We start from the raw sequence: 115343 nt of genomic DNA, 5'->3' as shown, positions 1-115343 counted from the left end.
TCCTTTATCCAGATAATAGTCAACCATATCACATAACATTTTCTTATCTACACGAGAAAATTCATCATTTATCAGCGGTAAACGCATAAGTCCAAATCCCAGTTTTTTCATCTATCCGTTCCTCCATCCGGCACACTTAACTGCCATTAATCTTATTGATACATATGCTGGTGTATTTTTCCCAAAGGTCTGTTATCACTTCCTGCTCCCGCTCTGATAAAGAAGCAAATGCCTGTAGTTCCGCCTGCTCAATGTGGGAAATCACTTTCTTTTGAAATTCTTTCCCCTTTTCTGTAAGTACGATCAAACGAGAACGTCTGTCCTTCGGATTTTCAGCCATGGCAGCATATCCCCTCTTTACAAAAGAGAGTATCACCTTATTGACAGTCTGCTTCGGGAAATATAAGATATCGCACAGTTCTTTCTGCGTCGTCCCCTCACCGTCCAGCAGCTGCAAAATAAACATAGAAATATAGGTCAGATCATGTATCTTTGCATAGTCCTCATATACATGATTCAATTTCTGCCATTGCAGATAAAAACGTTTTAAATTATATGGCCTGTCTATCTCGTTCATGTTTAGTCTCCTTTTAGACTATTTTATCATATGCTTTTTTACTTCACAAGGAAAACACTACTATCTTTCATCATTTTGAAAAAACAAAAAAAGCCCTCATAAGAGTCTGCTGCAAAACAGCATTTACACTCTTAATCCGGACTTTTCTTTATATTCCGGCTATATAGAAAGACCATTATGTTTCCAAATTTATCGGTATAGAAGCCCCAGCAAATACAAGGACATAACAACTTATGAGAAGTTATGGGGAACAGCGGTTACAAACCCGGTAACTGCATTTTCTCATGATTCCCTTTTATTCCCGTTTTTCTCTCATTTACCAATATTTTTCTACATAACCCATGGCTTCTTTTTCCGTAATCTGATAGGTATCCTGAAGTTTTTGCAAAATCTGTTCCTTCGGAATATCGAATTCCCTCAAAGAATGAATCAATCCGCAGATCCCCCGCTCCAGTTCTTCCTTTTTCCCAGCCTCTTTTCCATCCTGATATCCGTCCTCATAGCCCTCTTTCTTCATGGCTTTCTCATATGCTTCCTGATCGAAACCTTCCAGTACCATCTGTACCACCTCTGCTTTCTGCGCTCTCAGGATATCCGCCAGAACCCCGCCGGCAATACAGCTTTCCACCGCCGTTTCCACTGCTTCCTGCAGATCTTTCCCTTTCGTTTGATTCTTCCGGATGGTATCCACAAAGATAGCGTATTCCTCCAGACGCCTACACTTCTTCATCAATTCCCGGTTATGCCCGTAATTAATGTTCAACATCAAGGTCTTACATTCCAGGCAGGGTTCTTTCTCCCCGTTTGGCCGCCGGAAAAGATCTGACAACTTCAAAACCTTTCGATCCTGTTCCTCCCTGGTCCCGTTGTAGAACACGATGTGTTGGGGGAAAGGAAATTCCTTGGGCGAACTGCTGTAAATATTAATCTCGCGGCTGGAAATATGCCTGGTATAAACGCCTGCGAAATACAGAAGCCCCCTCATAGGCATGTTGGGATTATAAGTGCTCTGATGTTCATACAGATTCAGCTCTGCATCGATCAGGAAGGACAAATCATTCTTCATGGAAAGGTACAGCACATTTTCCAAGGTGTCGACTTCCAACTCTTCCGGTTTGTCATAGTTCGTCCCATTAATCGCATTATATAGATCCAGGAGGTCCTTCTTGTTATTGAACACAAAGCGAAACAGGCGATCCTTGTAGTTACGGTTCGCAGTGGGATATTCCTGAGTATGAAATTGTTGCATCATTGATTTTCTCCTTTCATTATAGAAAACAAAATAAACCGTTGCAACCTTTAAGTGAGCTCAAAAAAGGTCTGGAAATAAAATGGCAGAAATCGCCGGATAAAAAATTGACAGCCGGAAAGTCCAGCCTTTTTGGGAGAAAGGACTCTCCCATTGATTATCTGTTAATTATAGTGGAAAAGTTCTTAGAAAACAAGATAGCAGAATAGACAAATCTATCCTCTGTCATCTTGTTTCTGCAGCCACCAGACAGGCTAGGCCGTGTCAATACGCAGAACGAATTATAAATACGTCACAAAAGTATTTTATTCTTTTGAGCTTTCGCAACTATTTCAGAATAAATGGAGACAGATTTCCAAGTCTGTCTCCATAAGAATTAATTGTTTTTATGCCTGGTATCTGGAAATCAGTTCCTCCAGTGACACCGGCTCTGTCTCCCCATTCGGCAGGACGCCTTCATGTGCATTTAATCCCAGCACCAGTTCCTGAACCGCAGTTCCAAATTCCGGTTCCAGATCATTTGCCCTGATATCCACTGCACTTCCGATATACACTGGCACCGAAAACAAGCGTCCAAGCAGAATCTCTACACTTTCCGGCTGATAAAATCCGTCAAATCCCATATCTTCCATATCTCCCAGCGTCATGATTGCTGACAGCTGGAACATTTCATCATCCAGGAACAAATCCCGTTTATTGAAAAATAGCGCAGAAAGAGGAATCTGCTTCCCGCTCATGATCCGGATCGAATCCGTAAGTTCGTCTGATGTGCCTGTTGTAGCGTCACAAACTCCTATATAGCCGTCCAGATAAGCTCCTGGCTCTTCCAGATAACGAAACAGCTCCAACGGATTCTCAAAGATGATCAGGGAAATATCATCAGAAAGCTTTCCACTCTCTAAAAGACGCTCCACCAGCGTATGTCTGCCGCTTTCCGCCTCACCCACGACAGCAACCTTATATTTTTTCTCCTCTTGCCCTGGCTCGGCAGGCCCCTTTTTCTCCATTTCCTTTGGCGGCTCCACTGGCTTTGCTGGCTCTGCCTGTTTCGGCGGCTCCACTGGCTTCGATGGCTCTGCCTGTTTCGGCGGTTCCACTGGCTTTGGCGGCTCTGCCTGTTTCGATGGCTTGGACGGCTTCGGTTCAGCTGCCGGCTTGGATGCCTCTACTGCCTTTGCCGGTTTTTCCGGCCCACTTACGTTCTGGTTCCTGCCTTTCAGGATCGTATTCAGAATTTCTGGAAATTCCTTGTGAATACTGAAGAAAAAACTCCGCTTAGTCCCGTCCTCGTATGTCACGATGCAGTCCGACTCCTCTACCTCAACAGATACCATGTGATCCAACGGAAGCGGATTACTTTTTTTATTAAACATCGTGCTGGAGTAAATCCCCTTCTCGGTAACGAGATACCCCTTTTTCCCGTTCGAAAGCATAGTTTCATCAAGGACCGCAATAACCTCTGCTGCTGTTACTCCTTTCGCATACGAACGGATCGCATTGTCAATCTGCTTTGGTTTAAGTTCCTCCTGAAACTCAAAATGAAAGCTCTTCTTGCTCTCATGTGCCTGGATGGCACTTCTGATGATCTTCTCTTCCATAACCTTTCTCCTGTCTTGATTATTTCACGGTTTCCGCCGCCTTACAGATCTTTCAGAATTTCTCCATAATCCTTTCTAATCTTCTCCTCCATTACGGCAAAAGCCGGGATATACCTTTCCAAAATCAAAGACACCATTTGTTTTGCAGCTTCTCCATTATAGATATGTGTCATGTCATTCCTGGCTCTAAACATTTCCAGCCAAATTTCTTCATCCAGATAATCATATATCGCATATGACGCCTTTATGATTTCTCTTGGGGATCCGGGGTTTGCGATACTTTTCCCCTCATAACGCAGCAGTTCCTTCAGAACTTTCCAACTAAGTTCAAATTGTATAAAAAATTTATCAATAATACCACTGATGATAAATTCGTTATCCAGGTCTTCATATTTTGCTTTTTTCAAAACTTCCAGGTTAGAGCTGAAAATTTCAAATTTTTCCATACTTCATCACCTATCAAAAGAATATCATTGCAGAGGGCTCCTTGCAAGTCACAGCTTAAGTTCCATCCATGCACCGGCATCCCGGAATCCATATTTCTGATACACCGGCCTGCCCCATTTTGACGCATACAAGATCAATTTATGAATGTGCCGCTCTCTGGCCTCTTTTGCAAGCCGTTCCAGGATCTCCGAGGCAATCCCTCTTCCCCGAAAATCAGGATCCGTATACATGTTGGCAATATACCCCTGTTTTCCCGTTTTGTTTGTAAACGAAGGTGGAAAGTCCATAAAAATGATGGCTCCTGTGGCAATGATCCTCCCGTCCTCTTCTGCCACCCATTCCACCAGAGATCTGTCAGACATTTTTTTCTGAAAATAGTCTGCCAGTTCATAGTCCACATCCAGATCCGGTTTCTGTCCTTCATCTATAAGCTGTTTTTTTCGCAAATCTGCCAGGACTGGAATATCCCTGACCTCAGCTCTTCTGTAATTCATCCTTTTATCCTTTCAGCCCACGGGCCTGGCGGTCCATATCTTCTATAAGATTATTATAGGGTATTTCTCATGATTTTCAAATCTTTCCTTCCGAAAAATTAAAAGACTGTGAACTCTGTGAACTTTTCGGGAGTTTCGTTGAAATCTCCCGGGAAATGTGCTAAGTATTGGAATGAGAAAGGAGACGTCTATGTTCGGATATATCGTATGCATCAAGGACAAATTAGACAAAGCAGAGCTGGAACGCTACCAGCATATATACTGCGGACTGTGCCGGAATCTGAAAAAACGGTACGGCCAGCTCCATCGTCTGAATCTTTCCTACGATATGACCTTTATCATCCTGCTGCTGTCATCACTCTATGAGCCAGAGGAGACGGAAACCTCTTTTCGGTGCAGCCTTCATCCTACCAGCCAGAAGACGGCGGCAGAAAATAAATTTACAGATTATGCGGCGGACATGACCATCCTTCTGTCCTATTTCAAATGTGTGGACGACTGGAAGGATGAAGGGAAACACCTTCGTCACTGGTACGCATCCCTGCTGGAAAAGGAATACCAGCGGCTGAAGGCCATCTATCCCAGGCAGTGCCGCTCTGTGAGCAACAGTATTCAGGCCCTGGAAAACATAGAGACTAAGGATCCATCTCAGTTCGATCAGGCCATCAACCTCTCCGGAGAAATGCTGTCGGAGATTTTCGTTTATCATGAGGATTTCTGGAGCACCAGCCTCAAAAGTCTAGGGTTTGAGATCGGCCGGTTCATCTATCTGATGGACGCATCCATGGATTATGAAAGAGACAAAAAAAAGCAGAATTATAATCCTCTGTTCCATATGAAAAAACGCCCGGAGGAAATGCAGGAAATTCTGGAGATCCCGATCGGAAATGCCGTAAGGATCTTTGAGAATCTGCCGCTTCTGCAGGACGTCCATCTCATGCGGAACATCTTGTATGGCGGCGTCTGGCAGCAATACTTTACCAAATATCAAAGGAAGGGGAAATACAATGGTTGATGATCCATATAAGGTACTGGGGGTATCAAGAGACGCCTCAAAGGATGAGATAAAGCGGGCCTACCGCGCCAAAGCCAAGGAGTACCATCCGGATTTTCACCCGGACGATCCTCTGGCAGCTGATAAAATGAACGAGATCAACGAGGCCTATGATATGCTGAACAATCCGGAAAAATACCAGTCACGAACGCAGGGCCAGCAAAGGAATGGCGGATACCGGTAGGGATCCGCCAGCCAGGGTCCTGACCCCTGGCTGGATTTTGACGGCTGGCAGGATTTCGGCGGTTTTGGAAGCTTCGAAGAATTCTTTGGTTTCGGCAGCGCCGGCCGGAATCCTGAGCCGCCCATGTCGCAGCCCGGAGACAGTAACGATATCCGACAGGCCATCGATTTTATCAACATGCGGCAGTACCAGTACGCTGACAATACCTTGAACAGCATTTTAAGCAGTCAGCGGGACGCAAGGTGATTCTACTTAAGTGCACTGGCAAATCATGGGCTCGGCAGGCAGGTGCTGGCCGTAGAGCAGATCCAGAAGGCGCTCCAGATGGACCCTTCCTCTGATGTCTACCGCAGTACCTTGAACATCCTGCGCCAGGCAGGCACAGAATACCGGCAGAACGGGGAAGAATTTCAAAATTATGCCGAGAGCATGGGACGCGTCTGCCAGGGTCTGTGCCTGGCGCAGCTTTTCTGTATGTTCTGCCGCTGCTAGACAATAAAATCTGACAATACATAGAAATAGCGATAATGGAAAGGAGCTTATCAATCAATGGGAAAGGTAATCGGAATTGATCTGGGAACAACAAACAGCTGTGTGTCTGTTGTGGAAAATGAGGCGCCGGTCATCATCCCCGGAACCTCCGGGAGCATGACTACACCCAGCATCGTAGCTTTTACAAAAAAAGGAGAACGACTGGTGGGAGAAAGTGCAAGACGGCAGGCTGTCACGAATCCGGAGCGCACGATCAGTTCGGTAAAACGCCATATGGGCACTGAAGGGAGCGTACGCATTGACGGTACAGAATACAAAGCACAGACCATCAGCGCCATGGTACTGATGCAGCTGAAAAAAGACGCCGAAGATTTCCTGGGCGAGCCCGTAACGGAAGCCGTCATCACGGTTCCTGCCTATTTTAACAACATCCAGCGTCAGGCGACCAAGGATGCCGGAAGGATTGCCGGGCTGAATGTCAAACGGATCATCAATGAGCCTACCAGCGCCGCCCTCTCCTACGGGCTCAACCACGGAGAGCCACAGAAGGTTATGGTCTACGACTTAGGCGGCGGTACCTTCGATGTTTCTGTGATCGAGATTGGCGAAGGCGTCATCGAGGTACTGGCTACTGCCGGAGACAACCACCTGGGCGGTGATGATTTTGACGAACGCATCACCCAGTGGCTCCTCCGTCGTTTTAAAGACGAGCACAAGGTAGATCTTTCCAGAGATTTCGCCGCTATGCAGCGCATCAGAGATGCTGCGGAGCAGGCCAAAAAAGAGCTGTCCATTTCCGACAGTTCTCATATCATGCTCCCTTACCTTGCGGAACACCGGGGCGAACAGCTCCATATGGACCTGACGCTTACCAGAGCCCAGTTCGAAGATCTGATCCGGGATCTCATTGACCGCACAGCAGAGCCAGTCAGAAGCGCCCTGAATGATGCCGGGATCGCTCCTTCTGAATTAGGACGCGTGCTTCTGGTAGGCGGATCTACCAGGATTCCCGCCGTTCAGGAAAAAGTCCGGATGCTCACCGGGAAAGAACCTTCCAAAAACATCAATCCCGACGAGTGCGTTGCAAAAGGAGCCGCAATCCTCGGCCATACCCTGGAGGGCAACAGCCTGATCGCTTCCGGCACAGATAAAGGGATCCTGCTTTTGGACGTCACGCCCTTAAGTCTGTCCATTGAGACTGTCGGCGGCGTTGCCACCCGGCTGATCGAGCGGAACACCACCCTGCCCACCCGGTATTCCCGGATTTTCTCCACCGCAGCGCCCTACCAGCGCTCTGTGGATATCCATGTGCTCCAGGGCGAGCGCCCCATGGCAAGAGACAATAAGACCATTGGAAAATTCCGGTTAAAAGGCATCAAGGCTGCTCCGGCCGGCGTCCCGCAGATAGAAGTAACCTTTGACATTGACGCCAACGGTATCTTAAAAGTATCCGCAAAAGATCTGGACACCGGAAAGCAGCAGTCTATTACCATCACCGCAAATGACAGCATGTCTGAGCAGGAAATCCAGCAGGCTATCCGGGACGCTCACGAATATGCGGGCCAGGACCAGACCCGCAAGGACGCCATGGAAGTCTTAAGCGATGTCCAGCGTCTGATGTCTGAGACAGAGCAAAAGCTGAAAGCCCAGAAAAAAACTTTGGATCACGGCACCAAAAAACAGATCAAGAACGATCTGAACCGTCTGAACAAGCTGGCCATGAAATGCCGGCTCGACAAAGTCTCCGACGCCCAGCTTGCGGAACTTAAGGAAGCTAAGCAAAAATTAGAAGACAGCGCGGCTGCGCTGTCTTAGAAATACAGTTATCCTTTTACAGATCCCTTTGTCATCCCGGAGATCAGATATTTCCGGAAGATCAGCGCCGTCAGTGCCGGAGGGATCAGGGCCAGCATCCCTGCTGCCGCGATCAGCCCGTACTGAATGGTATCCTTTGTCATAAACTCGGACACCACGATCGCCATCGGTTTTGTCTCCATCGAGGAGGCAAGGATCAGCGGGATCTGGAACTGACTCCACGTATTTAGAAACATGATCAAAATCACAGACAAAATAATCGGATAAGAAAGCGGCAGGATGATGCGGAAAAAACTTACAAATTTTCCGCATCCATCTATCAGTGCCGCTTCTTCCAGTTCTTCCGGTATCGTAGCAAAATAATTTGAGATCAGCCAGACTGCCATAGGCAGGTAGGAGCTGACATACACCATGCTCAGCCAGAAAATATCGTCCAGCATTTTTCCCGCCGCAAACATTTGATACAGCGGGATAATCGTAGCCATAACAGGGATAACCATCGTAATCAGCAGCAGGTTTTTTATGACCTTTCTCCCTTTAAATTCCATCCGGCTTAAAGCATAAGCGCTCATTACCGCTACAGGTACTCCGATACATAAAGTGATGGCCGCCGCTCTCAAAGAATTATACATACTCTCAAAAAAGCGGCTTCCCCTCTGTCCTCCCGAAAACAGTTCTTTGTAATTCTCAAATGTCACCTCTCCCGGCAAAAGCTCCGGTGTCGGAGCAAACATGGCATGGTCCGGCGTAATGGATATGATAAAAGTCCACACGAACGGCCCGGCGGCAAATATTAAAAACAGTATAAGCGCTGCAATATATCCGGCTTTTTTTGCATACTTCATTAATATTCCACCTCCTTATTTAAACTCCGAAGATAGAATATTCCAAGGAGCAATGCAAAGAATAATACTATATAAGTCATGGCGCTTCCCTTTCCAAAATCCAGGAAATTAAACGTGGTCAGGTAGCTTTCCATCAGAATATTCTTTGCAAGATCACTGTAGCCGGAAAGAGCAACAATCTCATCAAATACATTGATCGCCGTTACCGAAGTCGATGTCAGCCCCACACCTACAAATGGCAGCATCAGCGGAACGGTAACGTGAAGGAAGATTTTCCCCTTTGTTCCCCCGTCAATCTCAGCCGCTTCATAGACATCCTCCGGCAGTGACTGGCGTCCTGCCAGGCACACCAATGCCATAAAAGGAACACTTCTCCAAACTACTACGATAGAAATCACAAATAAAAGCAGCCATCTGGATGCAAGAAATTCTACAGGTTTCTCCACAGCGCCTATGCCAATCAGCAGCTTATTCAGGAATCCGTATCCGGAGAAAAATACAAATTTCCACAGGATTCCATTTACGAACGGCGGCAGAGCCCAGGGCAGGATCGCCAATGCTAAGAGGATCCCCGAGCATTTCTTACTGATTTTCAAAAATGCCGCCACCAGGCACCCCAGAATCGTCGTAAGTACGATCACCAATACCAGGATATACACGGTATTCTGCATACTGTACCAAAACGAATCTGACTGAAGGATATTACGGTAATTTTTCAGCCCTATAAACCGGATGTCTCCTGGGGAAGTCAGTTTCCATTTCTTTAAGCTATATGTAAATGTCGTTATAATCGGATAAAATACTAATACACCCATGATTAAAATCATGGGTGTTAGTAAAAGATATGGTGCAATCTTTTTTTTCATAGTCTATGCTTTCCTGAATTATTCTTCACTGAGTAATGTGTCTAATGCGGAAGACATTTCCTCATAAGCCTCTTCTGCTGTCAGTTCGCCAAGCGCCATTTTGTTGATAGCGTTATACATTGCACTGCTCATTTCTGCGTAGTATGATGGTATTCCGTTCGGGAATGGAGAAGAAACAAGCTGTGCTTCTTCCAGCATCGCGCCAGGATTCTCAATCGCACCTTCATTGATCAGCTCTTCCAATACAGAGTTGCGGGTCGGAATCGCACTATTTGTCTCATTCAGCTGCTTCTGCATATCTGCAGATGTATACCACTCTACAAATTTCTTTGCTGCCTCTTTATTTTCAGAAAGGCTGCTGACACCGATCGCCTCCGGCAAAGGCATGGTCTGCGCTGCTTTTCCGTCTTTGCCAGGAACCAGGATCGGCGTGATCTGTCCAACTACACTGCAAAGCTCTTCATTCTGGCTTCTGGATACAAAAGATGTGGGGCCTGTCAGGAAACTAGCGGTTCCGCCACAGATTCTCATATAAGCATCCATACCAGATGAGGTTTTATCCTCCGGAGCCACTAACTCTTCATTGATCAGAGTCTCCATATATTTCAGTGCTTCCATCACAGATTCTTCGTTAAAGGTTCCGTCATCATTCCATACAACACCGTTCATGGTGTATGCAAGCCACATCAGACATGTGGCGGTCTTCTCCTCTGCGTTCAGAGCAATGGCAAATGGATATTCTACAGTTCCGGTTGACTTCAGAGTCCGGCATGCTTCCAGAACATCATCCCAGGTCTGTGGCTCTTCTGTAATTCCAGCCTGAGCAAACTGCTCTGTATTATAGTACGCCAGACGGTAGTCATTCGCATAAGGCATAGCCAATACCTTGTCATCTACGGTAAAGGTCTCAATGGTAGGCATGTCCTCCTTATCTTCATCGGAAACCTCCAATGGCTCCAGCCAGTCTGCCGCATAGAACTCTCCTACCCATGACCAGTCAACTTCCACTACATCAGCGGCACATTCATTTGCAGATGCCGCGGTAGCAATCTTTTCTCGGATGTCGTCCCAGCCTACTTCTGCGATTTCAACCTCTATCCCGGTCTCCTCTGTAAAAGCAGCCAGCTGCTCATCTGTCGGTACGCCCCAGTCAGGCACCATAAAAGTAATTTTATCTCCCTCTCCGCCTTCGCTTGTATCCTCTGCCGTATCTTCACTGCTTCCGCATCCTGCAAGCATGGAAAGCGTCATGGCAGAGACCAGCAACAGGCTGATCCATCTCTTTTTCATATACTTCCTCCTTCTTTGTGTATAACACTTGATGCATCAATTATAGCAATGCGTTCCGCTCTTCTCAAATTGATTATACTTATATATGCACTGTATTTATCGAAATCATCTATCACACAAAGTATGAAGTATGCTGCCCGATGCCTTTTACTTTTCCTCTTCTTCCAGCAGTTCTTCCATCCTGCGTATTCCTGCGGTATCTGTCACCGGCACGGAAAAGACCAGTGCGCCCGCAGGCGTATCCACGCCAGCCTGCTCCATGATGGCCCGCATGATATCATTTTTCTGAGCTGTTTTCACTACAATGAATACCATCTCCTTTTCTTCTGCAAGGCAGATACCCAGAAATTTTTTCGCATGCTCTACACCGGATCCCTTAGCATGAATAAATGTACCGCCCGGTGCGTGTGCACTTCTTGCCGCATCCATGATAGTTTCTGTATATCCGGAATTTGCAATTGTAACCAACAGTTCATATTCCGTATTTTTCAAAACGCTTTCCTCCTCGATTTCTATCTTCTGCCCGACAGTCAGGTACTGAAGTATCTTTTTTCCTCCGATGCTGCTAAGAGGCACTAAAAAGGCAATGCCCCGTCCTGGGACGTCGATCCGCATCCGGGTATATAATCCGCGTTTCAGATTTTTCCAGGTGTCAAATGTAACAACAGCAAAATAGACCGCCTTTTCTGTTGCTTCCATTCCCAGATAATCCAAAAGAGAGCTGCTTGCCGTCCCCCGTCCCAGCGTCGTAAAGGTAACCTCAATATGGTATTCTTTAAAAAACTGGAGAAACTTTTCCCTCATCCCCCGGTTGGTGATGATCCCCAGCATATAAATATTATTCATTCGGCTCCTCCTATAATTCTATGATGTCGTCATCCGCCCAGGTATCCAGATAGGACGCCTCCACCAGTCCGCTGTCTTCTGTATGTTCAGACCGGTATTTATAGATTGCACCCATTACCTGGATCGTGATCAGCGGCGTCATGGCTACCATAGCCACCACTCCAAAGGCATCCTGTACGATATTTCCTCCCACTGCCTGACACGCCCCCATAGCAAAGGGCAGAAGGAAAGTGGCCGTCATTGGTCCGGAAGCGACACCGCCAGAGTCAAACGCAATAGCTGTAAAAATTTTCGGTACGAAAAAAGACAGACAAAGAGCTATAAAATATCCCGGAAGGATAAACCAGAAAATCGAGATTCCTGTCAGCACCCGGATCATGGCAAGGCCAATAGAGGCTGCCACCCCCAGAGAAAGGCTTAGTCCCATAGCTTCTCCTGAAATCGCCCCTGACGTGATTTCCTCCACCTGCTCCTTCAGCACGTAAACTGCCGGCTCGGCCTTAACGATAAAATATCCGATCACCATACCAATTGGGATCAGCACCCAGCGGTAGGAAAGCCCTGCAATCGTCTCCCCCAGATAGTTTCCTGCAGGCATAAACCCGACGTTAACGCCGGTCAGGAATAATACCAGCCCTACATAGGTATATAGGATTCCGATTACAACCTTCAGAAGGGCACGTCCCTTCATTTTCAGGGAAATGATCTGAAAAACCGCAAAGAAAGCCACGATCGGCAGCAGCGAAATTGCAATCTCCTCGATATACTGTGGCAGACCGGTAGCAAAATATTTCCAGAGTTCTACCGAATCCCGGATCACCGGAATCTCTGACGGTGTGTAGGCCGTGTTTTCCGGGTGATATAAAAGCCCCAGCAAAAGGACAGCCAGAATCGGGCCAATGGAGCACAGCGCCACCAGACCAAAACTATCGTCCTCCGCGTGTTTATCGCTTCGCACTGCGGCAAATCCCACACCCAGCGCCATGATAAATGGTACTGTCATGGGGCCGGTCGTGACTCCGCCCGAATCAAATGCAACGGATATAAAATCATCCGGCACAAAAAAAGCTAATGCAAATATCAGGAGATAAAATATAATCAGAAGCATCCGTAATGTTTTCGAAAACAGCATACGGAGCATTGCAATCATCAGAAAGACTCCCACACCTGCTGCCACTGCAACGATCAGTACAGCATTGGGAACGGACGGAACCTGTTCCGCAAGCACCTGCAGATCCGGCTCCGATATCGTAATGACAAACCCTAAAACGAAACAAAGAAGCAAAACAATTCCAAGCTTCCGGGACTGTGCGATCCTGGTGCCGATCCTTTCTCCTACCGGCGTCATCGCCAGCTCAGCTCCCAGTGTAAAAAACATCATCCCAACGATCAGCATCACTGCCCCAAACAAAAACAAAAGAAGTATACTGGGCGGGATTGGTGCGATCGTAAAACTTAACAGCAATACAATTCCTATTGTGGGAGACACTGCTGTCAGGGCCTCCCTCAGTTTCTCTGCAAATCTATTCTGGTATAAATTCATCTATTCACGCACCCCTCCAATCAGATCATGAATATCTTCAATTCCGTATTGTTCCATATAGTGCTCGATGCCTTCCACGACCTTTTCTGCAGTCTGCGGATCTGCAAAATTAGCTGTTCCCACCGCGACGGCCGTGGCTCCCGCAAGGATCATCTCTATCGCGTCCTCAGCCGTAGCGATGCCTCCCATGCCGATCACCGGGATCTTGACTGCCTGCGCCGTCTGATAGACCATGCGCACGGCAACCGGATGGATAGCCGGACCCGACACCCCGCCAGTCTTATTGGCCAGTGCAAATGTCCGCCTGTGGATATCTATTTTCATGCCTGTCAGCGTATTGATCAGCGATACCGCATCGGCTCCTCCGGCCTCTGCTGCTCTGGCAATCTCAGTAATATCCGTTACATTGGGGGTCAGCTTCATAATCACCGGCTGCTTTGCCAGCTTTTTGATCTGTGCCGTCAGCGTCTCTACATTCCTGGCATCCTGTCCAAAAGCCAGAAAACCGGCATTGACATTTGGACAGGAAATGTTGATCTCCATCATATCAATTGGCTCATCTGCCAGACGCTCCACCACCGCCAGGTATTCTTCCGGCGCATGTCCGCACACATTTACAATGATCTTTGTGTCATATTTCCGAAGAAACGGAATATCTCTCTCGCAGAACACATCCACTCCCGGATTCTGGAGGCCGATGGCATTCATCATGCCGCCGTAGACCTCTGCCACGCGGGGCGTCGGGTTTCCGGCCCACGGCACATTTGCCACGCCCTTGGTCGTCACCGCGCCCAGCCGGTTCAGATCCACATACTCTGAAAATTCCTCCCCGGATCCGAAGGTCCCGGAGGCTACTGTCACAGGATTTTTCCATTCCACACCTGCAATATTGATTTTCGTATTCATCAGATTTCCACCTCCGAAGCCAGGAAAACTGGTCCGTCTTTGCAGACCCGTTTGTTATGCACATTGCTGTGCGCATCCTTTTCTTTGCTTTTGCACACGCAGCCCAGGCAAGCACCGATCCCGCAGGCCATGCGCTCCTCCAGGGAAATATAACATTCAATTCCATGCCCGGCCGCATAATCCTTGATCGCACGCAGCATCGGCGTCGGTCCGCAGGCATAGATGATATCAGCATCCAGATGGTTTTCCCTGACGGCATCCATCACATTTCCTTTTGTCCCTACGCTTCCGTCTTCCGTCGAAATATACAGCTCTCCATTCCGGGAAAATTCATCCCGCAGAAAAGTCTGTTCATCCCGGTATCCTACAACAATCTGCTTTTTTTCACATTTCATCTGCTTGGCAAGCTCCAGGATCGGCGGCACTCCAATGCCTCCGCCCATCAGGAAAGCACGCTTTTCTTCTGCCTTTTCCACCGGGAAGCCGTTGCCAAGAGGACCCACAAGCCAGATCCCGTCTCCGGCTCCAAGCCTGGAAAACTGCTCTGTTCCCGTATCCGGTCCCGTCACACGGTACACCACGCGCAGCGCCTGACCTTCCCTGTCTATCTCACAGATGCTGATCGGACGCGGCAGGAGCTTCGTCCCGTCCTCCGTGTACATCGAGATAAACTGGCCTGGCCGCGCCTCCGCCGCCGCATCCGTACGGATCCACATACTAAAAATCCCTGCAGCCAGCGATTCCTGCGAAATCACCGCCGCACGTTCCTTCTTCTTCATCTGAAATCTCCTTTCGGGGACACCCTGTTTGTCGGTTGGGGACACCCTGTTTGTCAATTGGGGACGTACACCTTTTGCGTTTGTCTACGTCCCCTGTTAACCATTTAACGCTCCGCTGATGTCAGCGATCATGTCCTCCACCGCAGCCCTGGACGCGTCTCCGAAGGCCTCGGCTCCGAAGGATGCGTACTTTTCCTGCTTATATGCCGCAATGATGCCGCGTGAGGAATTGATGATGGCTCCCAGGCCGTCCTCATTGAAGAAATGCACCAGGTCTTTGCCCTGTCCTCCCTGAGCGCCATAGCCCGGCACCAGGATGTAGGCTTTCGGCATGATCTTACGCAGTACCTTTCCCATTTCCGGATAGGTTGCGCCTACAACGGCTCCGATATAGCTGTAGGAACATCCCATGCACTCCTGGCCCCATTCATTCACCTTCTCACCTACCAGCTCATAGAGCGGACGTCCGTCGATCAGCTGATCCTGAAATTCTCCGCTGGACGGATTGGATGTTTTTACCAGGATGAAAAGGCCTTTCTGTTCTTTCTTGCATACCTCCACAAAGGGCTTTACACCGTCAGATCCCAGATAAGGGTTGACCGTCACAAAATCCTCATCGAACGGTGCGTAAGTATTGCTTCCCACCTGTACTTTTCCGATATGTCCTGTTGCGTAAGCCGCAGAAGTAGATCCGATGTCTCCGCGCTTGATATCGCCAATGACTACCAGCCCCTTCTCCTTACAGTAATCCACAGTCTTTTTAAACGCCACAAGCCCCGGGATCCCAAACTGCTCGTACATCGCAATCTGAGGCTTCACTGCCGGGATCAGATCATAGGTCTTGTCCACGATTTCTTTATTGAACTGCCAGATGGCCTCCGCTGCTCCTTCCAGCGTCTCGCCGTACTCTGCATACGCTTTTTTCTGTACATGCTCCGGCACATAGCTGAGCATCGGGTCTAATCCTACTACGATAGGCGCCCCTGTTTTCTTAATATTGGCTACTAACTGATCAATCACCTTATTTTCCTCCTGTCAATGCCTGATTTTCGTATACAACTTCTCCGTCCACCAGAGTGTATTTCACATCTCCGGTCACTTCCCGTCCGTCAAAAGGTGTATTTTTTCCTTTCGACAAAAATGTAGTCTTGTCGATCCGGTAGATCCGTTTCGGATCAAACACCACAAGGTCTGCGTCCATTTCTTCTGATACAGAGCCTTTCTCTGCAAGGCCCAGGATCTTTGCCGGATTATAGCTCATCTTCTCTGCCATATCCATGATACTCAAAATCCCTGTCTTTACAAGCTCTGTATAAGTCAGCGCCGCCGACGTCTCCAATCCTACGATTCCAAACGGCGCATCCATCATGGACTGACTCTTTTCTTCCTCTCCGTGAGGGGCATGATCTGTCGCGATCACATCCATAACGCCGTCTTTCAATCCTTTCCGGAGTGCTTCTACGTCTTCCCGGCTCCGAAGCGGCGGATTCATCTTAAAATTAGCGTCGTCCTCCCTGATGTCATCTGCACTCAGGGTAAAATGGTGCGGACACACCTCGCCGGTCACCGGCAGGCCTTCTTCCTTTGCCAGACGGATCATCTCTACGCTGTCCGCCGTTGAGCAGTGGCACAGATGAAGCCTCACACCTGTCTCCTTTGCCAAAAGAATGTCTCTTGCCGCGATCACGTCCTCTACCGAATTCGTGATACCGGGAAGCCCCAGCCGCTTTGCGTTTTCATCCGCGTTCATGACGCCGCCCTCCACCATCGTGATATCCTCACAGTGGGCAAAGACAGACACTCCGTTTTTCTTTGCTTCCTTCATTCCTTTCCGATACAAAGAGGCATTCATAACAGATTTGCCGTCTTCGCTGATGGCATGGCATCCGGCCTTCGCCATCCCGGCAATATCTGCCAGTTCCTTGCCTGACTGTCCCATAGTCACGGCTCCGATCTGGATTACATGTGCGGGGGAAACCTCCCTGGCCCTTTTATGAACATCTTCCACTTTTTCTCCGGAGTCGATCACCGGTCTGGTATTCGGCATCGCACATACGGTGGTGACTCCCCCTCTGACCGCTGCTTTTCCGCCCGTCTCCAGAGTCTCCTTATAGGTCAGCCCCGGATCCCGGAAATGTACATGCAGGTCGATAAATCCCGGCATCACATAGCAGCCGGACGCATCTAAGATCCTGTCCGCTTCATCCTGGAGGGATACGCCAACCTTTCTGATCTTTCCATCCGCGACCAGCACATCACATACCTCGTCCCGTTTTGTCAGCGGATCCACCACGTGTCCGTTTTGGATTAAAATTGTCATATCTGCTTTCCTTTCCCTTGAAAATCTTTCGGATATTTCTATCAAAATTCCACATTTAGTTTATTTTAACATAGGGGGCGCAGAAAAGAAAAGGCTAATTCCATTTCTTATTGTTCTTCTTTCATCACTTCCAGCGCTTTTTCCAGCTGATTATCGGCTTCGGGATTATTCTCGTCCGCTTCATATTCCACTTCCACATCGGGAGTAATGCCTTCGCCGTCAATGCTTCGCCCGTTGGGCGTAAAATACTCTGCAATGGTCAGTTTCACACTGGTGCCGTCTCCCAGATCAAAAATCTGCTGAACCACACCTTTTCCGTAGGTCTGTGTACCTACAATCTTGCCGATCCCATAATCCTGAATGGCGCCTGCATAGATTTCAGAAGCGCTGGCACTGTTTCCATTAACCAACACCACCATCGGCACATTGATCTGATGTTCATCATCGGATGTGGCAGTTTCCCGCTTTCCGTCTTTATCCTCGGTGTACACAATCGTTCCCTTCGGCAAAACCATATCCAGCATTTCACACACGGTATTCAGATTGCCGCCCGGGTTGTTCCTAAGATCCACGATCAGCCCTGTCATTCCCTGATCCGTCAGTTTGTTCAGCGCCTCTTCGTACTGTGCATAGGTCACAGAATCAAATTCCGATACAGAAAGATATCCGGTCTGCCCCTCCAGCATCTCGTATTTTACCGTCTGAGCCTCCACAGTATCCCTGGTAGCAGTCACTGTAATCTCTTCCGCATCCTCTCCGCGAAGTACGGTCAGATCCACATCTGTCCCCTTCTCTCCCTTAATATAGGTCACCACTTCGGAGAGATCCATACCTGTCACCTCTATGTCACCGACCTTCGTCAGGATATCATTGTCCTTTAACCCCGCCTTCGCAGCCGGAGAACCCTCATAAATCTGAACCAGAGTGATCACACCGCTCTCCAGATCCTGGCTTAGAACCGCACCGATCCCACTGTATTCCCCTTCCGTCGTCTCATAGAGATCCTTTGTCTCCTCTTCGTTGTAATATACGGAATAAGGATCTTCAAGTCCCTGGATATAGCCCTTGTAAATGCCCTCCTCCAACGCTTCCTCATCCACGTCTCCAATATAGTTTTCATCGATCAGCCCTTTCAGTACCGATAGCTTTTCCTCCGAAGAGGCGTCCTCTGAAAGTCTGATCCCGCAGGAAACAACTCCTGTCCCACATAACATAATGAGGGCGCCAAAAAGCGCCCCCTGTAAAAAATTCTTTTTTGCTTTCATTGAATTCTTCCCATCCAAAACTAATGATCCTGATTTTAGAAATAATTCTGCGGATTCACCGGCACGCCGCCCTGCTCTACCTGGAAATGAAGGTGCGGACCGGATGAATTTCCCGTACTTCCAACGGTTGCAATATTCTGTCCTTTGCTGACCGACTGTCCGGATGATACAAAAATCTGATTACAATGCATATAGGTTGTAGTCAGGCCATTCCCATGATTGATCGTGATCATATTACCTGCATTTCCACTATATGCCGCAAACACCACCGTTCCACTCGCTGCCGCATAGATCGGCGTTCCCGTACCTGCCGCAAAGTCCATTCCCTTGTGGTTCGTGCTGGCACCCGGAATCGGCTGCTCCCGGTATCCGAAATAGCTGGAAATGTACGTATATCCCGGGCACGGATGTGTAAAGGTGCCGTTTCCTGTGATCACGGATCCACCGCCGCCATTCGGCACATATCCGCTGCTGGACTCACTCTGCTTACGCTGAGCCGCCGCAGCCGCTTCCTCAAGCTCTGCCAGCTTTGCATTGGTATCGCCAAGCTGACTGTCCAGCTCGCTGATCTGGGCTTCTTTCTCGGACACCAGCGTAGATACCTCTTCCTGCTTGCTGATCAGCTCATCCTGCATATCGCCCATCTCATCGTATTCTTTCTGGATCTCGGCTTCCTGCTGCTCCACATCCTCTACAACAGCCTGAAACTCATCCAGCATATCTCTGTCATATTCAGAAATTGTACTGATATACTCTGCCTTGTTCAGGAAATCCGCAATCGTCTGAGACTCCAGAAGGATCTCTATGAACTGAACATTTCCGTTCTCATACATATATTTGATCCGCTTCTTCATATCCTCATACTGATTGTTTTCCTCGACCTTTGCCTGAACCAGCTCTTCTTCTTTTGCAGTAAGCTCTTCTTCCTTCGCCTCGATATTTTTCTGGATCTCCTCCATATCTGCGGCGATCGACTCCAGCTGCGCCGCCAGCGAGGCTTTCTCGTCCTCTGCCGCCTTCTTTTGATTCTGCAGCTGCGATGCTTTCTCTCTTGTCTCATTCAGCTCGGAAGCATCCGCCTGGATCCCGAGCCCCAGGCACATCGTACATGTCAGTGCCAGACTCATGATTCGCTTTGTACGTATCATATGTATCCCCCTTTAAAATTATACTCTCAGGTGCTTACGAATGGTAAAGAAACTTCCTACAAAACCGATTCCGACTCCTAACGCAATGCCAATCGGGAGAAGGGTCCGGTAAATACTCATAACAGGCAGGAAATCAATAATATTATTTAACAGGCTAAATCTTGTCATCACATAAGCCACAGCCTTGTCATACATAAAGTACAGCAGCACCAGAGGGATCACTGCACCAACAACACCGATTAAAAGACCTTCGATCACGAACGGCGCCCGGACAAAACTGTCTTTCGCCCCGATATATTTCATGATCGCAATCTCCTCCCGCCGGACTGTAATACCCATAGTAACAGTGTTGCTGATCAGGAAGATTGATACCGCCAGCAAGATGGCGATGATCGCAATGGATACATATCCTACCAGACGGTTTACGCTTGTCAGGGTCCTTGCCACCACATCCGAGCGGTTTACGCTCCTGACTCCGTCCAGACTCTCTGCAAATTTTACTACGTCAGACTGCTTGGACACATCTGACATATATACTTCATAGTTATCGGAATTCGCAAGCGGATTATCTGTCTGGAACCCTTCCGCAAGCTCTGCATTGTCGCCAAAATATTCTTCCTGGAACTGGCTCCATGCATCATCAGCGCTGACATAGTTGACTTCCAGCACTCCGTCTGCCGCCTCCAGCTGTGCGCCGATCTCTTCTTTCTGTTCATCTGTGGCATCCTCTTCAAAAAAAACGGTGATCGCCACGCCTTCCTCGGCTTTCTCCACAATATAATTAAAATTTACCACAATGGAATAGAACAGACCAAAGAGGAAAATACACGCCGCCATCGTAGCGATGGAAGCAATGGAGAACAACTTATTTCTTCCGATGTTCTTTACCCCTTGTTTCATCGAATACCCTATTGTACTAATTCTCATTATTATACCCACCTTTTTTCTCGTCGTTTACAATGACTCCCTTTTTCATGGTAACGACGCGCTTTTTCATCTCGTTTACGATTTCCTGGTTATGTGTAACGACCAGCACGGTTGTTCCCCGGTTGTTCGCTTCCTCCAGAAGCTTCATGATCTCCCATGAATTTGTCGGATCCAGGTTACCGGTCGGCTCGTCGGCCAGCAGGATTGCCGGTTCGTTTACAATAGCTCTTGCGATGGCAACACGCTGCTGTTCTCCCCCTGAGAGCTCCTTTGGAAATGATTTATATTTCTGTGCAAGGCCAACCAAGGAAAGTGCTGCCGGCACCTTTTTCTTGATTACCCTGGTGGATTTCTCTGTAACTCTCTGTGCGAAAGCAATATTCTCATAAATATTACGGTCCTTCAGAAGGCGGAAATCCTGGAATACAACACCGATGCCTCTTCTGTACATCGGAATCTTCCGGTGTTTCAGCCTGCTTAAATCCTGGCCGTTGACAATAATCTTCCCTGACGTAGGCTCCAGCTCCTTTAAGATCAGACGAATCAGCGTAGACTTTCCCGATCCGCTGTCACCCACGATAAAGACGAACTCTCCCTGATCGACTTTCAGATTGATGCCGTTCAGGGCTGCAACCCCTTTTGAGTACTCTTTCGTAACTTCTTTTAATTCAATCATACTTTCCTCCTGATTATCAATACTCCAGAGACTCCATATACTTCATATATTTTACTACCATCAGGGCAATCTTAAATGTGATTGCATCTTCGAACACGCGAAGATCAAGCCCCGTGCTTTTCTGGAGCTTGTCAAGCCGGTACACAAGTGTGTTCCTGTGAATATAAAGTTGTCTGGATGTCTCCGATACGTTCAGATTATTCTCGAAGAACTTATTGATCGTTGTCAACGTCTCTTCATCGAAATCATCTGGCGATTTTCCCTCAAAAATCTCACGTATAAACATCTTGCAGAGCGGAATCGGAAGCTGATAGATCAGCCGGCCAATTCCCAAAGCACTAAAGGCAATCACTTTTTTCTCCCCGCAGAAGATCTTGCCCACATCCAGTGCCAGTTTCGCCTCTTTATAAGACTTCGACACCTCTTTGATATCACCAACGATGGTGCCATAGGCGATCAGAACATCTTCTCCCTCTTCTTCCTTCAGCATAGAATACAGGTTCTGCGCTGTCTTTTCCAGTTCCGGATACCCGTCCCCGTCCTCTAACTCCTTCACAACGATAATGTTCTTTTCATCTACCGCCGTCACGAAATCCCTGGTTCGGTTCCCCAGCATCCCTCTGACACTGTCCAGTGTATTACTGTCCTTTTCATGCTTTGTCTCAATTATAAAGATAACACGTCTGACCTCTGTGTCAATATGTAATTTTTTGGCGCGGTTATAAATGTCCACTAAAAGCAGGTTATCCAACAACAAATTTTTGATAAAATTATCCTTGTCAAACCGCTCTTTATATGCCACCAATAGATTCTGAATCTGAAATGCCGCAATTTTTCCAACCATGTAGACATCATCGCTCTCGCCGCCAGCCATCAGAATATATTCCAACTGATGCTCATCAAAGATTTTAAAGAACTGGCATCCCTGTACTACCTGGCTGTCTGCGGGAGATTCTACAAAAGAAACCACTTCTTCTTCATAATTTGCCTGCTCTGATAATGTACTTGCCAGAGCCTTCCCGTCTGTGTCCATCACGCAGAAATCAATTCGTGTAATCCCTTTCAATCCTTCAATCGTATTTTGAAGTATTTGATTAGATATCATATGTCATCTCCTCCACCAGTTTCAATATACATTTTTCACAACAAAGTTGAAAAAGATGTGGTAAAAATGTATACTACACGATTTATCTTAATATATTTTACCAAAAAAATAAAGGGGAAATCGCAAATTTTTGTCAATTTCCTCTTTATTTTTGTTTTCTCTTCTCGATCTCTCTTTTAAAAATGTATTTTACCAGAAACTGGCCAAGCTTTCCTGACACAAAACTGTTCCTGCACACCGGAAGCGTACTCTTCCCGATTCCGAGGAAGGCCCGCACATCCAGAAGATTGCGGTTCCGGATAATAAAATCCTCTTGCAGCGGCGCAGATAAAGCTGCGATGACACAATCGACTTCTCCGCCGTTGATCGCATTGACCAGCATATCGTCTGCCCGGTTCTGCGCAGATACCTTTGCAAGGCCGGCCACCTGGATTCCTTCGTAATATTTCTGCAGATAATCAAAAAACGCCTGCCCTTCTTCCTCTGATTCCACCAGAAGATAGACTCTTTTATGATTTTTATGAAGATATCGCAAAAAGAGTTTCAGAAAAAGCTGTCCCTCTGTCTCCTGAAGATATTTTTTCTCCGTGACCTCCGCTGCTTCCAGGATAGTTCTGTCACCTGCCATCACCAGGTCAAACTTCCGGATCTCTCCTTTTAGTTCCGGCATCTCATCCATCTGCATCAATCCGTCCACCGTTACCATCTCCACAATGTTTACCGGCATGGACTCCATAAATCCAATGGTCTTTTTCAGGGCTTCTTTTGCGGTGCAGGTATCAATATCTACGTCTAAAACGCTAATTTTATGCTCCATGCTGTCACCCACTTACATATTTACCTTACCAGTTTTTCGATTATAGCAAATGGATATTTCCTTTTCAACTGTTATCACGAAATGTTCATACTTCTTAATATTTTTAATATTTTTGTTACTTTTTGTCCCTTTTTTTCTGCTCCTCTCTGCGGCGCCTGGTCATCAGGCCGCCAATCCGGCCTGTTTCTTTTGAGGAAAGGGATTTCCACCCTTCCGTCATCACCTGATCTAAAAGCCCAAGTTCCTCTGCAATCTCATATTTTAATTTTTCATCCTCCGTCAGATCCTTTATATTGACCGGACGATTACTCTTTTCTGCCATCAGCACCTGCCCCTTTCATTTTTTATCAGTATTGACAGGTGCCGCGTCATTTATACTTTTTAGTTCGGACCCTTTATCCGCGGTAATCTACGCGGGCTGATCCGGCATGATCACCGCTGCTATAAAATATGCCACGATCCCGCTGCCCGTGCATGCAAACAGGATCAGCAAAAGCCGGATAATGGTCGGGTCTACTCCAAAATATTCTCCCACTCCTCCGCACACCCCACATATAATGCGGTTCGTTCTTGAACGATATAATCTCTTAGTATCCATTATGATGTTCCTCCTTCCTTTCCATATGTCCGGTTCCATCAAAATCTATTACCGCGGATCCCGCGCCGCAGTCTATCTTGATCAGCCTTCCCGCATGATTATCAATTTCCTTTCTGGCTCCGAGTCCTGAAAAATCTTCCTGTCCGCACCTGACTTCACCAACTCCTACGCTGATATCATAATCATAATTTTCTTCCGGTCCTGTCAATGTAAATTCCAGGCTTCCGACTCCTACATCAGCGTCCAGTTCCTCTGCAGCACATCCACTGCCCGCAATATTGCCCACGCCACACTGAAGCCCCATCTTCTGTGCCTGAACATTCTGAAGCACCGCTTCACCTGTTCCCGCATCGACAGACATCTCGTTTGCATGAATCTCTTCTATGTAGAGGTTTCCAGCTCCAAGCTTCATGGAGATATCGTCCAGGGTCAGATCATTGGGTATATAAATGTAGATCGTACCGATCCCTACATTATTAATTCTCCACAAATGCTCCCTGGTAGTGATCTTTAATTCTGTGCCGTCCATACCGGACTCAAACCCAAGCTCCTCACTGATCCCGTCTGTCTCCACCGTCACTGCCGGCACGTCCGCAGGCAGGATCTTCACCGTCCCGGCATACACATAGGCATCGATCTTCTCCACGCCATTATAGGTTTCCCGTATATCTTCCGCATAGGTGACATCACTTTCATCCCGGACGATACCGATCCCGTCACCAATCCGGATTCTGATCCTGTCAGTGGTGACCCCAAGTGCCAGAGCAATCACACAGAATACAACGCCCACTCCTGCCAGGATCCCGCACACGATCCAGAAAATCTTCCATCCCTTTTTCATCCTTTACACCGCCCTTCTTTCAAAAGGTCTACGACAAATCCACACAATTCCCCGGCAAATGCCAGGAATCGCTACTGCACAAAGTTTTACCGCTGCCACTGACGCAGCTACTCCCACTACGGTCAGGATCAGCCCGATCCCCATCAACGCAAATCCTACCGCCAGATCCGGCACCAGGCAAAGGAGTCCTGAGATAAATAGCGCAACTCCTGTGATCACCACGACAACAGCGGCAATCACCAGGCCCAGAAAGACAGCGAACAGGCTGATCATAATCCCCAGCGCCAGACACAGAAGCCCGGCTCCCAGCGGAAGAAGAATCGGAAGCGCCAGAAGAATGAGCGCAATGATCAGAATAATCTTCAGCGTCCGGTCTGACTTCGGCTGTGACTGCTGCCCCGGAGGAGGCGTCTGCTGGTAATTCTGCTGTCCGGTCTGGCTTTGCCTTTGTTCTCCCTGCTGCCGGGTCTGCTCCTTGGTGGCCGGCATGTTGGGCTTTGTCTCTTCCTCCCTGAATCCCGCCATATCGGCTTTGATCTTTTCCGCCACCTTCGCAGGACTTTCCAGCTCCTCGATCACCTGCTGCTCCTGTTCCTCTCCGGCATCATCGAAATAATCATTATAATACTGCATCGCATCTTTTCTTTCCTCCACCGGAATATCCTGTAAAAGTGATGCCAGTTCTGTCATAAATTCAATCCGGTTCATACGGATGCACCTCCCTCAAAAATTTCACTGATCTTTCTGGAATAATTCTTCCATTCTTCATGATAGAGATTCAGCTGCGCCATTCCTCTTTCCGTCACCTTGTAGTAACGGCGGTTTCTCCCGTCAAACTGCCGGTCATAGACCTCCAGGCACTCATCTTTCTGGAGCCTGCGCAGTACGGGATACAGCGTGGACTCTGACACATCGATGGCTTTCCTGACGTCCTGCGTGATCTTATACCCGTAGGTTCCTTCCTTCTCCCGGGACACGACCGCCAGAACGATCGCATCCAGAAGCGCCGCTCCGGTGTTAAATACCATAGTCTCACTCCCTTACTGGTTTTATAATATCATTCATTTGTATAATATTATTTTCTTGCCTATATTATATGTCGTATAATATACTTTGTCAACGAATATTATAAAATATTTAAAAGGAGCATATAACTTGAAACACACGCAAAAGACCCCTGCCGCACAAGACACGGCAAGGGCCTTTCCTTTAGGATTATTTTTGCATCCTTTATATTTGTATTTCTTTCTTCATAGTAAACGAATAAATGATCTTTTCTTTTACCTTTTTTCCTGTCATCTGTTCCAGCGCTTTTGCATAATAGTCCAGCTGAGTGTGATATTTTTCCGCCAGTTCCCGGGGCGAAAATATCTGATCCGTCTTATAGTCCAGCACCACCAGTTCACCCTCTTCCTCGAAATATGCATCGATGATACCCTGGACCAGAAGAAGCTCTCCTTCCGATTCTTCCGGATAAATCTCCCGTGCATCAACGCCAAGGACAAAGGGCTGTTCCCGATATAGAAGCCCTGCATTTGCCGCCTGCTTCATCCGCTCTCCACAGGAGCTTGAAAGAAAGGTCAGAAGCTCTTCTGCCCGGACACAGTCTGTCATTTCCTTCGTCATCCGGCCATCCATCCGATATCTTTCAAGAGCCTCTTCTATCGCGGATATTTCTGCCGGAGCCGTAAAATCCAATAATTCCATCGCCCGGTGGTAGGCCGTACCCCTGGACGCTCCGACCAGTGTCTCTTCCGCTTTTAAGAACTTGGGCAGAAGAGGCACCACATCCGGCTCCTCATATAGCTCTTCGCCCGTCTCCCAGGCTTCATCCTCAGCACTTTCCGCAAGATAGGCCCGCTTCTTCAGTTCTGATACGGTAAACTTCATCTTCTGATGACGGCTGGCCCCATAAGGATACTGATAGGCGAACTGCTCTTCCATCACCTTTTCTGCTTCCGAATCATAAGTAGTCCCCACGTCCCATTCTTCCAACATTCTGCGGGTAATCCGGCCGGCGATCTCTTCCTCCACAGCTTCTGCCGTAATCTCTTCCGGTCCGATGGCAAAGACGCACAGAGGCACATGTTCTTCACAGCCTAAAGCGGCAGGAAGAACCCAGTCCCAGAACGTAACTGCCCGGCTTCTCTTTGCAAAGGGAATCACTTCCTCCCCCTCACGGTTATTTTCATAGCCTGCTATCTTTTTTTTCACATCTGGAACCGTTCCGGTAATGATCAGTTTTTCCTTCGCCCTTGTCAGCGCCACATAGAGTACCCGAAGTTCCTCTCCTAAACTGTCCAGCGCTTCCTCCTTCTGAATCACCTTTTTTACCAGGCTGGGCGTCTTGGTCCGCTCCCCCAGGCGTACCGCATCCAGTCCGATTCCCATATGAAGATGCAGGGCCACGCTGCTCCTGGCATCCTGCATATTGAACCGTTTTCCCATTCCCGCCACAAAGACGACAGGGAATTCCAGTCCCTTACTCTTGTGGATGGTCATGATCCGCACGGTATCCGACTGCTCGTCCTCAATGCTGGCCTCCCCGTAGTCCACATTGTATTTCTTAAGCTGCTCCATGTATCTTACAAAATGAAACAGCCCCTTATAGCTTGCCGATTCAAAGGCCCTGGCCTTTTCGATCAGCATTTCTAAGTTGGCGCTTCTTTGCTCGCCTCCCGGCATGGCTGCCATATAGTCTACGAAGCCAGTCTCCTTCAAAATCTTCCAGATCAGCTCATGCATGGGCGTATAAGGGACCTGCTCTCTGAATCCGTCCATCTGCTCCAGTATACGCCTGAGCTTTCCGCCCAGTTCCTCATCTGCCTCCGGAAGAGACGGATAACTCTCCACCGCTTCATAAAACGGCTGCTCTTGGCAGGCTCCCCGGATCTTTGCCAGCTCTTCATCCGAGCACCCTCCGATGGGCGAAGCCAGCACTGCCGCAAGCGGAATATCCTGCTGCCGGTTGTCCAGCACCCGCAGGTAATCCAGCAAACTTGCGATCTCCCTCGCCGCAAAATATCCTTCCTTTGTGCCCGTGTGGGCCGGGATCCCCTCCCGGTTTAATTCCTCAGCCAGAACATCCGCATATCCCTGGATACTCCGGATCAGGATCACAATATCCGAATATCTTACAGGGCGAAGCATGCCGCTTCCCTTATCCGTCACCTGACCTTCTCTCATCAGGCGACGGATCCTTCCTGCGATCATACGGGCCTCAAGCGCCCGCTCTTCGCCTTTTGCTTCCTCTGCTCCTGTGTCTATCGCCCAGACCTCCGTATCCACTTCCGGTCCTTCCGGATAACTGGCCCCGGGATACAATGCCGCCTGATCGTCGTAGGTGATCCCGCCAAGATCCGACGCCATGATCTGTCGGAAGATCTGATTCACGCCATCCAGCACCTCTCCACGGCTTCTGAAGTTTTTATGCAGGTCGATCCTCTGGGTCTGGCTGTCTGAAATCGTGTAGGTGTGAAATTTTTCCATGAAAAGCTCAGGTCTCGATAACCGGAACCGGTAAATGCTCTGTTTCACGTCTCCCACCATGAACACATTGTACCGCCCTTCAGGCACAGTCGAAACACTGGTAAGAATCGTCTCCTGGATCAGATTACTGTCCTGATACTCATCAATCATGATCTCCCTAAACTGCTGTTGATACTCCTTTGCAATGGCCGAAGGCACAAATCTTCCGTCTTCTTTTTCCGTCAGGATCTGAAGCGCATACTGCTCCATGTCTGAGAAATCAATGAGATTCTGGCTCTCCTTCGCCTCCCGGAAACGTGCGGCAAACAGCTCTACAAGCTCTGCAAGCACCCGGACCGCCGGATGGCAGACCGCAAGATCCTCAAGCACCCCTTCTATATTCTGATAGTAATACTGGTCTTTCAGATCCTGGATCAGCTTTTTTACTTCTTCCCGCACCGCCTTTACATAGGCCGCCTTTTCTTCTGCCCCATCCTTTCTCCGGTTTGGCGCGAGTCTTTTAAACGAAAGGCTTTCCATCTTTTTCTGCAGGCCTTCATAGGTTTCCGTCTGCAAAAGCCCTTCCACCAGCATCAGGTCCTGCCGGATGTTCTCTTCATATGCCTGCGGCCCGTCTGCTTCCAGACACACCGAAAGAGCTCTCTGAAGCTCCCGTTTCCCATCTTCCAGATACTGCCTGGTGCGGGTCTTGATACGCTCTGCCAGCGGGCTTCTTTCGAAAACGTCTGCATTTTCCATCTCGTAGGCCCGGACGCAGTCTGAAAGCCATCCGGAGGAATCCGGATAACTCCTGGAAAATTCATAGATCTTCAGGATCCACTCCTCCAGCTTCCGGTCATTTTTTGTCCCTCCGTAGGCAGAGACGAAGTCAAGAAAATCCTCTTCTCCCTCCTGATATTTTTCTTCCAGGATCTCTTTCAGCACATCCTGCTGCAAAAGCTTTAATTCTCCCTCTTCTCCCACGCGGAATCCGGGATCCAGAGTGGTTGCATGAAAATGATCCCGGATCACCGACAGACAGAAGCTGTGGATCGTGGTGATCTGGGCATTGTGGATCAGAGTAGCCTGCTGGCTCAAGTGCTCGTTTTCCGGCTGTTCTTTTAATTTTTTTTCGATGGCGTCCCGGATCCGTTCCTTCATCTCCGCCGCTGCCGCCTCCGTAAATGTAACGATCAAAAGCTCATCTACGGAAACCAAAGGCTCATCTTTCGTCAGCATGGTGATGATACGTTCTACCAGCACCGCGGTCTTTCCGGATCCTGCCGCCGCAGAAACCAGGATATTGCGGTTCCGGAGATCTATCACTTTCTGCTGTTCTTCCGTCCAGGCTACTCCCATGTTTTTCCTACTCCTTTCATTGCTGCAATGGCTTCCTCCAGGCTCATTTTCCGGATCTTGCGATACTCATACCCGTTTAGCCGGGTGTCAAATCCGCAGATATTCCGGTATCCGCAGTAATCACAGCCCGTCTCCTGCCCGTTCCGATAGGGTCTTGGCTCTACCTCTCCTTTCAGGATCAGTTCATGGACACTTTTCACCTTCCCTACCGCATGCTGCATCATGACAGCAAATTCTTCCTCAGACACGGCCTTCGATGTTTTAGAAAGGCTTCCGTTTTTGTTATATTTCACCGGAACCACCAGAGATTCCCCTTCCATCCGGCGGTCCAGATGGGCCAGCACCTCGTCTTTACAGTTGATCACCCCGTCCGGCTTCAGCTCTTTTAGGATATCCTCCTGGATTTCTTCCCCGGAGTCTTCTGTTTTCTGCCGCTTATCCACCAGCGGATCCTCGATCCGGTAGTAAAAAACGCCTGCAGGGATCACTTCCTGGCCGGGGTGGCGTTTTGCCTCCAGCCCTACCGCCGCATCCAGATATACCATCAGCTGCAGCTGCAGGCCGTGGTAGAGCGCTGTCACATCAAAGGCTTTTTTTCCGGTCTTGTAATCCACAACCTTGACATAAACTTTGTCTCCATCTACACAGGTATCGATCCGGTCGATCTTTCCTCCCCGAAAGCGCATCTCATAGGCCGACGGGCGGAAGTCCCCGGCTTTAAGCTGTCTGGTCAGCGCCCAGACCGTACGCTCCAGCATCCTTTTGATCCTCACGATCATGTATTCATTGCGGGCGCTGCTGTAGAGCACGCTGTTTCCATAATCGGTCACGGCTTCTTCCACACTTTCATCAATATATGCTTTTCGGTCATTTTCTGAAAGGGTGGTCCAGTCCTTTTCCTCTTTCTCCAGCTTTCCTGAAAAGCGTTCCAGCGCGCCATGGCAGATATTCCCCAGATCCACTGCCTGGAAATCATATTCCTGACGTTCCTTAAGCCTGAGGCCATAGGTAAGGAAATGGGCAAACGCACAGGAGGAAAACCGCTCGATCCTGGTAATGCTGTCCTCAAACTTTTCTCCGTACAGCCGCCGGGCCGTCTCTTCCGTCAGAGGGTCTGACGGTCTCCGGTAAAACCCGGCGTCCAGAAGCCTGTCCGTTTTCTCCTTCCAGGCAGGATCGACACGGCTCTTCCGGTGAAGTTCCATCCATGCGCTGTCTACACCTCTCCCCAGACTGCCAAGCCCGTGGATCCATGCTTCCAGTCCCAGCCCTTCTGTCCACTCACGCTCTCCAAATCCTTTGGCTTCCTCATCCTGGAGCGCAAGGTCCGGATAGAGTCTGCGGATCTCCTGAATGAGATAAGAAGGCCTCAGGCTTTTTCCGTCCGATGATACCCTGCTGTAGAAAATCTCCAGCCTCTTAGACGGCTTGGTCAGGTTCATATAGAGATAAAATTTCTGTTCATAGGCCTTCTCTTTACCGCCCGGGGACAGGGACAGCTTTTCCCTTGAGAAACGGTCTCTGTCACGCTCGGACAGCAGCCCGGTACGCAGAAGGTTCCCGGGCAGATATACATCATTGGCGCCCACGAAAAAGAGCGCCTTGATATCTTTGAGCCTGGTCCTCTCCATATCTCCGGCCACCACCTGATCCGGGCTCGGCGGGATCACGCCCACTTTTGCCTCTTCAAGGCCGGCATCCAGAAGCTTTTCATACTCCTTAAGGCTCACCGGCTCCTCTCCCAAAAGCTCCACAAATTTGTCAAAGAGCTCGATCACGATCCGGTAAATCTGTGCATATTCTCTTGCCAACGCCTGCTCTCCTCTTTCCTGGAAGACTTCTTCCTGGACCTTCAATTTTTTCTGAAGTTCTTCCTGCACCAGGAATTCATAAAGGGCCATGGTAATATCCCGTACCGTTTTCTTTCGCTGCTTTAATACATATAACAGGCCGTCCACCTTTTCAACCAGCCTTACACGGCAGTGATTGAATACTTCCAGATCTTCTTCCGCAGTGTCCTTAAGCCTTCGGATCCACCGCTCCTGCCAGCGTTTGTACCCTTTGATCCCCAGCCCGATCACATAATTTTCCAGCGCATCTGTCTCCTCCATGGTAAAGCCGGACAGATTGGTACGAAGGAACCGGAAGACGCTTTCCGCTGTAAAGTTCTGCTCTGCCATGTTTAAAAGGCTGCGGATGTATTCCACAAACGGATTCAGAAGAATACTCTTTTTCTGGTCCATAAACACCGGAATCTCATAAACCTCAAAGGCCTGTTTCAGATAGTCGCCGTAAGCGCTCATATCGCTTACGATCACACCGATCTCCCGGTATCGGTAGCCTTCCTTCCGTACCAGCGACCGGATCTGCCCCGCCACTGCCATGGCTTCCGCCCTTGGGTTTCTTGCCACATGGATACCCACCGCCTGATCTTCTCCGGGGCAGGTGCTTTCTCCCTCTCCGGCATTTTTCCGATAACGGAACAGATTCCTCTCTAGGAAAGCCAGCGACGGATTATCAAGAAAGCGACGTACCGGCTGGCCATACAGATACACCGGCGTCAGGATTTCTGCCTTTGCCTGCCTGGCCAGTTCTGTAAGCCCGGTAGCCATGTGTTTGCTAAGCGCAAAAAGCTGATAGGGGTGACGGTAGGTGAAGGGATCCTCCCGCTCATCCATAGTCACCGTAACACAAAGCTTCCGGCAATGCTTCAAAAGCTCCAGCAAAAGCCGGTTCTGCACCGGGGTGAAACCGGTAAAGCCGTCCAGCACCACAGTGCTGTTTTTCAGCATTTCCGACCTCTCCACCTCCCGGCTTAGGACGTCCAGAAGCTCTTCCTTGGTGATATAGCGGCTTTCCAGATATTCCCGGAACCCGCGGTACAGAATCTTAAGATCCTGAAGCTTAAAGTAGAGCCTGGAATTTTCCCCCGCAGCCTCCATCACCTGGTCAATCTCTTCCTCTCCGATATCATACTGGGTAAATTCAGAAATGACCGACTTTACTTCACTGATATAGCCCAGCTTCTTCATATTTCCACGCAACACGCTGAGCTGATCTTCGTAGTCTCCGGCAATCTTTCTAAGCACCAGATTTTTCCCTTCATCATCCAGCACCGGAAGATTTCCGCCGCCGGTCTCCTCGAACACCCGATAGGCAAGTCTTCCGAAGCTCAATACATCGATATTCATGATCCCATGGCGCGGATGCATCGCCACCAGATCCTTCTGAGTCTGCATGGTAAACTGCTCCGGCACCAGCACCAGGAATTTCTGCTTGGGATGCTCCATGGATTCCTTGATCACACTTTGATATAATTCATAGGATTTACCTGAACCCGAAGGTCCGAAAATAAATTGTAATGACATAATTCCTCCCAGCTGTCAGCTAAACTCTTGTTTCATTCTATCACGATATGATTTTTCTCTCAACGCACTTTCCGGAAAAGGAACCCACACTTTCGGCAAAAGGACTTCACAAAGGAACCGGCTGCTGCCGGAAAAGAAAAATGCTGCCGGATCTGTCTTTTCACAGTCCGCAGCATTTTCCTTCCTCTTGCCGTATTATTCTTTCTTTTTATGCGTTCCTCAATTTCTCGGTAAATTCATTGCTCAGCGTCAGCTTGGCTACATAGAACACATCTCCGGTCATGTAGACATTCCAGTCATCCTCGATCTCCACCTGCAGGTCTCCTCCCGGCATGTGTACGATCACTTTGCTGTTGGTCATCCCAAGCTTGTAGGCTACTCCCGCTGCCGCACAGGCGCCGGTACCGGAAGCCAGGGTGTATCCGGCTCCACGCTCGTAGATCTCGATGGCCACATGCTCCTTGTCGATCACCTTCATGATCTGGGTATTGATCCGGTTCGGGAAATACCGGGCAATCTCCGCATAGTCACCGATCTTACATACCAGCGGTTTGGAAATCTCACGCATAGGGATCACGCAGTGTGGGTTACCGATGGAAACACAGGTCACCGGATAAAGCGTCCGCCCAAACACCATATCTTCATTAATCACTTCCCTGCGCTCTCCTGTCACCGGGATATCATCGCTCCAGAAGGAAAGTTTCCCCATAGACACCTTCAGACGGCTGCCGTCCTCATTTAAGAAAGCCACCTCTACCGGGCCGTTTCCTGTATACAGCGTAAAATGCTTTTTCTGCACATAGCTTGCATCCTTCAGATACTTGGCAAAAATCCTCACACCATTTCCGCTGGTCTCCGACTCGCTGCCGTCCGGGTTCCAGACCTTGACAAACATGCCGTCCTCCCGAATGACCGGGCCTTCCAGCACACCGTCCGATCCAAGGCCCTCATTGCGGTCACAGATCAGCCGCACATTCTCCGGCGTCAACTCCAGTTCATTCTTGTTCGGGTCAAACACCACATAATCATTCCCAAGCCCATGATACCTTTGTAAAACAACCTTCATAAACATAACCTCCGAAAAATCCGATTTCAAACCTTCTTTTCTTATCATAACAGGCATTATTTCCCAATACAAGACAAATCATGCTGTATATATTGCAAATCCTGCCTTTCCGTGGTAAATTGGGGACGTAGACCATTGCGATTGGGGACGTACCCCAATCGCAATGGTCTACGTCCCCAATTACATTACCCCCTGTCCCCAATGGAGATTTTTATGGAAATATATACAAAAAAAGGCTACCTCAACAGTGAGTTCCGGCTGTTTCATCTGACAGACCGGGAAACTCAGGAGGTCGCCTACCACTATCATGATTTTGATAAGATTACGATTTTTATCAAGGGCTCGGTCAGCTATATGATCGAGGGCAAGTCTTATGATCTGAAGCCCTATGACATCGTGCTGGTCCGGCATGGCGATATCCACCGGCTCTCGGTGGATAATTCGAAGGTGTACGAACGGATCATCGTCTATATCTCACCGAATTTTATGGACGCCTACCACACGGATTCCTATGACTTAAGCTACTGCTTTCACAAGGCCGAGCTTGAGCATTCCAATGTCCTTCGTATTCCTTCGCTGGAGAAAAGCTCTCTGTTTCGCGCCATCACACGGCTGGAGCAGTCATTCTCTGACAACGGCTATGCCGCGGAGCTTTACCGCCAGGTGCTGTTTCTGGAATTTATGATCCATCTGAACCGGGCGGCAAGAAAAAACCGGCTGGAATTTATCGATACCCGGGATTATAATTCCAAGATCCAGGATATCCTTGCCTTTATCAACGAAAACCTTTCGGAAGATCTTTCTATTGACAGGCTTTCGGGAAAATTCTATATCAGCAAATATTATATGATGAGACTATTCAAGCAGGAAACCGGCTATACTCTGGGGCAGTACATCACCCAGAAACGACTCCTGCTTGCAAAAGAACTGATTTTATCAGGTGTTCCGGGAACCCAGGCATGCTTTGACTGCGGTTTTCGGGACTACTCTACTTTCTCCCGGGCATACAAAAAGCAATTTCAGGAATCTCCCCGGGAGACCTTGACATTTTCATAAATCTCCACTGGAACATAGGCCTGCACATAGATCCCGTCCTCCCGGTATTCTTCGGACTTCAGTTCTCCAAACTTCCGGATCAGCTGGATCTTTGCAGCCTCCCGATAGGAATATAGATTTTCTACAAAAATTTTCTGCTGACGCAGCACCGCTTCGATGGTCTCTAGCAGTTCCTGGATACCCTCGCCTGTCTTTGCCGAGATCCTCACTACAGCATCTGCCCGAAAATCCCGGGCCATCCCGTCAAACCCCGGCCGGTCCTGTTTATTGAATACCGTGATCACCGGCTTATCTGTCACACCCAGATTATTAAGCGTCTCATAGACCGTATACATCTGCTGGTCCATCTGCTCATTTGCCGCATCCACCACATGCAGGATCAGATCCGCAAACTTTGCCTCCTCCAGCGTACTGCGAAAGGCATCAATCAGATGATGCGGCAGTTTATTGATAAATCCCACCGTATCTGTCAGCAAAATCTCCTGACCGCTTGGCAGCTTTCGCTCTCTCGTCGTGGGATCCAGCGTGGCAAACAACTGATCCTCCGCCAAAATATCCGCCCCTGTCAGCGTATTCAAAAGCGTGGATTTCCCCGCATTGGTATAGCCAACAATGGCCGCCACCGGAATATGGTTCCGGCTTCTCTGCTCCCTGGTCACCTCCCGGTGCCTTTTCACATCCTTCAACTCCCGGTTCAGCTGAGCGATCCTGCTCTTGATCAGCCGCCGGTCCATCTCCAACTTCTTCTCTCCAGGCCCTCTGGTGCCGATCCCGCCTCCCAGACGGGACATGGCGGTTCCAAATCCGGTCAGACGGGACTGCCTGTATTTTAACTGAGCCAGCTCCACCTGAATCTTTCCTTCGCTGGTAGAGGCCCTGCCGGCAAAAATGTCCAGAATTACCAGGGTCCTGTCCATCACTTTCGTATCCAGCTCATCCTGCAGATTTTTCATCTGCACCGGCGAAAGTTCGTCATCACAAATAATACCTGTTGCGTTCAGCTCCCACAACAGGTCTTTGATCTCATCTATCTTTCCTTTTCCCACGTAAGTCCCCGGGTGTACCTGATCCCGGCTCTGGATCACAGTCCCCACCGTCTCGGCGCCGGCGGTAGACGCCAGCTCCTTAAGCTCATCCAGGGATTTTCTGGTGTCTTCCTGTTCCGTCAGGCTGACACCCACCAGGATCACCCGTTCTGTCTCTTTTCCCAACTCTATCATAATCTTGTCTCCAGGAATGTCATCTCTTTCTGCGCCTTTTCATCGTCCGGATATTCCTGCAGATATTCCTGAAGCTTAGACATGGCGCTCTCCCAGTCTTCCATCTGCTCATAGGCAGACACCACGTTAAACTTCATCTCCTGCAAAAGCTCCTCGCTGTTATCCTCCTGACTGATACCCAGATTAAAATAATTCAGGGCCGAGGATGCGTCTCCTACCCGAAGCGCACAGCATCCGATGAAATTGTAAAGAGTGCCCGTCTTTTCAGCACCATTTTCCAGTGCGCTCTTAAATGCCTCCAGCGCACCTTCATAGTCCTCCTGCTCCCATTTTGCAATCCCTATTCCCCGGTAGGCATCTCCCGGATTGTCGTCCTTGTCTACCGCCTTCTGAAATTCCTCGATTGCCTTATCATATTCTTCTTCCTGCAGATACTCCAGTCCCTTTTCCGAGGGAGCGGAGCATCCGGTCAGAGAAAGGGCTGCCAGCACAACAGCCGCAATTACAGCTTTAATCTTCATTTTTACAACATCCTCTAAATCTCAAATCTATCTGATTCCTGTCCTGCTTTTACACCTGGTATCTCACTACCCACACGGCATTCAGTATCACTACAAACATAACTCCCACTTCTGCCGCAATCGCTTCCCACATGCCAAAATATCCAACCGCCGCAAGAATCAGGATCAATACCTTCACCACCATGGCAAATGTAATATTCTGGCTGACCACACGGAGCGTTTCCCGGGCAATCTTAATGGCATCTACAATCCTCGGCAGCTCATCATCCATCAGAACGATATCCGCCGCCTCGATAGCCGCCGCAGAACCAAGAGCTCCCATTGCGATCCCCACATCGGCTCTTGCCAGCACCGGTGCATCATTGATTCCATCTCCCACGCATACCAGGCGCTCTCCGCCATCCTGCAGCCCCATAAAATCCTCCAGCTGCTCCAGCTTATCCTCCGGCATCAGATTGGTATAAGCATAATCCATCTGCAGCTCTTTTGCAACCTCTCTGCCGGCACTCTCCGTATCTCCGGTCAGCATGACCAGCACAGCCCGGCATCTGTCACGCAGATACTGAAGCGTGCTCTTTGCCTCCTCCTTTACGGTATCCGCAATCAGAATATACCCGGCATAACGGTCCCCGACAGCAACATACACCGGTGTGCCATTTTGCCTGACCTCATCACACTCTACCTTCTGACGTTCCATCAGACGCTTATTGCCTATGTAAATTCTTTGTCCTTCAAAAGTAGCGTTCACGCCAAATCCCGGGATCTCCCGCATCCGATAAACTTTTGTCTCCTTTATTTCTCCCTGATAGGCTTCCTTTAATGACTGTGCGATCGGATGATTGGAATGACATTCCACATGGGCGGCAATCCGCAAAAGCTCCTGCTCGCTCATCCCTACCGCCTTTACTTCTGTTACACGGAACACGCCTTCCGTCAGTGTTCCCGTCTTATCAAAAATAAACGTGTCTGCCTTTGCCAGATCCTCCAGATAATTACCACCTTTTACCACAATACCGTGCCGTGCCGCCGACGCGATTCCTCCCAGAAACGCAATTGGCACCGACATCACAAGTCCTGTCGGACATGCAATGATCAGGAAGATCAGCCCCCGGTAGATCCAGGTGTCCCAGTTTCCATATGAAAAGGTCAGCGGCGGATAGACCATCACTGCCAGCGAACAGATCAGCATGATCGGCACATAAGCCCTGGAAAACCGGGTGACAAATGTTTCACTCTCTGCCTTCTGGTTCTGGGCATCCTCCACCATCTCCATGATCCTGGACACCGTAGAGTCCACGTACAATGCCGTTACCTTTGCCTCGATCGCGGCGCTCAGGTTGATGCATCCGCTGTAGATTTTCTCCCCCGGCCACACATTCTCGGGAATAGACTCCCCGGTCAGTGCCTTTGTATCAATGCTGGTAGTGCCGGAAGTCACCACCGCGTCAACTGGAATCCTTTCACCCGGGCGGATCACGATGGTATGCCCGATCTTCAATGCAGACGGATCCACCTTAAACTCTTTTCCCCGGACTTTTCTTGTCGCATATTCCGGCCTGATGTTGATCATGCTTTCAATGGACCGCTTCGCATTGTCTGTAGAATATGCCTCAAAAATCATTCCCAGTTCAAATAAAATCATGACCAGAACACCCTCGGTATATCTGCTGACGCCGAAAGCCCCCACCGTCGCAAGGATAATCAGGGTATATTCTGTCAGGAACTTCTTCTGCATCAGATTCTCTCCCAGTTTACGAAAAACATCCAATCCGATCAGCAGGTAAGCCGCAAGAAACCAGACAAATCTGGCCATATCCGGCAAAGTAAAGCGCATGGTCACCAAAATCGCACACAGGTAGACCAGCACCCCCGTCCCATATATCATGATTCTAATTTTCAATTCCCTCGTCATACTTTGATCCCTTTTTCATAACTATTCACAGTTTATTCGGAAATGTGTTCCATTCCCTGACTGATGATCGTCTGGATATGGTCATCCGCCAGGGAATAAAAAACCGTTTTCCCTTCTCTTCGGTTTTTGACCAGCTTCATCTGCTTCAGCATACGAAGCTGATGGGAAATGGCAGACTGTGTCATCTTAAGGACCTCCGCCAGGTCACAGACACACATTTCCGTTTCTAACAGTACACATAAAAGCTTGACCCTTGTCGGGTCTGCAAAAACCTTATAAAAATCAGCCAGGTCCTTCAATGTCTGCTCGCACGGCATTTTCTCCCTGGCAGTCTGAACAGCAGCTTCATGGATATACGTCACATCACAGCACTCTATTTCCTGCTTCCTCATCGGTCTCACCCTTTCACATGAGCAGTTGCTCATTTAATAATTATGCCAAACAGCGCATATGATTGCAACCGTTTGGCACAAAATGAAACGAAAATTAACACTTTCGTAATTTCTTTTATACAATCTGCCAGTCGATCGGCTCCACTCCATGGGCTTCCAGGAAAGCATTGGTCTGGCTGAAAGGCCTGCTTCCGAAAAATCCCCGGTAAGCCGAGAGCGGGCTTGGATGCGGCGCTTTTAGAATCAAGTGGTTCGGGTTATTCAGCATCCGGGCCTTCCTCTGCGCCGGACTTCCCCACAGGATGAACACGATAGGCCGGTCCTGGGTATTCAGCGCCCGGATCGCCGCATCGGTAAACTCTTCCCACCCGATATCCCGGTGAGAATTTGCCTGGTGTGCACGCACGGTAAGAACTGTATTGAGCATCAGCACCCCCTGCTCGGCCCATTTTGTCAGGCATCCATGTTCCGGGATCTGACATCCCAGGTCATCATGCAGCTCCTGATAAATATTCACAAGCGATGGCGGGATCTCCACTCCTTTCTGTACCGAAAAGCACAAACCGTGAGCCTGTCCTACATTGTGATACGGATCCTGTCCCAGGATTACAGCTTTTACCTTATGAAGCGGCGTCAGATGAAAGGCGTTGAAGATATCATCTGCCGGCGGAAAGATCTGCCTCGTCCGGTACTCCTGATTTACTGTCTCAAATAATTTTCTATAATATGGCTTTTTAAACTCTTCTTTTAATGCATCCAGCCAGTCATTATTTATCGCACTCATATTTCCCCCTTACAGACGTACCGGAACGCCTTTATCCCGCAGGTATTCCTTCACTTCCCGGATTTCCAGCTCCTTATAATGGAACAGTGAAGCTGCCAGCGCCGCATCCGCTTTTCCTTCCGTCAGCGCATCGTAGAAATGCGAAAGACTTCCCGCGCCGCCGGAAGCAATCACCGGTATGTTTACGGTCTCGGCAACAGCTTTGGTAAGCTCCAGATCATATCCTGCCTTCGTTCCATCACAGTCCATACTGGTCAGAAGAATCTCTCCCGCTCCCAGCTTTTCTACTTTAGCCGCCCATTCCAGCGCATCAATACCCACATCGATGCGGCCGCCATTTTTATAGATGTTCCATCCGGTTCCATCCTCCCGCCTCTTGGCATCGATCGCCACTACCACACACTGGCTGCCGAACTTATCCGCCGCGTCCGAAATCAGTCCCGGCGTATTGATAGCAGAAGAATTAATAGATATTTTATCCGCTCCCTCCCTGAGAAGCACTTTAAAGTCATCTACCGTGCGGATACCTCCTCCCACAGTAAACGGAATAAACACCGTCTCGGCCACCCGGCGCACCATGTCCACCACCGTATTTCTGTCATCTGAAGAGGCTGTTATATCCAGGAAGACCAGTTCGTCCGCGCCAGCTTTATCGTAGGCAGCTCCGATCTCTACCGGATCTCCCGCATCCTTCAAATCCACAAAATTAACACCCTTTACCACACGCCCGTCTTTTACGTCCAGGCAGGGAATGATCCTTTTTGTATGCATCCTTTGTCCCCTCCGTTTTACAATTCCACAAAATTCTTCAATATTTTCAGTCCCACATTACCGCTCTTCTCCGGATGGAACTGGCAGGCAAATATATTGCCCTGCTCTACCGAGGCATGAATATGCGTGGTATATTCCGTACTGGCCTTCACGATCCGTTCATCCTCTGCTTTCAGATAATAAGAGTGGACAAAATAGACATAGGGTTCCCGGGGAAGCCCCTGGAATAAACGCCCGTCACCGGAAAGCTCCAGAGAATTCCAGCCCATGTGCGGGATCTTGTACCCTTCTTTTTCCGGAAGCTTCAGGATCTCTCCTTTCAGTATCCCCAGTCCTTCTGTCCCCGGCGCTTCATCGCTTCTTTCAAATAACAGCTGAAGGCCCAGACAGATTCCAAGGAAAGGAATCCCCTTATCCGCCACCTCATGGATCACGCCGCACAGGCCATAGCCTTTCAGCTTTTCCATGGCATCTCCAAAAGCCCCTACACCGGGAAGGATTACTTTGTCCGCTGCCAGGATTTTCTCTGCATCTCTGGTGGTCACCACATCCTGCCCCAGAAATTTCAAGGCCTTCTCCACACTTCCTACATTTCCCGCATCATAATCTATAATCGCTATCAAGATATCGGCTCCTTTACTCTCTATATTCTGGTATTTTTTTATTCTACATCAAGTTCAAACCAGAATTCAACACCATTGTCATAATTCTTCACACCATACTCCTGGTGGAACGACTCCATGATCGCCTTTACAATGGAAAGACCGATACCGTTCCCGCCATATTCTCTGGTATGGGCTTTATCTACTTTATAAAATTTCTCCCAGATATGCTTTAAATCCTCCTCCGGAATCGGCGTGCCGGTATTGAACACACTGGTCCTTGCCTTTTTGCCCTCCCTCTGGATCTTAACCTCGATCACCTTATCGCCAGATGCATGGTGGAAGGCATTGCTTACATAGTTCCGCACCACCTGTTCCGTCTTAAATTCATCTGCCCATACATATACCGGGCTTTCCTGACGGAAAATAATCTTCAGTTCATCCTGCTGCGCTAAAATCTCCATACTCTGGAGCACTCCCCGGATCAGTGCCGCCAGGTCAAATCTCTCAAAGCTGATATCCTCGTCACCGAATTCCAGCTGGTTCAACGTCAGAAGATTCTTTACCATCTGGTTCATCTTCATGGCCTCATCCATGATCACGTCACAGTAAAAATCCCTGCTCTCCGCATCATCATTGACGCCGTCCTTTAACCCTTCGGCATAACCCTGTATCAGAGCAATCGGAGTCTTCAGCTCATGAGAAACATTTCCCAGGAACTCATTCCTCATTTCTTCCATCTTTTCCTTTTGCTCGATATCCTTCAGCAGACTGTTATTTGCCTTTTTCAACTCCGAGATCGTACTTTCCAGCCTGCTGGACATCCTGTTAAAATTCGCGCCCAGCTCTCCGATCTCATTTTTGCCGCCGCTTGTGTACTTCGCCTCAAAGTCCAGATTTGCCATTTGATCTGACAGGTTCGCCAGCTCCCGGATCGGATCTGTCAGCTTTTTTGAAAAGTACCACACCAGGGCGCCCGCCGCCAGAATCAGAACACTTCCGATATATATCAGAAACCGGTTCGAGATAGCCGCACTTTCCCGCATACTCTCCAGCGGGCTGCGCATCAGGAACTGGCTGCCGTCTTCAAAATTCCCCCACATGACCAGATATTCCGTCTCATTCCAGGGATCTTTTGCCTGAAGCATCTGATAGGCGTCCGTGCTCTCCAGTATCTCTGCATTTTGCTGTGACTGGTTGATCACATATCCCAGAAGCTGATTAAACAGCATCTCCTGATTATAAACATTTGTATATTTGTTTCCAGTGGTCTCATCTATGATCAGAAACGACAGGTTGTTCCGTTCCGCCTGTTTTGCCACATCACTGGATACCTCTTCATCTGAATACGACTGATCCTGAGCCACCTGGTTCAGCGTCTCGTACATTTCCCGGAAGCTTTTCTCCTTGTTCTGAATATAGTAAGGTTCCAGGAATGTCATGTTGATCACCAGAAGGGCCACGACCATACAGGCCAGAAGCCCGATAAAGATGGCGATCATCTGCTTCTTTATTGAATATTTCATCTATGAATCTACCTCGAATTTATAACCCATACCCCAGATGGTTTTTATATAATTCCCCTTTTCTCCCATTTTGCTCCGGAGCTTTTTCACATGCGTATCAATCGTTCTGGCATCTCCAAAATAATCATAATTCCACACATTGTTCAGGATTTTTTCTCTGGAAAGAGCAATCCCCTGATTTTCCACGAAATAGGCCATCAGCTCAAACTCCTTAAAGCTGAGGTCAATCTCTTTCCCGTCGATCTTAACCTGATGCGCCGCCTTATCTACTGTAATGCCTCCTGCCTCCAGCACCTCTCCGACGCCTACGGCGTGGCTGCGCCGAAGGACAGCCTCCACTCTTGCCACCAGAATCTTGGGGCTGAAAGGTTTGGAAATATATTCGTCTACTCCAAGCTTAAAGCCCTGGAGCTCATCTCTTTCTTCGGACCGGGCGGTCAGCATGATCACCGGCACCTGGGAGGTCTGACGGATTTCTCTTAATGTCTGCCAGCCATCCATTTTAGGCATCATGACATCCAGGATGACAAGCGCCACTTCCTTTTCTTCATAAAAAAGATCCATAGCTTCTACGCCGTCTCCCGCCTCTAACACCTCAAACCCTTCTCTTTCCAGAAAATCCCGGACCAGTTTCCGCATCCTGCTTTCATCATCTACAACCAATATCTTTATTTTTTCCATAATTTGGCCCTCCGTTTTTCCTTATCATAACAGGCAAGTATGATTTTTTTGTGAAACATTAATAACGCCTGTAAAAAAATAAGAGATCCCCGACATCTGCTCTTCAGACATCTGAAATCTCTCAAATGGACCTGGCGGGAATCGAACCCGCGTCCGAAAGCCCATCCATCAGGGCATCTCCCATCACAGTCATTATTTTAACATTCCCTCGGTCAGTCACCTAATGACAGGTTACAGACTTTAGTAGCTTCATAAATTCTTCCATCTCCTCAAAGCTTTGGAGGTGAAGTGCTCCGCCTCGTTGAAGCCGGTAACTCAGGCAGCGGATGACCCGAGGCCGACTACTGCCAAATTAGGCAGCGTACGCTAACTGTCTATCGTCTGCGTTTATATTTAGATGGAACTTTTAACGTAGTGTCCCGCTACGGATGGCTTCCCCAACTTCCAGACCCCCGTCGAAACCAGTACAAGCCCTGAATGTCTCTCCTGGTGTGCAGACGTGATTTCTGTAGTCTGTTTTATTATATGCGAGGCTTTTTTGCCTGTCAACCCATAAAAAGCTGTTATGTCCGCTTATTTCCGGTTAAAAAGTCCCCAAATCCCCGTTCCTTTGTTGACACCTGCCTGCATCTCCGCTATTCTTAATATAGTATGTCTTAAAACAGACATCACAAATATTTTTTTAGTGAACGAGGGACCTTTTTAATGGAAAAACGGAAAAAATTTATCATAAACTTTTTGTATTTTGCAATCATCATCGCCGCAGTCTTTTTGGCGCTGCAGTTCGCACTGACTCTGCTGTTCCCCTTTGTCGCGGCGCTTTTTATCGCCTATATCCTGAAGCATCCGATCCGTTTTGTCTCTGAAAAGACACGGCTTCCCAGGCGCCTGGTGGCAGTTCTTATGGTCCTTATTTTTTACGGGACCATCGGTACCTTCCTGGTTCTCGCAAGTATCCGGGCTTTTTCCTTCATCAGCGATCTTGTGCAGCAGCTCCCTCAGATCTTCCGGATCTATGTTAACCCTGTTCTGGGAGACCTTTTTGTGGAACTGGAACGAGCTTTAGAGCAGGCCGATCCAACCATTCTGGATACAGTAGACTATTTGTGGGGACAGTTTATGCAGTCGCTGCGAAGCCTGGTCTCAAATCTGTCGCTTAGCAGCATGGAGGCAATCTCCGGCATTGCCTCCTCACTTCCTATGCTGTTCATCAAGCTGGTTTTAATGGTCGTCTCTACCTTCTTTATTGCTATGGACTATGACCGTCTGACAGCATTTTGCATGCGGCAGCTAAACGGATGGGCCCGTGATATTTTCCTGCAGGTCAAACAATATGTGGTCGGAACACTGTTTGTCTGTATCCGTTCCTACGCCCTGATCATGAGTATTACTTTTGCGGAACTCTTTTTAGGCTTTACCCTATTCCGGATTGATTTCGCATTACTGCTCGCACTCTGCATTGCGGTCTTCGATATTCTGCCGGTACTTGGCACCGGAGGCATTATGATTCCCTGGGCTGTGATCACGGCAATCCTTGGCGACTATCCTATGGCCTTAAAACTGATCGGTCTCTACATATTTATCACCATTGTGCGCAACATCATCGAGCCTAAGATCGTCGGAAGCCAGATCGGCCTTCACCCGGTGGTTACCCTGGTCAGCATGTTTGCCGGAGTCCAGCTCTTTGGCGCAGTCGGGCTGTTTGGCTTCCCCATCGGCCTGTCGCTTCTGATGCATCTGAACCGCACCGGGACTATCAAAATTTTCAGACTTTCCGACAATGAGGATTCTGATTCTTCTGACGGCTCTATAAAGCCTCCCGCAAATGAGGAGGAATAGCCTTGAAAGAAAATAAATATGATGGAAACTCATTTTTTCAGAAATACAGTGAAATGCCCCGTTCCATATACGGACTTGAAGGTGCGGGAGAATGGCCTGCGCTTCAGGCAATCCTTCCGGACTTTCATGGCTGTTCCATGCTAGATTTGGGCTGCGGGTATGGATGGCACTGCAAATATGCTGCCAATCACGGTGCTTTGCACGTGACCGGCATTGATCTGTCAGAAAAAATGCTGGAGATCGCCCGCAAAAAAAACGCAGATCCTAAAATCACATACCGCCGCACTGCTATGGAAGATCTGAGCTTTCCTGCTGAAACCTTTGACATCGTGTTCAGTTCTCTGGCTTTCCACTATGTCAGAGATTTTGACGCCCTCAGCCAGAATATCCGTGCATGGCTAAAGCCCGGCGGAACCCTTCTTTTTTCTGTAGAGCATCCGGTCTTTACCGCTTACGGATCCCAGGACTGGTATTATGATGAGAACGGTCAGATCCTGCATTTTCCGGTGGACAATTATTATTATGAAGGCCAGCGGGACGCTGTATTTCTTGGAGAACATGTGGTCAAATACCACCGGACACTGACCACTTATCTGGAGACCCTGCTCCGCCTGGGCTTTCGGCTGGAACATGTCATCGAACCAAAACCTCCAAAAGAGCTGATGCACCTTGACGGTATGGAGGATGAAATGCGCCGTCCCATGATGCTGCTGATACGGGCGAAAAGGAAAATATAGTTCGCACAAAGTGCCTTTGCTGTCTAATCAGCAGGCACTTTTTTATAAGAAAGCGGTTTTTGTTACTCCGCTTAGAAGCGGCAGGCTGAATGAATAAAAAAGAGGAAATATCTTTGATAAATACTTGACTGTAAACCTTGTTTACAGCCTATATTAAGATAAAACAGAGCTGCCTGAAAGGGGATGTATAACATGACTATAAAAGACGTAGAAGATCGAACCGGCTTATATAATCAAACCGTTTTCAAATTGGATTCCATCAGCTTTTTGCATATATGGGGAAGTATGCTTACCTGGACAACGATTACCGTACTATGCCTGATTATTGGGACTTTGTCTTTTTCTAAGCTGCCGACAGAAATCCCGGTACAATGGAGTAAAGGAGCCTCGACATCCCTGGTTAATAAAAACTGGATTTTTATTTGTCCGGTTATATGTATCTTGATCCGTTATTTATTGAAACCTCTTATCTATGTGAAATTGCAGATGAACAATTATTATGGAGAAATTATAACAGAGTATTTGACAAACTATACGTGTTTTATTGTATTGTCAGTAGAAATTTTCTCCATACTTTTTACGCCCCCGAAAACTCCCCGAAAAATTTTTTAAAAAATTAGCACTCACCTCTTGACAGCGCTAACAATGCGTGTTATAGTACAGACAGAACAAAAGAAAAGGAACAAAAAGACAGGTTTCCGAATCTTAAGTTTCCATTTGCTTACAACACTTGAGACAACTTCAAGAGTGCTGATGGCAGCCGTGAAAACGGCTCATAAAAATTTTAATTTGATGTTTCAGCATGAAAGGAGAAATGACTTATGATGATGCCTAGTATTTTTGGAGAGAACTTATTTGATGATGATTGGATGGATTTCCCGTTTGACAGATTTGACAGAGAATTCTGGGGAAGAAAGAATCCGTTATATGGAAAACACGCAAAGAACATGATGAAGACCGATATCCGGGAACACGATGAGGGCTACGAGTTAGATGTCGATCTGCCAGGCTTCAAGAAAGATGAGATCAGCGTACAGCTGGACAATGGTTATCTGACTATCTCCGCAGCTAAGGGACTCGATAAGGACGAGCAGGATAAGAAAGGCAAATACATCCGGAAGGAACGGTATGCGGGAACCATGCAGAGAAGTTTCTATGTAGGAGATGCCGTTACCCAGGAGGATGTAAAAGCCAAATTTGAAGATGGTATCCTGAAGCTGAGCCTTCCAAAGAAAAATGCAAAGGCTGTAGAAGCCAATAACAGCATTGCCATTGAAGGATAATTAAAATAACGGGGGCAAAACATCTGCCCCCGATCACATAAATCAAGGGTTTGATAGAAACTATAATATTGTAATAGATTTTAGGAGGTATGTATGATGTTACTTGCAAACAGAGGTTTTAACAGTTTATTTGATGACATGTTCAATGATCCGTTTTTTACTCGTTCTTACGACGGCACATCCAGCCAGGTCATGAGAACAGATATCCACGAAAAAGACGGTAATTACCTGGTAGAAATGGAACTGCCCGGATATGCCAAAGAGGATATCAAGGCTGACTTAAAGGACGGCTACCTGACAATTACCGCTCACAAAAACGAAACCAAGGAAGAGAAAGACGCCCGCGGAAAATGCATCCATAAAGAACGCTACACCGGCACCTGCAACAGACGTTTCTATGTAGGCGAGGATGTAACGCAGGAGGACATCAAAGCCGCATTTAAGGATGGCGTCCTCACGCTGCAGATCCCACAGGAAGTACAAAAACAGGAAGAACAGCCAAAGCTGATCACGATTGAGTAATCTTTACCGGTGGCTCTTACGGGTCGCCGGTAAATGTTAGTTTCAAAATAGTGCCTTAGTTTACCAGACGGAGGGCACTATTTTTCATTTCACCAGCCTGATCTGCCCGATCACCGGAAGCTCCACCTTTGTCCCCCGGCAGGCGCTCACGATCCCAATGATCATCATGATAAACAGGATCAGATTCAAAAGATCCAGCACCAGTCCGAAAATCCCAAAATCTATTAGATGAAACAGAGAAATCCCGAAAAATCCATGTTCATCTAAAATATTGACAATCGCCGAGATAATGAACAGCACCGCGCCCTGGTTCAGATGGAACCGCACATATTCTGACTGCTTATTCCCGGCAAGAAGCGGGATCAGCACCAGGATTCCGATATACGAAAGCACTCCCATAGCCTTATTCTGGCGCACATCTTCTGAGTGAAAATATTCCGGGCCTCCTGCGCTCTGATAAGTGTACTGTTCCTGCTGCCCGTCATAGCTTTGTTTCTTCTCCTCTGTCCCTTCCGGTATCTTTGCACCGCATCCCGGGCAGAACTGTGCATCATCATTTACCTTTTCTCCGCATTTAATACAGTATTTCATTCTTCTTCGTCCCCCAGTCCCAGAATTTCCGAAAGCACCTCAATAATAATCTCGTTCGTACAGGATTTTACATATCCCATCATATGTACCGATATCTCATCCTGCTTCTGTGCATCTGTAAGGCCCGGATTGCGCTGAGTCTGATTGATAAGCTGGAGCAGATGGGGCGTCAGCTCTTCGTATACTTCTTTTGTGGTCTCTGTGACCAGATTTCTTAAATCCTCTTTCTTTGTCGGTACCATCCTTTTGATTCCTCCCTTATCTAACCGAAATTACGGACCTTAAAGTCTCTTTGTGCTTCTCTTTGCTGGTCTTTCTTTGCGATATCCTGCCTCTTGTCATATAATTTCTTTCCTTTTGCAAGGCCGATCTCCACCTTCACCAGACTATCTTTAAAATAGACCTTCAGTGGCACCAGAGTCATCCCCTTCTCCTTGGTCTTCCCAAGAAGCTTGCGGATCTCTGATTTATGGAGCAAGAGTTTGCGGACACGCAGGGGATCCTTATTGAAAATATTTCCCTTTTCATAGGGACTGATATGCATGCCGTAAACGTATACCTCTTCATTCTCCACACGGATAAATGCCTCCTTGATGCTGCATTTTCCCATCCGGAGAGACTTTACCTCCGTCCCGTGCAGGGCGATTCCCGCCTCGTAGGTCTCCAGAATAAAATAGTCATGATACGCCTTTTTATTATTTGCGATCAGCTTCATACCACTCTTTTTCGCCATCGTCCTCATCTCCTTCCTCCGCAATCTCAAAATCAATCGTCCGCTGCAGGCGGTCTGCGCCGATCACCCTGATCCAAAGCGGCTGTCCCAGCTTATATGTCCGACCGGTATGAACTCCTGTCATTTCATACCTGCTTTCATCGTATTCATAATGGTCGTCCCGCATGTTTACTACATGCACCAGGCCCTCTACTGTATTCGGCAGCTCCACATACATCCCCCATTTGGTAATGCCGGAGATGACACCTTCATATACATTTCCGAGACGCTCCTGCATATATTCCACTTTTTTAAGCTTTATTGTCTCCCGCTCCGCTTCATCAGCCCGCCGCTCCATCTCACTGGAGTGCTTTGCTGCCTCAGGAAGAATCGACTGATAATGCCCGATCTTCTTTTCATTCATCCTTCCCCGCAGATTATCCTTGATGATCCGGTGGATCTGCAGATCCGGATACCTGCGGATTGGGGACGTAAAATGAGTATAATAATTAGCCGCCAGTCCGAAATGCCCGGTATTTTCCGCCGTATATCTGGCCTGCTTCATAGAACGGAGGGCCAGTCTTGAGATCAATGGTTCCTCCGGACGTCCCTCTACTTTTGCCAGCAGCTTCTGGATCTCCTTTGGCCGCACCTCGCCTGTGCCAAGATGCATCGAATGGCCAAAATTATTGATAAAGGTTGCCAAAGCCCGGATCTTCTCATCATCCGGAGCTTCATGGGTCCGGTATAAAAACGGCAGTTCCCGCCAATAATATTCCTCCGCCACTGTCTCGTTTGCCAGCAGCATGAAATCCTCGATCAGCCGGGTCGCCGTATTTCTTTCATAGGGCTTTAATTCTGTCGGCCTTCCTTTGGAGTCCAGAATGATCTTCGTCTCAGGAAAATCAAAGTCAATGGATCCCCGCTGATGCCTGCGCTGCCGGATGATACGGGACAGAGCTCTCATCCGCTGGAACATCGGCACAAATTCCCGGTATTTTGCTATTTCTTCCGGATCCTCATCCTCCAGGATCTTATTCACACTGGTATAACTCATCCGCTGGTCCACATGGATCACCGTCTCTGCGATCTCATGATCTGTTACATGTCCGGATGGATCCACCCGCATGATACAGCTAAGCGCCAGCCGGTCCTCTCCTGCGTTCAGAGAACAGATCCCATTAGACAATGTATGGGGCAGCATGGGGATCACCCGGTCTACCAGATACACACTGGTTCCCCGCTCATAGGCTTCCCGGTCCAGTGCACTGTTTTCCTGTACATAGTTGGTCACATCTGCGATATGAACGCCCAGGATATAGTCTTCGCCCTCCTGTACCACAGAAACTGCGTCGTCCAAGTCCTTGGCATCCTCGCCGTCGATGGTCACCATCTGCCAGTCCCTTAAATCTTTTCTCCCATTCATGTCCGCCTCGCTTACCGGCTTTGCCACCCGGGCGGCCTGATTTAAAACCTTCTCCGGGAACTCCATAGGCAGATCATACCCCTTGACGATAGACAGGATATCCGTCCCCGGGTCATTTACATGCCCGATGATCTCCACGATCTTTCCCTCCGGTTTGCGCCCCCTCTCCCTGTAGGAGGTAAGCTCTGCCACCACCTTATGACCGCTTACCGCTCCCATGGAACGCTCGATCGGGATAAAGACGTCCATCCCGATCTTCTGATTATCCGGGATCACAAATCCGTATTTCTTTCCGGCACCCGGCTGATAGAGGCCCACCACCTTTGTGATGCCCCTCTTCAGGATCTTTGTCACCTTTCCTTCCCCGTGCCCCGGTCCGTCCGTCTTCAAAAGCGCTATCTCTACCGTATCGCCGTCCATAGCTCCTCCGGTATACTCCGCACCAATATATATGTCGGACGCTTCGTCTTCTACCGTCACAAATCCAAAGCCTTTCAAATTTGCCCGGAAGCATCCTGTCTGATGCTTTTCTTTGCTGATACTGTATTTTCCCCTTTTACTTAACGAAATCTTACCTTCTGTCTCCAGTTCATTCAGCACTGCCCTTAATTCCTCTTTTTCTTCCCTGGAAATCCGAAGAACAGCGGCGATTTCTTTTAATTTCATTGGTACATACAGCTCGTCCTGCATAAACTGATAGATTACTTTTTTTCTTTTTTCAAAATTTCTGTCTGTTTCCTGCATTTATGATTCTCCCCAATATCGGAAAAGGACACTCCTATTGAAGGAGTGTCCTACTGATTCTTTCTCTTGTGCTTCTTAAGCAAATACTTTCAAATTCAACACTGCCGCCAGTACAATAAACAGGATCGCCAGAAACTTCGTAGACTTTACAAGCGTTCCTTCCATGGAACGGCCTTTATTCTGCCCCCAGTAACTGTCAGCCATTCCTCCGATCGTTCCAAGGCCCTGTGTCTTTCCTTCCTGCATTAAGACGATGGCCGTCAATGCGATACAGTCTATTGCAAATATAATCATTAATACCGTTTTTAAGATTTCCACTTTCAACACCTCCTGCGGATAAGCCATATATATTCTATCACAGGAAGTTCCTGATAGCAAGCGCAAATTTCCGGTTTCCCACAGTTCACATGACCGCCGGAACGAATCCCGTTCTAGCAAAAGGGATTCCTGTATTCGGCTATATCTCCCAGACGTTCTTCTATCCGAAGAAGCCTGTTGTACTTTTCCACCCGTTCCATGCGGCAGGGCGCTCCGGCTTTGATCTGCCCCGCTCCATACGCCACTGCAATATCTGCAATGATCGTGTCTGCCGTTTCACCCGAGCGGTGGGACAAAATCGTGCGATATCCGGCATGATGCGCGGTCTCTATGGCGTCAAAGGCCTCGGTCAGAGTTCCGATCTGATTTACCTTTACCAGGATTGCATTGGCAGCGCCCTTTTCAATCCCCTTTTTCAGCCGTCCGGTATTGGTCACAAACAAGTCGTCTCCTACCAGCTGCATATGCATCCCCAGCCTTGTGGTCAAAAGTTCCCAGCCTTCCCAGTCTTCCTCATCCAGCGGGTCTTCAATCGAAACAATGGGGAAGCTTTCCGCAAGTCCCTCGTAATAATCGATCATTTCTTCTGTAGAACGGATCTCTCCCTCACCTTCAAACACATATTTGTGAAACTGCCTGTCAAAAAGCTCTGAGGCCGCCGCATCCAGAGCAAACACGATGTCCACGCCAGGCCGGTATCCTGCCTTTTCCACAGCACGCATCATAAATTCCAACACTTCCTTCGCACCTTTTAAATTCGGAGCAAAGCCGCCTTCATCCCCTACTGCCGTCGCATGCCCGCTGTCCTTCAGAAGTGTTTTCAATGTATGATAAATCTCTCCGCACATCCGGAGCCCTTCCTGGAAACAGCAGGCTCCTGCAGGCATAATCATAAATTCCTGAAGATCTATGATATTATCCGCATGACGCCCTCCGTTCATAATATTCATCATTGGCACAGGCATCTTCTTCGCATTGGTGCCGCCAAGATAGGCATACAATGGCATCCTGAGAGCCTCCGCCGCCGCTCTTGCCGCCGCCATAGACACTCCCAGTGTGGCATTTGCTCCCAGGTTCGATTTGTCCTCCGTTCCATCCAGCTTTTTAAGTGTCAGATCCAGGAACGCCTGGTCAAACACATTCAGGTCAATAATCTCCGGGGCAATCCTGGCATTGACATGCTCCACTGCCTGCCGGACTCCCAGTCCCCCATATCTTTCCTCTTTATCCCGGAGCTCTACTGCCTCATATTTCCCGGTAGACGCCCCGGAGGGAACACCTGATCGCCCCCAGTACCGTTCGCCCGCCAGAAGTTCCACCTCTACCGTAGGGTTTCCCCTGGAATCCAGGATTTCTCTTGCGTACACATCCGTGATCGGCAGATACTTATACATCTTTTCCATCCTCCTTACGCACCTATTATGTGCGGATTTCAAAATCCTCATGCAAATTATTACAATCTTCATCTATTCGTTGACTTTTCTATCCTTCGGCGTTACAATTTTGAGTGGATTAAATCAGATAAAAATGGCGCCGACGTATTGGAGTATACCGGCGCTAAAAGTATGTTGGGGAATGTATATCATGAAATCAAAAGCAAAAAACTTCGGACTGCTTACCGTAAGCACACTTATTATGGCTGTTGGCACATACTTCTTTAAGTTTACCAACAACTTCACCTTCGGCGGCATCACCGGTCTGGCCGTTCTGGTTGCCAAAACCGGCGTAATCTCTGCCAGTGACTTTTCATTTATCGCGAACATGGCTCTGCTCCTGATCGGATTCGTGATCCTTGGCAAAAAGTTTGCGGCCAAAACCGCCTACAGCAGTATCCTTTTGTCTGTCACATTATCTCTCCTGGACCGGATCTGTCCTATGCAGCAGCCACTGACCGACCAGCCTCTTCTGGAGCTTGCGTTTGCCATCGCCCTTCCTGCCGTAGGATCAGCAATTCTGTTCAACATCGGCGCTTCCAGCGGCGGTACAGATATCATCGCCATGATCATGAAGAAATATACCAGTGCAGACATCGGGAAGGCTCTCCTGGCCACAGACTTTTTCATCACCCTGGCCGGTTGCTTTGTGTTCGGGATCACCACCGGACTCTATTCCTTCCTGGGACTGTTCCTTCGCTCTTTTATGATCGACGGATTTATCGAGAGCCTGAACCTGTCCAAGTATTTCAACGTAGTCTGTGCTGACCCGGAACCAATCTGCAAATTCATCAACGATGATCTGCACCGAAGCGCTACCGTTGTTCTGGCCCAGGGTGCGTTTTCCGGAGACGACAAGTACCTGATCCTGACAGTTTTAAGCCGGATCGAAGCGGTGCGGCTCCGTAATTTCATCAAAGAAAATTCACCGGACGCATTTTTATTAATTTCCAACACCAGCGAGATCATAGGAAAAGGGTTCCACTCCATCTAGGAGAGAACCCTTTTTTATTACTTTTCTTTTTTTGTTTCTTCTTTCTATGCTGTGACCAGCCCTTCTGACTTCATTACGTCAATGACCTGGTCTACATATTTTTCACACAGTTCATCCGTAGCTGCTTCCACCATGACACGGATCACAGGCTCAGTGCCGCTTTCTCTTACCAGGATCCGTCCATCGTCTCCCAGTGCCTCTGTCACCGCGTCTACTGCCTGCACAACCTTTGGATTTTCCCGTGCTGTCTTCTTGTCTGCCACCCGTACGTTCTTCAGAAGCTGCGGATAAATCTTCACCTCTTCGGTCAGTTTTGCAAGAGACTGTTTCTTCTCCATAACCACTTCCATCACCATCAGGGAGGTCAGGATACCGTCTCCTGTAGTAGCATGCTTGCTGAAAATAATGTGTCCGGACTGTTCTCCGCCCAGGCAGAAATTGTTCTTCATCATATTTTCATATACATATTTGTCGCCTACTGCCGTCTTCTCATATTTGATTCCAACTTTATCACAGGCCTTGTAAAGTCCCAGATTGGACATGATGGTGGTGACGATGGTGTCGCCCTCCAGTCTTCCCTGTTCCTTTAAGTATTTTCCGCAGACATAGAGGATCAGATCCCCGTCCACCACTTTGCCGTTTTCATCCACGGCGATGCAGCGATCCGCGTCTCCGTCAAAGGCGAACGCAATATCAAGCTGTTTCTCCTTGACATATTCCTGCAGTACTTCGATATGGGTGGAGCCACAGTTGGTATTGATATTGGTGCCGTCCGGTTCATTATTGATCACATAGGTCTTGGCTCCTAAGGCATCATATACGCTCTTTGCAATGGCAAATGCACTTCCATTTGCACAGTCCAGCCCGATCCGCATATCTTTAAAGGATCTGGTAGCCAGGGAGATCAGATGCCCGATGTAGCGGTTGCGTCCGGCCGCATAGTCGATTGTCCGGCCAATGGCTTCCTTCTTTGCCAGCGGCAGCTCTCCTGTCTCGCCGTCAATATACGCTTCAATCTTTTCTTCTACCTCTGCCTCCATCTTATGGCCCTTGCCGTTGATGATCTTTATTCCATTATCATAGAAAGGATTGTGGCTTGCAGAGATCATGATGCCACAGTCAAAATCCTCTGTCCTCGTCACATAAGACACGCTGGGTGTGGTGGTCACGTGGAGAAGGTATGCATCTGCTCCTGACGCGGTCAGTCCTGCTGCCAGTGCATACTCAAACATATAGCTGCTTCTTCTGGTGTCCTTTCCGATCACGACCCTTGCCTTATGCTCCTGTCCGTAATACCAGCCCAGATATCTTCCTACTTTAAATGCGTGTTCCACGGTCAGTACTTCATTAGCCTCTCCGCGGAATCCGTCTGTTCCAAAATATTTTGCCATAACTTACCGATTCCTCCATAGTTTTGACTTATTCGCCGGTTTTTTTGCACAATCTGCACCCGACTCTTCTATTATATTCGATTTCTTTCGAATATACAACCGTTTCTTTCTCTGGCAGCCTCCTATTTATTTTTCCAGGATACATCTTGCCACCCACAAGCCATTGGCCGAAGCCTGCTGAAGTCCTCTGGTAATAGACGCTCCGTCTCCCATGGTCCGAAGGCCGGGCAGGTTCGTTTCAAACTCCTGATTTACTACCACTTTATTTGAATAAAATTTTACCTCCACACCGTAGAGCAATGTCTCGTCTGACGCAATCCCGGGCGTCACTTTATCGAGTGCCTGGATCATCTCATCGATGGCTACCATGATCCGGTGGGGGAAGACTAAGGACAGATCTCCCGGCACCGCATCCTTCAGGGTCGGCACAATATTATTCCTCACCAGACGCTCATCCGTAGTCCGTCTGCCTCTGCGGAAGTCCCCGTATCTCTGGAGCAGGATCTTTCCGCCGCTTAACATATTTCCAAGCCGTGCGATATGCTTTCCATATTCAATAGGCGAACGGAAGGGTTCGGTAAAATTCTTGGATACCAGCAGAGCAAAATTGGTATTATTGGTCTTCATATCCCGAGACTTGTAGGCATGTCCATTAACTACCGCCAGCCCGTCATCGTAATACTCTGTCGCCACCTCGCCGGAGGGATTGGTGCAGAACACCCGGACCTTGTCGTCGAAAGTAGGTGTGTAATACACCAGCTTTGCTTCATACAGCTTTTCGTTCAGCTCCTTCATGATCTCATCCCGGACCTCTACACGGACGCCTACATCCACGGTTCCGTTTCTGGTCTCGATGCCGTGTTTCTTGCAGATGTCGGCAAACCAGCCGGATCCTTCCCTGCCTATGCCCACCACGATCTCCGGAGCGTAAAAGCTTTCACCGTCTTCTGTCACCACGCCTTTTGCTCTTCCATCCTCTACGATCAGATCCTGAACCATCGTCATGAAGCGGATCTCTACGCCCTGCTCCAGCAAATGCTCCTGGAGACGGGTATAAATCTTATAGCCCTCTTCCGTTCCCAGATGGCGGATGGGACATTCGATCAGCTTTAAATTCGCCTGGATGGCCTTGGTGCGGATCTGCTCGATAGCCTGGTAATCATCGATTCCGTAGACCTTCTTGTCTGCGCCGAATTTCAGATAAATCTCATCAGCCTCGTGGATCAGCTTCTCTGCCCGGTCATAGCCTAAGATCTCAGGCAATGTACCGCCCACATCCGGCGAAAGGGACAGTTTGCCGTCGGAAAAGGCACCTGCCCCTGCAAATCCGGTGGTGATGGAGCAAGGCTTACAGCCCACGCAGACCTTGGTCTTCCGTTTCGGGCACTGGCGTTTCTCAATGGAACGCCCCTTCTCGATCATCAGCACCTTTAAATCTGGTTGTTTCCTAATCAGCTCGTAGGCGCAGAAAATCCCTGACGGGCCTGCGCCTACGATGATCACATCATATGATTTCAAATGATCACTCCTCTGTGATTGTTTAATGATGGAACAGACGGATACCTGTAAATGCCATCACCATTCCATATTTATTGCATGTGTCGATCACATGATCGTCTCTCACAGAGCCGCCCGGCTGTGCGATATATTTCACGCCGCTTCGCTTGGCTCTGTCAATATTATCCCCAAATGGGAAGAAAGCATCCGAGCCAAGCGCAACATCTGTCAGCTTATCAAGCCATTCTCTCTTCTGCTCCCGGGTAAATACCTCCGGCTTTTCTTTGAAAATATTCGGCCATGCATCGTCCGCGAGCACATCCATGTAATCCTCGCCGATATAAAGATCAATAGCATTGTCCCGGTCCGCACGGCGGATCGAATCCACGAACGGAAGGTTCATAACCTGGGGAGACTGGCGCAGCCACCAGTTGTCTGCCTTGCTTCCTGCAAGTCTGGTACAGTGGATCCTGGACTGCTGCCCGGCTCCGATACCGATTGCCTGTCCGTCTTTTACAAAGCACACAGAATTGGACTGGGTATATTTCAGGGTGATCATGGAAATTGCCAGATCGATCTTTGCCTGCTCGGTCAGTTCTTTATTCTCTGTCACGATATTGGAGAAGAATTCATCGTCGATCTTCAGCTCATTTCTTCCCTGCTCAAAGGTAATGCCAAACACATCCTTGTGCTCCAGCTTTGCCGGCTCATAGGCAGGGTCGATCTGTATCACGTTATAATTTCCTTTTTTCTTCTGCTTCAGGATTTCCAGCGCCTCCGGCTCATATCCAGGAGCAATCACGCCGTCGGACACCTCGCGCTTAATAAGCCTTGCCGTATCCACATCACAGACGTCGGACAGAGAAATAAAGTCTCCAAAGGAAGACATCCGGTCTGCTCCTCTGGCTCTTGCATAGGCGCAGGCCAGCGGGGAAAGCTCCCCAAGGTCGTCTACCCAGTAGATTTTCGCCAGCGTCTCGGAAAACGGAAGCCCTACCGCAGCACCTGCCGGAGATACATGCTTGAAGGATGTAGCCGCCGGAAGTCCGGTGGCTTTCTTCAGCTCGCTGACCAGCTGCCAGCCATTGAAGGCATCCAGGAAATTAATGTATCCCGGCCGTCCGTTCAGCACCTGGATCGGCAGTTCGCTTCCGTCTGCCATATAGATCCTGGACGGCTTCTGATTCGGGTTGCATCCATATTTTAATTCTAGTTCTTTCATCTTCTCTTCTCCCTTCCGGATTATTGGTTTTTGTTTACGATCTTCGTCTCATACGTTCCTGTCTGAATATCAATGTAACGCACGAACAAAGATACCTTGTTGTCTTCATTTAAGCTGTTCCATAAAAGGGTGGTAAAAGCTTCCATATCGTCCGGAATCTGGATCCTTTTTGGCTCACCCTCAAAACTTGGCAGCGGATTGCCGTCACACTGATAGGTGTGGATAAAATGTCCCTCTCCCGCCTTTGGATTTTCATAAGCAAAGGTATAGCGATGACAGCTTTCCGGAGATCCGTCGCTGCTCTTTAAGATAGACATGGCATAGTTGTATTTCCCATTTTCGATATGCATGATACCGGAGATTCTTGGCGTATAGTTCGGTCCGTCCGGCTCAAACTCTCTTGAGCGCAGGGACTGTTCAAATGTAAGCTGCTTGTCCATTCCTTCATAGATGGTGTCTGTCTGATCGCCGTTGGTCACGATCGTCTTATTGCCCAGCACCCGTACCGGAGCATAGATGATCAGACTTGGGTCCACCAGCTTGGAAGGATCAAATGCCTGAGTGCGGATTCCTTCCCCATCTTCTACGAAGATACGGTTCCGGCTGTTCTCGCTTCTTCCCATAATAAAATATGCGGCCACTGCCTTTGTTCCGTCAGGGGTTTTCCCCAAGATAATCCCCCGGCCCGGATAGGAGTTCTCCTTAAGTTCCTGTTCAATGTTTAATATTTCCATGAAATCTTCTCCTTTCGTTCCTCTGGTATCATTATATATAATCTGTCCTTCTTTTTCCAGTCATATTTCAAGGATCGACAGTTTCCGCAATTGCCTCCGCTTTCGTCCGATGGTACAATATAGATAACAATTTTATCACTTTTTCGAGGGGGTGTTTTTATGCGGAAGCTTTCCGTCCTTTTGTTGTGTACTCTGTTGTGCCCTGTACTCTTATGGGGCTGCACCGGCCAGTCCGCGGATGAATATGCCGGCGAAACCATCACTGAGCTAAAAGAAGGTGATCCTTCGGCATTTTCCAGACTTCTGGATGCCGGGCTCGAAGAAAGCGGGGCTGATTTTGTGATCCAGTGCCCGGAAGAGGCAAAGGAGCCCTATCTTAAATTTCTCCAGGCTGCCTTTGCCTCCATTGAATTTGAGGTAGCCTCTGCCTCTGAGCGAAGTGACGATGTCTATTCTGTCCCTATCACGTACACGCCCATTGATCTGGCACAGACAGTGGGAGCTGCCAATGAGGAGACGGCTGCCGACCCGCCGTCTGCAGATTTTACAGAGACCATGCTGGCAGTCCTTGAGGCGGATACGAAACTCATTGCGGATGATCCTGTATATGGGACCGAAACGACCACAGATCTTACCGTATCCAGAACAGATGACAGCTTTTCCATAGCAGAGGAGGATCTGCAGAGCTTCCTTGCATCTGCCCTTTCCGGGTATATGACGCCTTACGACACCTTCGGCGCGCTCTATGACATGCAGGACTTCCTCACCTCCTACCTGGACGCTTCCTTTAAAGGAGAGGTCGCACAATTTGCCCTGCACACGGACCGCACCGAGGACGAGGCCTATGAGTGGTATCTGGCAGACACCTTCGATCCCCCGGCTGATCTGAGCCAAGCTTATGTAGCCCGCTACCAGGCCGCCATGCAGAATTTGTTAAAGCAGAGCAGCTACACCGTGGGAACGCCCCGGTTGGAGCCCGGGCTTTTCAGCTATCAGATCGACGTTACGATCACGCCCAACAATAGCCTTGCCGATGCCTACCACGAGTTCGAGCAGGGAACCTATTACTCTATCGATGAAGCCTCCGAAGCTCTGGTCGCAGCCCTGGAAAAATACGCGGCCGCTCCCACCTACGGAGCCGAGACCACACTCACCGTACCGGTAAATATGGAGACTTTAAGCACCGCCGATCAGGAAGGTTCGGATATGGCAACACTGGCCACCACCATCCTGCCCTCCCCGTAACCACCGGATGGGGACAGGGGAAAGTGTGAATGGGGACGTACACTTTTGCAAAAAGTGTACGTCCCCATTCACACTTTGTTCACATTTTATACATTTCTCCCTGCCAGAAATTATTTTTTTATATATTTTATGACTTGTCTTCTTATATCGGAAAGAGTATTATCTCCTTTGATGGGAGGAGTGATTATGTCGTCATCGACAACAAAACCGAGAGATTATCTTTTTGATAACTGCAAGGCCTTTTTGATCCTGATGGTAGTGCTGGGCCATTTTACGGAAGGCAGCTACCAGCACACTGACTTTTTATATACACTGAAATGGCTGATCGTGTCATTTCATATGCCGGCGTTTATCTTCATTTCCGGCTATTTTTCCAAACGGGAACTGTCCCTGTCCGCACTGATCTGGAAGCTTGGCGTTCCCTACCTGGTCTATGAGGTGGTGTACTATCTTTTGTATACCCTGGTGCTCCACCGGCCCACCAGCCTGGCGCTGATGTTCCCGAAGTTTTCGCTCTGGTACATCCTGGCCCTGTTTGTCTGGAGACTTGTGACTCCATATGTAAAAAAAATCCCGCACCACTTTTTGTTATCTATCGCGGCGGGGCTTTTGATCGGGTGTGTAGACGGCATGCCCAGCAATTTCCTAAGCATCCCCAGGATCCTGGTATTCTATCCATTTTTCCTGGCAGGTATGTACTGTGACCGTTCCTGGATCACGAGACTTCGTACGAGAGTATCCCGCCTGGTAAGCCTTGCGGGTATCGCGGCCTTTATCATCTTTCTGGTTCTGGAGCCCCGGCATAAAGAACTGTCTGTAAAAATCTTCTACGGACGCTACAGCTATGAATTTCTGGGGCAGGATCCGATAGCCGGCATCCTCTGCCGGATCATCTGCTATGCCGTCGGCGCATTTATGACCTTTGCAATACTGATGCTGATGACCGAAAGGCAGACTGCATTTTCCTATATCGGCACCCGGACCATGGCGATCTATATATTCCACGGGCTTACCTACTCTTGTTTAAGAAGAGGCACCCCGCTTCTGGATCACATCGACACTCTGGCCGGCTCTTTTATACTGATCGCATTTTGTATTCTGCTGACAGGAGTCTTTTCGCTTCCGCAGTTTACATCCATAACAAACAGGATTGCTTCCTTGCGTCTGCCACAGCATCCGCTGCCTCACAGGCCAGTTTTCCTGCCCTTCCACAGGCCGGAAAACCGGGTGTTTATCTGGAAATCCACCTATTACCCGAGATAACGGCGGCACTATTCCACCGTTTCTCCGGGATGCACGATTTTTTTCACCCATTCTTTGCGGATCTCCCAGAGATTTCCGCAGACATTGAATATCGTCCAGTTATCAATCTCAAAGGCCCGTTTCCAGCTTTCCCGGATGCGGGCCTCTTCTTCTGGAAACATTCCTTTATATTTTCCTGACAAAAATTCAAAACTGTTTTCCACACCGATTTCTTTTAAATGCTGACGGTATGCTTTCTTATCCTCTTCATCCTTGGGGAGATAGATCCGGTTCAGCACATAATCCCATTTCACGTCGTCAAAATAAATAACATGGTCTTCCGGCACTTCCAGCACATAGACCACCGTACCCGGGATCGGCTTTAAACAATTCTCTGCACTGATGGAGCACCAGATGGGCGCCTGGACATCATCCGGCTTTGGCAGACGTTTGGCCGCTTCCTTTGTAAACCAGTCGTAGCTTTCCATGAAAAGCGGCGCAATATCTCCAAAATGCAGTTCCACATAAACTCTTTGATTGATGATCCTTCCGTCTCTTTCAAGCTGGTACAGTGTCTTATCATTTTGCCTGGTATAAAGCTTTACTATCTTTTCTCCCATCCTCTTCCCTCCATTATAATTTCTTACTTCTTTTACGTTTCCCGCCTTTTCCACTCCTTGATTTCTTGCAGGCGATCTTTTACTTTTGCCTCGTCTCCCTGATCCGTCGGATGATAATAAACAGTGCCTGCGAGGCTTTCCGGAAGACATTCCATCCGCGTCAGTTTTTCCTCTGTATCATGGGCATACTCATAGTCTTTTCCGTATTCCAGATCCTTCATCAGCCGGGTGGGCGCATTGCGAAGCTGCAAAGGCACCGGCTCCGCCTGGCCGTTTTTCACATCTCTTTTACAGTTCTCCACTGCCGTATAAAGAGCATTGGATTTGGGCGCCATAGAAAGATAGACCACTGCATGGCTCAGATGGACGTCGCACTCCGGCATCCCCAGAAAATGGCAGGCCTGATAGGCTGCCACCGCCACGCTTAGAGCCTGGCTGTCCGCCATCCCCACGTCCTCGCTGGCAAAACGGATCAACCTCCTTGCAATGTACAGCGGATCTTCTCCGCCCTCCAGCATCCGGCACATCCAGTAAAGCGCCGCGTCCGGATCACTGTTTCGCATAGATTTATGGAGCGCAGAGATCAGATTATAATGCTCTTCTCCATTTTTATCGTAGAGCAAAGATTTCCGGCTGATACACTGGGACAGGACCTCATCTGTGACCAGCATCCCTTCCGCACTGATCTTTGCATTTGTCACTACCATCTCCAGGGTATTCAGGGCAGTCCTTGCGTCCCCGTTTGCAAATGCGGCAATCTGCTGGATCTGCCCGTCTGTGATCTGCACGTTCTGTCCGGCAAACCCGGCAGGATGCGTAAGCGCCTGGCGGATCAGTTTTGCCAGATCGTCCACTTCCAGGGCTTTCAGAACAAACACCCGGCACCTGGACAGAAGCGCTGCGTTGACCTCAAAGGACGGATTCTCTGTGGTTGCCCCGATGAGGATGATGCTGCCCTTCTCCACAAATGGCAGAAAGGCATCCTGCTGAGCCTTGTTGAACCTGTGGATCTCGTCCACAAAAAGAAGCGTCCTCTCCCCCATCCGGCGGCTCTCCTCAGCCCGGCTCATCACTTCTTTGATCTCCCGGATCCCGCTGGTCACAGCGCTGAAATTAATGAAGTTTGCTTTTGTCCTTCCGGCAATGATGCTGGCCAGAGTGGTCTTTCCCACACCAGGCGGCCCCCAGAAGATCATCGAGGAAATCTGATCCTTCTCGATCAGCTGCCGCAGCATTTTCCCTGGTCCCAGCAAATGCTGCTGACCTACAAACTCTTCCAGCGAAACAGGCCTGATCCGGCTGGCCAGAGGCACCGTGTGCTTGCGGTCATCAAATAAGGTAAGCTGCTCCATCCTTTCGTCTCCTCTCCGTGCGCTCTATTTTTGTTCTTTGCTTCGTCCTTTGGCCGCTTATCTGGAAAAACGACTCTGGATGTCAAATCCATGATCCATAGGTCCGCTTCCCTTTCCCAGATCCAGCATAGCGCCTAAAGCTCCGGAAATATATTCTTTTGCTCTCTCCACCGCCAGATCCAGCTCATACCCTTTGGCCAGATTAGAAGCGATGGCGCTGGAAAGCGTACACCCGGTCCCGTGGGTGTTTGGATTATCGATCCGTTTTCCGTAAAACCATTTCTTCGCTCCCTCCCGGTACAGAAGGTCGTTAGCGTCATTCAGCTGGTGCCCCCCCTTGCAGAGAACAGCGCAGTGATAGGTCTCACTGATCACCTTTGCCGCTTCCTCCATGCCTTCTTCCGAGGTAATCTTTCTGCCGGACAACACTTCTGCCTCCGGAATATTGGGAGTCAGAACCGTCGCCAATGGAAGCAGGCATTCTTTTAACGTATCAATGGCCTGGTCATCGATCAGCTTTGCGCCGCTGGTAGCCACCATGACCGGATCTACCACGATGTTTTTAGCTCCGTACTCTCTCAGCTTATCCGCGATCTTGCGGATCAGCGCTTCCGAGGAAACCATGCCGATCTTGACCGCATCCGGATAAATATCTGTAAAAATGTTGTCCAGCTGCTCGCCTAAAAATTCCGGCGTAGATTCCAGGATTCCCGTCACTCCTCTGGTATTCTGCGCGGTCAGCGCCGTAACCGCGCTCATGGCATAAACGCCGTTTGCCAGCATGGTTTTGATGTCCGCCTGGATCCCCGCGCCGCCGCTGGAATCACTTCCTGCTATAGTCAATGCTGTTTTTCTCATAGATTTCTCCCTTCTTACCATTCCCAAAACTTTGGAAACTCTGCTAATTCTTCTATATAATAATCTGCTGTTTCCCGGATCGCTTCTTTGTCGGGCGCATTATAGGGGTCTTCCACGCCAACCGTCACAAATCCGGCCTTCGCCGCTGTTCTGATTGCATACAGTGCATCCTCAAATACCAGAATCTCCTCCGGCCAGGCCTGAAGCGCTTCCGCTGCCAGCTGATAAATCTTCGGCCGGTCTTTTCCTGCCCCTGTTTCTGTACAGGTGTAGATATCCTGGAAAAATTCACGGATTCCCAGCCGTTCAAAAGCCGCCTCCACAAGCATACGCTCCCCGGTGGTAGCCACCGCCATGGAGATGCCCTGTGCCTTCAGCTTTCGCAGGAGTTCTTCTGCCCCCGGCTTCAGCGGCGCTTTTTGCTCATAAAATTCCCGCACGATCTCCAGCACGCCTTTCCCAATCTCTTCTATTGTCTGCTCCACGGGATAATGCTCCCGGATATAGGCAGATGCCTCTTCCACGGTCATGGGATAGAGGATCCTTCCAAGCCCTTCTTCCGGCGTTATGCCCCGGCGGCTCAGATACTCCTCATCGGCTTCCTCCCAGATCCCCAGAGAGTCAAGGAGTGTGCCGTCCACATCGAAAATAGCCGCTTTTATCTGCATGCTTCTTCCCCTTCTGCCACCATTTCCTCTACAGCTTTCTTAAGCTCCCGGGCGGCCTTTTTCACATCCGGCTTTGCGAAGATGGCACTGATGACGGCTACGCCGCAGATACCGCTGCCGGCAAGCTGCCCCATATTTTCTTCGCTGATCCCGCCGATAGCAATCACAGGGATATCCACTGCCTTACAGATCTCTTTTAAGGTTTCAAAATCCACCTCTGCCGCATCTGCCTTGGAACTCGTATGGAATACAGCGCCTACGCCCAGATAATCTGCTCCGTGCTGCTGGGCCAGAAGAGCCTGTGAGACTGTCCTGGCAGACACGCCGATGATCTTATCCGGTCCCAGTTTCTTCCGCACATCCCCGGCCTCCATGTCACTCTGTCCTACATGTACGCCGTCTGCATCCACCTCCAGAGCCAGATCTACGTCGTCGTTGATCACGAACGGCACCTGGTATCTGGCACAAAGCGCTTTCAGTTCCTCTGCTTCCTCCCGGAAATGTTCCCGGTCCAGTTCCTTTTCCCGGATCTGGACAAATGTAACGCCGCCCTTTAACGCTTCCTCCGTCTGCTCTGCCAGGGTCTTGTCCCCCAGCCAGGAACGATCCGTCACCGCATATAATAATAGATTCTTCTTATCGCACTTCATACTTTACTCCTTGCTCCAGTGTTTCTGCATCCATATTGTAAACCGCATCGATGATCCGGTTCCGGTACGTCGCATTTCCATCGCCTTCCTGCATCCGGCCCCAGCCGATCTCTCCGGCAAGTCCCATCATGGCAACCGCTGCTGCCGCCGCGCCTAATTTCTCCTGCGGATTTGCGGCCAGAAATGCACAGACCAGGCCGGACAACTGACAGCCGGTTCCCGTGATCCTTCCCATCTCCGGCCGGCCATTCCGGATCACATAACAGCTTTTCCCGTCGCTTACCAGGTCGATAGCCCCGGTTATCGCAGCAATACTGCCCGATTCCCTCGCAAATGCTTTTGCAAAAGAAATGCCTTCTTCCAGATTCTCCTCCGTCACCGCATCAGCCATGTCTGCGTCCACCCCCCGGGTAGTCCCGCTGCCAATAGCTAACGTCTTGATCTCCGAGATATTCCCCCGGATCACATCAAACCCGATCTCCTCCATCAGCCCTACTGCTGTCCGGGTACGAAGGCCGCTGGCCCCGGCGCCCACCGGATCCAGCACCGTAGCGTGTCCCAGCTCCTTCGCCTTTCTCCCCGCGGCAAACATGCCGTCTATGGTCCGTTTATTCAACGTCCCGATGTTGATATTCAAACCCTGGCACAAAGCCGTGATCTCCTCCACATCCGCAGGCTCATCCGACATGATCGGACTGGCGCCGCAGGCCAGGATCATATTCGCCACATCATTCACCGTGACATAATTCGTAATATTGTGTACCAGCGGCACATGCTCCCGCACCCTGGTCAAAAAGTCGCCAAACACCATATCATATACCTCCGGGAATATTATAACAGGGGACGTACACTTTTGCAAAAGGGGACAGGGGGAAATACAATTGGGGACACCGACAAACGCGATTGGGGACGTACACTTTTTGCAAAAGTGTACGTCCCCAATCGTTCGCTATCTGCGGCTTTTTTCTTCCGCCAGCTTCGCAGCCCCGATAGCTCCGGCATATCTGCCAAACTCTGTGGGCTCCACGGTTTTCCCAAGCTTTGCGGAAAGCTGAGTCGTAAAGTAACGGCTTTTACTTAAGCCGCCGGTTAATATGATTTTTTCCGGAAGATCCTTCCGCTGCGCCAGCTGTGCAACTTTCGCCGCCACAGAATCTACTACGCCGGCCGCAATATCCTCCCTGTTCTTTCCTTCGCCGATATAGTTAATGACCTCCGATTCTGCAAATACTGTACACAGTGAACTAATCGGAAGGATAGTTCCCTGATCGGCCATTTCAAATAGTTCCTGTAGTGTAACTCCCAGCCGGTTTGCCATGATTTCCAGAAATTTACCGGTTCCTGCAGAGCATTTATCATTCATCAGGAAATCCTTTACCATTCCGTCCTCCAGGATAATGACCTTGGTATCCTGTCCGCCCACATCGATCACGGCGCAGTCATTTCCCGCAAACTCCCGTCCTCCTCTGGCATGACAGGTAATCTCCGTGATTACATAGTCCGCATAGTCCACGGCAATCCTCCCATAGCCGGTAGCCACAACCTTGGTGTCCTGCGACTCCACGTCTATGCCCTCTTCCAGAAGCTTCCCCTTGATCGTATTAGCGGTCTCCTTGCTGCTCCACCCAGTGGGAAGCACATAATTTATCTCCTTGTCACCCCGCACGGAAACCTTGGATGCGGTGGAGCCAATGTCTATCCCGACAAAATTCATTTCTTTGTCCTATCCTTTCTGCACAGGCAGTCAATCAACTTTATACCTGGAATTTTTACCATAACTTTATAACATCTCTATAAACGCTGCGATTCTGGTATTCAGCTGTCCGATGTCTGCCTGTGAATAATCTGTTTCCACACCAATATATGGAATATTTTTCTTCTCATTTACAAATCTGCGAATACCTGTACTCTCTACATTGTATGTGTGACAGGCCTGCAGGATCATTTCTACAACTCCGTCTACCCGATATTCATCGATCAACCTTCCCAAAAGCTCCAGCCGGTTCGGATTCGGCGTCATGACAGAGCAACCGATATTCAGGTATCTTCTGGCAAGGGCGCAATATACATCCGGATTTTCCTCATCTACCAGCTTGTCAATGGATTTTGCTCCGGTACAGTTCTCGTATGTAACCACGATGCCGCCGTTATTCTCAATGGCCTGGATCACTTTCTCCGTCGCCCCGCCGATCGGACATCCTGTCACCAGGATACGCGGCTTCTTCTCTTGCATTTTACCTTCTGCATATTCCTTTTCAATCTTCTCAACCAGCGCATCCACTTCCTCCGGAATCTGAGACCGGTCAAATTTAAAGGTGCTTCCATATAATACCTTAAACAAATCATGGCCTGTAATCGGCGCCGGATCGTGTTTCATCACCTCGTAAAGGCGTCGCAGAGATCTGCGGCCCTGATTGTTGATCTTGATCGCATTGCGGATCTGCTCCTCCGTGATCTCCACATCAAATTTCTTTTCCAGATATTCTTTGAAACGGATCATCTCACTTTTCCAGAGCTTAAATGCCTGCTCTCCCTGGGTATTAGGCAGCTCCATCAAAAATACATCCTTAAATTCCGACATATACTCATACATTTTCTTCTTTCCGTCACAGGTTGTTTCTCCTACAACCACGTCTGAGAAATAGAAATATGGACATTTTTCTGTAATTGCAAAGCCGTAGCTTGATTTAATCAACGGACATAAGTTCTTCGGTAGGTCTTTCTCTGCCACTGCGATTGTCTCGTCTGAAGTAGAACATAAGCCCACTGTAGCCGCTCCTATCGCCATTGCAATCTCCTGCGGGAAATAAGTACAGTACGCCCCTACCACAGGCACCCCTTTATCCTTCAGCTCCTTAACAGCCAGGAACGAATTTTTACGCTGCTCGGCAAATTCTTCAAAAACCTCCGGTAAATCTTTAATAATCTCCATGAAAAATCTCCTCTCTGATCCAAATTTGATGTTTTTTGTCTAACTTTTATTGTATCAGCGTGGAAACATTCTCACCAATCAAAAAAAATGATAAAAGAAAAGATTTATTGATAAAAGTAATAAGTAGGGGGACGTACACTTTTGCAAAAAGGGACAGGGGGAAATACAATTAGGGACACCCACAAATGCGTTTGGGGACGTAGACCAACGCAAAAAGTGTACGTCCCCCATCAGTACTTCCGCAGGTGGTCGTTTGAATCGTCCGTGGTCTTGTCAATCTTCCGGATTTCTACGTAATACCCTGCATTTTCGCTGGTTTTTACGAAAATGCGGTCGCCTGTTTTTCTGCCTTTGATGGCCTTGCCCAGCGGGGATTCGATGCTGATCTTTCCTTCCATGGAGTTTGCCCGGACGCTGGTGACCAGGCGGTAAGTTTCCACCTCGTCATCATCCTCAAAATAGAGGTCTACCGTATTGTTGATCCCCACCTCGTCCTCTGCGGACTGATCGGATACGATCTTTGCATGCTTTAGCATCCGCTCCAGATACCGGATCCGGCTTTCGTTGCGGTTTTTGTCCTGCTTGGCCGCCTTATATTCAAAATTTTCGCTTAAGTCTCCCTGAGCCCTGGCTTCCTTGACTGCCTCCAGCTCTTTTTTCCGCACCACTACTTTCCGGTATTCAATCTCTTCTTTTATTTTTTTCACGTCATTTGGCGTTAACTGCTCGCCCATCATGTACCTCCTTCTTTATGATTCTTTTATATCTAAATCTGCTTCCTTCTCCTCTTCCCGCCGGTACTCCAGAATGTCTCCCGGCTGGCAGTCCAGCACATCGCAGATGGCCTCCAGCGTCGAAAAGCGGACTGCTTTCACCTTGCCTGTCTTTAAATTTGAAAGATTAACATTGGAAATTCCCACTCTCGCCGACAGTTCATTCAATGACATTTTCCGATCCGCCATCACCCGGTCCAGTCTCAATATAATTGCCATCTCGGAGCCTCCTTACAAAATTTCTTCCTCATCCTTCTGCAGCTTAAATCCTTCCTGGATCAGACTTCCCAGGATGACAAGAAGGATGCCCGGAACCAGGATTGTTCCGTCGATCAGCACAAAATTTCCATGACTTAAAATCTCAAAACCCGAAGACTGATAATCAGGGAGCCTTGGAATCCCCACCGAAGCCGCTGTTATTACCGCCCCGATCAGCCATACACAGACGGTCAGCGTCCTGGAAAACACCTTTCCTTCTCCCAGCCCTGACGCAATCCGGATCAGCCCCACCAGACTGATGATGAGAATGAGTGCAAAAAGTACATTCCAGCAAAAGGCTACCGCTCCCATCTCTTCCCATGCTTCTTCCCGGATCCGGGACACAATGCTCATCGTTCCTCCCAAAGCGCCAAATCCCGTCAAAAACAGGGAAATCCCCAGAAGCACCTTGACTCTCCTGGAAACATTATGTCTGTCCACTCCTCGTGTGTCCATTCGAAACTCATGCCTTTCCATACCTACACCCCTCCCTTGAATTTAAACATATTACATTAATTTTTTAATGTTTTTCATTAAATTCAAGATAGCATAGATATCCATTGATGTCAAGTTTCCTCCTTGTCTGCCTACACCTCCTGGTCTGCCGCTTGACCATCCACACATCAGATCAGCCTGTAATATTCCATCGCCTTTTCGATCCCGTCCTGCTCCACCGCATCGGTAATATACTCGGTATATGGTTCCAGTACCGGGTCGTGCTCGCCCATCGCCACCGTGTGCTTTGCATATTCGAACATGGAAAGGTCATTGCTGCTGTCGCCGAACACATAGATCTGATCCATGGAAAGCTCCAGATGCCTCCGCATCACTTCAATCGCCGTGGCCTTTGAATATCCCTTCTGGATACATTCGTACACGCCTTTCTGGCGGTCCAGAGGTATAAGGTCTTTGTCGATCGCCTGGAAAAATTCTTCCTTGTGGCTCTTCTCATCCGTGCAGATCAAAATCTTATCATACCGAAATCCTTTTTTCTCATATGCCACTTCCACGCCAAGCCCCATGGACGCCATATACCGTCTTGTGCTTTCTACATTTTCAAACCGGCTGATCCGTTCCGAAAAATAGACATCTTCCGTCCCTTCCAGAAAACCGTCAATCTGAAGCTCTCTCATACGGTCGATATATTCATAGCCGTGGTCTTCTGGAAGCGGATGTTCGAAAAGGATCTCATTTTGGTAAACGATATAAGTCCCGCAGCCGCATAAAAGCCCGTCGAAAGCCAGGCGCTTTATTTTCACCGGCACACTGCAGAGCGTCCGCCCGGTGTTGATAAATACCGCATGTCCTTCCTGTTTTGTCTTCTGCAGTGCCCGCACCGTACTCGCCGGGATTTCTTTTGTTTTCTCACTGAGCAGGGTTCCGTCAATATCGAAAAATAATGCTGATCTTTTCTTCATGCTCTGACTCCTTTTCTCTTCTCCTGTCACTTTCCCTATTATAGCTAATTTTTCTTGGCTCTTGCAACCCCGGTTTTATTGACAAACCCGGGCGTAACTGCTAATATTTTTCTGGTGAAAATATATAAATAGGAAGCGCTATTTCATTGCGCACAGAAAGGATCTGTCATTATGAACTACTTGAAAAAAATATATTGCAGGACCTTTCAGACAGGACTGAAAATCGCCCTGCCGTTCCTGCCTTATCGAAAACCCAAGATTGTCGGCAGTGTAAAAGCCCTGCCGGATATTATCCAGAAGAAAAAATGCAGCAAAGTCCTGATCATCACCGACGCAGGCATCCGTAAGCTGGGTCTGACCAGGCGCTTGGAAACAGCACTTACAAACGCCGGAATTCCCTTTTGCATTTACGATAAAACCGTGGCAAACCCTACCACAGACAATGTATCCGAGGCCATGAACCTGTATCTGGACAGCGGCTGCGACTGTATCATCGGTTTTGGCGGAGGCTCCAGCATGGACTGTGCCAAAGCCGTAGGCGCACGTATTGCCAAGCCGAAACAGTCCCTGGCTAAAATGAAGGGTATTTTAAAAGTACATAAAAAGCTGCCGCTTCTGATGGCCGTTCCCACCACCGCGGGAACCGGAAGCGAAACTACGCTGGCCGCCGTCATTACCGATGCCCAGACCCGCTACAAATATGCAATTAACGACTTTCCTTTGATTCCCAGGTATGCAGTCCTGGATCCCAAGGTAACACTAAGTCTGCCTCCTTTTATCACCGCCACTACCGGAATGGACGCACTGACACATGCCGTGGAGGCTTATATCGGAAACTCCACCACTTATGGGACCCGCAAGGACGCACTCCTGGCTGTCAAACTGATTTTTGAAAATATTGATACCGTATACACGGACGGCAGCAACGTAGACGCACGCCGCAATATGCTGCATGCTTCCTTCTACGCCGGATGCGCTTTTACCAAATCTTATGTGGGATATGTACATGCCATCGCCCACTCCCTGGGCGGGGAATATAATGTTCCCCACGGTCTGGCCAATGCTGTGATCCTTCCTATGGTCCTGGAGACCTATGGTGAAAAGATCCACAAGAAGCTGGCCCGCCTTGCAGTCGCTGCAGGACTGGCCGAGAAAGATACTCCCTGCGATGAAGCTGCTGGCCGGTTCATCCAGGCTATCAAGGATATGAAGGTGCGTTTTGGCATCGGCGACCGGATTCCCGAGATCCGGGAAGAGGACATTCCCAAGCTTTCCCATTATGCCGACAAAGAGGCCAATCCTCTCTACCCCGTTCCCGTGCTGATGAACGCGGCAGAACTGGAACCTTTCTATTATATGCTGATGGAAGAGCCCGGAGAATCCTCCGGGAATGAAGGATCTGAGGAAACAGAGAGCAGGAAAGGAGAAGATGAAGATGACAGAACAGGAAATTAAAGACCTCGTCACCAGACAGAGAAAATATTTTCAAACCGGAGCTACCCTGCCCGTCAGTGTACGGGTCGACGCTCTGAAACGGCTTTATGGTGTTATTTCCGGATGCGAGAAGGAAATCCACACCGCTCTGAAAAGAGATCTGGGAAAGAGCGGTTTTGAAAGCTATATGTGTGAAACCGGACTGGTTCTGGAGGAAATCAGCTATATGCTGAAGCATATCCACCGGTTTTCCCGCGAAAAAAACGTGCGGACTCCGCTGGCTCAGTTTCATTCCCGCAGCTTTAAAAAGCCATCCCCGTATGGCGTGACACTGATCATGAGCCCCTGGAACTACCCGTTCATGCTGACTCTTTCTCCGCTGGTAGACGCTTTGGCCGCAGGCAATACTGCCGTAGTAAAGCCCAGCGCCTATTCCCCCCATACCAGCGATGTGATCCTGCAGATCCTGTCCCAGTGCTTCGATCCTGAGTACGTAGCCGTGGTGACTGGCGGTCGCGCTGAAAACACCTGCCTCCTGCGGGAACATTTTGATTATATCTTCTTCACCGGCAGTCAGTCCGTCGGAAAAGAAGTGATGCGAAACGCTGCAGAGCATCTGACACCGGTTACTCTGGAGCTTGGGGGGAAAAGCCCCTGCATTGTGGACAAGAGCGCTGACATCAAGCTTGCCGCAAGGCGGATCGTCTTTGGAAAATACTTAAACTGCGGACAGACCTGCGTTGCGCCGGACTATATTTACTGCCATCGCTCTGTCAAGGACAAGCTGATAAAAGAAGTGCAAAAGCAGATCCAGAAGCAGTATGGCAAGCAGCCCCTGCGCAACCCTAATTACGGGAAAATCATTAACGAAAAGCATTTTGATCGTCTCTTAGGACTTATTGATAAAAACAAGACCGTACATGGCGGAGGTTCTGACCGGCATGCGCTCCGTATCGAGCCAACTGTTCTTGACAATGTAACCTTTGCCGATGCCGTGATGCAGGAAGAGATTTTCGGCCCCATCATGCCGATCCTGATCTTTGACAATCTGGATGAAGCAATCCGTAACATCAACGCCATGCCCCACCCGCTGGCGCTCTATCTCTTCACTTCAGATAAAGCGGCGGCAAAAAAAGTTACCTCACGCTGCGGCTTTGGCGGAGGATGTATCAACGATACCATTATCCACCTGGCCACAACTGAAATGGGCTTCGGCGGCTTCGGCGAAAGCGGAATGGGTTCCTACCACGGGAAAGTCGGTTTCGACACCTTCTCCCACTACAAAAGCATTGTGGACAAGAAGACATGGATCGATCTTCCGATGCGCTATCAGCCCTACCGGAAACTGCACGAAAAAATGATACGCTTCTTCCTCAAATAGCCTCCTTTGTCAAAAGGGGACAGGGGAAAATGCAAATAGGGACACCCGCAAATGCGATTGGGGACGTACACCTTTGCAAAAGGTGTACGTCCCCAATTAACAATATCGGTCTCTCCTTGGATTGAGATCTTTCTCAACTGCTGCGATCTGCAGTATCTCGATGCCGTGGTCACTGGCACATTTTTCCACGGCTTCCACATCTTTTTCTTCAATCATCAGGGAAATTCCGCAGCATTTGCTCACCGTTCTCGGGGTCGGTGAGATGACAGCCGAGGTCCCCTGCTTTTTCAGTTCCTGATAGAGTCTCATCCCGTTGTCATGATTGGGAAAAATCACATAATGCTGCATCTGCCGCATGTGTCATCATCCTTTTTCTTATTGATCTGGTCTCCTATTTATTCAGCATTTCTACAAATGCGCTGACTCTCGTGCGAAGCTGCTGTGCATCGCTGTCAGTATAATCGGTCTCAATGCCCAGAACCGGAATTCCTGCTTCCTTCATTGCACGCTCTACGAAGTATCCCTCGGTATCGTAAAGGTTACAGAACTTAAGATTTACGTCGATAATTCCATCTACCTTGTACTCTTTTGCCAAACGCAGGATATCATCAATACGTCCGCGATTCGGAGTAAAGCACGCACAGTTGATCTTCATGTAACGCTCTGCAATAGCCTGGATCTGATCTTCCACCGTTTCCTTCGTCTCATCCACAAGATTCTCGAAATACCGGGTTCCCGTACACATTTCTTCACAGACAACTACGGCTCCGCTGGTCTCCACAATGTTATGCAGCTTCCAGTTCGGAATTGCAAGCGGTGTTCCTGTCAGCATGATCCTCTTGGTTCCCGCCGGCACTACGCTGACGCCATCCTGAATCCTCTGTTCCAGCTCGTCACACAGCTTATTGGTCATCTGAGTAAATCTGGCCGGATCATCATAAAATGCGATCTGTGAAATTACCAAGGCATCTGTACCGCTGATTGGAAGTATCTCACTCTTCCTGCAGTTATACAGCCTTTCCAGCGCCCTTCTTTTATCATTGATCAGCCGGATGCTCTCGCCAAGCTTCTCCGCTGTCACTTTGTTTCCGGTAAACTCTTCTACCTTATCCTTCAGCGCAGTAATCTCCTCCGCCCATGCCTGCACGTCTTTGGCGCGTTTCATCTGTGGAAGATCCATCACATATACCGGCACATCCTCGCTCAGAATTTCCCATGCTTTTTTCTTTCCATCACAGGTTGTCTCACCAATATACATATCCGCAATACGGAAAAACGGACAGGTACGGTCCAGTCTTGCTCCCACAGAAGCCTTGATCAGAGGACAGGTATTGGTAGGAAGTACTTTCTCTCCCCCAGGTACCCAGAACTGAGATCCTCCGCAAAGCCCTGTCGCAATAGCATCCGCTGCAAAAATCACTTCATCCGGCACATAGACGCAGAAAGTGCCGAATACCTTTCCGCCTTTTTTCTGATGCTCGATCAGCTCTGCCGGACGAATGCCGTGAATATCTGCCACTACCATATTGTAGTAATCCATGCTCTCCGGCCGGTTCTCCTGAGACAGAAACACATCTCCAAAGGCCTGCGGAAGAACCTCGCACAGCTGGTCATGCAGCTCCAGGTTCATTCCAAGATCACTCCACATTTTCCGATTGTCTGCCATTTTATTTTCCTCCTTTGTCTTACGTTGTGATAAATTAACCGTAACACGTTTTCAGAGCAACAACAACCGAACTGCTTCAGATCCGCTATTGATTTTTTATCTCATTTTCACTCTTTTATAGATAAATCCTATCAACTATTTGCCAGAAGTTCTTTCATAACTTCTATACAGATATCTATCTCCTTTCTGGTATTGCAGGCGCTGAATGCAAACCGCACCGTCCCTTTTGGAAATGTACCAAAAGACTGATGAGCCAGCGGTGCACAGTGGAGTCCCACCCGCGTCATGATCCCGGCCCTTCTTTCCAATTCGAACGCTGTTACTGCATTATCCATTTTCAGAAAATCCAGTGACACTACCGCAACCCTGCTCTTTAAGTCCGGCCGTCCTACGATTCTGACTCCATCCAGCTCTTTGACACGCTCCAGAAAATATCCTGTTAATTCCATCTTCTTTTCTCTTAACAGATCGATACCTGTCTTTGTCAGGTAAGAAAGCGCCGCATGTAATCCTACGATTCCCGGCAGGTTCATGGTTCCGCTCTCATATTTATCCGGAAGGCATGTTGGCATCTTGAGAAGGTCCGACTGGCTTCCGGTCCCCCCGGCTATAAATGGCTCCATTTTCTGACCCAACGCATCTGAGATCACAAAGCCTCCGATTCCCTGGGGCCCCAAAAGCCCCTTATGCCCTGCAAACGCCAGCATATCAATCTTCATTCTCTGCATATCGACAGGAAGTGTTCCTGCCGTCTGCGCTGTATCCACCACAAAAAACAGCTGGCGCCGCTCACATATTTCACCCAGATCTTCGATAGGCACCACCGTACCGCACACATTGGATGCATGGGAAACAATCATTGCCTTTGTCTCCGGCCGGATCAGACTTTCCGCATGCGCTGGATCCAGATTTCCCTGTTCATCTACTGGGATCACGTCATAGGTCACCCCTTTTCGGGTCATCTGATATAAAGGGCGCATCACGGCATTGTGCTCCAATCCCGTCACCAGCACGTGATCGCCCTCCTTTAAAAAGCCTTTGATAAAATAGTTCAAAGAACAGGTCACTCCAGGCGTAAAGATCACACGCCTGGAGTCCTGTACCTGAAACATTTCCGCCAGCTTATCTCTGGTATCCAGTACCACGCCGGCCACTTCATAGGCTCCTGTATAATTTCCCCGGTTAATATTAAACGCACCGTTTGTCAGAAGCTCTGATACAGCCTCCGCCACTCCCGGCGCCTTTGGCCAGGAAGTACTGCCATTATCAAAATAGATCCTGTCCTCCATATTTTTCTGTACTCCTACCGATAGATTTTTTCCAGAATGTCTACCGCACGCTCCATACCAAGACGGCTTACATTCAGCAGCATATGATGGGAATCAATGCTCCCCCACTCCAGACCGGTGTGCGATTCATAATAGTGCTGACGCTCCCTGTCCATTTTTTTGATTTTATCTGCCGCTTTCCGCTCAGAAATATCATATTTCTCCGCAATCCTCTTAACTCTGTCCTCCCAGTCTGCACAGATAAATACGTTTACACAGTTCCCGTGATCCCGCAGAACATAATCCGCACATCTCCCCACGATGATACAGGAACTTCTGTCTGCCAGCTTTCGGATAATATCACACTGGAGCTCATACACCTGTTCGTTGAGCGGAGGTACATACTCCGTTCCATTTCGAAGGCTGGACTGTTCAATAGGCTCCAACACAAATCCGGTCAGGAAACTGTTCAGTGTGGTTTCATCCACAGCTCTTGCTGTTTCTTCCCGGATATCCAGTTTTTCTGCCACCATCCTAATCAGATTATTATCATAGAGCGGGATATTAAGCCTGGTAGCCAGCCGGTTTCCGATCTCGTGGCCACCGCTCCCAAATTCACGGCCAATGGTGATGATTCTGTTTTCTGCCATAGTAAGTCCCCCTTCCTTCTGGGCTGCAAAATGAAACGTATGTTTCTGCGCTATTTTGCAGATCATAAATCCGTTTGTTTTCTCTTATTATAACGCAGTTTCCCTGAAATTGACAGACATTTCAGCATACAAAAATGCGTACCGCTAGGCGGCACGCATTTATCTTTTACGTATCTCTATCAGATGACCATCCGGATCATACAGCCGGATCAGCTCCTCTCCCTCCGCTGGCGGAGTCAGATATTGTATTTTCTCCGGATATTCTCTCAGCTTATCCCGAAAACCAGCCATGTCTGTTTCCTCGAAATACAGCTCCATGCCGGCATTTCCTACTACCGATTTCTGCCCGACAGCTTCTTCCCATACTGTTTTTTCCTGAAGAACCAGACCTTCCGTCAAAACCGCATTCCCTTCCTGATCCAGGATCACATCCAGGCCAAACAGCTCATGATAAAATTGCTTTGCTCTTTCCATGTCACTGACAACGATCAAAATATTTTTTAACTTCACAATATCCCTCCCTTCATCTCTTCCAGGAACTCTCCAATTCCGGGAAGTCGCTTTACTCTCCTAAGGTTTGTTCCACAGGTTTTACAAATCTGTTCCAGCCCAGCCTCCAGAATCACATTTGTGACTCGTATTTCCTTCGGCGCCCCATATTCGAATATAAATCCAAGGAGTTCTTCTGCCATAGATGCAATGACATCCTCGCCAGGCTCATTCATTTCGAAATGAAGCATCATTCCACTTTTAGCATCTGCTAAGATACATAAAGATGGATTCGCAGGCCGATCATACTTTTTATCGTTGACTGCCGCCCCAAGAGGTATTATATCCACTTCTATAGTCATATTACATCTTGGCACAGACGCCAGCTCCTTTAAAAGTTCATCGTCCGTGATGATCAGACTTCCATATTGAAATGCCGTAAAAGGAAGCGGCGCTTCTCCGAAGCTCCACGCTTTCTTATCATCCAGGAACTGAAAGAGGAACATATTTCCTTTAGAAAAATCCACCTTCACCTCCGCTTCGTCATAGCACTTCAGGGCCAAATTAAGGTTCTCCAGATGTTCTGTCATCCGTAATACTTCCTCTTGATCCAGATTATATGGAAAATATCCTGTCTTAAACGACAAAAAATACAGCCATTTATTCTTGCCCCGGTATTTATACCCCAGATCTTTGATCGTCTTTCTCTGCTTTTCAGTCAATTCTTCCCGATTGCCCCAGTAACAAGTAAGATTATTCTGGGAATACATGGCATACTCCGGTGAGAGATTCATATCTTCATGCATCGTCAGCATCAGGAAATCATTGAGGCCTTCATATCCCTCATATACGGTTATTCCGTAACAATCGCCTCCCCGCCCAAGAATGCTGAAAAAGACTGTGTCCTCTTCTTCTCCATTCTGGATTCCGATCAGATCCATATCCCAGAATTTTTCCCAGGGCTTATATTCCCCTAGCATAGTCGCCGCCTGATATAATCTTCTCCACTGCTCTAATGTTGCTTCTGTTCTCATTTGTCCTCCCTCATATTTTCCTGTTCTCTTATTTTCTAAATCCATATTCCTGTTTCAGCCTTTCGTAGATTTCAAAAGCCACCGGGCATACTCCAACAGCATCCAATACACTATATAAGCTCCACAAACGTTCCGGTTGATTAGTATAAGGATAATTTTTACAATTTTCTGGCTTACATTCTCCCAGTTTGCAACTCCCATCTGTTTGCAGAAAATCACAGGGGCTGTTTTTTGTCTGATAGTTACCCTCACTATCTTTTCCCTGCAAATACTGTTCAATAAAGTTCTCCGAAGATATTCCTAAATATAATGCATCCTTTTCAATTTCTGCTGTTGGAATACTTCCATGATACATTTTGCAACAGTTTCTACACTTATTGCAGTCATAATTTTCAAATAATTCTTCATGCAATGCTGCAAACTGTTCATCCAGTTCTTTTTCATCCGCATTACATTTCAGAAATGTACGAAATTCCAGATTTTCTCTTTCCCTTTTCTTTGCTTCAAATTTTACTTTTCTTGGCGGTAACATATTTTTATACCTCTCTCCATCTAAACCACTTTATGACTACAGCCTAATTTTACCACATTCCTTTTATTAAAAAAACTCCCCAGAACAAAAGTTCCGAGGAGTAATAAATTCTTCTCTGAATAAGATCTTCCCTGCAAATGAGCCCGTATGTCTTTTATCGTCAGCTGTTTATATACCTGATAAGGGCAGTCTTTGCAGTTCATTTTCTCATGGCGCATTTTAGGGCAGATATTCTCCCAGCGATTATGACACTGCGTATAGTATCCTGCTTCCCCCGTGCTTTTCTTCTCACTTCTCTTCGCATAGACATCCTGCCGCCCCCAGAATCTGGCATAAAATAAATTTGCCATTTCATCCGTAATCTGTCCCGGATGGATAATCCGCGCCCCCTGATCCGGATCATACTCCTCTGTGTTTTCGGGCTCACTGATACGGGAAATTTCATGTGTATATGAAATACCAGAACGTTCCAGAATGTTTTTCAGTATTTGATTTTCCAGCTGCAGATCATTGATCTGCTTCTGCAGTAAACTGATATTTTCAACGGATTTTCTCATTTTACCTTGGAAGTTTTCGTGTCTCCTTCTTTAATCTGGCTCTTCCATGCCCTAAAATCTTTTATTTAATCGTAATATATTTCTGATTTTTGCTGTTTGGCTTATCTGGTATGGTCATAGATATCCGGCCTTGTTGAAGAAGCGGAGATAAATATTTACGCACAGTTTTTTTGTCGCGATATCCAAGATGTTCCATAATTTCTTGTATATTCTTTGCTTCAGCGCAAAATCTTAGTATACGTTCCTCTATACCTGGTTCTTTAAGTAGAGGATTTTCGCTTCTATCTGGGGGAATTTCTGTTCTATCTGGGGGAATTTCTGCTCCAACTGGGGGAATTTCTGTTCTATCTGGTACATTTTCATCATCAACTGGTGCATACGCCTTTGTCTCTAACCGTTCAAAAGGAATCGTCACCACAATACTATTCTCTCTAAGTTCAATACAGTCTTCACCATAAAGTTCCGTTATTTTAGGTATACCACGTCCAGAACGTTCACTTATATGAAGCTGAAGAAAAATATCCGACAGTTTCTGGTTGACCGGAACTGATTCCCCGGCAAAAAAACCTTCAACTGTCTGTTTCGGCGGCAGGTGTCCTCGAGACAATATTTCAATTCTGTCCCGAAATCCTGTAAACATTGGTGCATTACCATCTATCCATAAATTATGCACAAATGCATTGATTACCGCCTCTCTATACGCCTCAGCATGGAACAGTGGCACTTCCTTACGTTCAACAATACGGTTTCTTTCATCTGCCTGTGGAATATTCAGTACTTCCCCATAACGAAGCACATCATCTAAAGAATACAACAGACAAGTATTTCCAAACTCTCTGACAGAATACATTGTTGTTGATTTTGACTCTCCTGAAAACAAGGAAAAACGGACTGGAATATGACTATTGTCAGAAAGCAGCTGTGCCATCAGATTATATTTTCCATCTTTCGTTAAGAGCCCGAGATTCTTTTTAAATGTACGCTTATTCAGAGTAATACCTTTCGCCTCATAGTATACAAATAATTTATTAAAGGTCATATCCTGAAATTCCGATTCAGTATTTTCAATTGTCGGAAAACCATTTTTTAGAATATCAAACAGCCTTGATTCCCTCTCCGGATATTCCATCAAATTCACTTTGCTGGATCCGATCCGAAGATATCTCACGCGATCAAATGCGGTAGGCACCGTTTTTGCAGCAGGTATCACAAGTACGACAATTCGTTTGCCTTCCAGCTTCATTTCATGGAAATCAAAGCTTATATCCGGTTTGATCATCCGCGCCAGATAGTGTTTGAGCGGCTCATTTTTAACATCCTGATGGATGTCAAAGGTTGTTCCCTTTATTATGTGAGTATTATTCTCTACTCCCCATACAAAGTACGCATATTCCTCGCCCACCATTGCCGCCGCATTGGACATACCAGAAATATATTCTCCCAACGCATGAGACTCAAACCAGTTTTCTTTAAATTCAAACCATTCCTCCTCATGCTTATGGGAAATAAGGCTTTTTACAATAGATTTAAGTTCATTCATATGATCCGCTCCACAACAAAATTAATTAAAAATAAAACATCTTCAGTCTATTTTTCGATTTCTTTTATAGTATCACACCTCTCTTCAGAAAGATACCAAAATCAAAAACCTCCCAGAACAAATGTCCTGAGAGGCCATGCATCGCCTTGCGGCGTTCTGAATCGTATATAATTGTATCCGATTAACGTTTGGGTAACCGAAAATGGCGGAAATACGGGGATGCCGCTGGAATTTGTTGCAAATGCGTTGCAAACCGCAGAAGACTGAACACGATTGAGGACGCCTCTCTTCTCAAATACTCATACCTCTTTTTAAAAGTGCTTCTTGGAATTCTTTTTCTTCTTCTTGCGATATTCCTTTGCATTCTCTATAAATATTACCAAGATATTCCCCGTAATAATCAAATTTTGTACCATCATTAAGCATTTTGGTCAGCAATCGAATCATCGGATGCGGGTATTGTAAAACAAGTTTACTTTTATCAAGTCTGCGTAAAGATAGCGCATCTATGTGTTGAGCCATCTTATCTTTGCAAATAATATTTACAGCCTCTTCAAAAAGTTGTCCTAACTCCGGAAGCCAGCTTAAGAACAATTCTTTCTCCTTTTCAGTAAGCATTGTTGGTTTGTTTTCATAACGATAGGTCAAATACTGCTTCAACCATCCAGTCCACAAAACTTTCTTTCCGTTGTCATCCATATCCCCTAATCTATATCCCATTTCCTGTATAAATAATTCTAAATCCTGTTCCTCTGCTATATCATAAAATCGAGGAATATATTCTAAACAGGGGTCCTCCACAACATATATCAAAAGAAGCAAATATAAGTCTATAAAACCTCTTCTGGCTTCTCCTTCCAGCCAATTAAGATTCTTGACCGCTCTCAAATATATTGGCCCCATAACATCTGCCACATCTTTATTTAAATACCGCGAAAAGTAAACTATCCCTTCCCATGCAGCCACAAAGGATTGTTGATCTATTCCACTTAATATTTCAGCAAACTTATCCGTGCACCATTCCTGATCCCTTAAATACAAAAAATTGAAATAACCAGCCAATATGCATAATACAATATTCTTCTCTTTCCCTTCTAACAATAAATTCTTTTCCCAAAAACTTTTATATCTTTCTGGAATTCCTTGGGTCTCATCACAATAAGAAAGCATATAAATACTGCTACGCAAAATATTTCCCAAACCGGTATTCATCGCCGTTTCTATTAATCTGTCAGACTGAACAAAATCTTCCTGCCGATAATTCCAAATCGTATCAGCAATTCCAAACAATTTATTTTCTATAGTAATAAATCGTTTTTTCGTTTCTTCGCTTTTTACTATTTTTAAAAATATTTCAGACAACCCACAAATATCTTTTACAATCTCCATCTTTGCAGCAAACCGATCAATCAAAGCGATCAACTGATCTACTTTAAAATTTGAGTCTTGGATACCGATCAATAATCTTTGCCATGCATCCTCTTTCTCGATACACCCATCAATGAATATTTTTATAATTTTTGACGTCCACTCGTAATCACTTTTAATGCACTCAGAAAATGTCTTCAGCATTCCCCACCTGGTTGGACCCTCAAATGGATCTTCATTGTAGTTGTTTAGTAAATCGACAAGCTGTTGCAAATCAGATTCAAGCATTTGCTCTTGTGTAATAGGACTTTGATCACCGGACCATACAGCTTCTCCCATGTCAATATCTCGTTCTGGATGCTGACGTGGTTCAAAATGATTTCGAGACAATATTTCTTTTTCTAATTCATTTATTCTATCGTTAGTACTACAGAATTTCTTGATCCATACACACCAATTATATATAGGGTATTCACTGACATGCGTATCCAGAGCCTCAATTTCATCTATCAACTTCTTTTGTTTATCTTCCGTTAAATCATTAAATATTTTCTCGATCAATAAAAATATCTGCTCTTTCCCTTCAAAAAAAGAAATAGAAGAATTATTTATAAATATATCAAATTTATCGCATGAAGAGATTCTTTCACATTCCCTTAATGCCTTTAAACATAGCTTTTTTAACAAAGCAGAGGATTCACTTAAACAGCTTTCTAAAAATACTTTCATTCGCTCTGGATGTTTGCATTCCAGAAGCTTACAACTTTCACAAAAAATAGTGCATAAGAAATAGAGCGGATTTTGTCTGGAATAGTCCTCTCTATCCTCTATCACAAGCATAGCCATTTCCCATGGTTCTGGTTTGTCTTCTCCGTTTAAAAGCAAGTACGTATTATGCAGATTTAAGATGGTTTCTTTTACAAAATATAAAAATTGTTCAGCATAAGAATTTAAAAATTGTTCTTTACAGCATTTCCATGATTCCTCAATTTGACATTGTTCTCCTCTGAATCTATGCTTATATGCAATTCCATCCTTACTGCCAAATGCATTATTCTTAAACACAAATTGAACTTCAAAATATTTCACAAACAATTTGTAACAAAGAGAATACATCCCACGTTTTGATAAAATTTCTATCAATCGTAATATTGTCCAGGAATCTGTTATGTAAGAATCTAAAACAATTATATACTCTTTATATACAACATCTGGAATGCTATCATTACCTAATTCGAGTTTTCTAAGTATTAGCGATGCAAATTGGAAATGAATCTTATTGCCATTATTTAAATATAAGATTTTAAAAGTCTCATTCTCTTTTCCCAAACACTCATCAACAATCCATTGCATCCAGATTTGATCTTTCTCTGACAGCACCGCCTCTGGCATAAACAGATTGTCAAAAACACCTTTCTCGTTTAATGCTAAAATCCACTCTTTCCCATGAATGTTATTCGCCAAAACTCGTGATCTTTCCACACTATCCAAACAATAATCAATCTCTGTATCTAATGCAATATCCCGCGGCGGCTCACTCTTAAATTCTTTAATCATATTATCCCAATCAAGCAAGCCTCTTTTGGCTCTTTGACCAAGTTTAATAAGCCCTTCTCTCATTTTTCCGTAATTCTTAGACGGAAAATAGATAGGCGTTAATCCAAGCAGCTTCCAATCTGACTGTTCTTCATCTGTTAAGATAAACCTTGTCTTTTCAGGGAGCCTGTCCATAGCACGTGTTAAATAACGTAAAATGGTATCTCTATAACTATATCCAATAAAAAGGATTGTATATGATTGAAATAATTTTATTAAGAATCTGGCGGCATAGCCTTCCGTCAAATATGCCTTTCCAAAATCTTCATCTGTAAGCACCATATATTTAGGATTATTAATATTACCATGAACATGAATAATACCGTCCACATCATTTCCTAATGGCAGTGCCGGAGCATTATATGCAGAAACGCTCAGTCCTCTTGACTCCAATACTTGCTCAAACATCTGGTCATAATTGGTTGTAATAATTTTTATTTTGGAAGGATCCGCAAACAGATCAATGATTGCTTCATGTGTTTGATTGTGCTTAAGGCATGTACCCGATAATAATTCTGCAGCCTGTTTATTTACATCTATACTTTTTGACTTCAGATATCCGAGAAATGCCTCGCAAGTATCATCTTCTTTTAATATTTCTCCAGTCCCCTCAGCAATCTTCTTTGCCAGGTCTACAAAATCGGGAAGTGATGTGGGCGCATCCACAGATGCGCCTGCTCCTGCAAATACCACAAAGTTATTCTTTCTTATTGCTTCTATTATTTCATTAGGGAAATTTATTCCATCTATAAACAATTGCTTCCTCCTGAATTTCTATCAGCACTTTTACAATATACGATAGTTGTATCCCAAATCCTACATTTGGGGCTATTACATGTTAAAATAGTACTCGCCATTTTTCTCTTTTCGCATAATTCCGCAATCCACCGATTTTCTAATAATTCTTGATGCTGTGTTCTCCGAAATACCGAAAGCATTTGCTATTGCCGTCCGATTAAAATAATACTCTGATCCGTATTTCTCCAATAATTCCAGCAACTTTTCTAAATTTCTCTTATTGAAATTCCTTCCTGCCTTACATTTAAGCCACTTTCTCAACTCTTCTTTCTCCTTTTCCCCCATAGAAAATTGCATATCTCCAAGAGAAAGTTGCGGTTTATCAGAAGATTGTTGCAGTTTATAGGAAGATTGTTGCAGTTTTGCGTTTCCAATTTCTAATTCTAGTTCCAACTGTGCGGAACGGGCTTCACTTCGATTTGGCAAAGTTACAACAAAAAAATATTCGTCAGAATAGAATTCCGGTTGCTCTGCATAATCAACATAAGAATTAAGGATTCTCCGAATACCACTTCCCCGGCGTTCCATATAATGAAGCCTTCCAAAAGTATCGGAAATAATCTCATTTCGCCGCATGGATGGCACACGCCTTAAATCCATATCTTGTATCCGACTCCCATTAATCATTCCGCCAGGAGAGGATATTTCCATTCTGTCATCGTACATATCCACATGCACTTCTGCGCCTATACTCTGATAATCCCTGTGAATGAGCGCATTCACCAACACTTCTCGGACAGCTTTAAAAGGGTAATCACTTTTCTCTTCCCGACGCATTCCCCGAATCGACCACGGATTCTTCGAGTTAGTGCGGATAAAAGCCTCCGCATTTGCCAAAAGCGTTATTAAGCTTACGCCTGTAAATTCCTCATCATCTAATGCATCTCCTTCTACAGAGCCTTTTTCTATACCTTTCCATCTAGTGCATACGACTTTTGATTGTTTTAAATAGCCTTGATCACAAAGAAGCAATCCGGCATTTGTTACTATTCCATCTTCTGTCACGAACCCCATCGAAACAAGATCTTTTGTCAAATCGAAATCGTCCCCTGTTTCCTTTTTAAATGTAGCTGCGAGCAGTGTAAAACTGACATCTGATAAGTTATAGGAACTGGGAAGGGAATCATATGTTTTATTCATTCCTTTCAGAATCAGATTGTTCTGTTCAATTACAGTAGCGATTTCAGATCTGTCTCCTCGCCTTACATATATTTCTCTTGTTTTTTCATGAACATAGTAATATGGATAATGAGGTCCATTAGCTACTTCAAGGTCAATACATAACCTGCCTTCTATTCTGCTGCTGAAAGGCGTTAACGTGTAGCGTACCGGTGGTTCTACTCTTGAAGTTAAAAGCTCTGAAATTTTACTTGCTGTACTCTGTGCATCATCAAGTCCTACCGGTTCATGCCCATTATCAGTCACACCAAAGAGAATATGACCGCCCTTTGTATTTGCAAACGCCACAACAGATTTTAACCAGCTCTTAGGTTTTTCTTTTTCTAAAGACACTTTGTAATCCAAATGTGTCGCTTCTATTCCCTGAAAATCTTCAAACTTCATAACCGCAGCCTCTTCCTTTTAATTATTTACTTGTTCTAATACACCATGCCGTAATTCTAAATATAAGTAATTAAGTTTATTTTAACAGAACACCCGTTTGTTTTCAATTATTGCTTTATGAAATACAGCTCTGACGAGCAAAATATATTCCGTTTATATAAAGCGCGTCTTTTAGGCTTTTCTACTCGTTACATCTGACTGTTCGTTCTCAAAAAGCCGGAACTTCCCCTCTTTTCCCTTTATGCACCCTTCTTTTCCCCTTATCTCCCCTCATCACTTCCTTTCTTTAGCTGCACGCAAATCTCACTTGTATTTTTTTCTCCAATTCTGATTCGTTTTCTTTTATCCGTCGGTTTTTCCATGCATTGAGCAGGAGCCGATGCTTTTGCGTCCTGCTCTGTTTTACTTTCTTCCACAACCTCTCACATGCTTCTATGATCTGCGCGATCATGTGTCCAATCTGTATCACATAATAATGGTTCTTCATCCCCTGGTAATCATGGCTGAACCGGTGTTCCAGATAATACCCCTGCTTTTTCTGTGTATTGAACCCTTCGTTTTCTATCTTCCATCTCCATCTTCCACGTTCCACTGTTTCTTTTACATTTCTCCCCGTAATACTCAGATCCGTTACATACAAAAATTTCTTTTTCTCTTCCTCTCTCTCGTATTCTATTACGTTGATACTCTCTCCGCGGTAATCTATCCCTGTAACATAGTCATAAACTCCTTCCGGCTTTTCCTGCCGGTTCTTTTCCCGCTTTTTTAATACCTGATACTCCTGGTTAATACTGGGGATGCTCCCTTCCTTATACCGTAAAATATATTTCCATTTCTTCCTGCGGCATTCTTTAAAAAATCCTTCACTCGCATACAAGCTGTCCCCGCAGATACATATCTGCAGCATCGGGAATTCCTGTTTCAAACGCTCCATCAGCCGCTTCGCACCTTCCTGCTCACAGTCCTGCTTATCCACTTCCCGCTTTTCATTCTCAATAAACTCTGTCAGGATGCTCACCTGAATCTTTTCGTGAAGAACGACCTTCGCTTCCAATACATAATAGTAGTACTCCGTATATTCTTCCTCGGTTCCTTTCTTCTTTCGACAGAACAGGCTGTGTTCCCCCAGATCTTTTCTGCTCCGATACAACTGTGTCCCATCTATAATAATCTGCCAGTACTTTCCTCGAAGCCGCGCATCCTCGAAAGCTCTGCTCCGGATCAGCCTGTATACCAGTCGACATACAACTTTCTGTAGTTCATCCGACGAAAACCGTTTCAGATAATTGTTGATCGTTTCCCAATAAGGCAGCTCCCTTAGTTCTTCTCCGCACAACATCCCAATATTTTCAATTACAGTTTCATCATTAAATTCTCCGCTTGTACTCCTCATACTGTTGATATAAAATATAGATGACAGGATCCGTGTCATCAGTAAGACGTGGTTGCTATAGATAATATAGCTTTGGTGCCTTGGATCCTCCACCCGCTTTAACAAGGATAAAAGTTCCGGGAAAAAGTGGCGGATAACCTTTACCAATTCACAGGCAAGGTTAAACCGTGCCAGGTGTTCCCTTGATTCTTTTCTCGTGATTTTTTCTTTTGTTTTTGCTGGAAAAACCTCCCTTCTTTCGGGCTTGCGAAGAAAAAAGTTTTTGGGCTAACTTTATTATCTCGCAATTCTCCTGAAAAAGGGAGGTTTTTATTAATAATTATTTTTGCTCGTCAGAGCTGTTATGAAATACAAAAGCCTCCCAGAACAATGTCCTGGGAGGCCATGCAGCGCCTTACGGCGTCTGGATCGTATATTGTTGTATCCGATTAACGCTTGCTTAACGTTTGGGTAACCGAAAATGGCGGAAATACAGAGATCCAGCCGGGATTTGTTGCAGATGCGTTACAAACCGTAGAAGACTGAATGCGATTGAGGACACCTCTCTTATTTTCTCAAAATATTGCAGCTATTATTTCTTCCTATTAATTTGCTCATAATATTGAAATAATCTCTTTGCAAAATCCGATACAGACAAATGCCTCTTCTCTGCATTCAACAAAATATCTTGATATAATTTAATTTCCTGCTCTCCTCTAAATATAATATCCAATTTTCTTTCTTTATTACATGCAATATGTGTATAATTCTCAGGGAAAGCATAATAACATGTTTTGCAAACTTTATAATCTTTATTTTCCCAGTTAGGACAATGTTCACAAGCCCACGATTTATCTCTATTTGCGGATGGACATAACAACATAAAATATTCTGTATTCATCATATCATCCGGATCGCCACCAATTTCATAAGGTATACGGTGATCTGGCTGTAATAACCTTTTGGGATATTCTTCACCATATAAATGACATTTCGATCCATATCTCTCTACAAGCGCATCTTTTAATTTATTAGATAATTGAGAACGTCCGCTTGTTTTAGCCAATAGATTCTTTTTCTTCGCTTTTTCCCAATCACCAAATTTGTAGACAGCAATGGTTTTTCCTGCACTATCCTTCATTTTTTCAGTAACAAGAGGAATGCCTAACTCCCGAACATCTCTTGCAGCCCTTGGTGCATGTTCATAACCACCTTTTTTTAAATCTTCTGTACTACAATAGCCTTGTCTTAAAATCGTATCTATGACAAACCTAGCTCTTTTCGCAGTAACATTATTTAAAATCTCCATAAAATCTTTAGGTAAATCCTTATTATTCATAGTCTCCCATCCTTATGCAAATTTAAAACATAATTGTTGATATCTATCAGATTTGCGAACCAGTCCCTTACTTACATAAAGTGATTCATATGTAATTTCATTTTTCCCATTAAGTGTTGCTTGCGCAGATGGACCCGCATTAATATATAGATGGGTTAATCCAAGTTCATCTGGTAATAGCTTTCCTATTGATTTATCCCCAGTTTTTCCATCATAACTCACAATATAATTTACGCCTTTACAGCTTAGCTTATATAACGAATCAACAAATTCATCAAAATCTACCCCTTGAATATACCGATTATCTCTAGGATTTTTTCTATTTGATGTTCCCTGATATGGGGGATCCAGATATACCAAATCGCCCGACTTTGCAATCTCAAAAATTTCTTTATAATCCAAACTATAGAATTCGATTTTCCCTTTTAATAATTCAGATATTCTTATAGCATTTTCAAAAATAACATCTGGCTTTGTACCAAACCGCCTTTTATCACACGATTGGTTCATCATCCCTTGAGAATTATAGCGTATAGCTCCTTTTACAACACGTGCAAGTAAAAATAACATTTTTGCAGGCTCGTGGTCTCCAGCATTAAACTGTTCTCTCATTTTATAAAAATATGTGTTATTATCTTCTCCATTTAAAAATTGTCCTTCCCATATTTTTTTATAAGATTGATATAATCTCTCTGGATTATTCACACATTCACGCATTAATTCAATCAATGGTTGATTAATGTCATTTACGATAAATTTGTCGCCTTTTTTTTCATAAGCTGAAAGAATAGTGACTGCACATGTTCCCGCAAAGGGTTCTATTATACGATTTATTTTATCAGGAAAATATCGTATTATTTCCGGCGCAAGATTACGTTTACTTCCCTGATACTGAACTAAATGTGGAATTTTAGCCATATCATTTCCTCCCTGTATAGACCAAATAATATTCTAACCTATTTCATATTTTCATAAATCTTAACAAGCAATACAATATTCGTTGCTGTTAAATTCAACGCATACTCTGCAAACTCATCCGATACATTTAATACCTTATTCCCTTGTCCGTGTCCAGAATTCTTATTCCGCACCACTGGTACCCCCGTCTCCAATGTTGTTCGCAAACTATTTATATGCGCCGACATATAAGTCGGATAAAAATTATTGTTTTCTAATATACCAATTAATTTTTTTGCAGTATCTTTATCTTTATTATACGCATACCCTTTTTTATCACATATTGTTTTCAATGTACTTTCAAACGCTTTTCCCGCTTCTAAAATCGCATTTTTATTATCGGATTTTCTTCTATATTCAAATGCATGTCGTATTTCTTCCTCTGCTCCTTCAAAATCATTGTCAAATAATAATTTAAGCGCTGGCTTTACTATTTGTTTATGAATAATAGTATTATCAATCCTTACAATTTCTCCACCTATAAACTCATATCCTAAACCGTGTTGTTTAAATCTAAAATTCAATTCAGCAATAGCTTTGTTGATTATATCATCTTTTGGAACATCAAATCCATAGTCCAAATGTAGTTTTCTTAACCCATTGTCAAAAACACAAAAGACATAGTCAATAAAATCTAAAACGTCTTCTACTGATGAATTGTCAAGATATTCTTCTATATTATGCTTCGCCGGCTCACTCCAGTCCACATTATAATGCGAACCTAATCTTTTTAGTCCCTTCTCCCTAGAAAAAGAATCGTGTATTTCCAACCAAAAATCCATGCTATCATATTTACAATAATTTTCTAAAACATCCTCTATTATATAAAATACTTGCGTTCTAAATGAAGCTGGCAATTGATCATAAATATATACTTCAGGTTCATTCTTTTCATTTTTCATTCTATTTGATAAAAGAGTAAACATTCTATTACTATCTCCTTTTCCATATCCTATGCATAGTTTTTCTCTTTAACTTTTGCTTTCTTTCGTTTATTAGCATAAAATCGTTTTCTTGCCATTTCTTTTAATTCTGCCTCATAATGTTTTATATAGTTACCTAATTCAGGAAAAATGTCTGGCTCTATTTGCCTCATAGAGCATAGCATTCCATTCAATTTTTCAATATCATATAAATTGCAAGTCTTCTTACATTTTTCATATTGAAACAATATTTTTTGTCTTTTATTATTTAAGACCTTTTTTTCTCCGTTTTCTATTCCCACTCCAGTTACTACTTTAAAAGATCCCGGCTGATAATAATGATCTTTCTGAGCTTTAGCAAGTAAACCATTCTTCTTTAATTGGATTGCAATCTCATTTCTGAATTCTGTAGATATCGGATGATCTGCTGAAAAAGTCATATCATCAACATATAAGGTAAAATCGCAATCATTTTCATCAGCTTTCCTTTTTATAGCATCAAACATCTCCGCATATGTCCAATATACTATAAGCTGACTAGACGGACTTCCTGTTGGCAAAACACCTTTATACGTTACAATATCTGTCATCAACCACGCAATGTCTTCAGCCATTTGAAAAGTATTTTTAAACATTTTAAATATATAATTTCGCTGCACGGAGTCATAAAACTTGGAAACATCCATTGTTCTTACAAATTTCTTATCTACATGATGTTCAGCATTAGTTATATAACTACAATGCTTTTTTCCAGACATAACCCATTCTGGTGTTACAATTCTTGATAACAATCGGCATATCCTTTTTTGTATTGCTTTTAATTCATCAGATGGTACAGTAAAGTCCCTTCTGCCGTTTCCATTAGGTTTAGGTTTAGAAAATTCGTTATACTGATATTCATGTTCATATGAAAAATACTTTGTCGGTAAACACAGTAAATTGGCTAAAGTTCTTCTATTACACATTTTATACAAAGGGCTGCGTTCAATTGGATATAATTTACTCATTTTCTAGACCGCCTACCTTTTCAAGGATTTGCAGCAATCTCATTCCTGCCAATGCTATTCGTTGTTTTTTATCCTTATTCTGTTTATCTTTTTCCAAAGATTCCGCAAATAAAAAGAGTGTCGATTTTTTCATTCCAAAAACTGTCGCATACTTATCCAACACTTCCATCGTCGGCTGTTTTTTATTATTTTCCAACTCAGAAACATAGCTTTGAGAAATTCCTAACATCTGGGCTAGTTCTGCTGATTTATAGCCATTAAATATTCTTAACAATCTTAACGCTTCTCCCATTTCCTTTCCCTTTCCACATAAAAAAATAGATTAGTTGGTATCAAATCAAGTCATCAAAGAATGACTCAATGGCAGTCTTGCAAAGATAAATAACAAATTTACCAACCAATCTAACGATTGTACTTTTGTTTTTCCTGCAGAATCCAACTGTCGACTTAATACCGGATTTGAAAAACGCTTCAACTTTTCTGCAAAACTTTTGCATCATTTTGCCTCCTTTCTCATCTTTGTTAACCAAAGACGCCATCCAAGAAAGGAATTTCGAATTAAGGTCTTTTTTCAAATCACTAACTAATCTATTGTTAAAGCGTGTTCCATCCACACGCTTCAGGCACATGTTCTCGCTCTCCTAGGTGATTCTTCTGTGCAGTAACACAGGCTCAGAACGGATCCCAATGAACACATGGCCCGGGGTAAATTTAAGGTCTCACCTTCCAAACATTTCTGTTCCCGTTACTTCTTCTGGATGGTCATACCTTACGTTAAAGCTCTTTTATTATACCATTCTTATTACAAATGTCAAGATATTATATCGCTTTTAGCGATATAGTTCAAACTATATGCTCCGTCGAAATCACTTATTATTTTCAACCATATCTTTTTTTCTTTAAATGGACCATCTTTCAGTCATATTCCTGATCATATCCACCATCAGCAATATTCCTGCCTGCAGTCCAATCTCCATATACACGCTAGCCGTCTCGCTGCTGAGTTCATTACACAGATCCAGCAGTTCTGAAGTCGGGTTTTCATCATACTTTCCTACAGTCTTTTCAAATCTCATATAAATCTCATCCAGCCGTTCCTCATAACTCCTGTCATCTTCATCCGGTCCCAGGCCAAACAGAAGATAATCCGCAACTCCCCTGATTGTTGCTCTCTCAAATATTTTATCTACATTCATGTTCTGCCCATCCTTTCTCTATTACGAAACTTTTCTCTATTACGAAACATTATAATCTCAATACTGCATACAATCAAGATATATTTCTTTATTACGAATTTTCAGGAGTTATACAGATATGCAGAAACTCAGACCGGATATGGATATCGGCCATAATATCCAACGATTAAGAAAAGCTTCAAATATGACGCAGGATCAGGTAATCGCCCGCCTTCAGCTCATGGGAATTGAAATATCCAAAAGCACCTATGCCAAAATTGAAACCAACCGAATGAATATCAAAATCAGCGAACTTGTTGCGCTCAGCAAAATTTTTAACTCGGAAATTTCCGAATTCTTCAGCGGACTAATTTAAACAATTTGACATCCGCTCCTCACTTTGCTAATATAAGTATAGAAACAGGCACTACCGATAAGCGGTTAGTCCAAAAATAAATTAGTTACAAAAAAGTAACCGCACACTTTTGGCTGAGGGGCGGTTACTTTTTTGTGTGATCTATATACGCTATCAAGATCGTAACGACAATACCAAGTATCATCAAAACGATGGAGAGCATTTCAAAATCACTCATAAGTTTGCCCTCCTTTCCAAGATTTCTCTTTGCAGAGATTTCTATGTAATCAGAGGGTTCAGTCCCTCTGTCGAAGGACTAACCGCCTACCGTTCTCTGGCAGTGCCTGATTTGATTTTATCAGAACATCCGTTCTATTTCAACTGCTATTTTTCTTTACAGACAATCTCTGTCATATCCCCGTTTCTTTGTTCGCTGTCTCTTTTCCATCTCCCTTTTCTTTTTATCCAGCTGCTCCAGTACGCATTGCCGCTCTGCCCTCTGTTCCAGCTTATTACTTCGGATCACCAGATACTGTTTTTCCGGAACGCTTTTCTGATCCCATTCTTTCTGCCTGTTGCGGATTTTATCCAGTTCCTTCGTTGCAACTGTATATGCTTTTTTCACAGCCAGCGCATTTTCATATCCATGCAGTCCAGGTATTCCGGCGAGTGTAGCCTTCGCTTTTTTCAGTTCCTGCTGTTTTCCGGCAATCTTCTGATCCAGCTCCTTCTTTTCTTTTCCGTGAAACCATTTCCCGTCAATATCCTGCCGTTCTTTCTCCAGCCGGATCAGAACTTTCTCGACAGCATAGATCCTCTGCTCTGCTTTCTTCATCTTCTGCAGAATGTTATCCAGCCTCATTACTTCTGCTTCCTGCGCTGCTGAAGATGGTCTTTTCCTTTTTGCGATCTCCGGCAGCGGCGCCGGCGTCACATCAAATTTCAGGTCACGGTGAAATACTGGCTGTTCATTCTCGTCATATTCTGCATTCCGGAGTTCTTTGATATACTGGATAAAACCCCGCAGCTTTCCAATCGCCTTTTGCAGGATTGTCCGGAAAATCTCCGGTTTCCACCCTGACCTTCGGATGGATTCTACCGCCGGATCTGTGATCTCTTTTTTCTTTGCAAAGCGCAGTTCCTCTTCGGTCACACCTTCCACTATCGCCCGGTCTACCATGTTGTTCCACTCCTGCCGGAGATAATTATCGATCCGTATCTCCTCTGCTTTCGGATTATTTTTCCCGATCTTTCTGGTTGGAAGATACGGACTGTTCTTATCAAACACCTTCAGTTTCTCCGCCGGATCCTGCACCAGTTCATTGATCAGATCCGTATAGAAATATTTCATATCCTCTGTAAATTTTTTTGACTTGAATTCCGGATTCTTCGGCTGGAAGAAATGCTTTTCATAAACCTCCCCTTTTTTGATGATCCTGCAGCCGGAACGGATTTCTCCATTTTCATCCAGAATTTCTTTCTTCGTCCGGACATGTTTTCCTGTTTCATCATAAAACATATTTCTTGAAGCGATCTTCTCCACCGGCTCATCATAAGCTTTTCTCTCTGAAAAAATAAGATGGATATGAAGATTGGTTTTCCGTTTATTGTGGTGAAGGGCGCTTGCCACAGCCACGCCGTACCGTTCCACAAATTTCGCAGTAAAATATTTCAGCAGCGTATCATGATCATAATGGATCAGGCCAGGCGGCAGCATGATGATCAGTTCCCTGGCCTCAATACATTTCCCTTCCGTTCCGCTTCTGGCAAAATCCGCCTGATTCTCCTTTGACAGATACTGCCAGAATTTCGGATCTGCGCTGGTATAGGCAGCATACAGATTTTCCTGCCGCTTTGGATCCGAGATATAACGTACCCTGCCCCGGACGTGAGGCAGCTTGACCGTCTGGATAAAACAATTCTTTCCATTTGCCATACATCTCCTTTCCGGCGGTGGTACGTCAGAAATGAACCGGTCTTTCGGTTCTGAGCCGCCCCGCGGGGCGTCTCGGCCCGACGCAGTCGCGAAATACACAGAGTGCAGATCTTCAGATCTGCGCGATGGGTGTATTTCGCTCTCAAGCGCCGAGGGCTTGGTTTCCGGCGTATCCGCCTGTTATTTTATGCCCGTATCCGGGCTGTTTCCTTTTCTCTGGTTTTTAACTTTCAAAGTTTTTTTCATCCTGTTTACAGGTTCTTGTTTACAGATTTCTCATTTTTTTGTGTAAACAAACTTTTGTAAACAAGGCTCAAAACATTTTAAAAGTTATCTTTTATTCAAAGGGCAGCTCTGTATTTTCATCTATATTTATAAAGCCGTCCCCGTCTTTTTTCGGATGGATCCGTTTCCAGGAACGCTGAGTCCCAAGGCTTCCCGGGAACCGGTGTGTCCCGTGTTTTTCCCATCCGATGATCTCATTATCCATCAGGTCGCCAATCTCTTTGGACTGCCATTTCGGCACCATCCCTTCATGGTGGAACACTTCCTGATAAATGATGGTAGAACATACATAGTCTTCCTCATAACGGTCCAGGAACGCCTGGATCATGCCCGTCTGGGTATCTTCCGGCATAAACTCTTTCTGGAGCGCTTTCACATAATCTTCCATATCCGGCGAGAATGTGAGGGAAAAATCTCCGCTGCGGTAGATCTCCATAGCCTCCGCCCATGCCTGCAGGATGTATTCCCTGGACTCTTTCTCATTACTGTAAATGGTCGTTTCCGCTTTTTCCGGGCATACTCTGACCGGTCCGAACCGGCGGTTTCCTGTCCTGTCAAAGGGCAGGAATGCAAGATCATTGGAAGTTCCGCAGAATACACACTGCCGGTACCGGTCTTCTGCCCGCCTCTCATAAGGGATCCGATAGGTGTCTTTCTGTCTGCTCAGGAATGATTTTGTTTCTTCAATACTCCTGGCATTGGCCACTGCGTTCATTTCTGACATTTCCACAATCCAGTGTCCCTGCAGATATTCATAAACCCGCTTATCATCCAGCCGTTTCACATCATCGGTAAACCACTCATCCCGGATCGCCAGATATTTGAAAAATGTAGATTTCCCGGTTCCCTGTCCGCCTACCAGACAGAGCATGATATCATATTTCTTCCCAGGGTCATACAGACGGCTGATGGCAGCAAGCATATGCATTTTCATGATCTCACCGGAATATTCCGGATCAGACGCCCCGAAGAAATGGGTAAGCATGTTGCGGATTCTCGGCGTCCCGTCCCAGGTCAGGCTTTCCAGCAGATCAATAATGGGATGGAAGCTGTTATCGTTAGCCACAATATCCACCGCCTTGGCGATCACCCTGTCACTGGTCAGTCCGTAATTCTTTTCCAGATAAAGGGACAGATTGTTCATATCCGTATCCGTCATCTGGACGCCCCGGCGTTTCCAGGGAACCTTTTTCATAATATCGATCTGGCAGGTCATTTCATTTCTGCAAATTGCTCCCTGCAGATACGGATCATGTTCCAGCGCATATTTACAGTTCTGGATCGACTGACGGATCTTGCCTTTCTCTGTCACGTCCAGGTTCCTTCGGATTTCCTCCTGGGTCAGCATTTCATCCTCTGCAATACGCTCTAATTTCTGCATAGACTCCTCGCTGATATCGTTCCATATGCTGCTCAATCTCCGCCACCTCCTTCCGCTTACAGATAAAGAATTCTGCAATTTCTTCTCCACTTCCGGTCAAAAGAATATCCAGATAATCATTGATCTTCTTCTCATTGTCCAGTGCCTCCAGGAATTGTTCCTGCTCAAAAACGCCCGGTTCCGATCCGTAGAACTGTTTCCAGAACTGGATCCATGACAGATAATCGGTCAGGACTTTTACCGCATGCCGGTGCCAGTCTGTCATCTTCTCTTTGACAGAAACCGGATTCCTGTTTCTGTATTTTTTTCGTCTTTCCTGACACTTCTCTGCTGTCAACGGCAGCTGAAAATCTGCGATCAGTTTGCTGGCCGCTTCGTAAGGCGACAGACCAAACAGCCCTGCGGTCAACCCGATCACATCTCCTTTTGCTCCGCAGGCAAAACAGTAATAATTAGTATCAATTTTCATGCTGGGATGATGATCGTCATGAAACGGACAGCATGCCATCTGGTTCCTGCCGACCCGGATCCCGTACTGCTCCGCCGCCTGCTTTGCGGTAACGTATGATTTTACTTCCTGAAATATATTCACTTATAACCTCCTCTGCTGAAATTTTTCATTGTATCTCGCAGAGGTATTTGCTATACTTGAGTTGCGAAGTCAGAGTGTAGCAATACCTCTGGAGAATTTGCCCGTGCGATCAAGCATGGGCTTTTTCTTTTGTCACATCCCGGAAGTATCCGGTCTCCTCCCAGACTTTACGGTCCGGGCAGTAATAACTGAATTCGCTGGCGTCTCCCACCTTCATGGCCACTCCAAACTTGACGACACCCTGCTGGATGGCAAGTCGGACGTAATGGGGATCTTTTCCCATTGCCCGGGCGATCTCTTTGATCGGAACATTTCTGCCTGTAAACGGCGGCAGCTCCACATACATTTTCTTTTCCATTCTCTTCACCTCCTTTCGGATTCATATCCGTATTTTTAGTGCATTTTTCATTTCACCATATCCTTTCTCCGCACACAAACCGCACTATCAGTTCGCATTTTATTATACGCATTAAAATTGCGTTCGTCAAGATGTATTTCTAAAAATCCGCACTTGTAATTCGTATTTCAATGTGATAAGATGGACGAAAGAGAGGTGAATTCAATCATGAAACATGATACGAAACAGATCGGACTGAGAATCCGAACTGCCCGAAAGCAAAAAGGTATGAATCAGACTCAGCTGGCAGCCGCACTTGGTAAATCCCTCCGCACAATCCAGAAATACGAAAGCGGAGAGATTGAAGTGTCGCTCGCCATGATCAACGAGCTTGCCGGAGTACTGGACACCACTTCTACTTATCTGACCGGCTATGACACGCAGGAGAAGCCGCTGACCAATATGGCAGACGTCATGCAGTTTCTCTTCCAGCTGGATCAGATCCGGGAGCTCGGCTTCCGGATTGATGTGAAGCGTCCGCCGGAACACGACCGCTGGGAATGCTCCATTACCTTCAATGGCAAAGACCTGTCGTCCTCTGAAAATGCAGATATGTGTTTATTCCTGGAAGAATTCAGGGAAAACAGAGAGGAATATGCTGCATATGGCCATTCTGCCAGTTCCTATCAGGACTGGAAAGACAAGACACTGGCCTACTATGCAGCTGTCCCGTTGTCTGAAACGGAAACGGAAGAACTGACAGAGGAAGAGCGCATCAGCCGCCGGAACGCCTTTTTAAAGGAGCAGTTCAGATCATAAGTCCTTCAAAAGAAAGGAGCAATGACTGAATGAAATTACCAAACGGCTACGGAAGTGTAGTGAAATTATCCGGAAAACGGAGAAAACCATATATGGTCCGCAAGACAACAGGATACCGGATCGATCCCGTAAAAGAAAAGAAGATTGCAGAATATATTATCATCGGCTATGCCCGGACAAAATCCGAAGGGCTGGAGATGCTGGCTGATTATAATCATAATCCTTATGATACGAAAGCTGCGAAAATGACTTTTTCCGAGGTGTACGAAGAATGGTCAAAGAAGAAATATCCGACCGTATCTGAAAGCAATGTAAAAGGATACACAGCCTCCTACAAGGCCTGTACCCTCCTTTACCACCGGGTTTTCAAAGACCTGAAACTGGCGGATCTTCAGCAGGTGATCGATACCTGCGGCAAAAATTATCCGACACTGAAGAAAGTAAAGATCCTGTTTAACCAGCTGTACGGATTTGCCCTGAAGAATGACATCTGCAACAAGGATTATTCCACCTACGTAGATATCGCGCAGTACAAAGACCGAAATCCGAACAAACACAGCAGGAACAAATTTCCCAGGGAAGAGATCGACAGGATCTGGACCATGCAGGATGATAAATATTACCAGATTGTCCTCATGCTGCTCTATAACGGTACCCGGATTTCCGAATTCCTGTCCCTGAAAAAAGTAAATGTACACCTGGATGAGCAGTATTTTGATGTGATCGACAGCAAAACAGAAAACGGTATCCGGAAAGTGCCCATTGCCGACAAGCTGCTCCCGTTCTACCGGAACTGGTACAACTCCTGCCCGGAATGTGAATATCTTCTCCATACAGAAGACGGAAAACCCTTCAAGTACCGCAACTACTTTGACAGTTACTGGACACCCCTGATGGAGCAGATCGGTATCCAGCGGACACCGCACTGCACCCGCCACACCTGTATCTCCATGCTGTCCGAAGCCGGTGTGCAGGAAACGGTCATCAAGAAAATTGTGGGGCATTCCGGAGCCATGACACTGACTGAAAAGGTCTACACCCATCTGGATGTACGGATCCTGATTGACGCTATAAACAGGACTCTTGAGTAAAGATATTTTTGTTGCAAACGTGTTACAAACGCGCTGCTAATCCGGTGATTTTCACCCGGTTTTCCCCCGTTCCACCGCGTTTCCAGGGCAAAAAGAAAAACCCCGGAAACGTGATGTTTCCAGGGTTTGCCTGCAATTTCAATAACTGTTCGATTATCTCTTGGGTAATCCCGATTAACGCTTGCTTAACGTTTGGAGAACTGCGGAGCTCTACGAGCTGCTTTGAGACCGTATTTCAATCGTCTGAGCGATGATTTTCCTTGATATTCCGGGCTTTTTTGAGCCTCGGCCCCTCGGTTGTCCTATTCCTTAACCAAAAAACAGGCCACTTTTACGAGGGGACAGCTTGATGAAATGCAGAATTTACTACATCGAATAGCTGTTCTGGTTTATTATACTTTACTCTTGCATAGATGTCCATAGTTGTCTTGCTGTTCTCATGTCCGGCAAGGTACTGGACCGTCTTGGGGTCAACACCTGCATACAGAAGATTGGTGATGTAGGTATGCCGCAGCAGGTGCGGTGTCACATCGAAGTCCAGGCTATACACAATGTTGGGATTGTTTTTCTGATGTCCTCCCAGACTCGGCTGAACAGTGTACTTGATGCTCTGTCCGTTCACATACTTATAATAGGTACGCTCCTTGGTAGACCGAACAACGATGTACTGCCAGACACGTTTGAACTGCGAATATGACAAGGGCTGTCCCTCACTATCGGCAATCACATATTCCGATTTGGAGGCAGCCTTGGCTTCCCGCAGACAATTCACAAGGCATTTGGGAATGGGAATATCCCTTCTTGCTGCTTTCGTCTTAAGCGTTGTAGAGATAACCGGTCTGTTATGCTCTGATCGCCATGCGCGCCGCACAGAGATATATGGAGTGGGTGCATCGAGGAACACACAATCCCATTGCAAGGCGAGAGCTTCTTCTCGGCGCAGACCGGCATATAAGCCGATCATGGTAAACAGATACGGCGGAAGTCCTTTGACGGTTTCCAGCAGCACTTCCACCTGCTGGTCTGTCAGCGAATCTTTCTTTTGGGTCGGTTTCCCTCCTTTTGCCGAAATCCCCTCACACGGATTGTATTCCAGCAACTGGCTCCGCTCTGCCGAGTAAAAAATGCACTTGAGGAGCATATTCACCGTATTGTGCAGGCTCTCGGACTTATTGGACAATGGGATCAGCGCCAGACGAATATCATCCGCTGTTACTTCCTCCATATACATATCTCCCAAAGGCTTGATAATGTAGTTCTTCATATTGGAGGCGTAGCCCTTCAGTGTAGCCGGCGACACTTTTGCGGATTGCATCAACAGCCACTTCTCACAATACTCGGCCACAGTAGGATGCTCCCGGTGGAAGATGATCTCCGCTACCTGGCGTCTCGCCTCCTGCTCTTTATCGTACAGTTCCTCGCAGGTAGTCCCATACAAGCTCACCTGCTTGCCGTCTGCGTCCAGAATCCGGGTTCTGTAATACAGGACACCCTTTCGTGTGACGGTTCCATATTGAGGTATGTTTTTTTTCTTCTTTGCCATAATTAATTTCCTTTCTCGCGTGGTGATGTATCTACACCTCCTTTTTATCAGAGATTTCAAATTGAATCAAAGATACGGCCAAGGAAAAACTAAGAGCGAGACATCCTTGTCTCGCTCTTACTTCATTTTCTGAATTGTTCGGAACTTACACAGCGTCCCATAAGTCAAAGGCACAGCCCATTGCTTTGACAAGATCATCCGGCCTGTTGTATTTGACCTTTGCGTAAATGTCCATCGTGATTTTGCTGCTTTCATGGCCCGCCAAATATTGTACCGTTTTGGGGTCCACCGAAGAATGAATCAGATTGGTGATGTAGGTGTGCCGCAGCTGATGCGGTGTCACTTCAAAATCCAGGCTATATACCACATGGCCGTTATTCCTGGCTTTTTCTCCAAGTTTCGGGTAAAGCATATATTTTACATACTTTCCGTCCACAAGTTTTCTGGCCATTCTCGGCTTTGCAGTCCGCGTCACAATATACTGCCACAGCCGCTTAAACTGTGTATAGGATAGCGGATCACCGTCCCGATTGGCAATCACATAATCCGAAGTGGATTTTTTCTTTGCATCTTTCAGACATTCAACCAGACAGACCGGGAGAGGAATGTTTCTTTGTGCCGCTTTGGTCTTTAGCTCGGTAAGAATGACCGGCCTGTTATGTTCTGTGTGCCATGCCCGCCGTACCGTTAAGTACGGAGCCTCTGCATCCAGATACACAGAATCCCATTGCAGCGCCAGGATTTCTTCCCGGCGCAGACCGGCATATAAACCGATCATCACAAATACATAGGGCGGCAAATCCCGGATCGTGTCCAAAAGCCGCTCAACCTGTTCATCCGTCAATGCCTGTCTTTCTTCCTGGGGAACTCCTCCCTTTGCATCCAGGTATATGGTCGGGTCCTCGTCAATCACATGGCTCTCCTTGGCCGCCCGGAAAATGGACTTGCAGAGAATCACCACAGACTTATAAACCGAAGCCGACTTCTTGGAAACAGGTACGAGGGCAAGTTGGATGTCATCCAGGGATACATCAGCCATTCTCTTGTCTCCCAGCCCTCCAATAATGTGCCGCCGCACCTTAGAGGTATAATCTGTCAAGGTGGTGGCCCGAACATGGACGGACTGCATCAGCAGCCACTTCTCACAGTACTCAGCAACCGTAGGCGATCTTCGACGAAACGTAGTACTGTCAATCTGCTCTAACGCCTCCAGTTCCTTGTCATAAAGCTTTTCGGGCGTCTTTGCATAAAGCGCCACTCTGTTTCCATCCGAATCTTCGACTCTGGTTCTATAATATTCAATGCCGTTAAGCACGACCGTACCATATTGAGGAATTGCCCTTTTTCTTTTTGCCAATTCCGTCACCTCCTAAGAATAATGTCCAGCGCTGTACCTTTGTTTTATCAGACATATTAGGTTCCAGCAAGGATACGGAACAGCTCAAGCTCGGACACTTCGCAGCTTGCGGTATGTAGCGCTTTTTTCCACTGGCTTTGCACGATGGGTGCATTTTGCGATATACTCCTGAAGGCCAGCATCTGTAAAGTACACGCAACCATTTTGCACATACTGAACATAGGAAATTAGCCCACTGTTTCGAGCTGCATCCAAAGTGGCAATGCTAATCCCCAGTAATTTGGCAGCCTCTTTCCGCGAAATCAATTTTTCCATAGGTGGTCCCCCTTTCTGTCAAAGATGTGGTTGTTGCTTTCAAAATCACATGAATGCGCTGGCAACCGAAGCTGCCAGCGCATGGTATCTGACTTTGAAAAATTTACTCGCCACATTTGCCACGCACCCCTGGCGATGGGGACATTCCGGTCTCCGCTGGCGCGGCTGTCATAACTCCACAGCGTCGTTTTACTCGTGCGCCGCAGAGTTCCCCCCAAGTCTTTAGGAGGCCGTGAGGAAGTATCTTTAACCCCTATGCAGTCATCGCGCCCTGAAATGCCACTTTCGGGTATCAGGCTGACGTGGATCGCTCGGAACAGTCCTATTCATCACCTCCTGGGGCTGCCCATCTTCGCGGCGTGCCTGATTCGCTCGTACATAGGTTATGTACCGGAAATGCCGTCTATGAAATTGTCAAGCTCCACATTGGGAGAATGTTCTTCCCTCAATGGGTAGGCACTGATACGCTTCATTTGTTAAGTGTTATTCAAAAATTTTTTTATTTTTTTAAATCTTTGTGCAACAGCACTTCTGGAACAATGCCAAAGACGTGCTACATCAATTTGACGATAACCATCCACAAAAAGTAATGTCAATAGCTCCAAATCTTTCTTCGACAGCTTCTTCAATCTCAACAGTAGTTGTTCGTTTTCCACCGAAGCCAACCATCCATATCGCGTTTGATCAATCTTATCAACATCCCATTGATAAGATAACGATGCAAACTTTCGGAACAGCTGTGATTGACCACATACTTCATCATATTGTTCACAAGGTATTGGTTGCGTATGGTTTTGAAAAACCCTTTGACTGCAAAACCATGCCCAGTCATATTCTTTCATGGCAGCAATCTGTTCTTCGCTCATCCCTGCATCACAATACTCAACTTCTAAACGCTTCCATCTACTATCAAACTTCTTTTTCTCATATCCATAATTAAATCCCATTATTAACCTCCTGTAGATTCAATTTGCAAAATTCACCATGCAAACTAAAATCAGGAGGAGATCGACAACGAGAATCTCTGGGTTGTTTTCCATCCCCAGAAACAAAAATGGGGCTGTCGCACTAAATAATTAGTGCGGCAGCACTTTTTGCAGAGAATAAGAGCCAGGTCTGTGCAAGGCCTGGCTCTTGGTGTAAAATTTATTTATGCGACTAAATAAACTTTTACAGAAAGATTATACTCTATCTTCTCTGTACTATCAAATCAAACTTCCGCTGGATGTGGAAATTTTGATCCCGGCAGATGATCCGGTCCGTCTTCTGAGTGCATTTGTGGAGGGAATGGAACTCAGCGATCTTTATCAGACTTATAGAAAGATAAAGAAAAATCAGGCGACACCGAGGCAGCTGTTTAAGATCATGGTCTACGCCAGCATGAATCGGATCTATTCCAGCCGGGATATTGAAACAGCATGCCGCAGGGACGTCAACTTCATGTACCTTTTGGAAGGGAAACCAGCACCTGATCATGCAACCTTTGCACGTTTTGTTTCTCTGCATTTCGCGCAATGCTCGAAAAAGACATTAGCCGAGGTGTCGAAACTCTTATATTCTCTTGGAGAAATTTCCGGGAAAAGCATCTTTATTGATGGAACGAAAATAGAATCCGTTGCGAACAAATATACCTTTGTCTGGAAAAAGGCTGTTACGAAAAATCAGGCAAAACTTTTCGATAAGATTCTTGTCCTTGTGGAAGAGTGCGAAAATCTTTACGGTTTCAGGATCGCTTATAATGGGAAGGTATCCCTTCACACCTTAAAAAGGCTGCGAAAAAAGCTGTGCAGGATCAGGCAGGAGGAAGGGATTGTCTTTGTCCATGGAACCGGACGGCGGAAAACACGCCTTCAGAAATCGCTGGAAAGCCTGGAAACATACATAGCAAAACTGAAGGAGTACAATAAAAAGCTTTATGTCTGTGGAGAGCGCAACAGTTATTCTAAAACAGACCCGGATGCGACTTTCATGCGGATGAAAGAAGATGCCATGCTCAATGGGCAGCTGAAACCGGCTTATAATCTTCAGCACGGGGTGGATTCAGAATACATTACATGGCTGGATATCAGTCCACGGCCTACGGATACGAGGACATTGATCCCATTCCTGAAAGATATGGAGTTGTATCTTCCGTTTAAATATCAGGAGATTGTGGCAGATGCAGGATATGAAAGCGAAGAGAATTACCTGTTTCTTGAAGAAAACGGTCAGCTGGCCTATATCAAACCCCAGAACTATGAGATTTCCAAAACCCGAAAATACCGTCAGGACATCGGGCGGATGGAAAACATGAAATATGATGAGAAAGCGGACTGTTATTACTGTAAAAATGGACAGGTGTTGACGGTGCAGTACGAAAAGAGAGAAAAGACGGCCAGTGGATACCGGAGAACCGTTACCGTATATCGAAGTAACGGATGCAGCGGATGCCCTTTCAAAACCGACTGCATCAAGGGGAATAACTGCAAAATACCAATGGAAGACCGCCAGAAAGTACTGTACGTTTCGAAAAAAATGAAAGAAAAACGTCAGGAGACATTGGAGCGGATTACCAGTGATTATGGTACACAGCTCCGAATGAACCGAAGTATCCAGGCCGAAGGAAGTTTTGCAAACATCAAAGAGGATATGGAATTCAGACGATATTTATATCGAGGGAATGCAAATGTAACCGCCCAGAGTATCCTGCTGGCGATCGGGTATAACATAAACAAACTTCATCATAAGATTCAGGCAGGAAGGACAGGACGTCATTTATTTCCACTCAAACAAACCGCCTGATTTTGTCAGGTCAAAAGTAAATCCTGAAAGTGAACCTTTTTTCAGAAAAGGTTTATTAAAGTTCGCCTTTTTATAGAAACGGAATAAAAGAAGTGAATATTTCGGCTTAAAAATGGCAAAAAGATGCTGCCGCATCTATGATTTTCTAATCATTGATGCGACAGCCCCATTTTTATTCGCGCACAAAGAAAACGCATTATTAAGATTTTATAAGTACAACAAGTATACCAAGCACAATTCGATACCAACCAAACACCTTAAAATCATGTTTTTTGATAAAGTTCATTAGGAATTTAATTACTAAGACAGATACCGCAAATGCCACAGCCATACCGAGAACAAGAGCGAGCAGTTCTGCACTTGTAAATTCAAACCCGAATTTTAACAGCTTAAAAGCACTTGCTCCAAGCATAGTAGGTACTGCGAGGAAAAAAGTAAACTCTGCTGCTGCCACTCGTGAAACTCCTATGAGTAAAGCACCTATAATCGTTGCTCCCGACCGTGATGTGCCGGGTATAAGTGATAACACTTGAAATGCCCCTATCAAGATTGCTGTTTTATAGCTGATGTCAGAAAGTGCCATAGTAGTAGGAGTACGCTTTTTATTCCAATTTTCTATGAGAATGAATAACAAACCATAAAAGATTAACATGATTGAAATCACAATGGGGGTTTGGAGGTAAGCATCCAAATAATCATCAAATAGAATCCCCATAATAGCTGACGGTACACAAGCTACCGCAACCTTGAACCACAACGAGAAAGTATCCTTTTTAACAATTGACTGTGCTTTGTTCTTAAATTGAAAGGGAAACATCTTGTTCCAAAACATTACAACCACTGCGAGTATAGCTCCAAGTTGAATAACAACAAAAAACATTTCTTTAAATGCTTCGCTCATATTAAGTGTGATAAATTCGTCCACAAGAATCATATGTCCTGTGCTGCTGATAGGTAGCCACTCAGTAATACCCTCAACAATTCCAAGAAAAATAACTTTTAAAATTTCTATAAAATCAAGTACCATTATTTCAAATCCTCCTTTTTAAAATGATGAAAGGTCATAAGAAAACCAACTGCTGATACAAGAATAATAATAGATACAGACAGCAGTGTAGGATAGCCGGTACTCTGAAGTTTACCCTGCACCAAGAAATAGGTGGCTGTCCACGGATACAACGCTCCCCATTCTTGATTTGAAAGTGCGGCACTTCCCATGACAATCACGGCAGAGCCAATCATCGGGGCGACAAATCCTTTTGTTTTCATAGCAACAAACACAAAAGGAGAAACTGTTAAAAACATCAGGATACTGCCAAACAAAAACTTGGGGAGCCATACTATTGCCACTAGTAAGCTATATCCCTCCAATGTAAAGACAGCGTCATATAGCCCACAAACGATAAATATACCTGCCCATGTTACAAGGGTTAGCATAACAATCCAAAGAAGCAGGGTGCAAAATTTTCCAATTAATAGTTTTGTCCTTGAAATGGGTATGGGCAATATGGTTTTGAGGGTGCTTTCTGTGTACTCTCTGCTAAACAAGTAAGCTGCAATTGCCACATATATCATAATGTTTACCAGCAGCATGATATACAGTACACTGTCGCTGTATATGTCAGACAAGGTAAAGATAATCTCCGGCTTATCAAAATGTGTTTGCAAGGCTTCTATTAACATCAAAAGTGGGGTAGATAATACCCCTGCCACACTAATTAGCACCATTTTTGAACGCTTTAGTTTTAATAATTCACAAGAAATAAGATTAAGCAATACCGCCACCTCCAATCAGTTTAGAAAAGTAGTCCTCTAAGTTTTCCTCACTATCATTTATCCTTGTCACGAGCAGTCCATTTCGTGCAAATTCTCGATTGATTTCTCCAACACTTTGGCTAAAGTCATAAATTCTCACCGTACCGTCCTGCACTGTAAAATCCGTCATGTGGTAGTGGTTTTCTAAAATCTTTCCGGCTATCTCACTGTCAGATAAATCAAATTGAATGTATTTTCGATTCCTTTTGTGAAGCTCGGATATATTCACTTCCTCTACTAAATGCCCCTCGTGCATAACGCCGATAATATCTGCTATCTGTTCAATCTCGCTTAAAACATGGCTTGAGATAAAAATGGTAATGCCATGATTGTGACTAAGTTCAGATAAAAATGAGCGTATTTCAACTATTCCAATGGGGTCAAGTCCGTTAATCGGTTCGTCAAGTATTAAAAGCTCCGGCTCGTGCATAATGGCGGCGGCAATACCAAGCCGTTGCTTCATTCCGAGGGAATAATCGGAAAAGACTTTTCTTTTCTCCTTATGCAGCCCCACAACTTCAAGAGCTTTTTCTACTCCACTTTTAGATACTCCCCCTCGCAGTTTAGCGAGAATTTGCAAATTCTCATACCCTGTTAAATTACTGTAAAATCCCGGTGTTTCGATAATAGAGCCTACTTTGCTATAAAGGGTATGGATATTTTCCTTATAGTTTGTGCCAAACAAGCGTACCGTTCCCTCCGTTGGGAAAGCAAGCTGCAACATCATTTTCATTGCTGTGGTTTTGCCTGCTCCGTTTCTGCCGAGCAAACCATAAATTTTGCCCTTTGGCACATGAAGATTTACCTTATCGACAACGGTGGCTGTTCCGTATCGCTTCGTAAGATTTTCTGTTTCAATGATATAATCCATATTTGATTCTCCTTTCCGTGGGTTGCTGTTCTTGTTTTCGCTGACCACAATCTTATTATCCACGAGTATTGCATAGAAGCCAAGAAATCTACCGTCACAATGCCGACACAATAGATGTCAGCACGAAAAAAGCTCCGACACTTATCGTGTCAGAGCCTATTTTAAAGGGTTTATGGCATTTTACTTTGTTTGGGTTTGCTTTATCCAGACAAATATTTTAGCAACAAATAGCAGAAACATAAGGGCGGTTACATAGGGTTGTCTTGCCGCAGCGAAGAAGCAGATAAAAAGCGTACTCAGCACGAGAGAGCATTTTGTGATTATGTTGCTCCATGATTCCTTTTCAAAACAAACACACATCAGTTTCGCTATCCCAAGTGCAATCAAAACAATAAAAACAATCCAATAGATTGCAAGATATATTGGGGTAGTGTCTGTAAATGAAAGTAGATTGACAGAATAAATATATCCGTCAACAAGGTTACCATACAACGGCAAAAGTATAAAAGTAACCGCCATCATATCTAATATTCCATAAATGAAACTGTAAATTTTTTTCAAGTTGGAACGATTTTCAGTTTCGGCAAGTGTAATCAGTTCTTCGCCCGATAGCAGTTCATCTATGGTCACAGAAAAGAATTTAGAAATACACTTGAGCGACTCAATGTTAGGGTAACCCTTGCCGCTTTCCCATTTTGAAATGGCTGTTCTTGATACATATAATTGCTCCGCAAGTTGTTCCTGCGTTAAGTTCTTTCCAGTCCTAAGCTGTTGTAGCTTTTCATTAAATTCCATGATTCTCCTCCTGTTTGTTCCTTGTTTTCATACGTCCATCAACGGGTTTTTCTGCATCTTTTGGTATCATCCATGCACGACCAAATTTTTCAGTTCCGTCAATGCGATTTTCCTCACATAATTTTTGTATCCGTCTTTCCGATATGCCCCATTTTTCAGAAGCGGCTTTCACAGAAATGTAATTCATAATATCAACTTCCTTTCGCAAAGAGTATATAATTATTATATACGGAATGACGAATAATAGCAAGTTTCTCTCCACTAATACGAAATTATACACTACTAAACATAAAATCATACTTCGTTCAAATATCATCACCCGAAATGTACAATGATATAGGATGATATTAAAATGTACCAAGATGAAAGAAAACTTGATTTTAAGCCGTTAGGTATAGCGATAAAAAAAGCTCGGGAAGCAAAAGGGTGGACACAGGAATATCTTGCCCAACTGGTAGACCTTACGCCACGCTCTATTATGTATATAGAGAACAGGGGGCAGCACCCAAGGCTTAACAAATTTTATCTCATTACTACCTTGCTTGACATCTCTGTAGACCAGTTCTTTTTTCCATGCAATGAAGATGGCGACAACAATCGCCGCAAACAAGTTGATGTACTGTTGAATGATATGGAAGAAAAGGAGCTTATCGTGATGGAAGCTACGGCTCAAGGCTTGAAAAAGGCAAGAGAAACTGCGGAATAATTAACGCTGTTTTCGTAAGCCAAGCCAACTGAAAAAAGTGCGACACCTACACAGGCTATCGCACTTTTTAGGTTATTTTTTTATTCTCCACACAAATCATAAAGCTGTTCACATCGGTTTTGAATATCTAAGATTTCTGTTTCGGTTAAACTCCTGCGGTTATGAGTAAGTTGTTGCTCTAAAAAATCACGATAGCCATCAAGTAAGGCATCCCGTAAAAGCTCGGGGGCTTTGCAATGTTCCACACCAAACCATTGCTCATCTTTTTCATCCCAAATCATAACGGTGTATCCTCGCTTAGTGTTCACCACCTCCAAAACACTATCTTTATTTAGGTAATCGTTGAATACTTCTAAAACCTTTTCAAAGGTCATCATTTTATCAGCCCTTTCATATTTTAGGTGCTTATATGTAAGTAGTTTATATACTTATTACGACTATGATAATAAAAGTAAATCATCGTGTAAAGGATACGGATATTGTTTGCGAACAAAAGTGGCAAGCAATGCCGGTGTTAATACACTCGGCCCACAGAGGGAAAAATCCTGACGTGATTTCCCCCTCTGCTTTGCTTGTTGAGGGCAGCGCCCCCAAGCCCCTTTGAACGCAGAATTTCATTCTGCGGCTACGCGTCCGATGGACGCTTATGACCATGACCGGCTTACCGCTGGCCGTGGTCTTTTTCTTGTTCTTTTTTCTGTTCCTCATCCATTTTCAGCAGCCGATCCACATTGGCCTTTGCCGTCAAAAGTTCCCGCATTTCCTCACGGGAACGCCGGTACTCGGCGTAGGTTTTCTTCTTTTCCTCCAGCAGTTTGGCATACTCAGATTGCAGGTCTTTGACCTTGGGCAGCTTCTTCACTCCCATCTCATCAAAGGCATTTTTTGCCGCCTGATGGAGCAGAATTTCTTGCTCATGTTCCTCCCGAAATTTTCGGGAATAACCGGCCTTGCGATAGGCAACATAGGTCTCGCGGGTCTTGGCATAATTAACGATATGGGTACGCAGGACGGCGATCTCTGCCATGCGTTTCTCCGTCGCCTTAATCTGCGCTGACAGCTCATTGTGATGGGCGGTAGCCGCCACCGCTTTTTCTTCCAGCTCTGTATAGTCCAGTAGGTGATGTTCGGTAAGAAAATTCACGGTCTGCGCCATCTGTTTTAAGTTAAAAACCTTGGCCCAGCGTGCATATCCAGCACCTTTCCCGGCCTGCAATTTTGCCTGAATATCCACCAGCAAATTGACCTTGGGTGGCTCCGGCTGCACGGTGGATTTCTTGCGGGGCGTGTGCTGCTTTTCTCCAGCCAGCACCGCACGGATTTCTGTTTCGCTGTACCCGGCTCCCAGCTTGTCATCCATACGGGCTACATTCTTCCAACCGGGAGCTTTAAGGCGGATTGCTTTCCCGCGCCGAGATACCTCGCAGCCCATCTCGGAAAGCAGTTGCAGAAGTGTGTCAAAGTCTGCTGGCTTTTGCTCCAGCGCCCGGTCAATCATCACCCGTAGCTGTTCCCGATGGGAGGGCTTGGCTTGTTCGCCCAGCCACTTGTTGTAGCTTTTTCCGTGGGGCTTGGGGTTCTCCACAATGGATAGTCCGTTCTCGATACAAATGGTGTCACTTAAACGTCGAACAGCTCTGGTGCTTCCCCAAAAGTTACGGAACTTCCGGTCACAATCCATATTGACCGCCGACCAGATGATGTGATTATGAATATGCGATTTGTCGATGTGGGTGCAGACCACAAAGGAATGATTGCCTTTGGTGAACCGCCTGGCAAATTCTATGCCCAGCCGGTTGGCTTCCTCCGGTGTGATCTCTCCGGGCCTGAACGACTGGCGCACATGGTAGGCGATCACATCATCTGTACCGCGCACTCGTCCGGTGGCGGCAATATACTGCCGCTTTGCCAACAGAAACTCTGCATCAGCAGTGCGGCTGTCACATCCATAGCTGGTAATCAATTTTCCGTTGTCGGTCTTTTGGGGATTTGCCACATAGTCAATAATATCGCTGATGGCACGGCTCTCAGTCCGACCCTTGCCGATATGCAGCGGCATGATGCGTGTGGTTGCCATAAGGGAGACCTCCTTTCCAAAAAAGAAACGGCCTGCATGGTGCAGACCGCTTTTGTTATTCTATTAAATCGTCCTCATCGAGAAAATCAAAATTGTCCTCGATGTCCTCTAACCGCTTCGGAGGAAACCTCATCTCGTATTGTTCTTTTGCCAGCGCACGAACTTCCCGGCGCTTATCTTTCATTCGGTTCTTCAGCCAGGAAATCTGCTCCTTTGATAATCTCCATGGGAGATTCAGCAAGCGGTTTATTGTCATTTGCTCCGCTTGCTTCTCCGGCGGCAAAGAAGCACAGGATTTACAGACGTGCGCCGCATGACCTTTGCCGGAAAATTTTTCATTAGCCTTATATTCTCCGCAGACTTTACAATAATGGCCGTGCTTCTTCATAGGCTCGATTCCTTTTCACTGAGAGCGTATAAACTGCGCACCGCCCCCATGATGATGTTCCACTCCAGATCTGCCGCATAGGAAAATTTTTTGCGGTACGATTCCCAAAGTTTCTGCATAACCGAGCTGTTCTCCACTTCCTCAAAAACTTCGGCAGCTTCTGCAAGATGTCGTTCTGTCCCGCGTTTGTGAGCAGTGGCCCGCAGCGCATCATGGAGAATCTGAGGGTCCAATGTATTCCCATGCAGCTGTTCCAGAATATAAATGTCATAGAAATCTCTCATGCGGGTGTTGGTGGTAGTTCTGGTAATGATCGTTTCCAGCTTTTCGGCCAGAACCGTTTCCAGATTGTACGCCCAAATATCAATGGAGCGATCTTCCAGCATCAGCTTGAAAGAGTAGCGGATCTCCCTGGGGGTAATGGCATCCCCTGTGGAAATGTCAATCTTCAAAGGCGTCACCACACCGTCAAAGGTTGTAGTCATATTTACGCGAATCCCCGGATATTCCGCCTCATCCATAATCTCCGAAATACTTTTCAGCTGGAATTTGACGCCATCATCAAGCGGGACACTCACAATAGCGGAAATCAAATTCTCTATGTCCTCCACATTGACATTGGCTCCTTTTACAGTAGCGTCCAAATCCATCGTGGAACGGGCATCCAGACCAACCATAGCCGCTACCAGCATACCGCCTTTCAGAATAAATTTGTCACGATATTCAGAAAGGGAGATACGCTCCAGAAAACGCTCCATCATGTAGTTCCGCATCAAGAGCTGGGCGTCCGCAGATTTTTTCTGGAAAGATTGCGGATCAGATCCTTCAACTGCCTTGCTGTTTTTATCATAAAAGCACCTCCAAATACTGCCGCAGAATTTTTTCTACCCGGAACATACCGGCATACCGCATCAATGTCCGCAGGTCTTTGTCTTTTCTTCTGGCATACATCTTTAATGCCCCTTGAAAAGTCTGCATCTCCATGTTGTTCCTGCTGCGGAGCAGGTCGCAGATGGTGCGCTCCAGGTCATAGACAGGAACTGTATGCCCAAATGGTGTCTGAGCCGTTGTCAGGCCCACCCCATGCAGTTCCGCCTTAATGGTGAATACCTGTACGCCCTCTGCTTTCAGCTTGGAGGGATTATATCCGGTCTTGACTGTGACCGTATATTCCAGCGGCTCGCGGTCTGTCAGATCGTGAAAAAATAAAGCTGTCTCATGGGAAAACACTGCCTGTTCGACCCGCAGATGAAGTAAGTACATGGCATCGACCCAGGCATCCTTGGAAAGATAAATTCCATGCGCGACCCGCTCCAATTCCCGTGAGTGCACATAATCATAAAAAACAGGCTTAGAAATACCAGCAGATACTACTTGAGCTGTTCGCAGCATCCCATCCTGTGTTTCCAGCAGCTGATCCAGCTGTTCAAATTGTCCCACCGTACCACTTCCTTTCACACTAATATTATAAGCAATATTAGTTCAAAAGTAAAGTGATGAAAATTCGGCATAATTTTACCGACAGCTTAACGTTCAACAGTTTTGGAAATATGAAGTGGCAGCAAAATAGACAACCTCAGCTGCCCATTTCATCACGATATGAAATAATCTGCTTCTTTTTCTGTTTGGCACACCGTAACGTTGTGGCTGCTCCGCCCCAATCATGGAGAACATAGGCCACCACTACATCGGCGGACTCTACCATCCAGCGATTTCTATGAGAAATCGAAAAACGGCGCGGTACGTTTTCCAGCGGTGGATACACGGTACTGTCATAGCCAGAAACATCCCGGCCAGTGTTCAAATATGCCAATACAAGAACCAGCTCGATTTGCGGATACTTTTTCTTTTGTTCCCGTAAAATAGACGCTGCTAAACTGTCGAACTCTCCATATCCTCCAAGATAAAAAGTTGTTGCTCCTTGCTCAATTAGGTCTTGTGTTACATTGCGAAGCCAATTCGCAATATTGTCTGCCTTTGTGATTTGCGAATGGCCACAAAAAGTTACGTTCATACGATGGCACCCCTATTACCATCATACTGCAAATAGCTCTATTAGTACAGGTACAGGGACTAATTTTAGCAAAACTGCCCATATACTAAATATAGTACAGTCACAGGGGCGGTGTATAGAATGAAGCTAAACGAGGCGGTAAGCAAACGTCTGTTAGAATTACTAGATGAAAGAAAAATGACACAATATCAACTGTATATGAAAAGCGGTGTTCCCAAGTCTACGATTGGAAATGTCATCAACTGCTCGTATGATTCGGTTAAGCTACGGATCATTCATGAGATGTGCCAAGGAATGGGGATTGGGATAGATACCTTTTTTGCATCGCCGCTTTTTCAAGAAGATAACCTAGTATAGTTGTCACTAATT

General features: G+C 46.4%; 119 protein-coding genes, 1 other RNA gene and 1 pseudogene (1 of these 121 running past the window's edge). 22 read left to right on the top strand and 99 right to left on the bottom strand.

Annotated features, from left to right (window positions below; all coding sequences use genetic code 11):
- The 6 genes from BKD12_RS17440 to BKD12_RS00570 all read right to left on the bottom strand — a co-directional run.
- Positions 1 to 111, bottom strand: the 5' portion of a protein-coding gene (locus tag BKD12_RS17440; RefSeq protein ID WP_330385504.1) for an aldo/keto reductase. Its footprint begins 156 nt before the window's first position; the window shows 111 of its 267 coding nt (coding positions 1-111); the start codon lies at positions 109 to 111; its stop codon lies off the left edge, out of view.
- Between the two features lie 25 nt (positions 112 to 136).
- Complete coding sequence (locus BKD12_RS00595) at positions 137 to 577, bottom strand: MarR family winged helix-turn-helix transcriptional regulator (RefSeq protein ID WP_070087455.1); 441 nt, start codon at positions 575 to 577, stop codon at positions 137 to 139.
- Between the two features lie 316 nt (positions 578 to 893).
- A complete protein-coding gene (locus BKD12_RS00590; RefSeq protein ID WP_070087454.1) occupies positions 894 to 1829 on the bottom strand; it encodes an RpnC/YadD family protein in 936 nt (311 codons plus the stop codon).
- 383 nt (positions 1830 to 2212) lie between these two features.
- On the bottom strand, positions 2213 to 3424 hold the full coding sequence (locus BKD12_RS00580; RefSeq protein ID WP_070087452.1) for a hypothetical protein: 1212 nt from the start codon (positions 3422 to 3424) through the stop codon (positions 2213 to 2215).
- 41 nt (positions 3425 to 3465) lie between these two features.
- Complete coding sequence (locus BKD12_RS00575) at positions 3466 to 3870, bottom strand: HI0074 family nucleotidyltransferase substrate-binding subunit (protein WP_070087451.1); 405 nt, start codon at positions 3868 to 3870, stop codon at positions 3466 to 3468.
- A 48-nt stretch (positions 3871 to 3918) separates the two neighbouring features.
- Positions 3919 to 4365, bottom strand: coding sequence for a GNAT family N-acetyltransferase (locus BKD12_RS00570; protein ID WP_070087450.1), 447 nt, complete (start codon positions 4363 to 4365; stop codon positions 3919 to 3921).
- Between the two features lie 190 nt (positions 4366 to 4555).
- On the opposite strand from BKD12_RS00570, the gene BKD12_RS00565 reads away from it, so the two are divergent.
- From BKD12_RS00565 to dnaK, 5 genes are all read left to right on the top strand, one after another.
- Positions 4556 to 5380: a DUF5685 family protein gene (locus tag BKD12_RS00565; RefSeq protein WP_070087449.1), complete on the top strand. Its 825-nt coding sequence runs from the start codon at positions 4556 to 4558 to the stop codon at positions 5378 to 5380.
- A complete protein-coding gene (locus BKD12_RS17140; RefSeq protein ID WP_176730893.1) occupies positions 5373 to 5603 on the top strand; it encodes a DnaJ domain-containing protein in 231 nt (76 codons plus the stop codon). The genes BKD12_RS00565 and BKD12_RS17140 overlap by 8 nt, the downstream gene beginning before the upstream one ends.
- A gap of 123 nt (positions 5604 to 5726) precedes the next feature.
- Complete coding sequence (locus BKD12_RS17380; protein WP_278308573.1) at positions 5727 to 5849, top strand: hypothetical protein; 123 nt, start codon at positions 5727 to 5729, stop codon at positions 5847 to 5849.
- 42 nt (positions 5850 to 5891) lie between these two features.
- The gene (locus BKD12_RS17135) at positions 5892 to 6095 is read left to right on the top strand and encodes a hypothetical protein (protein ID WP_176730892.1); all 204 of its coding nucleotides are present in this window, start codon (positions 5892 to 5894) and stop codon (positions 6093 to 6095) included.
- Between the two features lie 57 nt (positions 6096 to 6152).
- Complete coding sequence (gene dnaK, locus BKD12_RS00555; protein WP_070087448.1) at positions 6153 to 7910, top strand: molecular chaperone DnaK; 1758 nt, start codon at positions 6153 to 6155, stop codon at positions 7908 to 7910.
- An 8-nt stretch (positions 7911 to 7918) separates the two neighbouring features.
- On the opposite strand, the gene BKD12_RS00550 is transcribed toward dnaK, so the two are convergent.
- From BKD12_RS00550 to dapF, 23 genes are all read right to left on the bottom strand, one after another.
- On the bottom strand, positions 7919 to 8755 hold the full coding sequence (locus BKD12_RS00550; protein WP_070087447.1) for a carbohydrate ABC transporter permease: 837 nt from the start codon (positions 8753 to 8755) through the stop codon (positions 7919 to 7921).
- A complete protein-coding gene (locus BKD12_RS00545) occupies positions 8755 to 9621 on the bottom strand; it encodes a carbohydrate ABC transporter permease (protein WP_070087446.1) in 867 nt (288 codons plus the stop codon). Before BKD12_RS00545 ends, BKD12_RS00550 begins: the two co-directional genes overlap by 1 nt.
- An 18-nt stretch (positions 9622 to 9639) precedes the next feature.
- Positions 9640 to 10911: a sugar ABC transporter substrate-binding protein gene (locus BKD12_RS00540; protein WP_070087445.1), complete on the bottom strand. Its 1272-nt coding sequence runs from the start codon at positions 10909 to 10911 to the stop codon at positions 9640 to 9642.
- Between the two features lie 147 nt (positions 10912 to 11058).
- Complete coding sequence (locus tag BKD12_RS00535; RefSeq protein ID WP_070087444.1) at positions 11059 to 11757, bottom strand: P-II family nitrogen regulator; 699 nt, start codon at positions 11755 to 11757, stop codon at positions 11059 to 11061.
- A gap of 10 nt (positions 11758 to 11767) precedes the next feature.
- The gene (locus BKD12_RS00530) at positions 11768 to 13300 is read right to left on the bottom strand and encodes a DUF1538 domain-containing protein (RefSeq protein ID WP_070087443.1); all 1533 of its coding nucleotides are present in this window, start codon (positions 13298 to 13300) and stop codon (positions 11768 to 11770) included.
- Positions 13301 to 14206 (bottom strand): dihydroorotate dehydrogenase, encoded by a 906-nt coding sequence (locus tag BKD12_RS00525; protein WP_070087442.1) that lies wholly within the window; start codon positions 14204 to 14206, stop codon positions 13301 to 13303.
- Complete coding sequence (locus tag BKD12_RS00520) at positions 14206 to 14985, bottom strand: dihydroorotate dehydrogenase electron transfer subunit (RefSeq protein WP_070087441.1); 780 nt, start codon at positions 14983 to 14985, stop codon at positions 14206 to 14208. The genes BKD12_RS00525 and BKD12_RS00520 overlap by 1 nt, the downstream gene beginning before the upstream one ends.
- A gap of 96 nt (positions 14986 to 15081) precedes the next feature.
- Positions 15082 to 16005, bottom strand: coding sequence for an orotidine-5'-phosphate decarboxylase (pyrF, locus tag BKD12_RS00515; RefSeq protein WP_070087440.1), 924 nt, complete (start codon positions 16003 to 16005; stop codon positions 15082 to 15084).
- A gap of 1 nt (position 16006) precedes the next feature.
- The gene (locus BKD12_RS00510) at positions 16007 to 17305 is read right to left on the bottom strand and encodes a dihydroorotase (RefSeq protein WP_070087439.1); all 1299 of its coding nucleotides are present in this window, start codon (positions 17303 to 17305) and stop codon (positions 16007 to 16009) included.
- 107 nt (positions 17306 to 17412) lie between these two features.
- On the bottom strand, positions 17413 to 18570 hold the full coding sequence (locus BKD12_RS00505; RefSeq protein ID WP_070087438.1) for a S41 family peptidase: 1158 nt from the start codon (positions 18568 to 18570) through the stop codon (positions 17413 to 17415).
- Positions 18571 to 18605: 35 nt separating this feature from the next.
- On the bottom strand, positions 18606 to 19718 hold the full coding sequence (locus tag BKD12_RS00500; protein ID WP_070087437.1) for a murein hydrolase activator EnvC family protein: 1113 nt from the start codon (positions 19716 to 19718) through the stop codon (positions 18606 to 18608).
- An 18-nt stretch (positions 19719 to 19736) separates the two neighbouring features.
- Positions 19737 to 20645, bottom strand: a complete 909-nt coding sequence (gene ftsX, locus BKD12_RS00495) for a permease-like cell division protein FtsX (protein ID WP_070087436.1) — start codon at positions 20643 to 20645, stop codon at positions 19737 to 19739.
- Positions 20635 to 21321, bottom strand: a complete 687-nt coding sequence (ftsE, locus tag BKD12_RS00490; RefSeq protein WP_070087435.1) for a cell division ATP-binding protein FtsE — start codon at positions 21319 to 21321, stop codon at positions 20635 to 20637. Before ftsE ends, ftsX begins: the two co-directional genes overlap by 11 nt.
- 16 nt (positions 21322 to 21337) lie before the next feature.
- A complete protein-coding gene (locus tag BKD12_RS00485) occupies positions 21338 to 22426 on the bottom strand; it encodes a PucR family transcriptional regulator (protein WP_070087434.1) in 1089 nt (362 codons plus the stop codon).
- 145 nt (positions 22427 to 22571) lie between these two features.
- The gene (locus BKD12_RS00480) at positions 22572 to 23243 is read right to left on the bottom strand and encodes a WecB/TagA/CpsF family glycosyltransferase (RefSeq protein ID WP_070087433.1); all 672 of its coding nucleotides are present in this window, start codon (positions 23241 to 23243) and stop codon (positions 22572 to 22574) included.
- A 115-nt stretch (positions 23244 to 23358) separates the two neighbouring features.
- Positions 23359 to 23565, bottom strand: a complete 207-nt coding sequence (locus tag BKD12_RS00475; protein ID WP_070087432.1) for an alpha/beta-type small acid-soluble spore protein — start codon at positions 23563 to 23565, stop codon at positions 23359 to 23361.
- Between the two features lie 87 nt (positions 23566 to 23652).
- On the bottom strand, positions 23653 to 23841 hold the full coding sequence (locus BKD12_RS00470; protein WP_070087431.1) for a PspC domain-containing protein: 189 nt from the start codon (positions 23839 to 23841) through the stop codon (positions 23653 to 23655).
- A complete protein-coding gene (locus tag BKD12_RS00465) occupies positions 23831 to 24682 on the bottom strand; it encodes a DUF4097 family beta strand repeat-containing protein (RefSeq protein ID WP_070087430.1) in 852 nt (283 codons plus the stop codon). The genes BKD12_RS00470 and BKD12_RS00465 overlap by 11 nt, the downstream gene beginning before the upstream one ends.
- A gap of 3 nt (positions 24683 to 24685) precedes the next feature.
- Positions 24686 to 25390, bottom strand: a complete 705-nt coding sequence (locus tag BKD12_RS00460) for an HAAS signaling domain-containing protein (protein WP_070087429.1) — start codon at positions 25388 to 25390, stop codon at positions 24686 to 24688.
- The gene (locus BKD12_RS00455) at positions 25387 to 25710 is read right to left on the bottom strand and encodes a PadR family transcriptional regulator (protein ID WP_070087428.1); all 324 of its coding nucleotides are present in this window, start codon (positions 25708 to 25710) and stop codon (positions 25387 to 25389) included. Before BKD12_RS00455 ends, BKD12_RS00460 begins: the two co-directional genes overlap by 4 nt.
- Positions 25711 to 25912: 202 nt before the next feature.
- Positions 25913 to 29509 (bottom strand): helicase-exonuclease AddAB subunit AddA, encoded by a 3597-nt coding sequence (addA, locus tag BKD12_RS00450; RefSeq protein WP_070087427.1) that lies wholly within the window; start codon positions 29507 to 29509, stop codon positions 25913 to 25915.
- Positions 29500 to 32877: a helicase-exonuclease AddAB subunit AddB gene (addB, locus tag BKD12_RS00445; RefSeq protein WP_070087426.1), complete on the bottom strand. Its 3378-nt coding sequence runs from the start codon at positions 32875 to 32877 to the stop codon at positions 29500 to 29502. The genes addA and addB overlap by 10 nt, the downstream gene beginning before the upstream one ends.
- A gap of 208 nt (positions 32878 to 33085) precedes the next feature.
- Positions 33086 to 33943, bottom strand: coding sequence for a diaminopimelate epimerase (gene dapF, locus BKD12_RS00440; RefSeq protein ID WP_070087425.1), 858 nt, complete (start codon positions 33941 to 33943; stop codon positions 33086 to 33088).
- A 213-nt stretch (positions 33944 to 34156) separates the two neighbouring features.
- On the opposite strand from dapF, the gene BKD12_RS00435 reads away from it, so the two are divergent.
- Entirely contained in the window at positions 34157 to 34999 is an 843-nt protein-coding gene (locus tag BKD12_RS00435; protein WP_070087424.1) for an AraC family transcriptional regulator, read from the top strand.
- On the opposite strand, the gene hflX is transcribed toward BKD12_RS00435, so the two are convergent.
- The 10 genes from hflX to ssrA all read right to left on the bottom strand — a co-directional run bounded on the left by hflX (position 34963) and on the right by ssrA (position 43882).
- Positions 34963 to 36219 (bottom strand): GTPase HflX, encoded by a 1257-nt coding sequence (gene hflX / locus BKD12_RS00430; protein ID WP_070087423.1) that lies wholly within the window; start codon positions 36217 to 36219, stop codon positions 34963 to 34965. The genes BKD12_RS00435 and hflX overlap by 37 nt on opposite strands.
- Positions 36216 to 36740, bottom strand: coding sequence for a tetratricopeptide repeat protein (locus tag BKD12_RS00425; protein ID WP_070087422.1), 525 nt, complete (start codon positions 36738 to 36740; stop codon positions 36216 to 36218). The genes hflX and BKD12_RS00425 overlap by 4 nt, the downstream gene beginning before the upstream one ends.
- Before the next feature lie 49 nt (positions 36741 to 36789).
- Positions 36790 to 38640: a heavy metal translocating P-type ATPase gene (locus tag BKD12_RS00420; protein WP_242872678.1), complete on the bottom strand. Its 1851-nt coding sequence runs from the start codon at positions 38638 to 38640 to the stop codon at positions 36790 to 36792.
- A 44-nt stretch (positions 38641 to 38684) separates the two neighbouring features.
- Positions 38685 to 39044 carry an ArsR/SmtB family transcription factor gene (locus BKD12_RS00415; RefSeq protein ID WP_070087420.1) on the bottom strand — a complete coding sequence of 120 codons (360 nt, stop codon included), beginning with the start codon at positions 39042 to 39044 and terminating at the stop codon, positions 38685 to 38687.
- Between the two features lie 115 nt (positions 39045 to 39159).
- The gene (locus tag BKD12_RS00410) at positions 39160 to 39828 is read right to left on the bottom strand and encodes a uracil-DNA glycosylase (RefSeq protein ID WP_070087419.1); all 669 of its coding nucleotides are present in this window, start codon (positions 39826 to 39828) and stop codon (positions 39160 to 39162) included.
- Between the two features lie 9 nt (positions 39829 to 39837).
- Positions 39838 to 40599 (bottom strand): imidazole glycerol phosphate synthase subunit HisF, encoded by a 762-nt coding sequence (gene hisF, locus BKD12_RS00405; protein WP_070087418.1) that lies wholly within the window; start codon positions 40597 to 40599, stop codon positions 39838 to 39840.
- A gap of 17 nt (positions 40600 to 40616) precedes the next feature.
- Positions 40617 to 41222, bottom strand: coding sequence for an imidazole glycerol phosphate synthase subunit HisH (gene hisH / locus BKD12_RS00400; protein ID WP_070087417.1), 606 nt, complete (start codon positions 41220 to 41222; stop codon positions 40617 to 40619).
- Between the two features lie 38 nt (positions 41223 to 41260).
- On the bottom strand, positions 41261 to 42727 hold the full coding sequence (locus tag BKD12_RS00395; RefSeq protein WP_070087416.1) for a sensor histidine kinase: 1467 nt from the start codon (positions 42725 to 42727) through the stop codon (positions 41261 to 41263).
- The gene (locus tag BKD12_RS00390) at positions 42728 to 43408 is read right to left on the bottom strand and encodes a response regulator transcription factor (protein ID WP_070087415.1); all 681 of its coding nucleotides are present in this window, start codon (positions 43406 to 43408) and stop codon (positions 42728 to 42730) included. It lies immediately after the preceding gene.
- A gap of 123 nt (positions 43409 to 43531) precedes the next feature.
- Positions 43532 to 43882, bottom strand: a transfer-messenger RNA (tmRNA) gene (gene ssrA, locus BKD12_RS00385).
- A gap of 231 nt (positions 43883 to 44113) precedes the next feature.
- Between ssrA and ytvI the strand changes: the two genes are divergently transcribed.
- The 5 genes from ytvI to BKD12_RS00360 all read left to right on the top strand — a co-directional run bounded on the left by ytvI (position 44114) and on the right by BKD12_RS00360 (position 47789).
- A complete protein-coding gene (gene ytvI, locus BKD12_RS00380; protein ID WP_070087414.1) occupies positions 44114 to 45247 on the top strand; it encodes a sporulation integral membrane protein YtvI in 1134 nt (377 codons plus the stop codon).
- A 2-nt stretch (positions 45248 to 45249) separates the two neighbouring features.
- On the top strand, positions 45250 to 45984 hold the full coding sequence (locus BKD12_RS00375; protein WP_070087413.1) for a class I SAM-dependent methyltransferase: 735 nt from the start codon (positions 45250 to 45252) through the stop codon (positions 45982 to 45984).
- Positions 45985 to 46167: 183 nt separating this feature from the next.
- Positions 46168 to 46596 (top strand): DUF1648 domain-containing protein, encoded by a 429-nt coding sequence (locus BKD12_RS17530; protein WP_334293011.1) that lies wholly within the window; start codon positions 46168 to 46170, stop codon positions 46594 to 46596.
- 209 nt (positions 46597 to 46805) lie between these two features.
- On the top strand, positions 46806 to 47267 hold the full coding sequence (locus BKD12_RS00365; protein ID WP_070087412.1) for an Hsp20/alpha crystallin family protein: 462 nt from the start codon (positions 46806 to 46808) through the stop codon (positions 47265 to 47267).
- Positions 47268 to 47363: 96 nt separating this feature from the next.
- A complete protein-coding gene (locus BKD12_RS00360) occupies positions 47364 to 47789 on the top strand; it encodes an Hsp20/alpha crystallin family protein (RefSeq protein WP_070087411.1) in 426 nt (141 codons plus the stop codon).
- Positions 47790 to 47873: 84 nt separating this feature from the next.
- Here BKD12_RS00360 and BKD12_RS00355 read toward each other — a convergent pair whose 3' ends face one another.
- The 6 genes from BKD12_RS00355 to eno all read right to left on the bottom strand — a co-directional run bounded on the left by BKD12_RS00355 (position 47874) and on the right by eno (position 52974).
- Positions 47874 to 48380: a DUF4870 domain-containing protein gene (locus tag BKD12_RS00355; RefSeq protein WP_070087410.1), complete on the bottom strand. Its 507-nt coding sequence runs from the start codon at positions 48378 to 48380 to the stop codon at positions 47874 to 47876.
- Positions 48377 to 48622, bottom strand: coding sequence for a hypothetical protein (locus BKD12_RS00350; RefSeq protein ID WP_070087409.1), 246 nt, complete (start codon positions 48620 to 48622; stop codon positions 48377 to 48379). The genes BKD12_RS00355 and BKD12_RS00350 overlap by 4 nt, the downstream gene beginning before the upstream one ends.
- A gap of 20 nt (positions 48623 to 48642) precedes the next feature.
- Positions 48643 to 49113 carry an SsrA-binding protein SmpB gene (gene smpB, locus BKD12_RS00345; RefSeq protein WP_070087408.1) on the bottom strand — a complete coding sequence of 157 codons (471 nt, stop codon included), beginning with the start codon at positions 49111 to 49113 and terminating at the stop codon, positions 48643 to 48645.
- Positions 49076 to 51262, bottom strand: coding sequence for a ribonuclease R (rnr, locus tag BKD12_RS00340; protein ID WP_070087407.1), 2187 nt, complete (start codon positions 51260 to 51262; stop codon positions 49076 to 49078). The genes smpB and rnr overlap by 38 nt, the downstream gene beginning before the upstream one ends.
- A 75-nt stretch (positions 51263 to 51337) precedes the next feature.
- The gene (gene secG, locus BKD12_RS00335; RefSeq protein ID WP_070087406.1) at positions 51338 to 51580 is read right to left on the bottom strand and encodes a preprotein translocase subunit SecG; all 243 of its coding nucleotides are present in this window, start codon (positions 51578 to 51580) and stop codon (positions 51338 to 51340) included.
- A 113-nt stretch (positions 51581 to 51693) separates the two neighbouring features.
- Positions 51694 to 52974, bottom strand: a complete 1281-nt coding sequence (eno, locus tag BKD12_RS00330; RefSeq protein WP_070087405.1) for a phosphopyruvate hydratase — start codon at positions 52972 to 52974, stop codon at positions 51694 to 51696.
- A gap of 190 nt (positions 52975 to 53164) precedes the next feature.
- Between eno and BKD12_RS00325 the strand changes: the two genes are divergently transcribed.
- On the top strand, positions 53165 to 54007 hold the full coding sequence (locus tag BKD12_RS00325; RefSeq protein ID WP_070087468.1) for a YitT family protein: 843 nt from the start codon (positions 53165 to 53167) through the stop codon (positions 54005 to 54007).
- A 44-nt stretch (positions 54008 to 54051) separates the two neighbouring features.
- Here BKD12_RS00325 and glmM read toward each other — a convergent pair whose 3' ends face one another.
- From glmM to BKD12_RS00305, 4 genes are all read right to left on the bottom strand, one after another.
- Positions 54052 to 55398 carry a phosphoglucosamine mutase gene (gene glmM / locus BKD12_RS00320; protein WP_070087404.1) on the bottom strand — a complete coding sequence of 449 codons (1347 nt, stop codon included), beginning with the start codon at positions 55396 to 55398 and terminating at the stop codon, positions 54052 to 54054.
- A 126-nt stretch (positions 55399 to 55524) separates the two neighbouring features.
- On the bottom strand, positions 55525 to 56916 hold the full coding sequence (locus tag BKD12_RS00315) for an NAD(P)/FAD-dependent oxidoreductase (protein WP_070087403.1): 1392 nt from the start codon (positions 56914 to 56916) through the stop codon (positions 55525 to 55527).
- Between the two features lie 22 nt (positions 56917 to 56938).
- On the bottom strand, positions 56939 to 58117 hold the full coding sequence (locus BKD12_RS00310; protein ID WP_070087402.1) for a phosphoribosylaminoimidazolecarboxamide formyltransferase: 1179 nt from the start codon (positions 58115 to 58117) through the stop codon (positions 56939 to 56941).
- Between the two features lie 20 nt (positions 58118 to 58137).
- Positions 58138 to 58851: an IMP cyclohydrolase gene (locus BKD12_RS00305; protein ID WP_070087401.1), complete on the bottom strand. Its 714-nt coding sequence runs from the start codon at positions 58849 to 58851 to the stop codon at positions 58138 to 58140.
- A 159-nt stretch (positions 58852 to 59010) separates the two neighbouring features.
- Here BKD12_RS00305 and BKD12_RS00300 point away from each other — a divergent pair, with 159 nt between their 5' ends.
- Positions 59011 to 60096: a hypothetical protein gene (locus BKD12_RS00300; protein WP_070087400.1), complete on the top strand. Its 1086-nt coding sequence runs from the start codon at positions 59011 to 59013 to the stop codon at positions 60094 to 60096.
- 186 nt (positions 60097 to 60282) lie between these two features.
- The gene (locus tag BKD12_RS00295; RefSeq protein ID WP_070087399.1) at positions 60283 to 61359 is read left to right on the top strand and encodes an acyltransferase family protein; all 1077 of its coding nucleotides are present in this window, start codon (positions 60283 to 60285) and stop codon (positions 61357 to 61359) included.
- A gap of 8 nt (positions 61360 to 61367) precedes the next feature.
- Here BKD12_RS00295 and BKD12_RS00290 read toward each other — a convergent pair whose 3' ends face one another.
- The 12 genes from BKD12_RS00290 to BKD12_RS00235 form a co-directional block, all read right to left on the bottom strand.
- On the bottom strand, positions 61368 to 61958 hold the full coding sequence (locus BKD12_RS00290) for a DUF3841 domain-containing protein (RefSeq protein ID WP_070087467.1): 591 nt from the start codon (positions 61956 to 61958) through the stop codon (positions 61368 to 61370).
- Between the two features lie 32 nt (positions 61959 to 61990).
- Complete coding sequence (locus BKD12_RS00285; RefSeq protein WP_070087398.1) at positions 61991 to 63310, bottom strand: replication-associated recombination protein A; 1320 nt, start codon at positions 63308 to 63310, stop codon at positions 61991 to 61993.
- Between the two features lie 57 nt (positions 63311 to 63367).
- Entirely contained in the window at positions 63368 to 64168 is an 801-nt protein-coding gene (gene thiD, locus BKD12_RS00280) for a bifunctional hydroxymethylpyrimidine kinase/phosphomethylpyrimidine kinase (protein WP_070087397.1), read from the bottom strand.
- A gap of 14 nt (positions 64169 to 64182) precedes the next feature.
- Complete coding sequence (locus BKD12_RS00275) at positions 64183 to 64836, bottom strand: HAD family hydrolase (RefSeq protein WP_070087396.1); 654 nt, start codon at positions 64834 to 64836, stop codon at positions 64183 to 64185.
- Positions 64827 to 65486 carry a thiamine phosphate synthase gene (thiE, locus tag BKD12_RS00270; RefSeq protein ID WP_070087395.1) on the bottom strand — a complete coding sequence of 220 codons (660 nt, stop codon included), beginning with the start codon at positions 65484 to 65486 and terminating at the stop codon, positions 64827 to 64829. Before thiE ends, BKD12_RS00275 begins: the two co-directional genes overlap by 10 nt.
- The gene (gene thiM, locus BKD12_RS00265) at positions 65473 to 66297 is read right to left on the bottom strand and encodes a hydroxyethylthiazole kinase (RefSeq protein WP_070087394.1); all 825 of its coding nucleotides are present in this window, start codon (positions 66295 to 66297) and stop codon (positions 65473 to 65475) included. Before thiM ends, thiE begins: the two co-directional genes overlap by 14 nt.
- Positions 66298 to 66435: 138 nt before the next feature.
- Positions 66436 to 67200, bottom strand: coding sequence for an acyl-CoA dehydratase activase (locus BKD12_RS00260; RefSeq protein ID WP_070087393.1), 765 nt, complete (start codon positions 67198 to 67200; stop codon positions 66436 to 66438).
- Between the two features lie 66 nt (positions 67201 to 67266).
- On the bottom strand, positions 67267 to 68418 hold the full coding sequence (locus tag BKD12_RS00255; RefSeq protein WP_070087392.1) for a double-cubane-cluster-containing anaerobic reductase: 1152 nt from the start codon (positions 68416 to 68418) through the stop codon (positions 67267 to 67269).
- Between the two features lie 230 nt (positions 68419 to 68648).
- Positions 68649 to 69152, bottom strand: a complete 504-nt coding sequence (gene greA / locus BKD12_RS00250) for a transcription elongation factor GreA (RefSeq protein WP_070087391.1) — start codon at positions 69150 to 69152, stop codon at positions 68649 to 68651.
- A gap of 15 nt (positions 69153 to 69167) precedes the next feature.
- A complete protein-coding gene (locus tag BKD12_RS00245; RefSeq protein ID WP_070087390.1) occupies positions 69168 to 69410 on the bottom strand; it encodes a helix-turn-helix domain-containing protein in 243 nt (80 codons plus the stop codon).
- A 12-nt stretch (positions 69411 to 69422) separates the two neighbouring features.
- A complete protein-coding gene (locus BKD12_RS00240; protein WP_070087389.1) occupies positions 69423 to 69926 on the bottom strand; it encodes a hypothetical protein in 504 nt (167 codons plus the stop codon).
- A gap of 146 nt (positions 69927 to 70072) precedes the next feature.
- Complete coding sequence (locus BKD12_RS00235; protein ID WP_070087388.1) at positions 70073 to 70867, bottom strand: Cof-type HAD-IIB family hydrolase; 795 nt, start codon at positions 70865 to 70867, stop codon at positions 70073 to 70075.
- 171 nt (positions 70868 to 71038) lie between these two features.
- On the opposite strand from BKD12_RS00235, the gene BKD12_RS00230 reads away from it, so the two are divergent.
- Both BKD12_RS00230 and BKD12_RS00225 read left to right on the top strand, forming a co-directional pair.
- A complete protein-coding gene (locus BKD12_RS00230; protein WP_070087387.1) occupies positions 71039 to 72322 on the top strand; it encodes an iron-containing alcohol dehydrogenase in 1284 nt (427 codons plus the stop codon).
- Complete coding sequence (locus BKD12_RS00225; protein ID WP_070087466.1) at positions 72303 to 73682, top strand: aldehyde dehydrogenase; 1380 nt, start codon at positions 72303 to 72305, stop codon at positions 73680 to 73682. Before BKD12_RS00230 ends, BKD12_RS00225 begins: the two co-directional genes overlap by 20 nt.
- A 96-nt stretch (positions 73683 to 73778) precedes the next feature.
- On the opposite strand, the gene BKD12_RS00220 is transcribed toward BKD12_RS00225, so the two are convergent.
- The 19 genes from BKD12_RS00220 to BKD12_RS00130 all read right to left on the bottom strand — a co-directional run bounded on the left by BKD12_RS00220 (position 73779) and on the right by BKD12_RS00130 (position 93537).
- On the bottom strand, positions 73779 to 74030 hold the full coding sequence (locus BKD12_RS00220; RefSeq protein WP_242872677.1) for a putative Se/S carrier protein: 252 nt from the start codon (positions 74028 to 74030) through the stop codon (positions 73779 to 73781).
- A gap of 43 nt (positions 74031 to 74073) precedes the next feature.
- Positions 74074 to 75348, bottom strand: a complete 1275-nt coding sequence (locus tag BKD12_RS00215) for a double-cubane-cluster-containing anaerobic reductase (protein WP_070087385.1) — start codon at positions 75346 to 75348, stop codon at positions 74074 to 74076.
- Between the two features lie 131 nt (positions 75349 to 75479).
- Entirely contained in the window at positions 75480 to 76637 is a 1158-nt protein-coding gene (locus BKD12_RS00210; protein WP_070087384.1) for an aminotransferase class V-fold PLP-dependent enzyme, read from the bottom strand.
- A gap of 14 nt (positions 76638 to 76651) precedes the next feature.
- On the bottom strand, positions 76652 to 77266 hold the full coding sequence (locus BKD12_RS00205) for a cytidylate kinase-like family protein (RefSeq protein WP_070087465.1): 615 nt from the start codon (positions 77264 to 77266) through the stop codon (positions 76652 to 76654).
- Between the two features lie 159 nt (positions 77267 to 77425).
- A complete protein-coding gene (locus BKD12_RS00200; protein WP_070087383.1) occupies positions 77426 to 77776 on the bottom strand; it encodes a VOC family protein in 351 nt (116 codons plus the stop codon).
- Positions 77773 to 78789 carry a DUF7309 domain-containing protein gene (locus tag BKD12_RS00195; protein ID WP_070087464.1) on the bottom strand — a complete coding sequence of 339 codons (1017 nt, stop codon included), beginning with the start codon at positions 78787 to 78789 and terminating at the stop codon, positions 77773 to 77775. Before BKD12_RS00195 ends, BKD12_RS00200 begins: the two co-directional genes overlap by 4 nt.
- Positions 78790 to 78817: 28 nt before the next feature.
- Positions 78818 to 79321: a YkgJ family cysteine cluster protein gene (locus BKD12_RS00190; RefSeq protein ID WP_070087382.1), complete on the bottom strand. Its 504-nt coding sequence runs from the start codon at positions 79319 to 79321 to the stop codon at positions 78818 to 78820.
- 20 nt (positions 79322 to 79341) lie between these two features.
- Positions 79342 to 79878, bottom strand: coding sequence for a TOTE conflict system archaeo-eukaryotic primase domain-containing protein (locus BKD12_RS00185; RefSeq protein WP_070087381.1), 537 nt, complete (start codon positions 79876 to 79878; stop codon positions 79342 to 79344).
- Between the two features lie 61 nt (positions 79879 to 79939).
- Positions 79940 to 81418, bottom strand: coding sequence for an RNA/DNA-binding domain-containing protein (locus tag BKD12_RS00180; RefSeq protein ID WP_070087380.1), 1479 nt, complete (start codon positions 81416 to 81418; stop codon positions 79940 to 79942).
- A 291-nt stretch (positions 81419 to 81709) separates the two neighbouring features.
- A complete protein-coding gene (locus tag BKD12_RS00175) occupies positions 81710 to 85138 on the bottom strand; it encodes an SIR2 family protein (protein ID WP_070087379.1) in 3429 nt (1142 codons plus the stop codon).
- A 75-nt stretch (positions 85139 to 85213) separates the two neighbouring features.
- The gene (locus BKD12_RS00170; RefSeq protein WP_070087378.1) at positions 85214 to 86743 is read right to left on the bottom strand and encodes an ATP-binding protein; all 1530 of its coding nucleotides are present in this window, start codon (positions 86741 to 86743) and stop codon (positions 85214 to 85216) included.
- Between the two features lie 286 nt (positions 86744 to 87029).
- Positions 87030 to 88136, bottom strand: a complete 1107-nt coding sequence (locus BKD12_RS00165; protein WP_070087463.1) for a transposase — start codon at positions 88134 to 88136, stop codon at positions 87030 to 87032.
- A gap of 571 nt (positions 88137 to 88707) precedes the next feature.
- A complete protein-coding gene (locus BKD12_RS17080) occupies positions 88708 to 89454 on the bottom strand; it encodes a hypothetical protein (protein ID WP_070087377.1) in 747 nt (248 codons plus the stop codon).
- A gap of 12 nt (positions 89455 to 89466) precedes the next feature.
- A complete protein-coding gene (locus BKD12_RS00155; protein ID WP_070087376.1) occupies positions 89467 to 90372 on the bottom strand; it encodes a Dam family site-specific DNA-(adenine-N6)-methyltransferase in 906 nt (301 codons plus the stop codon).
- A 38-nt stretch (positions 90373 to 90410) separates the two neighbouring features.
- Positions 90411 to 91337: an abortive infection family protein gene (locus BKD12_RS00150; protein ID WP_070087375.1), complete on the bottom strand. Its 927-nt coding sequence runs from the start codon at positions 91335 to 91337 to the stop codon at positions 90411 to 90413.
- A gap of 26 nt (positions 91338 to 91363) precedes the next feature.
- Positions 91364 to 92341, bottom strand: coding sequence for a reverse transcriptase family protein (locus BKD12_RS00145; protein WP_070087374.1), 978 nt, complete (start codon positions 92339 to 92341; stop codon positions 91364 to 91366).
- Complete coding sequence (locus tag BKD12_RS00140; protein WP_070087373.1) at positions 92334 to 92633, bottom strand: helix-turn-helix domain-containing protein; 300 nt, start codon at positions 92631 to 92633, stop codon at positions 92334 to 92336. The genes BKD12_RS00145 and BKD12_RS00140 overlap by 8 nt, the downstream gene beginning before the upstream one ends.
- A 40-nt stretch (positions 92634 to 92673) precedes the next feature.
- Positions 92674 to 92970, bottom strand: coding sequence for a hypothetical protein (locus tag BKD12_RS00135; protein WP_070087372.1), 297 nt, complete (start codon positions 92968 to 92970; stop codon positions 92674 to 92676).
- A gap of 270 nt (positions 92971 to 93240) precedes the next feature.
- Positions 93241 to 93537 carry a hypothetical protein gene (locus BKD12_RS00130; protein WP_070087371.1) on the bottom strand — a complete coding sequence of 99 codons (297 nt, stop codon included), beginning with the start codon at positions 93535 to 93537 and terminating at the stop codon, positions 93241 to 93243.
- A gap of 118 nt (positions 93538 to 93655) precedes the next feature.
- Here BKD12_RS00130 and BKD12_RS00125 point away from each other — a divergent pair, with 118 nt between their 5' ends.
- Positions 93656 to 93892 carry a helix-turn-helix domain-containing protein gene (locus BKD12_RS00125; RefSeq protein WP_070087370.1) on the top strand — a complete coding sequence of 79 codons (237 nt, stop codon included), beginning with the start codon at positions 93656 to 93658 and terminating at the stop codon, positions 93890 to 93892.
- A gap of 373 nt (positions 93893 to 94265) precedes the next feature.
- On the opposite strand, the gene BKD12_RS00120 is transcribed toward BKD12_RS00125, so the two are convergent.
- From BKD12_RS00120 to BKD12_RS00105, 4 genes are all read right to left on the bottom strand, one after another.
- Positions 94266 to 95807, bottom strand: a complete 1542-nt coding sequence (locus tag BKD12_RS00120; RefSeq protein WP_070087369.1) for a MobA/MobL family protein — start codon at positions 95805 to 95807, stop codon at positions 94266 to 94268.
- Positions 95808 to 96144: 337 nt separating this feature from the next.
- A complete protein-coding gene (locus BKD12_RS00115) occupies positions 96145 to 97473 on the bottom strand; it encodes a virulence-associated E family protein (protein ID WP_070087368.1) in 1329 nt (442 codons plus the stop codon).
- Positions 97442 to 98065 carry a CHC2 zinc finger domain-containing protein gene (locus tag BKD12_RS00110; protein ID WP_070087367.1) on the bottom strand — a complete coding sequence of 208 codons (624 nt, stop codon included), beginning with the start codon at positions 98063 to 98065 and terminating at the stop codon, positions 97442 to 97444. The genes BKD12_RS00115 and BKD12_RS00110 overlap by 32 nt, the downstream gene beginning before the upstream one ends.
- A 109-nt stretch (positions 98066 to 98174) precedes the next feature.
- On the bottom strand, positions 98175 to 98423 hold the full coding sequence (locus tag BKD12_RS00105; protein ID WP_070087366.1) for a hypothetical protein: 249 nt from the start codon (positions 98421 to 98423) through the stop codon (positions 98175 to 98177).
- Positions 98424 to 98630: 207 nt separating this feature from the next.
- Here BKD12_RS00105 and BKD12_RS00100 point away from each other — a divergent pair, with 207 nt between their 5' ends.
- Together BKD12_RS00100 and BKD12_RS00095 are read left to right on the top strand one after the other, a co-directional pair.
- Positions 98631 to 99221: a helix-turn-helix domain-containing protein gene (locus BKD12_RS00100; protein ID WP_070087365.1), complete on the top strand. Its 591-nt coding sequence runs from the start codon at positions 98631 to 98633 to the stop codon at positions 99219 to 99221.
- Positions 99222 to 99250: 29 nt separating this feature from the next.
- Positions 99251 to 100312 carry a tyrosine-type recombinase/integrase gene (locus BKD12_RS00095; protein ID WP_070087364.1) on the top strand — a complete coding sequence of 354 codons (1062 nt, stop codon included), beginning with the start codon at positions 99251 to 99253 and terminating at the stop codon, positions 100310 to 100312.
- A 331-nt stretch (positions 100313 to 100643) separates the two neighbouring features.
- Here the strand turns inward: BKD12_RS00095 and BKD12_RS00090 are convergent, their stop codons facing one another.
- The 4 genes from BKD12_RS00090 to BKD12_RS00075 all read right to left on the bottom strand — a co-directional run bounded on the left by BKD12_RS00090 (position 100644) and on the right by BKD12_RS00075 (position 104474).
- A complete protein-coding gene (locus BKD12_RS00090; RefSeq protein WP_002576318.1) occupies positions 100644 to 101855 on the bottom strand; it encodes a tyrosine-type recombinase/integrase in 1212 nt (403 codons plus the stop codon).
- Between the two features lie 145 nt (positions 101856 to 102000).
- On the bottom strand, positions 102001 to 103212 hold the full coding sequence (locus tag BKD12_RS00085) for a tyrosine-type recombinase/integrase (RefSeq protein ID WP_002576319.1): 1212 nt from the start codon (positions 103210 to 103212) through the stop codon (positions 102001 to 102003).
- A gap of 84 nt (positions 103213 to 103296) precedes the next feature.
- On the bottom strand, positions 103297 to 103527 hold the full coding sequence (locus BKD12_RS00080) for a hypothetical protein (protein WP_002576320.1): 231 nt from the start codon (positions 103525 to 103527) through the stop codon (positions 103297 to 103299).
- Positions 103528 to 104003: 476 nt separating this feature from the next.
- Complete coding sequence (locus BKD12_RS00075) at positions 104004 to 104474, bottom strand: RNA polymerase subunit sigma-73 (protein WP_002576321.1); 471 nt, start codon at positions 104472 to 104474, stop codon at positions 104004 to 104006.
- 205 nt (positions 104475 to 104679) lie between these two features.
- Here BKD12_RS00075 and BKD12_RS00070 point away from each other — a divergent pair, with 205 nt between their 5' ends.
- Positions 104680 to 106308 (top strand): IS1182 family transposase, encoded by a 1629-nt coding sequence (locus BKD12_RS00070; RefSeq protein WP_070087363.1) that lies wholly within the window; start codon positions 104680 to 104682, stop codon positions 106306 to 106308.
- 199 nt (positions 106309 to 106507) lie between these two features.
- Here the strand turns inward: BKD12_RS00070 and bcrD are convergent, their stop codons facing one another.
- From bcrD to BKD12_RS17435, 5 genes are all read right to left on the bottom strand, one after another.
- Positions 106508 to 107335, bottom strand: coding sequence for a bacitracin resistance undecaprenyl-diphosphatase BcrD (bcrD, locus tag BKD12_RS00065; RefSeq protein ID WP_002576322.1), 828 nt, complete (start codon positions 107333 to 107335; stop codon positions 106508 to 106510).
- Positions 107335 to 108084, bottom strand: coding sequence for an ABC transporter permease (locus tag BKD12_RS00060; RefSeq protein ID WP_002576323.1), 750 nt, complete (start codon positions 108082 to 108084; stop codon positions 107335 to 107337). The genes bcrD and BKD12_RS00060 overlap by 1 nt, the downstream gene beginning before the upstream one ends.
- The gene (gene bcrA / locus BKD12_RS00055) at positions 108077 to 108994 is read right to left on the bottom strand and encodes a bacitracin ABC transporter ATP-binding protein BcrA (protein WP_002576324.1); all 918 of its coding nucleotides are present in this window, start codon (positions 108992 to 108994) and stop codon (positions 108077 to 108079) included. Before bcrA ends, BKD12_RS00060 begins: the two co-directional genes overlap by 8 nt.
- Before the next feature lie 180 nt (positions 108995 to 109174).
- Complete coding sequence (bcrR, locus tag BKD12_RS00050) at positions 109175 to 109789, bottom strand: bacitracin resistance transcriptional activator BcrR (protein WP_002576325.1); 615 nt, start codon at positions 109787 to 109789, stop codon at positions 109175 to 109177.
- On the bottom strand, positions 109779 to 109976 hold the full coding sequence (locus BKD12_RS17435) for a helix-turn-helix domain-containing protein (RefSeq protein ID WP_009246557.1): 198 nt from the start codon (positions 109974 to 109976) through the stop codon (positions 109779 to 109781). The genes bcrR and BKD12_RS17435 overlap by 11 nt, the downstream gene beginning before the upstream one ends.
- A 165-nt stretch (positions 109977 to 110141) precedes the next feature.
- On the opposite strand from BKD12_RS17435, the gene BKD12_RS00040 reads away from it, so the two are divergent.
- On the top strand, positions 110142 to 110495 hold the full coding sequence (locus BKD12_RS00040) for a helix-turn-helix domain-containing protein (RefSeq protein WP_002576326.1): 354 nt from the start codon (positions 110142 to 110144) through the stop codon (positions 110493 to 110495).
- 80 nt (positions 110496 to 110575) lie between these two features.
- Here BKD12_RS00040 and BKD12_RS00035 read toward each other — a convergent pair whose 3' ends face one another.
- The 6 genes and pseudogenes from BKD12_RS00035 to BKD12_RS00010 form a co-directional block, all read right to left on the bottom strand.
- A complete protein-coding gene (locus tag BKD12_RS00035) occupies positions 110576 to 110872 on the bottom strand; it encodes a hypothetical protein (protein ID WP_002576327.1) in 297 nt (98 codons plus the stop codon).
- Positions 110873 to 111156: 284 nt separating this feature from the next.
- Complete coding sequence (locus BKD12_RS00030; RefSeq protein WP_002578499.1) at positions 111157 to 112572, bottom strand: relaxase/mobilization nuclease domain-containing protein; 1416 nt, start codon at positions 112570 to 112572, stop codon at positions 111157 to 111159.
- Positions 112573 to 112627: 55 nt separating this feature from the next.
- A complete protein-coding gene (locus BKD12_RS00025; protein ID WP_002578498.1) occupies positions 112628 to 112960 on the bottom strand; it encodes a hypothetical protein in 333 nt (110 codons plus the stop codon).
- Positions 112957 to 113810 (bottom strand): annotated as a pseudogene (locus BKD12_RS00020) (nucleotidyl transferase AbiEii/AbiGii toxin family protein). Before BKD12_RS00020 ends, BKD12_RS00025 begins: the two are co-directional and overlap by 4 nt.
- Positions 113807 to 114400, bottom strand: coding sequence for a type IV toxin-antitoxin system AbiEi family antitoxin domain-containing protein (locus tag BKD12_RS00015; protein WP_002578496.1), 594 nt, complete (start codon positions 114398 to 114400; stop codon positions 113807 to 113809). Before BKD12_RS00015 ends, BKD12_RS00020 begins: the two are co-directional and overlap by 4 nt.
- A 136-nt stretch (positions 114401 to 114536) precedes the next feature.
- On the bottom strand, positions 114537 to 114974 hold the full coding sequence (locus BKD12_RS00010) for a hypothetical protein (protein ID WP_002578495.1): 438 nt from the start codon (positions 114972 to 114974) through the stop codon (positions 114537 to 114539).
- 120 nt (positions 114975 to 115094) lie between these two features.
- Here BKD12_RS00010 and BKD12_RS00005 point away from each other — a divergent pair, with 120 nt between their 5' ends.
- The gene (locus tag BKD12_RS00005; RefSeq protein WP_070087362.1) at positions 115095 to 115331 is read left to right on the top strand and encodes a helix-turn-helix domain-containing protein; all 237 of its coding nucleotides are present in this window, start codon (positions 115095 to 115097) and stop codon (positions 115329 to 115331) included.
- The last annotated feature ends 12 nt before the right edge of the window (positions 115332 to 115343 follow it).

Origin of the sequence: Merdimonas faecis, from assembly GCF_001754075.1 — a bacterium.
In the GTDB taxonomy this organism is placed as follows: Bacteria; Bacillota; Clostridia; order Lachnospirales; family Lachnospiraceae; genus Merdimonas; species Merdimonas faecis.
This window is presented reverse-complemented; position numbering and strand designations above follow the sequence as displayed.

Excerpts from the sequence above, each read along its gene's own strand:
- BKD12_RS00305 (WP_070087401.1), bottom strand. The coding sequence starts at position 58,851 with ATGGAAATATTAAACATTGAACAGGAACTTAAGGAGAACTCCTATCCG.
- BKD12_RS00195 (WP_070087464.1), bottom strand. The coding sequence starts at position 78,789 with ATGAGAACAGAAGCAACATTAGAGCAGTGGAGAAGATTATATCAGGCG.
- BKD12_RS00415 (WP_070087420.1), bottom strand. The coding sequence starts at position 39,044 with ATGAGGAAGCAGGAAATAGAGTGCTGTGATGTGACGTATATCCATGAA.
- BKD12_RS00135 (WP_070087372.1), bottom strand. The coding sequence starts at position 92,970 with ATGTGCCTGAAGCGTGTGGATGGAACACGCTTTAACAATAGATTAGTT.
- BKD12_RS00080 (WP_002576320.1), bottom strand. The coding sequence starts at position 103,527 with ATGGAAAAATTGATTTCGCGGAAAGAGGCTGCCAAATTACTGGGGATT.
- BKD12_RS00435 (WP_070087424.1), top strand. The coding sequence starts at position 34,157 with ATGGAAATATATACAAAAAAAGGCTACCTCAACAGTGAGTTCCGGCTG.
- BKD12_RS17380 (WP_278308573.1), top strand. The coding sequence starts at position 5,727 with ATGTCGCAGCCCGGAGACAGTAACGATATCCGACAGGCCATCGATTTT.
- BKD12_RS00240 (WP_070087389.1), bottom strand. The coding sequence starts at position 69,926 with ATGGAAAGGCATGAGTTTCGAATGGACACACGAGGAGTGGACAGACAT.
- BKD12_RS00565 (WP_070087449.1), top strand. The coding sequence starts at position 4,556 with ATGTTCGGATATATCGTATGCATCAAGGACAAATTAGACAAAGCAGAG.
- BKD12_RS00295 (WP_070087399.1), top strand. The coding sequence starts at position 60,283 with ATGTCGTCATCGACAACAAAACCGAGAGATTATCTTTTTGATAACTGC.
- BKD12_RS17080 (WP_070087377.1), bottom strand. The coding sequence starts at position 89,454 with ATGAATAATAAGGATTTACCTAAAGATTTTATGGAGATTTTAAATAAT.
- BKD12_RS00390 (WP_070087415.1), bottom strand. The coding sequence starts at position 43,408 with ATGGAAAAAATAAAGATATTGGTTGTAGATGATGAAAGCAGGATGCGG.
- BKD12_RS00030 (WP_002578499.1), bottom strand. The coding sequence starts at position 112,572 with ATGGCAACCACACGCATCATGCCGCTGCATATCGGCAAGGGTCGGACT.
- BKD12_RS00520 (WP_070087441.1), bottom strand. The coding sequence starts at position 14,985 with ATGAAGAAGAAGGAACGTGCGGCGGTGATTTCGCAGGAATCGCTGGCT.
- ftsX (WP_070087436.1), bottom strand. The coding sequence starts at position 20,645 with ATGAGAATTAGTACAATAGGGTATTCGATGAAACAAGGGGTAAAGAAC.
- BKD12_RS00125 (WP_070087370.1), top strand. The coding sequence starts at position 93,656 with ATGCAGAAACTCAGACCGGATATGGATATCGGCCATAATATCCAACGA.
- BKD12_RS00180 (WP_070087380.1), bottom strand. The coding sequence starts at position 81,418 with ATGAATGAACTTAAATCTATTGTAAAAAGCCTTATTTCCCATAAGCAT.
- BKD12_RS00170 (WP_070087378.1), bottom strand. The coding sequence starts at position 86,743 with ATGAAGTTTGAAGATTTTCAGGGAATAGAAGCGACACATTTGGATTAC.
- BKD12_RS00130 (WP_070087371.1), bottom strand. The coding sequence starts at position 93,537 with ATGAATGTAGATAAAATATTTGAGAGAGCAACAATCAGGGGAGTTGCG.
- smpB (WP_070087408.1), bottom strand. The coding sequence starts at position 49,113 with ATGGCGAAAAAGAGTGGTATGAAGCTGATCGCAAATAATAAAAAGGCG.
- BKD12_RS00360 (WP_070087411.1), top strand. The coding sequence starts at position 47,364 with ATGTTACTTGCAAACAGAGGTTTTAACAGTTTATTTGATGACATGTTC.
- BKD12_RS00220 (WP_242872677.1), bottom strand. The coding sequence starts at position 74,030 with ATGCAGCATTATGTGATTTTTCCCAATCATGACAACGGGATGAGACTC.
- BKD12_RS00475 (WP_070087432.1), bottom strand. The coding sequence starts at position 23,565 with ATGGCAGAAAAGAGTAATCGTCCGGTCAATATAAAGGATCTGACGGAG.
- thiE (WP_070087395.1), bottom strand. The coding sequence starts at position 65,486 with ATGAAGTGCGATAAGAAGAATCTATTATTATATGCGGTGACGGATCGT.
- BKD12_RS00165 (WP_070087463.1), bottom strand. The coding sequence starts at position 88,136 with ATGAGGAGTACAAGCGGAGAATTTAATGATGAAACTGTAATTGAAAAT.
- BKD12_RS00525 (WP_070087442.1), bottom strand. The coding sequence starts at position 14,206 with ATGAATACGAAAATCAATATTGCAGGTGTGGAATGGAAAAATCCTGTG.
- BKD12_RS00155 (WP_070087376.1), bottom strand. The coding sequence starts at position 90,372 with ATGGCTAAAATTCCACATTTAGTTCAGTATCAGGGAAGTAAACGTAAT.
- eno (WP_070087405.1), bottom strand. The coding sequence starts at position 52,974 with ATGTATAAGTATCTGCCGATCACGGATGTGTACGCAAGAGAAATCCTG.
- BKD12_RS00150 (WP_070087375.1), bottom strand. The coding sequence starts at position 91,337 with ATGTTTACTCTTTTATCAAATAGAATGAAAAATGAAAAGAATGAACCT.
- BKD12_RS00470 (WP_070087431.1), bottom strand. The coding sequence starts at position 23,841 with ATGGATACTAAGAGATTATATCGTTCAAGAACGAACCGCATTATATGT.
- BKD12_RS00365 (WP_070087412.1), top strand. The coding sequence starts at position 46,806 with ATGATGATGCCTAGTATTTTTGGAGAGAACTTATTTGATGATGATTGG.
- addA (WP_070087427.1), bottom strand. The coding sequence starts at position 29,509 with ATGGGAGTAGCCTGGACGGAAGAACAGCAGAAAGTGATAGATCTCCGG.
- BKD12_RS00005 (WP_070087362.1), top strand. The coding sequence starts at position 115,095 with ATGAAGCTAAACGAGGCGGTAAGCAAACGTCTGTTAGAATTACTAGAT.
- BKD12_RS00100 (WP_070087365.1), top strand. The coding sequence starts at position 98,631 with ATGAAACATGATACGAAACAGATCGGACTGAGAATCCGAACTGCCCGA.
- BKD12_RS00580 (WP_070087452.1), bottom strand. The coding sequence starts at position 3,424 with ATGGAAGAGAAGATCATCAGAAGTGCCATCCAGGCACATGAGAGCAAG.
- BKD12_RS00040 (WP_002576326.1), top strand. The coding sequence starts at position 110,142 with ATGTACCAAGATGAAAGAAAACTTGATTTTAAGCCGTTAGGTATAGCG.
- BKD12_RS00540 (WP_070087445.1), bottom strand. The coding sequence starts at position 10,911 with ATGAAAAAGAGATGGATCAGCCTGTTGCTGGTCTCTGCCATGACGCTT.
- BKD12_RS00090 (WP_002576318.1), bottom strand. The coding sequence starts at position 101,855 with ATGGCAAAGAAGAAAAAAAACATACCTCAATATGGAACCGTCACACGA.
- BKD12_RS00425 (WP_070087422.1), bottom strand. The coding sequence starts at position 36,740 with ATGAAGATTAAAGCTGTAATTGCGGCTGTTGTGCTGGCAGCCCTTTCT.
- BKD12_RS00500 (WP_070087437.1), bottom strand. The coding sequence starts at position 19,718 with ATGATACGTACAAAGCGAATCATGAGTCTGGCACTGACATGTACGATG.
- BKD12_RS00550 (WP_070087447.1), bottom strand. The coding sequence starts at position 8,755 with ATGAAGTATGCAAAAAAAGCCGGATATATTGCAGCGCTTATACTGTTT.
- greA (WP_070087391.1), bottom strand. The coding sequence starts at position 69,152 with ATGGGCGAGCAGTTAACGCCAAATGACGTGAAAAAAATAAAAGAAGAG.
- BKD12_RS00285 (WP_070087398.1), bottom strand. The coding sequence starts at position 63,310 with ATGGAGCAGCTTACCTTATTTGATGACCGCAAGCACACGGTGCCTCTG.
- BKD12_RS00575 (WP_070087451.1), bottom strand. The coding sequence starts at position 3,870 with ATGGAAAAATTTGAAATTTTCAGCTCTAACCTGGAAGTTTTGAAAAAA.
- BKD12_RS00505 (WP_070087438.1), bottom strand. The coding sequence starts at position 18,570 with ATGAAAGCAAAAAAGAATTTTTTACAGGGGGCGCTTTTTGGCGCCCTC.
- BKD12_RS00225 (WP_070087466.1), top strand. The coding sequence starts at position 72,303 with ATGACAGAACAGGAAATTAAAGACCTCGTCACCAGACAGAGAAAATAT.
- BKD12_RS00025 (WP_002578498.1), bottom strand. The coding sequence starts at position 112,960 with ATGAAGAAGCACGGCCATTATTGTAAAGTCTGCGGAGAATATAAGGCT.
- BKD12_RS00255 (WP_070087392.1), bottom strand. The coding sequence starts at position 68,418 with ATGGAGATTATTAAAGATTTACCGGAGGTTTTTGAAGAATTTGCCGAG.
- BKD12_RS00075 (WP_002576321.1), bottom strand. The coding sequence starts at position 104,474 with ATGGGATTTAATTATGGATATGAGAAAAAGAAGTTTGATAGTAGATGG.
- BKD12_RS00275 (WP_070087396.1), bottom strand. The coding sequence starts at position 64,836 with ATGCAGATAAAAGCGGCTATTTTCGATGTGGACGGCACACTCCTTGAC.
- BKD12_RS00300 (WP_070087400.1), top strand. The coding sequence starts at position 59,011 with ATGCGGAAGCTTTCCGTCCTTTTGTTGTGTACTCTGTTGTGCCCTGTA.
- BKD12_RS00190 (WP_070087382.1), bottom strand. The coding sequence starts at position 79,321 with ATGTTACCGCCAAGAAAAGTAAAATTTGAAGCAAAGAAAAGGGAAAGA.
- BKD12_RS00460 (WP_070087429.1), bottom strand. The coding sequence starts at position 25,390 with ATGAACCGGATTGAATTTATGACAGAACTGGCATCACTTTTACAGGAT.
- BKD12_RS00210 (WP_070087384.1), bottom strand. The coding sequence starts at position 76,637 with ATGGAGGACAGGATCTATTTTGATAATGGCAGTACTTCCTGGCCAAAG.
- BKD12_RS17435 (WP_009246557.1), bottom strand. The coding sequence starts at position 109,976 with ATGAATTACATTTCTGTGAAAGCCGCTTCTGAAAAATGGGGCATATCG.
- BKD12_RS00070 (WP_070087363.1), top strand. The coding sequence starts at position 104,680 with ATGCGACTAAATAAACTTTTACAGAAAGATTATACTCTATCTTCTCTG.
- bcrA (WP_002576324.1), bottom strand. The coding sequence starts at position 108,994 with ATGGATTATATCATTGAAACAGAAAATCTTACGAAGCGATACGGAACA.
- ytvI (WP_070087414.1), top strand. The coding sequence starts at position 44,114 with ATGGAAAAACGGAAAAAATTTATCATAAACTTTTTGTATTTTGCAATC.
- BKD12_RS00140 (WP_070087373.1), bottom strand. The coding sequence starts at position 92,633 with ATGGGAGAAGCGTTAAGATTGTTAAGAATATTTAATGGCTATAAATCA.
- BKD12_RS00530 (WP_070087443.1), bottom strand. The coding sequence starts at position 13,300 with ATGAATTTATACCAGAATAGATTTGCAGAGAAACTGAGGGAGGCCCTG.
- BKD12_RS17530 (WP_334293011.1), top strand. The coding sequence starts at position 46,168 with ATGTATAACATGACTATAAAAGACGTAGAAGATCGAACCGGCTTATAT.
- BKD12_RS00510 (WP_070087439.1), bottom strand. The coding sequence starts at position 17,305 with ATGACAATTTTAATCCAAAACGGACACGTGGTGGATCCGCTGACAAAA.
- BKD12_RS00105 (WP_070087366.1), bottom strand. The coding sequence starts at position 98,423 with ATGGAAAAGAAAATGTATGTGGAGCTGCCGCCGTTTACAGGCAGAAAT.
- BKD12_RS00205 (WP_070087465.1), bottom strand. The coding sequence starts at position 77,266 with ATGGCAGAAAACAGAATCATCACCATTGGCCGTGAATTTGGGAGCGGT.
- BKD12_RS00350 (WP_070087409.1), bottom strand. The coding sequence starts at position 48,622 with ATGGTACCGACAAAGAAAGAGGATTTAAGAAATCTGGTCACAGAGACC.
- BKD12_RS17140 (WP_176730893.1), top strand. The coding sequence starts at position 5,373 with ATGGTTGATGATCCATATAAGGTACTGGGGGTATCAAGAGACGCCTCA.
- BKD12_RS00215 (WP_070087385.1), bottom strand. The coding sequence starts at position 75,348 with ATGGCAGACAATCGGAAAATGTGGAGTGATCTTGGAATGAACCTGGAG.
- BKD12_RS00095 (WP_070087364.1), top strand. The coding sequence starts at position 99,251 with ATGAAATTACCAAACGGCTACGGAAGTGTAGTGAAATTATCCGGAAAA.
- thiM (WP_070087394.1), bottom strand. The coding sequence starts at position 66,297 with ATGGTGTTTGGCGACTTTTTGACCAGGGTGCGGGAGCATGTGCCGCTG.
- BKD12_RS00120 (WP_070087369.1), bottom strand. The coding sequence starts at position 95,807 with ATGGCAAATGGAAAGAATTGTTTTATCCAGACGGTCAAGCTGCCTCAC.
- BKD12_RS00245 (WP_070087390.1), bottom strand. The coding sequence starts at position 69,410 with ATGGCAATTATATTGAGACTGGACCGGGTGATGGCGGATCGGAAAATG.
- BKD12_RS00115 (WP_070087368.1), bottom strand. The coding sequence starts at position 97,473 with ATGCAGAAATTAGAGCGTATTGCAGAGGATGAAATGCTGACCCAGGAG.
- BKD12_RS00570 (WP_070087450.1), bottom strand. The coding sequence starts at position 4,365 with ATGAATTACAGAAGAGCTGAGGTCAGGGATATTCCAGTCCTGGCAGAT.
- dnaK (WP_070087448.1), top strand. The coding sequence starts at position 6,153 with ATGGGAAAGGTAATCGGAATTGATCTGGGAACAACAAACAGCTGTGTG.
- bcrD (WP_002576322.1), bottom strand. The coding sequence starts at position 107,335 with ATGGTACTTGATTTTATAGAAATTTTAAAAGTTATTTTTCTTGGAATT.
- dapF (WP_070087425.1), bottom strand. The coding sequence starts at position 33,943 with ATGAAGGTTGTTTTACAAAGGTATCATGGGCTTGGGAATGATTATGTG.
- ftsE (WP_070087435.1), bottom strand. The coding sequence starts at position 21,321 with ATGATTGAATTAAAAGAAGTTACGAAAGAGTACTCAAAAGGGGTTGCA.
- BKD12_RS00395 (WP_070087416.1), bottom strand. The coding sequence starts at position 42,727 with ATGAAATATTCAATAAAGAAGCAGATGATCGCCATCTTTATCGGGCTT.
- BKD12_RS00590 (WP_070087454.1), bottom strand. The coding sequence starts at position 1,829 with ATGATGCAACAATTTCATACTCAGGAATATCCCACTGCGAACCGTAAC.
- BKD12_RS00290 (WP_070087467.1), bottom strand. The coding sequence starts at position 61,958 with ATGGGAGAAAAGATAGTAAAGCTTTATACCAGGCAAAATGATAAGACA.
- BKD12_RS00185 (WP_070087381.1), bottom strand. The coding sequence starts at position 79,878 with ATGAGAAAATCCGTTGAAAATATCAGTTTACTGCAGAAGCAGATCAAT.
- BKD12_RS00485 (WP_070087434.1), bottom strand. The coding sequence starts at position 22,426 with ATGATATCTAATCAAATACTTCAAAATACGATTGAAGGATTGAAAGGG.
- hisF (WP_070087418.1), bottom strand. The coding sequence starts at position 40,599 with ATGCATACAAAAAGGATCATTCCCTGCCTGGACGTAAAAGACGGGCGT.
- BKD12_RS00535 (WP_070087444.1), bottom strand. The coding sequence starts at position 11,757 with ATGAATAATATTTATATGCTGGGGATCATCACCAACCGGGGGATGAGG.
- BKD12_RS00325 (WP_070087468.1), top strand. The coding sequence starts at position 53,165 with ATGAAATCAAAAGCAAAAAACTTCGGACTGCTTACCGTAAGCACACTT.
- BKD12_RS00410 (WP_070087419.1), bottom strand. The coding sequence starts at position 39,828 with ATGAGTGCGATAAATAATGACTGGCTGGATGCATTAAAAGAAGAGTTT.
- BKD12_RS00145 (WP_070087374.1), bottom strand. The coding sequence starts at position 92,341 with ATGAGTAAATTATATCCAATTGAACGCAGCCCTTTGTATAAAATGTGT.
- BKD12_RS00595 (WP_070087455.1), bottom strand. The coding sequence starts at position 577 with ATGAACGAGATAGACAGGCCATATAATTTAAAACGTTTTTATCTGCAA.
- BKD12_RS00230 (WP_070087387.1), top strand. The coding sequence starts at position 71,039 with ATGAACTACTTGAAAAAAATATATTGCAGGACCTTTCAGACAGGACTG.
- bcrR (WP_002576325.1), bottom strand. The coding sequence starts at position 109,789 with ATGGAATTTAATGAAAAGCTACAACAGCTTAGGACTGGAAAGAACTTA.
- rnr (WP_070087407.1), bottom strand. The coding sequence starts at position 51,262 with ATGCAGGAAACAGACAGAAATTTTGAAAAAAGAAAAAAAGTAATCTAT.
- BKD12_RS00455 (WP_070087428.1), bottom strand. The coding sequence starts at position 25,710 with ATGGTATTTAACACCGGAGCGGCGCTTCTGGATGCGATCGTTCTGGCG.
- BKD12_RS00310 (WP_070087402.1), bottom strand. The coding sequence starts at position 58,117 with ATGAAAGAACTAGAATTAAAATATGGATGCAACCCGAATCAGAAGCCG.
- hflX (WP_070087423.1), bottom strand. The coding sequence starts at position 36,219 with ATGATAGAGTTGGGAAAAGAGACAGAACGGGTGATCCTGGTGGGTGTC.
- BKD12_RS00465 (WP_070087430.1), bottom strand. The coding sequence starts at position 24,682 with ATGAAAAAGGGATGGAAGATTTTCTGGATCGTGTGCGGGATCCTGGCA.
- BKD12_RS00480 (WP_070087433.1), bottom strand. The coding sequence starts at position 23,243 with ATGGAGCATAAAATTAGCGTTTTAGACGTAGATATTGATACCTGCACC.
- glmM (WP_070087404.1), bottom strand. The coding sequence starts at position 55,398 with ATGGCAAAATATTTTGGAACAGACGGATTCCGCGGAGAGGCTAATGAA.
- BKD12_RS00010 (WP_002578495.1), bottom strand. The coding sequence starts at position 114,974 with ATGAACGTAACTTTTTGTGGCCATTCGCAAATCACAAAGGCAGACAAT.
- addB (WP_070087426.1), bottom strand. The coding sequence starts at position 32,877 with ATGTCATTACAATTTATTTTCGGACCTTCGGGTTCAGGTAAATCCTAT.
- thiD (WP_070087397.1), bottom strand. The coding sequence starts at position 64,168 with ATGAGAAAAACAGCATTGACTATAGCAGGAAGTGATTCCAGCGGCGGC.
- BKD12_RS00235 (WP_070087388.1), bottom strand. The coding sequence starts at position 70,867 with ATGAAGAAAAGATCAGCATTATTTTTCGATATTGACGGAACCCTGCTC.
- BKD12_RS00260 (WP_070087393.1), bottom strand. The coding sequence starts at position 67,200 with ATGAATTTTGTCGGGATAGACATTGGCTCCACCGCATCCAAGGTTTCC.
- BKD12_RS00035 (WP_002576327.1), bottom strand. The coding sequence starts at position 110,872 with ATGATGACCTTTGAAAAGGTTTTAGAAGTATTCAACGATTACCTAAAT.
- BKD12_RS00545 (WP_070087446.1), bottom strand. The coding sequence starts at position 9,621 with ATGAAAAAAAAGATTGCACCATATCTTTTACTAACACCCATGATTTTA.
- BKD12_RS00355 (WP_070087410.1), bottom strand. The coding sequence starts at position 48,380 with ATGAAATACTGTATTAAATGCGGAGAAAAGGTAAATGATGATGCACAG.